This is a genomic window from Rheinheimera sp. A13L (assembly GCF_000217935.1).
GTDB lineage: Bacteria > Pseudomonadota > Gammaproteobacteria > Enterobacterales > Alteromonadaceae > Pararheinheimera.
Map to the genome: position 1 here is coordinate 57,672 of NZ_AFHI01000012.1, position 115,343 is coordinate 173,014.

Below are 115,343 nucleotides of genomic sequence, written 5' to 3' on the forward strand. Positions count from 1 at the left end.
TGGTCATCAACTGCCCTATGGTCTTGCCAACGGCCATCACATACTGCAGATCAGCAGAGCCGTCTTCGTCTGGTGGTGTTCCTACAGCAATAAAAATAACTTCTGCGTGCTGCACCGCTTCTTCAGCGCTGGTGGTAAATCTTAAATTGCCTTGTGTGACATTCGTTTTTACGACGTTTTCCAGGCCTGGCTCATAAATAGGAATGCCACCCTGTTTCAGGCTGTCAATTTTGCTCTGATTGATGTCGACACAAATCACATCGTGACCCACGTCAGCCAGGCAAGCGCCCGTCACTAACCCTACATAACCTGTACCAAAAATACTTAACTTCATTTGTGGATCCTTTGACTTTGACGTAATGCAAAAAGCTGGTCGTTAAACACAATGAAGCACAGTGTCCGCCCCACTACATGACAGACAACACAGCCTTTTCAGGCAATCAGACTTAATTTATTTGTGCTTAATAATCGTTGCAGGTAGGCACCAAAGTCTGCTCCTAAAGCAGGATCTTTCAGTGCGTAAGTGATGATGGCTTCCAGATAACCCAATTTGCTGCCGCAGTCATGACTGCGGCCAACAATACGATAAGCTTCCATGCTTTGATCTTTCAGCAACAAAGCCAGAGCATCCGTCAGCTGAATTTCACCACCAGCGCCTGGCTGGGTAAACCTCAGAATATCCATAACCGCAGGAGACAACACATAACGTCCGGTGATCGCCATAGTAGATGGCGCTTCATCTACAGCCGGCTTTTCTACCATGGCGTGCAGCCGCACAGACTGCCCTGCCGCTATAGGTTCACCATTTAAGTCAACCACTCCGTAGGAGCTGACCGCTAAGGCCGGAACTTCTTCGACCATCACCTGGCTGGTGCCGGTCAGCTGATAACGGTCAAGCATGGTTTTGAGATTTTCTTGTTTTAAATTACTTTCATACTTGCTGATCAGCACATCAGGCAGCAATACCGCAAAAGGTTCGTTTCCAATCACAGGGGCAGCACACAAAATGGCATGGCCAAGACCCAAAGCCATAGGCTGACGCACGGAAATCACTGTGACATGTTTGGGATTAATAGAACGCACTTCGTCCAGCAAGGAGCGTTTTACTCTTTTCTCTAACTGGGTTTCTAATTCAAAGCTGGTATCAAAATGGTTTTCGATCGAGTTCTTACTGCTATGAGTCACCAGTATTATTTCAGTAATACCTGCAGCAGCAGCTTCTTCAATCACATGCTGGATCAGTGGCTTATCAACAACGGGCAGCATTTCTTTCGGAATGGCTTTGGTGGCTGGCAACATACGGGTGCCTAAGCCTGCAACAGGGATCACAGCTCTGGTTACTTTACGAAATTCAGGTGATTGCATAACAAGTTCCCTCTCTGGTGTGCTGATTAATGTTGGAATAAAAGGCCTGGCGTTCGCTCAACCGATCAGCAGAGACACAAGCTGTTCTGAATAAACAACAGCACGCAGCGGCTTATACTCCCTGTTCGATCAGAGAAAATAAGACACCCCATAAGCTTTATTTGATAAAAATGATAAAAAACTTTGGCTTGCCTTTAGCTTAACTCAGATCAACCAGCTCCTTTGGTGCGGTAGCGCTCTAAACTATTGCAACAGATCCTGTACCTTACCCATCATCAGTCAGCCCCCGGCTTATCCGCGCAGAAGAGGAGCTTTATGCTACTGAAGTATGTTGTGGTAGCACTGCTGTCTTTTTCCGTCTCTTTATCCGGCCAAACCAGTTATGCGCTGCAGCTGTTTGAGCCACAGATACTGGACACTATTCGCAGCACCTATGGTGAGGCGGCGCTGGCCAGAGTAGAAAGATGGCGTGATTTGCTTGAGAAGGGTCAGTCAGAATCTGACCTGGTCCGGCTTAATAAGGTCAACAGCTTTTTTAATAACCAGATCCGTTTTAAATCCGATCCGGAGCATTGGGGTCAGGCCGATTATTGGGCAACACCACTGGAAACTTTGGCTACTGCAGCCGGAGATTGTGAAGATTTTGCCATAGCTAAATATGTATCCCTGCGGGCCATGGGCGTACCTGATGCAAAACTGCGGATCATGTATGTCAGGGCTTTGTCAGTGAATGAGCCTCATATGGTGCTGATTTACATGGAGACTGACCAGTCCGTGCCACTGGTTCTGGACAATATTGTGAAAAAAGTCCTGCCGGCCACCCGAAGACCCGATCTCAAACCTGTTTACGGTTTTAACGCCGAAGGCTTATGGCTGGCAAAAGCGCATGGATTGGGGCGTAAGATTGAAGGCAAAACAGGTGGCTCAAACTGGCAGGAATTGCTGAACCGGATAGAAAAGGGAATGTAACTGTAATGGCTCATAAGTTGAGGGGGAAGCTCCCCGGTATCTCGCTAAAAGCGCAACTGCACTTGTTGATTGTGTTGGTGGCGGTATTTACCTTTTTAGTCAGTTTATATATTTCGGTACAAAGTACTCAACAGTACCTGAATACCCAGATGAAATCTCATGCCCAGGATGCGGCGACCAGTCTGGGTTTGTCGATGTCGGCTTATATGGACGACCCGGATTTAGTGATAGCCCAAACCATGGTGAATGCTATTTTTGATTCAGGTTATTATGCAGATATCGAGTTTAGAACCAGCCAGAACCAGGTCAAAATTAAACGACAGACTGCCATTGAGTATGACGAAGTCCCTCAATGGTTTGTTGCGTTATTTCCACTGAAGCCACCACTGCAAAGCTCTGAAGTGAATAATGGCTGGCTGCCCGCTGGCGTCTTGTCGATACAATCCAACCCTGGTATTGCCTACAAAACCTTGTGGCATCAAGCCAGGCAAAGTTTTTACAGTATCGCCCTGATTGCTTTTTTCAGTGTGCTGGTGATCCAGTGGATCGTTTTTCTGGTGCTCGCCCCTTTACGGCTCATAGAACGCCAGGCTCGCGAAGTCAGTAAAAAGAACTTTTTACAACAGGATAAGCTGCCTTTTACCACTGATCTGCGCTCTGTGGTTTTGGCCATGAACGCCATGGTGGCTAATATTCAGCGGGTTTTTCTGTCTCTTAGCCAGCAGGCAGACGATCTGAAAGTAAAAGTATTTACCGATCTGCTGACAGGCCTTGGCAACAGAAGACTGCTGGAGCAACGTTTTGCAGCAGAGCAAAACGAGCAAAAAACCCATGATCTGCATCTGCATATGGCCATGATGAGCCTGCATTCGCTAACAGAGGTGCATCAGAGTCAGGGTTTTCAAGCTGCAGATCAGTATATTTTATTGGCCGTCAAAGAGTTAAAACAAGCACTGGAGCATTCGGCCAACAGCCAATTGTTCCGGCTGGGGGGCAGTGATTTTATTCTGTTAAGTCAAAGCAGCGCTGGTTCTCTGGAAATACAACTGCAGCAGCTCAGTTCTAAACTCAAATCTATGGATAGCCTATTTTTTCCACAAGGCTTTGCCTCAGTCGCTCTGATGACAGTTGAACCAGAAAATACACTGCATCATTGCCTGTCGACGCTGGACAGCGCCATTATTCAACGTATTCAACAACCCGATCTGCCTTTATGGGTGACAGACCACAAGATGCAACTGAAACCTGAAGGCCGAATGGCCTGGCATTCAGTAATCACCGCTCTGATCCAAAACCAGAATTTTGAGTTATGGGCACAACCTGTGGTGAAGGCCGATCAATCGGTTGAATATATTGAAACCTTTGTCCGGTTTTATTTTCAGCATTCGCAGCTGTCGACCACAGAAACCTACGCCATGGCTGAACAACAGGGATTGTCAGTACAACTGGATCAGCAGGTGATCAGCTATATCCTGAACCAAATACAGGACAAACCCGGCAGAACCTATGCCATCAACCTGTCACAGGGTGCCGTAGCCTCAGCATTATTTTCACTCTGGCTGGAAAAACAGCTGAAACAACTCAATGGAAAAGTCAGCCTGGTATTCGAAGTATCTGAGTACTCGGTTTTAAAAGCACCTGACGAAACTAAAGCCTTGATGAACATCATTAAAAGTAACCAGTGCAAAGTGTGTATAGAAGGTTTTGGCGCCTGCATGACCAGCTTCAAATACCTGCAGGGCCTGGATCTGGACTATGTAAAGATTGACGCAGCGTATGCCAGCGCACTGAACGATCCGGAAAATAAGTTCTTTATACAGACCTTGTGCCAGATCTGTCACGGCATAGGCATTCAGGTGCTGGCTCCGCATATTGAATCTGAGCAAATGATGGATAGTTGTTTTACTTCGGGAGTCAACGCGGTTCAGGGCAGTTGGGTGCTTGCACCACAGAAGGTCAACATACAGCTGGAAAAATCCGGACTGGCAACAGAACTCATTAACCTGAGTTCGCTGCGCTTGTCTGAATAGCCATTAACAAGGATACAAAAAATGAAAAAAGTCATAACTTTCGCTGCAATTTGGTTTGCAGCCGCAGTGTTTAGTTCAGTTCCGGCCATGGCACAGGATGCTGCCGCTGTTGAAGCCCTTGTTACTCTGAATCAGGCAAAGATTGCTCAGTATCAAAGCCAAAATATGACCTCTGTGCAAGCAGAAAGCCGTACTTTAGCTGATATCAAAGCTGAAACTCAGGCCTTGATTGAAGCTGCTCCGGATCAGGCAAGTAAAGAAGCTATTTTGCAAACAGCGCTGGAAGCAGCGGCAATATTGTGTGTGGTGCGGCCTGGCGATCCGGATCTGAATCTAAGCCTGAGTTTGTGTAACGACGCAGTCAGTGCTGTGCTGGCTGCAGCAACGGCCGCTGGTATGTCTGCTGATAGCATCACCGCAGTTGCGGCAGCATCAGCAGGTGTGGATCAGAGTCTGATAGCGCAAGCTACAGCTTCGGGTGGCGGCACTGGCACTGTTGCAGGTCCGGGAGCACCAGCACCTGGTGGCACTGGCTTTGGTGGTGGTTCCGGCGGTGGTGGAGGTACTGTGTCCATAAACTGATCTGAGCTTCTGAACTCACCCGCTCTGTTGATAAGGGCCTTTGGGCCCTTTGTATTTTTGGCGTTGCGTCAGGCTATTTCGGATCCTTCCGGGCAGGCAAGGCCACTTTGCAAAGGGAAAACGATCTCTGATGACGACCACTGTATTACATGAAACTACAGCTTTGCTCACTGAGCGTTATTTACAGAGAGCGCATCAACCCACTCACTCCAGACTAACACCAGAGCGAGTGGCCACTAGCATCCGCTTATTGTGTTGCTTTACCTTAGTCTGGTCGCCTATCCCCTTAGCCAGCAACAGGCCATGGGCCTGGACACTGCTTGAACTTTTAATCGCACTGATTTTCAGCCTGCACCTGGTTTCAGTCTGCACAGGCCGCAGCCCCTGGTTTACCGGGCGCTGGCAACAGCTGAGCCTGCTGCCTTTTGTGCTTGTATTAGGGGTCTTAACGGCACAACTTTGGTCTCCATCTGCATGGCTAACTACTGTGGATCCCAATCAAACTGAAATACTCTGGTTTAAAACCTTGTTTTATGGGCTCTTTGCCTGGCTTATCACCAGTTATTTTCGTAGCGACAGCGCACTCAAACTGCTGTGTTATACCGTCATTGCCAGCGGTGTATTTCAGGCCTCTTATGGTGCCATGCTGAATTTACAGGGGGTTGAACTCTCGCCCATTTTTGCAGTGGCAGAGGGCAACAGAGCCAGAGGCTCTTTTGTGTACCAGAATCATTTTGCTAACTATATGGCCATGACACTGGCATTGGGTGTTGGGTTGCTGATGGCCGAGTTATCCAGTCGAGCTATGAAGTGGAACTGGCGAAAAGTAAGCCGTACTGTGCTGGGGTCTTTACTCAGCAGCAAAATTTTACTGCGTCTGGCACTGATCATTATGATGATTGGGCTGGTGCTAAGCCGCTCCCGTATGGGAAATGCGGCTTTTTTCACCGCATTAGTGCTGGTCTCTTTTTACGCCATTTGGTTTTACAAACATAAACCTGTACTGCTCAAGCCACTGCTGATCAGTCTTTTTGTAGTTGACTTGATTGCCATAGGTTCTTTATTTGGCCTTGAGAAGCTGCAGCAGCGTTACGAAGAAACCTCCTTTGCTTCAGAAACCCGTGATGACGTGGTGAAGGATAGTCTGCCTATCATTGCAGACGCGCCCTGGTTTGGGCATGGCGGCGGCAGCTTTTACACTGTATTTCCGGCTTATCAGCCGAACCACTACCATTGGTTTTATGACCATGCTCATAATGAATACCTGCAGTTTGCCATTGAATTAGGTGTGCCTGTCACCCTGTTACTTGGGGTATGGCTGTTTTGGCTGCTCTGGCTGAACCTTCAAACCATGAGAATCAAACACAACAAACTCAGCAGAGGCATAGCCTTCGGTTGTGCTGTTGCCATCCTTCATATGCTGATCCATAACCTGGTGGATTTTAATTTACAGGCCCCAGCCAATGCCCTGCTCTTTATCACCCTATTGTGTTTAAGTGGCATCGTATTTAGCAGGCAGGATAAGCAAGTGATACGGTCTGAATCAGCTGAGGTTTGAGGGACAGCGAGGCCTGTTGTTTGGCTGGTTTTGATTAGCCACTCAGTTGTAAAAATGCAAAACCTTGTGGAGAACTAACCCGGATTGATCTTCAGAAGATAACCAAGTCAGCTTATTGCAATAGTTGTAACTTGTGTGGGTGAATATCAATACCCTTCAGAGTATGCTTCTCTTTTTCTTTGGCTTTACAGCAACTTGAGATTTAGCCTAAACCCGAAAATAGAACTCCGAATAATCACTATTTTTCCCGCGCACGTTAATGACTATTAACGTGCATCATTGTATTTGGCCTTAACAAGATAAGAGACGGCATTTCAAAATCCGCTCCTACGCAAATACTTTAAGAAGTACAGCACATACCTTCGAGTCTATGCACCCACGGCCATATTTTTTGTCCCGTTCCAAGGTAGTATGTTATCCACTTTTTGGCAACGCTGAGATGAGGATTTGAGGGGGAAAATATGAAATCGATTGGCTTCGGAAAGTATCCTTGAGGAGACAAACCAAGATCAGTTAGCGTGCATCAATAAATTCACTAAGAGGGAATATAATAAATTAAAACATATTATCCGAAATAAAACTTAGTCTAAAAATAATCCTTCTTACCAAGAGATTTTTTTGAATATTATTTTTCAGCCCAAAAAATATATGATATGCTCTTTTGAGCAACACTGAAACACAAGTCAGAATTAATATAAAATTGGTCATAATCATTGTGAGTTTCGCAAAAAAACACGTACACTCAACCCATTATACTACAAACAATAAAAGTAACTTCTTCAACACTTAATAACCAAGCTATGTTAATTACTGTAACAACCTTGCAAAGCATCATAAAAAAACATATCACTTTCTTCCTCTACCTGATCACTATTTAATAAAAAATAATACACTAATCGATAATGAAAGGAACCATAACTATGATCAGTATGGCTCTGTAAAGAATAATCGCTTTTTCCGCTTTTAGAAAATCTATTCTCAGCGTCAACTGCCAAATCCCAGTAATGCTGGTTTGGATTAAAATTAAACAAATTTTCTAAATACAAAGAAACGTCAACTACTCTTCTTCCGCATATAGTAAAATCATCCCTTGCTAACAAGCTGATTATATAGTTATAGAATTCACTCTTCGAGCCATCAAAATTAATTAGCTCTCTTATCATATCAATTGCTGAAGAGTACTCATTTTCTTTAATTGCCATGTAAATATTATAGTGCATTAATTCAGGAGATTTGATTTCATGATCATCGCCAGCAGACAACATATCTAAAGCCCTATGATGAGCCTTGTCATCCATGAAAGAGCTATGACTCTTACGTCCAAGCAGAAAAAAAAGCATAAACTCCCTATACTTGTCATTCTTTAATGAGTGCTTAAAAAACTTTTTGCCATCTAAATAAAAAATAGAGTTATTTAAATAATCTATATCATCCCCGATTATGATATTTTTCATGCTGAAAGTTTCTATAAGTAATTTTTCAAGATCATCTGGAACGGCCCCCTCAATTATAGACTTCAAAAGCTGCGGATCTTCAATTAAACTAATCACCTCCGAATCTGAATAGCTATCGATCAAAGACGCTTTTGATTCAAAAATAGAACGACCAAATGTTAAATCATCTAAAAACCGCTTAATGCCAAATCTTATCAAATTAATATCTGAATAGTCAGCTGACGAGATAGCTAACATTGAATTATAATAATTATTTTTAGGCAAATATCCAACAGAAAGATAATTGGACATTATTATAGCATCGACGAATGAACGCATATTTTTAATTTTACCTTTACTCGACGCGTATTCAATAATAAATTTATATTTCGCACTCAGATCAGACTGAATTTCATTCCCAGTCAAAAATCTATAAAAATTTATCGAGTCAATATCACAACCAGTAGATTTAGAAACAATCGCCCTTACATCACGGGCTAAATCATCTTTAATATCAGAATTCCCCTTCAATTTTTTTAAATTTGGATTTAAAAGCACGCTTAGCAAAAGAGTATCGTCACATTTGCCTTTCAGATTAAAATATCTATTGAGAGAACCCATAACAAATGAAACGCTTTCAATAGTTTCGCGATAAAACGCCTCTTCTAGATTAAAATAATTTTCCGTACGATTTGCATCATTCAGCATATGCTCTAGATGAATATTAAAATCAAAAGTGGAATCATCAACAAGATCATTATAATAACTTTTAAAAAACACGCTCTCCTTATCATTTAACCCCAAAGTATCGTGCAAACTTATAACACATTTTAACTTTTTAATTGAGAAGATAGAAATTGACTCACATACATTGAGATTTTTATAGTAATCATCAAATTTACTAGCTCTGTCTTTTTCCAATTTGAAGTGTTTCGAATTTACTCCTTTTACTGCTATCAAGTAAGGCAGAATCGAACTATCAAACACGTCATCACTAACCTGGATTGAATCTATTTTTTCTTGTAAGCGTGAAGAAATCTTAGGATAACATGAATAAACATTGAAAAACTTATCGACAGTACGATAAGAAATTATATCGTGAGCCGAATATTTATCCTCAAAGGCATCTAATGAATCACATAATGAGTATTCCCCCCCTGTCATTTCCGAATATCTACTCAGTAAACTATATATGGAAACATCGATTGATTGATTTACTAAACTTTTATCATATGGAATCTCTTTAGAGATCACTTCTTCTTGTCTCAACCGGCTAGTTTTCGACGCGCTTCCAAAATTAAATTGCGATACAACACCAAAAGAATGTGGAATTCTTACATAATTCATTTCGAGCGAAACACTGGCTTTGTCATTTTCGTAAACCCTTCTGAAAGAGTCCGGTCCTATTTCGGTAGAAAAAAAATCACCTACTCCAGCCGATTTAGATTTTAAATTAATGGTACTTTTAATTGCGTTCGATTCTTTATTAACCTCTACATATCCTATAATGTTACTTTTGCTCTTCAACACATCAAAAACTAATGTATTACTAAATTCCCCAGCGTAATCAGAATATATAACCACCAAATCGACTAGCACATCACCATAGTAAATATTTGCATCTAAGCTCAAAGCGAGACCATTCAATTGAGGTAATTTATTTAACCCAAAAGAATCCCTAGGAAGGACAATTACAACTTTTGGATCTCCATCATTCATCACATGAATATGAAACACTTCTGAAGCATAACTAACAGACAAATACAAAAACCATAAGCTAATAATTGAGAGAAAAATAGAAATAAAACCACGAAATTTAACTAGAAAAAATATAGAAGAAACTGAAAATAATAGCACCATGAATACGATGGAAAAAAAAACCCATGATAAAAACTCTAAATATGCTTCTTCCGTAAAGATTTTATACGCACCTACAAAAAAACCAGTAACCAATACAGAAACAAAAGTCCAAATTAAATTTTTGCTAACTTTTCCAATCAATTTCTAGCACCTCACAACTGATAGAGCCACAAAAGGTAAAAGCATGATAATCGAAATCAGGTCCTATGCTGATACGTTCAGTTCTTCGGCACATATTCTAAGTTCTCAGCACCTGACAAGCTTTTTTGTTCCTGTTCCAAGTTAGTACTTTGTTTTGATTTTGGCAATGCCTCTGATTAGATTTAACACAGCAGGCCGAAAAATTTATGTACCGCCGCTGGGGGCTTCTTATTTAGTGTTATATGGAAGTTAACTAACAGTTCTGCGGGTGTTTGGCGATAAAGATGATAATCAAAGAGTTGATCATGGAAGGCATAGTAATTTTTCTGCTGGAAAACCAGAGGGCAGAGTCAATACTCTGCCCTCTGGTCAGTTATTCAATCAATATTGGGTATTTCAGGTAGTTTTGATCGTAGTATGGCATGCGCTGATACAGCCATTGCAGCTTGGCTTTGGAGTCTGCGGCCAGCTTTTTATCTTGCTTTAGCGCCTCTTCAAATTCAGCTTTAAGCTTTTTATCCTGCTTCAATGCAGTTTCAATCAAGGGCACTATAGCGTAGGTTTCAAAGTACTCTGTCCGCTCAAACATGCCAGGCATATAACCCCAGCTGAATAACGAATCCGGTGCTGTGGGCTCCAGTAATGCCACAGCCAAAGCACCTAAAGGCTGGTCTGTGCTGACACGGACTGAACCTGCAGGTAAACGGATTTTTTGCCAGTTACGGCTAAATTCAGCGGTAACGCCAAAACGACCCTCAAAAGGTTTATCGGCAAATTGATGCGAAACAGCGGTTAACTGCTGCAACTGCACCGTTTTTGGCGATTTTAAGCTGGTAAACTGCACGCCATGCAAGGCCAGTTTGGCGATCACTTCTTGCTGCTCTGGTGGGATCCAGTAGGCTTTGGGTACATCAATTTCTGCCGCAACTTCTTTTTCCCAGTACACAGGCAACTGGTCAAACAGCACTGGCTTGCCCGTCCAGGTTTGATAAGTCACACCTGTAACAGCATCTTTTTTCTGCACAGCTTCCACACCCTTGAAACTGATAAAGTCTGGTGTTTCACTGGCTTTCCACGCCAATACCTGGCGCTGAGGCCGGGCATTTTCATCGGCTTTTTTCGCCAGTTTCAGCACAGCTCCTTGTTGCTGCAGCAGTTTCAAACTCTGTTCCAGCAGCACATAAGTGCCTAACACCCGTTGTTTATAAGGTTTTAAGCTGTGGTTCTCCACCAGTACTGTCGGAATATGCCGCACATCCCCATAACCATTAGAAAAACGTGGGCTGGAGGTTGCGCCAGTTATACCTTTGCTGAAGTCTGTACTGTCGTAGGCAAACACCAGAGGGCCGGGAATATGACCGGCTTCGCTCAAAGCCTGATCCATAGCAGGACGGAAACTGCTGGCAAGCCAGCTGGCTGCATTAGGGCTGGTGGCCGCAAAAGGTTCGTTAAAACCATAAGTGATATCGTACTGGTAGTCTTCACCGTCTGTAACATGCAAGTCCAGATATAAATCCGGCTGATAACGATTCAGTAACTTCAGCAGCGCCTGCATCTCAGGGGCTTCAGCTTTCGTATAATCACGGTTTAAATTTAAGTTTTGGGCTGTGGTCCGCCAGCCTTGGGTTTCTGGCCCACGTTGATTCATGCGGTTGTATTTACCGCTACGCTCATGACCATCCACAGAAAAAATCGGGATAAACAGCAGGTTTACTTCTTTTAATAAATCGGCTTTGTCGCCATGCACTATGTCACGCAGCAACATTAAACCTGCGTCTTTGCCGTCAATTTCTCCGCTGTGAATACCAGATTGCGCCAATAACAGCGGTTTATCGTCCCGGCCTATCATATCCGGATCTGTGCCTGCTTTAACCAGATAAATAGCCCGGCCCTGTGGGCTTTGGCCTATCACTTCCAGCTTTACTAATGAGGTGCTTGCTGCCAGACGTTCCAGATATTTGATGGTAGTTTCGTAGTCGGGTGTTTCGGACAGATCAGAAACTTCAGCCGGAGTCACCCAGGGATGCTGGCTGGGTTTAATCAAACTTAAACTGGCACCTTGCCAGTCAGGCAAAGGCGGTAAATGGTCGGCAGCAGTAACAGAGAAGACAAAGCTGCACGCCAGACTAAGGGCGAGTTTTTTCATAAGCAGGAGATCCATATAGCGGCTTTCAATTATATGGACCCAGTTTTTACCATTAACCGCCAACACATGCCAGACCTGCGCCCAGATAAAGTGGCCTGGGCGATAAAATCAGGCTCAACTGGCATTGTTCAGTATAAACAATGCCAGCTGTTCTGAGGTTCAGGGCTGGATTTTTGATGGGATCCGATAAATAGAACAATACATCAAAGGTAAAAACAATAAGGTCAGGATAGTGCCAAAACCTAAGCCAAACATAACAACCACGGCCATACTGGCGAAGAAGTCATCCGTGACCAGAGGTACCATGCCCAGAATGGTGGTAATAGCGCCCATAGACACAGGACGAACCCGACTGACAGCACTGTCGTAGACGGCCTGATAAGGTGCCACCCCCTGGCTGAGTTCCAGCTTGATTTGATCCACCAGCACTATGCCGTTTTTCACCAGCATGCCAGACAAACTTAAAAACCCCAGCAAGGCTAAAAAGCCAAAAGGTACATTCACCACCAGCAAGCCCAGTGTGACGCCAATCAGTGCCATAGGCACGCAAGCCCAAATCACCAGCGAATCCCGCATAGAGCCAAACAGCAAGACGGTGATCACAAACATCACCAGATAGCCCAATGGCAAAGAGCTGAACAGGGCCTTTTGCGCCTTGGTTTGGGCTTCCAGCTCACCGCCCCACTCCAGACTGTAACCAGGTGGCAACACAATAGCTTCGATTTCTGGTCGCACTCTGTTGAGCAAAGCAGCAGCTGTGTCGTCACTGAGAATATTATGATCGGCCATCACAGTCAGGGTCCGTTTACGGTCACGGCGTTTAATTTGTGGATCTTCCCATTCCAGATCAAAGCTGCTGACCACCTGGCTGATCGGGATATAGCGGTTCAGTTTAGGGCTATACACCTGCAAGTCAGCCAGCGCATCGACACTTTGTCGCTCTGAGTCCGGCGCTCTGGTGATAATAGGTAACAAATGAGTACCATCCCGGTAAATGCCCACAGTGCGGCCATTGACATGAGTCAGCAGCACATCGTCAATATCCTGCTTGCTGATACCCACTCTACGCGCTACAGCTTCGTTAAACTGTGGCCGGATCACTTTCACTCTGTTGCTCCAGTCATCCCGTAAATTACGGGTGCCCGCATCTGCTGCCAGAATGGCTTTGGCTTGCTCCGCCAATTGCCGCAAGACATCAGGATCAGCGCCACTAAAACGGGCTTCCAGCTTAGCTGGTGTTGCAGGCCCCACATCCAGCCGTTTTAGTTTGAATTGCAAACCCGGATGCTGTTCTGTGATAAAACCTTCGACATCCTTCATCCGCTCAACAAAAAACGCTTTGTCTTCAACCCGCACTATCAGTTGGCTGTACGCTGCATAAAAACGTTCAGGCTGATAGGTCAGCATAAAACGATCTGCACCACGACCTGCTGTGGAAGTAACAGCTTCCACCCCTTCCAGAGTTTTCAGATACTTTGCTATATCTAAAGCTTCGGCATCGGATTGTCGTACATCAGTACCTGCAGGCTGCCATAAATCTACCAAAAAAATAGGCGTGTTAGATGCAGGGAAAAACACTTGTTTCACTTGGCTAAAACCAAGCACAGACAAAATTAACAGCAGAATCATCAGGGCAGAACTTAACAGTCTGTACTTCAGCACTGCAGTTAAAACTGCTCTGTAGCCGTCAAAAATAACACCACGGTAAAGTTCAGTTTCGCCCTGCTGCTCATTTACATCAGCTTTTAATTCTTCTTTAAAAAACAGGCTGGCAAAAAAGGGCGTCAGCGTAATAGCGGTCAGCCAACTTAACAACAAACTCACCAGCAAGACCCAAAATAAACTGCCGGCAAACTCCCCCGTCGCATCACTGGATAAACCAATAGGGGCAAAAGCGGTAATGGCAATGATGGTGGCGCCTAATAAAGGCCATTTGGTTTGTTTTACAATAGCCGAAGCCGACTGGCTGATGCTTAAGCGCCGTTGCATCCCTATTAAAATACCTTCGGTAATGACAATGGCGTTGTCCACCAGCATGCCCAAAGCAATAATTAAGGCGCCAAGCGATACCCGCTGCAGCTCAATTTGCATCTGCTGCATAAAAATAAAGGTGCCAAGTACGGTCAGCAGCAAAATAAGCCCGATCAGCAAACCACTGCGCAGCCCCATAAATATCAGCAGCACGACAATCACAATCACCACTGCTTCCAGCAGGTTTAACACAAAACCACCAACAGAGGCTTCTACTTCAGCAGGTTGGTTGTAAATGCTGTTGATTTCCATGCCAACAGGACGCGCATAGTCCAGTTCAGTCAGACGCTGAGTGACTAAAGCGCCTATATCAACCACGTTCACGCCTTTGCTGAAAGAAACCCCCAGCGTCAGGGTATTTTTACCATCAAACTTGATAATCTGGCTCGGCACTTCCTGCACATCTTTGTACACTTTGGCCACATCACCTAAGTAAATCAGTTCTTTAGCGGCTGGGTTGCTGATGATCAGCTGTTCCAGCTCCTGCACCGACTGAAACTCACCCGTTGGATGAATGCGGATCCGATCAGGCCCCACCCGCAAAGCACCGGCATTGGACACCACGTTTTGAGTTTGCAATAAACTGGCAATTTGTGTTGGCGGAATACCTAAAGCCGTTAAACGTGAACGGGAGATCTCCACCACCACCTGCTCTTGCTGACGACCACTGACGGAGACTTTGCCAACGCCCTCCACCAGCACCAGCTCACGACGCAAAAAATCGACATAGTCGCGAATTTCCTCGTCTGAATAACCATCTCCTGTAATGGCATACAACATGCCGTATACATCACCAAAGTCGTCATTGACCACAGGGCTTTGCACTCCAGGAGGCAACTGGGGCCTTAAATCATTCACCTTACGGCGCAATTCATCCCAGATTTGTTTGAGCTCAGTGGCCCGATAAATGCCTTTCATCTCCACCATAATTTGCGATGTGCCATTGGTAGAAATAGAGGTGACATGGTCCACATAAGGCAGCTGCTGAATGGCATTTTCAATCGGATAACTGACTTCTTCTTCTACCTGCAAAGGTGAAGCGCCAGGGTAAGAGGTAATGATCAGTGCCTGTTTCAGCGTAAACTGCGGGTCTTCCAACCGGCCCAGGCCGAAATAGGCCATAATGCCGCCTATCAGTAAAATGGCGGTTACCAACCAGGACGAGGTTTTGTTTTTAATAAAATACTGAGCAACATCCATGATTTACAGCCCCCGCTCACGTTGCCATGGACGGACCTGCTGGTTTTCAGTCAGTTGCTGTACACCAGCTGTCACCACCTGATCCCCTGCGGCTAAACCTGATAAGACTTCAATGCCCTGCTCTGTTAAACGCCCTACTGTCACAGCACGACGATTCACTTTGCCTTCACTGAACACCCAGACAAAACGCTCTGCAGCGTCCACAGGCTGATCATTGGCGGCAAACACTGCAGTGGCAGGCACCATAACTACAGAGGCCTGAGCGCGCATTAACTTGCTCATATCTGCCAATACATTTGCTGTCATGCCAGAGAGCACATTAAATTCTTTTGGTGCAGCCATACTGAACACCACTTTAAAGCTGTTGGTCGCGCTGTCAGCTCTGGTATCCCACTCTTTAATTTCAGCTTGATAACTTAAACTTGGGTAGGAATCAAAAACCACCTGCGGTTGATAACTGACATCTTTTCTCACCAGCGCTATCACATCCTCTGGCACCTGGATCACCACATCCACCATACCTGTAAGCTGCAATTCCAGAATAGCTTGCTGAGCGGCAACGTTTTCATGATTCTCAACTAAAGAACGCGACACTGTGCCGCTAAAAGGCGCCACTAATTCGGTGTAACTTAAATTGGCCTGGGCTGTTTTTAAATCGGCGTCAGCCACCTGCAATTGAGCTTTGGTTTCATCGTACATGGCCTGCGACACCAGATTCTGCCCAATCAGGCTGGCGGCTCTGTCGAACTGAGCTTTGGATAATTGGTATTTTGCCTGGGCCTGTTCCACCCTGAGCTTAAAATCAGTTGGATCTAAACGCGCCAGTACGTCGCCTTTCTGAACTTCCTGACCTGGGCGAATAGAAAATTGAGTCAGTTTACCGCTGACACGAAAGGTTAAGCGGGCGTTTTCAGTAGGTTCAACTATAGCCGGAAACTGCCGGATCAATTTTTGCTGGCCATCCTGCACCAAATGCAACTTTACAGGCCTGCTCAGGCTTTGTTCTGTGGTTACCACAGGCTCGGAACAGCCCGCAAGCCACATCATAGTTAAGACTGCATAGATCATATTTTGTCTGGACACTTGAACCTCTCCCTTTTTTGTTCTGGCTACAGCACTTAATTTGCGCTGGCACTATACAAAAGCCACGATAAGATTAAAATTTATATTTATTTCAGTTCTATATAAGAAAAATTGATGAACTTAACTCAGCTGTATATTCTTGATGCTGTGGCAGGCAGTGAAAGTCTGCTACAAGCCGCGATTAAATTGCATAAAACTCAACCTGCTTTGAGTATGGCGCTGAAAAAACTCGAACAGGAATGCGGTTTTACTATAGTGGACCGCAGTCAATATCGCCTGCAATTTACCGAAGCTGGCCGACGTTTTTATCAACAAGCTCAACAACTTCTGCATCAAAGTGCCCAACTTAAATCTTTAGCACAGCATTTAAGCCGTGGTGCAGAGGCCAGTTTAGCTTTGGCTTTTGACGAAGCTGTGGATCTGGCACCTTTTTTACCAGCCATTCGTCAGGCTCAACACCAGTTTCCACATACCGAATTATTATTAAGCTGCGACTATCGGCTACAAGCGCTGGAAAAGTTAAAAAATCAGCAGGTTGATTTAGCCATAAGCCCCTGGTATCCGGTGTTTATCAGTCTCGGCGATTTTGAATCAGTGGCTATTGGTCATTTTGATATTTTATGTGTCGCCAGTCCCGAATTTCTGCAGCAACTAGCTGAACCTTTAACTCATCAGGCTCAGTTGGCCGAACTGCCTCAATTGATGGCGAATTCAGAAGCGCTGAACTTTGACAGCGGAAAATTACTCCCCCTGCAGTCGGCACGCCGCGTAAAAGTGAACAACAGTTTATGTATGAAACAAGCTCTGTTAGCCCATTTGGGCTGGGGCATGGTGGCACGGCATCAGATCATAGACGAACTTGCATGTGGTGCTTTAGTGCAACTCACCCCCAAAGAGTTTCCAAAGTTTATTCAGGGCGAAGTGCATTTAGTGCGGCATAAAGATCAGTTACTAGGCCCGGTGGCAAAAGCCATCTGGCAGCAGTTGACTGAGAGTTAATACCGCAGAAAAGAGAAAGGAGCCTTGAGGCTCCTTTCTTACATAATCACTTCAATTACAACTGACATTGCCCTAAGTAGTTGGTGTTGCAGCCAGGCGACGAGCGCGGCCAACAACGCTGCGGCGCCAAATACGACGGGCAATAGATTAGAAGCGGTAGCTTGCGCCCAACTGATACAGATCATCACCCGTTTCCAGCGCATCAAAAGCTACGCCTGCTGATAATGAGAGGTTCGGCAAGGCAAACCATTTCGCACGCAGGCTCAGGCTGTCATCGCTTTCGCTCAGGAAACCGTCAGATAACCACTGGTAACCTACGCCTGCAGAGAAATTTTTACCGAAGTAATAATCTGCAGCTACGCCATAACGGGTGGTTGAAGCCTGGCGGTAATCCAGAATTTCTGCTTCCAGATTGATCATGTCGCCCGTGCCTAAATCCCATAACTTTTTGGTCATCACACCATAGTTAGTGCGGCTGCCGCCCTGATCTGGTCTGTCGTGCTCAAAAATTGCACCTACTAACCAGTCATTGCTGATGAAGTAACCTACAGTACCATCGACATCTTGTTGATCCGTGCCACTGAAGTGTGTCCATTCCAATTTACCGTAGAAGTTATGGCTTTGATCCATATACTCACCACCAACAGACCAAGCGTTACCGTTTAGATTTCTAATTGGATTATGCGAAAGTGTGCCAAACACGCTGGCATTTTTATTGATAAATGCAGCTTCAGCCAAAGGTGTTTTGCCTGAGGTATCTACGGCATTAAAAAAATACTGGTGCTTCAGTGTCCATGAATCAATATCTGAGGTGCCTAAATCACCATTGATATAATCCACTGAAGATTCATTTTGATAGCTGTTCGCTGCTGCACCAGTTGAGACTACAGCGATAAGTAAAGCGAGCATGGAACGTTTCATAATTACTACCTTTTGGTTGAGAAAACGCAGGCAGTGTAAAGCTCTGAAAGTTAATGCTCTCTGAATGGCTTTGTAAATAAGTGTATTAATATCAAACAGATAATTAAATATAATGGGAAAATCTGATTGAATGCATGAAATGTGGGTCAGAGTAAAATTAAAGCCGCGGTTTAATTTTACTCTGACCCCCGTTACTTAAATCTCCAGCAAAGCTTCACGTAGATGATGAATTTGATCCCGCATTTGCGCTGCCAGCTCAAACTCCAGATCTTTGGCATGTTGCAGCATTTTTTGCTCCAGTTGCTTAATTTCAGCCTGCAGTTGATAAGGCGTTTTGCCTTTGACCAGTTTGATTTTTTCCGCCACTTTAGGCAGATCCGCATCCTGTCCCAAGTCCATCACATCCGACACCTTCTTCTTAATAGCAGTTGGTGTGATGCCATGCAGCTCATTGTAAGCAATCTGTTTATTACGGCGGCGTTCGGTTTCATTAATAGCGCGCTGCATAGAACCGGTTATGCGGTCGGCATAGAGCACAGCTTTCCCATACAAATTACGGGCGGCACGGCCCATGGTTTGAATAAGCGAACGCTCTGAACGTAAAAAGCCTTCTTTATCCGCATCCAGAATAGCCACTAAGGACACTTCCGGAATATCCAGACCTTCCCGCAGCAGGTTAATGCCCACCAGCACATCAAAGACACCTAAACGTAAATCGCGGATAATTTCCATCCGCTCCACTGTATCGATGTCGGAGTGTAAATAACGCACTTTGACGCCATGGCCTGCTAAATAATCGGTTAAATCCTCTGCCATTTTTTTTGTCAGTACTGTCACCAGTACCCGCTCACCAATTTTGGCGCAGCGGAAAGCTTCCGACATTAAATCGTCCACTTGTGTGGCTACAGGGCGAATTTCGATGACAGGGTCTAATAAACCTGTTGGCCGCACCACCTGCTCTATCACTTCGCCAGCCGATTGTTTCAGCTCGTAATCTGCTGGTGTGGCCGACACATAAATGCGTTGTGGCGCTATAGATTCAAATTCATCAAACTTCAGTGGCCTGTTATCCAAAGCCGAAGGCAGGCGAAAGCCATAGTTCACCAGATTTTCTTTACGCGAACGGTCGCCTTTATACATAGCGCCAATTTGCGAAATGGTGACATGAGATTCATCAATAAACATCAAGCCATCAGCCGGGAAATAATCCAGCAAGGTTGGAGGTGGCTCGCCTTCTGCCCGGCCTGATAAATAGCGCGAGTAGTTTTCGATACCGGAGCAATAGCCAAGCTCCACCATCATTTCTAAATCAAATAAAGTGCGCTGACCAATACGCTGCTCTTCTATCAGACGGTTTTCTGAAAGCAATTGAGCGCGGCGCTCTTTCAGCTCCACTTTAATACGTTCAGTGGCCGCAAGAATTTTTTCCCGAGGCGTAACGTAGTGAGTTTTTGGATAAATAGTGTAACGGCTAACTACTTTTTCCACTGAACCTGTCAGAGGATCAAATAAACTGATGCGCTCAATTTCTTCATCAAATAGCTCGATCCGAACTGCAATTTCATCAGATTCGGCCGGAAACACATCGATCACATCACCACGTACACGGTAAGTCGCACGTTCAAAAGCTGTATCATTGCGGCTGTATTGCAGCTCGGCCAGACGACGCAAAATAAAACGCTGATCGACTATATCGCCCACTTTGAGATGCAACAGCATCTTCATATAAGATTCCGGATCGCCCAAACCATAGATGGCCGACACAGAGGCGATAATCACCACGTCCCGTCTTTCCATCAATGCTTTGGTGGCCGACAAACGCATTTGCTCTATATGTTCATTAATAGAGGCGTCTTTTTCGATAAAAGTATCGCTGGAGGGCACATAAGCTTCAGGTTGGTAGTAGTCGTAATAAGACACAAAGTATTCCACCGAGTTATTCGGGAAAAACTCTTTCATCTCTCCATACAGCTGTGCCGCCAAGGTTTTGTTATGCGCCATAATAAGCGTAGGCCGGTTCACTTGCGCTATCACATTGGCCATAGTGAAGGTTTTACCAGAGCCTGTGACCCCCAATAAAGTTTGATGGGCCAAGCCTGCTTCTAAGCCTTCGACCAGCTTGGCGATGGCTGTAGGTTGATCGCCTGCGGGCTGATAATGGGAGACGAGTTCAAAATCACGACTCATAAAGGCTCTCCAGTTGAAGCGACTGCAAGCTTTGAGCGACATGCCTGTTCAACACAATGATCCATCAGGACTCTCCACTTAATCTCAGAGCCATCAGCTTACGCTTAAACCAGCTGTAAGCCAGACCTGAAGTAAATACATTCGCAATCAACCCGCCAACAAAGACTCCCATCACTCCCCCCAACAAACCACCCAGGTAAGCAAAAGGTACATAAAATACAAATAAGCGGATCACACTGAGTTGCAGCGCACTCATCGGCAAATGCAAGGCGTTAAACGAGGAATTGGTCAGGATAATAATGCCCTGCAAGCCGTAACCTAAAGGCAAAATCCAGATAAAGTAGCGAATATACTGTGCCACTAACGGATCTTCAGTAAACAGATCGGCCACCACCCAGGCTCCGGCAGCTAACACTATATAAACAACTAACTGCCAGCCCAGAATAAATTTAATGCAACTGCGATACGCATCATCAATACGTTGGTAGGTACTGGCGCCATAATTCTGACTGACAAAAGGCGGTAAGGTCATCGAAAGCGCCAATACAACTAAGGAAGCAAGACTTTCGATGCGGGCACCAACACCAAAAGCAGCCACAGCTTCTGCACCATAACTTGCCATCAGGGCTGTTAAAATGGCCATAGCCAAAGGGGTCAGCATATTGGCACCAGCAGCGGGTAAGCCAATATGTAAAATTTTACGGCTGATTTTGATGAATTCTTTCAAAGGCTGATGCCCTACATCCACCAGTTTACGACGCACCATCAGCAAATACAGGATCAGCCCAAAACCTAATAACCAGGAGATCAGACTGGCTAAAGAGGCTCCGGCTACGCCCATAGCAGGCACTGGTCCCCAGCCAAAAATAAAAATCGGATCCAGCACGGCATTTAATAAACCAGCACAGGCCATCAGAATACTGGGGGTTTTGGTATCTCCGGCAGCGCGCAGCACCGCGTTGCCAATCATTGGGGTAATTAAAAATACAGCACCAAAAAACCAGATTTCCATATAGTCATGAATAAAAGGCAAAGTATCGTCTTTGGCGCCTAATATTCGAAATAAAGGGTCAATCGTCAGATAGCCCACCACAGACAACGCAATAACCAGATAAGCAGACAACCATAAAGCCGCTAAACCATCACTGCGGGCACTTTGTTCATCACCACCGCCCAAAGCGCGGGCTATCACAGCTGATGTACCAATGCTTAAGCCTATGGCTAAGCTAATAACGGTAAAAGTCACAGGAAAAGTAAAACTGACAGCAGCCAGTTCAGCCGTGCCCAACATACTGATAAAGAAGGTATCCACCAGGTTAAATGACATTAAGGTGATCATGCCAAAAAGCACTGGCACCGTCATTTGTTTCATAGTGGCCTGAATATCACCTTTGAGCAGATCAGGACGTTTCGAAGTAGATTGAGTCATAACAGTCAGCTTAAGCGCAAGTGGCCGCTATTGTAGAGAAAAGTCAGACTTCGCACTACCCGCGATGCGACAAATATAAAGCCAATTTGGTGCAAAGTTGCACAGGAATAATAAAAAATGTTCACAATCTGCTTCTGCATAGAAATTTTGTTTGTTTAGTACTGTCATGCATAAAGTTTCAGTTCTTTCAAATTTGTAAGCCATTGTTTTATATGGGATAAAAAATTAGTCTCAAACCTATTGATCTGGCGCTAAGCCTTATCTGTTAAGGCTTGGCCTACCCTTCAGGCCAACAATTCACAGACTTATCCACAGATTCTGTGGGTAACTTACGCCAGCCCTTTAGTGGCCTGACTTTGACAAAACTCGTTGATGCAACTAGAGCACGAATAGCTTTTGCATAGGGATAATGTGTGATTGCACAGCTTTTCTACTGGCTTTGGCTAAACAAACAGCAAGTGAACTTCTTTTATGAAAAAGCACCAGTCTAAGTGTTGACAGTGTTTAAGACGGGCATTAGTATTGCGCCCCGTTGCAGAACACAGTTCCTCAGTAGCTCAGCTGGTTAGAGCGGCGGACTGTTAATCCGTAGGTCGTTGGTTCGAGCCCAACCTGGGGAGCCACTGTAGTCTCAACATATTATTTCAGTTCCTCAGTAGCTCAGCTGGTTAGAGCGGCGGACTGTTAATCCGTAGGTCGTTGGTTCGAGCCCAACCTGGGGAGCCAACTGAAATAATGACAATTTGATAACCGTATACAATTCCTCAGTAGCTCAGCCGGTTAGAGCGGCGGACTGTTAATCCGTAGGTCGTTGGTTCGAGTCCAACCTGGGGAGCCACCTAAAATACTTCTTTTACTCCTACTTAATTCTTTCTTTTTCTTAGTGTTTTTCTCTGAAATACCTTAAGCTTATTTTCTGATGTTCAAGCTCGGACAAAAATTCAGTATGGGTTGCCTGCTATGAAGTCTCCATCCTTTATTGCGTTAAGTCATTGGACTGCCGCTTTTGCATCGGCTTTGCTGGCGCTTTGGCTGTTCTGGTTTGCTGCTGCTCAACAAATTCAAAGCTTGTACCAGCTGCATTACAGCGCTATTCAACAAATGTTAGCCAGTGATTTAACCGGCGATACAAAAATTCTGACCCGCCAGCTGAGCAGCAGTTTCGATTTACCTTATTTAAAAGTCAGTCAACTGGATGGCGTGGTACTGCATGAACAAAGCAATACTATGCCTGCTCATACTCTCGCGTCCTGGCTGCTGACTCAGTTTGATCGCCCTATTACTGCGGCTTCGATCAAAGATCAGCCGCATAATTTACAGGTCGAGTTTTTACCGGCTTTATCTGAACAATTAAGCACGCTGGAACTTTTTAGTGTGTTTTTGTTTTTTGGCATACTGCTGCTGGGTGTATTGCCTTATTACCTGCAGCCAGGGCGCCCGAAAAAACTCAAAGCTTTGCCGCCTCATCCTATAGAAGCAGCTGTGCAGCAAGCCCCCGCCGTAGTGCAACAATTTCAGCCTCAGGCAAATAATTCAGGCACCGACTACTTATTAGAACTGGCGCTTTATGATCAGCTCACGTCTTTACCTAACCGTCAGCAATTTGTGCGTTATTACGAACAGCAACTCAAAGCCGCCAATGCGGTGTATCAGTCGGTGTTTTTACTGGTACGTTGTCACAGTCTGGCTCAGATCAACCACAAACAGGGTTATCTGGCTGGCGATTTGTATATTAAAGAAATGGCAGACTTGTTAAAGCAACTGCCTCAACTGTCAGATGAAAGCCCGTTATTCCGCTTAAACAACACTGATTTTTGTGTATTGTTCCCACAGATGAGCACAGAGCAAACCGAAGAGCTGGTTATACTGTTGCAGCAAAACTTCGACGCTTACCAGCAGCAAAAACAACTGGATTCGGTGGCATTAACAGGCTTAGTGCAGGTGGCTCAGGGTAAACCTTTGGGTGAATTGCTGGCGATGGCGGATACAGCCTTAGGTCTGGCAAAAAACAAACAAAGTAAAGTCACTAAACAAAGTAACTTATGGTACTTGTTTACCGATACTCAGGATCAAACGGCAGATTCGTCCTTCAGCACCAAAAACTGGCGCACCCTGATTGACGATGTATTACAAGGTCAGCGTTTAACCTTGTTGGCACAACCTATCCAGGGACTGAATAAAACCAGCAAAACCTATTCCGAATTATTAGTGCGTTTTCGCAGTAGTGAAGATCAGTTATTGCCTACTGCATTATTTTTAGACATGGCTCAAAAACTCGACAAGCTGATCGAGATTGAACAGATGATCGTAGAACAGGCACTCAATCTGGTGGCTAACCATCCGGGCCAGAGTTTTGGTTTGAATCTGTCGGCCCATGCGGTGCAGGACGAAGGCTTTATCAGTTATCTGGAACGGCGTTTGTTAAAAGAAACCGAACTGACTCCACGATTGGTCTTTGAAATCAGTGAATGGGGTTTGCAGCAAAACCTGAAGTTAAGCAAAAGGTTGATTGATATGCTGCATCAGTGCGGCTCAAGAGTCACAGTGGAAAAATTTGGTGCAGGTATTACTTCCTTTAAATTTTTCCGCGACTTAAAACCTGATTTTGTCAAAATGGATGGCAGCTACACCAGACAAATTGAAGAAGACAAAAATAACCAGTATTTCGTCCGGCTGATGGTGGATTTAGCGCACCGCATTGGTGTGGTTGTATTCGCCGAAAATGTAGAAACTGCAGCAGAAAAACAAATGCTGGAGTCTCTATTGATTGACGGTATTCAAGGTTATTTCTTAGGTAAACCGGCGCCGCTTGAATAAAACGGGCGGGTACAAGACCCGCCCCTACAATTGATTGATTTTAATTAGAATTATTGTAGGGGCGACCTTTATGGTCGCCCGCAGTTTTTAATCCGTCTTATTGCCCGTTGTGGTATTTGGCGGCATGTCCCGGCCCTGCCATTGGCACCGTTGTGACCTTTAGACGGGCGGGTACAAGACCCGCCCCAACGTTTTTTGTTTTATCAAACATAGGTTTGTAATTCAGAATCGTTCTGTGTTGTTGTTTCGATTGTTACAAAGCCGCATAATAGCGCGACTTTTTTCTGGGGTTCTTTTATGTCGGAATTTTTGCTGTTGCTGGTCAGCACAGTGCTGGTGAATAACTTCGTTCTGGTGAAGTTTCTCGGCTTATGCCCTGTGATGGGCGTATCAAAAAAACTCGAAACCGCCATTGGCATGTCGATGGCGACTACTTTTGTTCTGACCTTAGCCTCGCTTTGCAGTTATCTGGTCGATTTTTATTTATTACAGCCGCTGGATTTAATGTATCTGCGTACCTTAAGTTTTATTCTGGTGATCGCTGTGGTGGTGCAATTTACTGAAATGGTGGTGCATAAAACCAGCCCTACTTTGTATCGTTTATTAGGTATCTTTTTACCTTTAATCACCACCAACTGCGCTGTATTGGGCGTGGCTATTCTGAACGTCAATGCCCGTCATGATTTTTTCTCCTCTGTGGTCTATGGCTTTGGTGCTGCTGCCGGTTTTTCTTTGGTACTGATTTTGTTTGCCGCTATGCGCGAGCGTCTGGCTGCCGCCGATGTACCAGTGTCTTTTAAAGGTGCAGCTATAGGTATGATTACCGCGGGTTTAATGTCTTTAGCCTTTATGGGCTTTACTGGTTTGGTGAAAGCGTAAATGTCTATTATCACAGCCCTTTGGGCTTTGGGTATTCTGGCGCTGGTCTTTGGTGCCGCTCTGGGATACGCCGCCATACGTTTTAAAGTGGATGCCGATCCACTGGTTGAACAAATTGACGAAATTTTACCGCAAACTCAATGTGGTCAATGTGGCTATCCGGGTTGCAGGCCTTATGCCGAAGCCATAGCCAATGGCGATGACATCAATAAATGCCCGCCCGGTGGCGACACCACCATCAAAAAACTGGCCGACTTAATGGGTGTCGAAGCCAAACCTTTGGATGCAGCCCAAACTCCGGCGATAAAACGTGTAGCCTATATCCGTGAAGATGAATGCATTGGTTGTACTAAATGTATTCAGGCCTGCCCTGTGGATGCCATAGTCGGCGCTTCTAAGCAGATGCATACCGTCATTATCGACGAATGCACAGGTTGTGATTTATGTGTTGAACCTTGTCCTGTGGATTGCATTGATATGGTGCCATTGGCCAGCAGTATTGAACGCTGGAAATGGGACTTAAATGCCATTCCGGTAAAAGTGCTGGAGTCCTAACTTGCCTACTTTATTTCAACAAATTCAGGCAGGAAAAGTCTGGGACTTTCACGGTGGTATTCACCCGCCAAGCCGTAAAGAGCGCACCAATCAAAAACCTGTGGCGCTTTTGGATATTCCTGACCGTTTATATATACCACTGCGCCAGCATATAGGTGTGGCAGGCAAAGTGCTGGTCAAAGTGGGCGATCGGGTACTCAAAGGCCAGGCTTTAACTCAGGCCGATAATGCGATGGCTGTGCCTGTGCATGCGCCAACCTCAGGCATGGTGCTTGCGATTGAACTACATACCAGCACTCACCCATCGAGCTTAGCTGAACCTACTTTAGTGCTGGCTCCGGATGGCATGGACGAATGGCGGCCACGTAAGCCATTGGATCCAGAACAAGTGGATATCTATACCTTACTGGAACGCATTCAGGAATCCGGTATTTCAGGTATGGGCGGTGCAGGCTTCCCAACTCATATTAAAGTGAATGTTAAACAGCCGGTGGATTATCTGATCATCAATGCTGTGGAGTGTGAACCCTACATCACTGCAGATGACATGCTGATGCAGGAACGCGCCAGCGATATTATTGCCGGTATCGAAATACTGGTGAAACTGCTCAGTCCAAAAGCGGTATTGATAGGTATTGAAGATGATAAACCTATAGCAGCAGCCTCATTAAAAGCAGCTATAGGCCAGAGAGACAACTACTTTGTGCGGGAAGTGCCCACCAAGTACCCGTCCGGTGGCGAAAAACAATTAATCCAACTGCTGACCAATAAAGAAGTTCCTGCGGGTCGAAGACCTTTAGATATTGGCATTGTGATGCAAAACGTCGGCACTGCTTTTGCGATAGCTCAGGCGGTGCTGGATGATATTCCGCTGATCCATCGTGTAGTGACAGTGGCAGGTGAAACTTTAGCCCAGCAGCAAAACGTACTGGCTCTGATCGGTACTCCTATTTCTGATTTATTAAACGCCTGTGGTTTTCAGGCTGAACCACAGCAGCGCATTATTGTTGGTGGCCCTATGATGGGCTTTGCCATAGCCGACTGGTCTGTGCCTGTAGTCAAAACCACCAACTGCGTGTTAGCCCCGACTGAAAACGAGCTGGGTGCTGCCAGCGAGGAAATGGATTGTATCCGTTGTGGTGCTTGTGCCGACGCCTGCCCTGCCAGCTTATTGCCGCAGCAGCTGTTGTGGTACAGCAAAGCTCATGATCAGGACAAACTGGCCGAATACAATTTATCCGACTGCATTGAATGTGGCGCCTGCGCTTATGTCTGCCCAAGCGAAATTCCTCTGGTGCATTATTACCGGGTAGCCAAAGCTGAAATTCGTGAAACTCAGCGTGAAGCCTTAAAAGCCGAACAAGCCAAAGCCCGTTTTGATGCCCGCACCGAACGTTTAGAGCGGGAAAAACAAGAGCGTCTGGAACGCAACCAGCAACTGGCGGCTCAGCGGGTAGCACAGCAACAAGCCAGCGGTCAGGCAAGCCAAAGCGCGGCAGCAGTGCAACAAGCATTGGCGCGCACTCAGCAGCAAAGCGACCAGCCACTGGATAAAGCACAAATTATTGCAGAGCGTGAACGTAAAAAAGCCGAAGCCTTGGCTTATCAACAGCAAAAACAACAGGCTCAAACTGCAACGCCGGCAGAAAACACAGCGCCAGGTACTGCCGAAGATCCACGCAAAGCGGCTATAGCTGCAGCTTTGGCCCGTGCCAAAGCGAAAAAACAAGCAGAAGCACAGCCTGAAGCCATTGAACAACCAGCACCAGCTGAAACTGCGGCTTCTGATACTCCTGATATGGATGCAAAAAAAGCTGCAGTAGCCGCCGCTATAGCCCGTGCTAAAGCAAAAAAACAAGCTGAAGCACAACCAGAAGCTATTGAGCAACCAGCACCAGCTGAAACTGCTGCTTCTGATATTCCTGATGTGAATGCTAAAAAAGCTGCAGTAGCTGCCGCTATAGCCCGAGCCAAAGCAAAAAAACAAGCAGAAGCACAACCTGAAGCTGTTGAACAACCAGCACCAGCTGAAACTGCGTCTTCTGATACTGCTGATATGGATGCAAAAAAAGCCGCAGTGGCCGCCGCTATAGCCCGTGCCAAGGCGAAAAAGTTAGCGGAACAGGCTGAAGCCCAACAGCAAACAGAAGTGAAGGCTACAACACAACAGGCTCCTTCAGCAGAACCTCAAGAGCCTGTAGCACCACCAGAACAAGATGCCAAAAAAGCCGCCATAGCAGCTGCTATAGCCCGGGCCAAAGCTAAAAAACAACAAAACAGCGAGCCGTTATGAGTTTTAAGATCGCCAGCTCTCCGCACCAGCACATCCAAAAAACGACTGCCCAGTTGATGAAACTGGTGGCTGTGGCCGCCGTGCCTGGTATTGCAGTGCAGGCTTACTTTTTTGGTTACGGAGTACTGATCCAACTGCTGCTGGCCATCATCACGGCTTTGCTTTGTGAAGCTGCAGTACTGGCGCTTCGTGGGAAAAAAGTCAAAGTGAAATTGCTGGACCACAGCGCTTTAGTCACAGCCTTGTTGCTTGCTGTTGCTATCCCCTCTTATGCCCCATGGTGGCTGGTAGTGATAGGCACAGCTTTTGCCATTATTGTGGTGAAACAACTGTACGGCGGCTTAGGGAACAACTTATTTAACCCGGCCATGGCGGCTTATGTATTGCTGTTGGTGTCATTTCCGCTGCCTATGACCAGTTGGTTACCTGCGGCACCTTTGCAGCAGCAAAGCCTGGGTCCTGCCGATGCAGTCTGCACTATTTTTACCAACTTTAGCTGCAGTGGCTATAGTATCAGCCAGCTGCGCCAGGATGCAGATGGCATCAGTATGGCCACGCCGCTGGATACGTTAAAAACCGATCTGTCTCAAGGCTACACCACAGAAGAAAGTATGAAAAAACCTGTGTTTGGCTGGTTATCCGGTGAAGGCTGGTTTTGGGTCAATTTAGCTTATTTGGCAGGTGGTTTGTTTTTACTGCAGCAAAAAGTGATTCAGTGGCGTATTCCTGTGGCTGTATTAGGTTCCTTGTTTGGTTTTAGTTTCATCGCCTGGCTGATATCACCGGACACCAATGCCAGCCCACTATTCCAACTATTTTCCGGCGCTACCATGCTGGCTGCTTTTTTTATTGCGACCGATCCGGTGTCAGCGTCAACCACAGAAAAAGGCCGGCTGGTTTTTGGTGCTTTAATAGGTGGATTGGCCTTTGTGATCCGTAGTTACGGTGGTTATCCGGACGCTTTTGCTTTTGCCGTGATGCTGGCCAATATGACGGTGCCGTTGATTGACTACTACACCCAGCCCCGAACTTATGGCCATAAAAGCAAAGGAGCGCGCTGATGCTAAGTTCTGTAGGTAAAAATGCGCTGTTGCTTGGTACTGCCGCCGTACTTTGTGTCTTTGCTGTGGCTGCTGTCAATGAAATTACAAAAAGCGAAATCGCTCAGCAGCAGCTTGACGGCAAACTTCGCACCTTAGTGGAAGTGATGCCAGAACTGGCGGGTAACACCACTGTTTTGAACGACTGTGTAGCCGCGCTGGATACAGAGTTATTAGGCAAAGAAGCCAAACAGAATATCTACCGCTATAGGGTGGAAGGCGCAGTCAAAGCCTATTTAGTCGAAACCACAGCACCAGATGGCTACAGCGGCGCCATTGAAGTGCTGGCAGCCATCAGCCCGGACAGCGGGATTATTGGTGTAAGGGTGCTGAGCCATAAAGAAACTCCGGGCCTGGGCGATAAAATCGAACTGAGAAAAAGCCCATGGGTGCTGAGCTTTAATGGCCAGACTCTGGGTTCAAAAGATGATCGTAGTTTTGCCGTAAAAAAAGACGGTGGTCAGTTTGACCAGTTTGCCGGTGCTACTATTACGCCTCGTGCGGTAGTGAAAGCAGTGAAAAACGCAGCTATTTATATTCAGCAACATCCGGAACTGGCCAGTCTGCCCTCTGATTGTGCAGTCTGAATGGTATGGAATCTTCTCCGATGGAAAGCAAAATGAATCAATATCAGGAGTTAGTCCGACAGGGCTTGTGGAAAAACAACCCAGGCCTGGTGCAGTTATTAGGTCTTTGTCCTTTACTTGCCGTCACCAACAGCCTGGCCAGCGCTTTGGGTTTAGGTTTGGCCACTATGCTGGTGTTATTAAGCACCAACACTGTAGTGTCGCTCATCCGCAATTATGTGCCTAATGAAATCCGTATTCCGGTTTTTGTGATGGTGATTGCTTCTGTGGTGACTGTGATCGAGCTGTTGATGCATGCTTTTATGTATAACCTATATCAGGCTTTGGGCATTTTTATTCCACTGATAGTCACCAACTGCATAGTGATTGGCCGGGCTGAAGCTTTTGCCTCGAAAAATGCCGTTCTACCAGCAGCTTTTGATGGGTTGATGATGGGCACTGGTTTTGCGTTGGTGCTTTGTACTTTAGGTGCGGTACGTGAAGTCATAGGTTCTGGTACTTTGTTTGCCGGAGCGGATTTACTGCTGGGTGATTGGGCCAAAGTGCTGACCATTCATTTGTATCAGGCCGATAACCAGTTTTTATTGGCCATATTGCCACCAGGCGCTTTTTTAGTGATGGGCTTTCTGATCGCAGCTAAAAACGCTGTGGATGCCCGAATTGCGGCCAAAGCTAAACCTGTCGAACAAAAAATCAGCCGGGCACGTGTCACTCACGTGTCTACCTAGCAGCAAGGGATTTGAATAAAGTCGAATGAACAAAGAAAAACGTATTCAGATATTACAGCGTCTGCGGGAAAACAACCCTAACCCCACCACTGAACTGGAATTTAATTCGCCTTTTGAATTGCTGGTGGCTGTGTTGTTATCAGCTCAGGCCACTGACGTCAGCGTCAATAAAGCCACCCGTCTGCTCTACCCTGTTGCGAATACGCCACAGGCTATTTTTGACTTGGGTGTCGACGGTGTAAAGCACTACATCAAGACGATTGGGCTTTTTAACTCAAAAGCCGAGAACCTGATTAAAACCTGCCGTATTCTGATCGATCAGCACAACAGCATAGTGCCGGAAAACCGTGAAGCTTTAGAAGCTTTGCCAGGTGTAGGCCGTAAAACAGCCAATGTGGTGCTGAACACAGCTTTTGGCTGGCTAAAAGATAACGAAGGTAAATACTTTATCGCCGTCGATACCCATATCCAACGCGTCGCAAACCGTACAGGCTACGCCAAGGGCAAAACGGTTGAAGAAACCGAACAAAGCATCATTAAAAACACCCCGAATAAATCTGAGTTTATGTATGACCTGCATCACTGGCTGATCCTGCATGGCCGCTATACCTGCGTGGCACGTAAACCTAAATGTGGATCGTGCATCATTGAGGATCTGTGTGAGTTTAAAGAAAAAACTGAATAGCCACATGACTGGTTAGAGTGAATAGCGGTTATCCAGGCATAAGTTCCAGCTGAATGACAGATGCACCTGATGAATAAGAGCCTATAGGAAACAGTGTTTGGTTTTACCCACGCTGGCCCATAAGTGGCGTCCCATCCAGGAGACGCCAACTTTTATTTATGATTTAGACCCCGACACTACAGCTTTCCATTTTTCAGCGTTGTTATGGCGTGTTGGTGTTCGGCAAATGCTTCAGCAGTAGGCTCTGGCTCTGTTGCCCAGTTCACTTTATTTTCCTTAGATTTATCCCAGCGAAACAACCAATGAATACCGAATTTAAATGCTTGAGTTGGCTCAGAATATACCGCGTGCTCTAAAGTATTCTCTAAGCTTTGAAACTGATAACCACGTGATTGCAAGGACATCAGAATGCTGTCTAAACTATCGGCGTTTAATTGATTAACGTGCAGCATTAAGATGTGCGGCACTGGCTGGTCAAACATTTTTGCGCTGGCACTTTCGTAAAAATCTAATCTACGCTCTGTAAACGCAAGGTACTGCTGTTTATAAGTATTTGCCTCTGAGAGCTGTTTATTGTGCAGCTTGACTGTATAAGGCGCATCAAACACGTAATCTGTATTTTCCATCGTCACCGGAACTAATCTGAGACCTAACTTTTCCAGGCCCTTATCGAGCATCTGTTGCGCGTTATGGGTGTCGCCTGCATGCAAATAAGGCGGGCGAAAGAACTTTTGCTTTTGTTTGCCTAGCACCCTTTGCGTTGTTATCGCGCCCTTTTGAATGTCCGCCAGATAAGTGTTTAATTCAGTCTTATGGTAGGAAATATGTGAAAATGTATGGTTGCCAAGATGGTGCCCCTGCTTGTGCCAATCGGATAACAGAGACTGCAATAATTGGGGGTCGTTTTTAAGGTGGCCTTCATTCACAAATCCAGTTGCTTTTATATTGTACTTCTTCAGGGTATCAAGTAGTTGTTGGTTGATGTCTTTGAGTGATTCCGCCGGTAGAGTAAATTCACCGTGGATGGGGACATCATCAAAGGTGATTGAGATGTTCTTAGGATGCTGCTCCTTTGCGTCCACACAAAGACTGGCAACACACGCATAAGCGACGATTGACACATAAATCAACTTCATAATAAACATGATTATTTTCCACTTCCCTTTGGTTTTTTAAATATAGTCTTTGGGTTCATCTGGCATGAAACCAAAGTGTAATTGGTCTTCTACTTTTGATTCAATTCGAATAATGTTTTCCAACTGTTTATAACGCCTTAAGCGCGCCCTGCTGGTTTAATTTGTTAAATAGGTTACTGCGCACCAGCCTGGCTACAGGTTTTTCAAAGGATCTGTATGACAGATAAGCGGCCAATACACTTAAAATGAAAGACAGCAATAACTTTAGTTCGACGGATACATCAAACTGATTGACTTGCACAATAATGGGCAGATGCAGCAAATAGAAGGAGTAGGAAATTTTTCCGATAAAGTCACCAAGCTTGTTAGCCAGCAAAACATTGTTATCTGGAACCAGGAACACCAAACAAAAGAAAACCGAGCTCATCACCAGCAGTACTTCGTAGCTTAACCACATTTTCATCTTTGCATCAGAACTCACAGGCGAAAACTCAGGGTACATCAGTGGGATTAAGCAAAGAACTACTATAAACCTGTTTTTCCTCAGATACTCTGGAACTTTTAGCTGTTTATAGTGCATGCCAAAAATGACACCGATAAAAAAGTAAGGCAAAGTTCTGAGCACACTAAACAGGTTGTATGGAACGCCGTTGATATCACCATGTATTTTGGGGAAGTTCGAAAAAAACAGCAAAATCATCACGGCCAGGATGAGCAGATAAATATAGCCAGCTCTGTTTTTTGAGAATGCCCAAAAAATAATAAAAATAAAGTAGAAGTGAATTTCTGCCGGAATAGACCAGAGTACGCTTTCACCATAGAGAAATAATAAGTGCCCTACTAACGATTTGAAATCTGGTATGTGATAGAGAAAATCTTTATCGGCCAGCGACAACAGATAAGAACAGAGCACAATCAGCAGGTACAGCGGCAGCACCCTGCCCGCCCGGGCTAAAAAATAACTTTTGATATTCACCGGATTAAAGGCTTTATCTATATAGAGATAAGACATCAAAAATCCGCTCAGCATAAAAAACAGCATCACACCATAAGCGCCAGAGCCGCCGCCTAAAGAGCCGTCAAGCCAATGAGTTATATCACTAAAGTGGGTGACAAAAACGATAAGCGCAGCCAGGCCCCGCAACGTATTGAGTTTTCTAATTTCCAAACATGACTCCTTTGTCGGGTTTTAGCGGGATCTAAAATCTTTCTCAGCCGTGCAGGGGAGCTTTAGGCCACGAATAACACAGCTAGTGAAACATCATTGCCGTTTTATGCCATACACCCAGTCTAAACCCTGAATGGCAGTAGTGGGGAATGCGGTGACATGACTCGCGCCTGAAATAGTTGAAAATTTCAGTTCGATATCAGCACTACCGAGGCCCGCAATTTTTTCCTTCAGCTGAATTGCTCCCTTGACCATATCTTGCCCTTCGCCATAAGCAGGCGTTTCATATTCACCAACGGATAAGTACACTTTTGTTTGTAGCTTTGGTTTAACGGCTTGCAACGCCAGAATCACGTGATGATCAAACCAGACGGACGGGCTACCCAGTATGTAGTTTGAAAACAGATCTGGCTCGCTAAACAAAATATAAGCGCCAAACAAAGCGCCGAGCGAATTGCCAACAAAAGTTCTATCTTTTTTGCTTGCCCGATAATGATGTTCAATAAACGGAATAACTGTGTCACGAAGAAACAGCTTATGCCCTATCGCGTTGCCGGTCTGTTGCTTCCAAGCTTTCGTGACTGTGGGCGTGTAGTCTCTGGTTCTGCTGTTGGTGCCCACTGAACCTTTTTCATAAGACACAGCCACAATAATGGCATGCTGCATAACACCAGTGTTCATCGGAAAACGCGTCGCACCTGCGACTACAGGAAAAGTGTAATGGGCATCGGTCAGGTAAATCACTGGATAAAGGTTGTCCGTTTGACTGGTGTAGGATACAGGCAATTGAATAAACAACGGATAAACACGACCAGTGGATTTTTCCTCGAGTTCAATCACTGAACTCCGTGGCAATTCATAGGGGGTTTCAGCACTTAACTTAAAACAGATCAGCAGTAATGCCGATAGCAGATACAACTTCATTTGATTCACCATGCTGTGTACCACTCAAATTGAGAGTGACCTCGTACCTCTTTAGTCTGCCAGCCAGCACTATTTGCTGACGCACAAATGTATGGGTGAAACGCCAGCTCTGCTGGCCGCTATTGTTTTTCTTAAAATTATTTCGACATTACCAACTCAGGCGTGTTGGGTTGTTGCATCCTGGAGGCTGGTCAATGATTCAGAATACCAAGAGTGCGACACATGTCGCCACCCGTCAAGAAAAATCTGCGACAACTGTCGCGACACTCATTCAAGCATGACAACTAGGGCGTGTTGACGTTTCGAGATTAAATTTTGTTCGTTCTGGCGCCGCTTTGAGCGCGAAAGGAGGAGCGAAGTTTAGTTATTCTAAATGAGCGACGAGTGACAAAGCTCAGGGCGCCGCCAGACGAACCCGAAGGGCAGCGCCTGGCCGGCCTTTCTGCTGCGTTAGCACTCGTTTGTGTAGAATAACTACACCGCACTCGCGCTGCCTTGCATAAAAACCGGCCAGACTGCTGCAAAAATAACCCTGAAACGTCAACACGCCCTAGTCTCTTAGGGCTATGAATTCTGAACCTTTAATTGTGTCGTTCTGGCGCTGAGCCGCCCTGTCAGGGCAGCAGAATATGTTACCATCCACTGCCGCACTGCGAATTTAGGCTGCCCTACTATTGCGGTCGTCCCATATCTTCCGTGTTAGCAGCAGAACCACTGAAGATCTGTGCAAGTTTGCTAAAAAAATAGATGAAGGAATTTTTATGCGTATTTTACATACCATGCTTCGAGTTACTAACTTAGAACGCTCTTTAGCTTTTTACACTGAAGTATTGGGCATGAAACTGTTACGTACCTCAGAAAACGCTGAATACAAATACACCCTGGCTTTTGTGGGTTTCAGCGATGAAAGCGAAGGTGCCGTATTAGAACTCACTTACAACTGGGGCGTTGACAGCTACGAGCCGGGCACAGCTTATGGTCATATCGCCTTAGAAGTAGAAGATATTTACGCTGCTTGTGAGTTGATCCGCACTAAAGGTGGTGTGATTAGCCGCGAACCTGGCCCGGTGAAAGGCGGCAGCACAGAAATTGCATTTGTCCGTGACCCGGACAACTACGCTATTGAGCTTATCCAGAAAAAAGCCAGCTACGTTCAGCTGTAATCCAGTGATAGCAAAAAGGAGCCGATTGGCTCCTTTTTCAATTCCACAACGATTTCAATCTGGTTATTCGAGTTCAATCCAGATTTTGTCATTCAGCGACATCGCCAGATTGTTGTCGTAATAAGCCGCTTCATTGATAAAGGTTGGATACACTACGGTATCGCCGTCGTAGGGTACTTCAGTGCCATCAAATAAGGTAAAGATCGGATCGCCCGGGTGAATAGGCTGATAGTCTTTGTCCTGCACATTTTTGTGCACCATACCCAAACGTTCACCTTTTTCGTTCATCGGTAATTTAATACTGTGCAAATACAGATAGGCTTCAGTGCGTTTTGGCAGCTTTGGCAGGCTCTGGGTGTTGTATAGCTCTACAAAGTCCAGAATATGTGCCGTCATCTCGTGCATTTGCTCAAGCACGTCCTGACGCAGCACAGACTGAGATTGCGGCCCTACTTCCACTATTACCCCATAACGGCCCAGCGTACACATCAGCGCGTGATCGGAGGCCTCTAAATGGTCTTCATCGCGGGAGATAATAGCTTCTGGCATTTTCATCTTCACATAAGCAGCCATCTGATTATAAAAAGCACCAGCCTGCGTCATGATCAAGCAAGCGCCCATATTGCTGGTGGTGTTGTGTAAATCAATCACCAGATCTGTTTTGGCATGGCCTTTTGGCCCCAAAATTTCATTGATCACTTTGGCGCGGCTTTGTTCGTAATTGGTGAGCTCTGGATTGGCCAAATCAACAGTTTTAAACTGACGGTTTAAATCGCTGTGGATGTAACGCTTATTGGCTTTGTGCGCCTCAGGATTGGCAAACAAGGTGCTGGTTTCAAAGCTTGCACGTTGAATCAAAGCCGGGTTGGCCTGGTACTGGCGAATAGCATAAATACCGGAGAATTCGTTGCCGTGGGTGCCACCCACTATCGCAACCTTAGCAATTTTAGTCATAAGGCTCACCTCAGAAAAAGATGCCAACATTATGCCTAGCCAAAGCAATAAATGCAGCCCATTTAACTTTAAATGCTGATTTTATGAATAAAAATGAAAAATAGTGCTTAGGCTACATTGGAATTCAAGAATGAATTAAGCGGCCGGACGAGAGTTATTGACCATCAACACCGGAATACGTTGTTGTGAGGAGTGTTTCGATAATGCAGAGTCAAGAATATCGCTGGCCTGACAAACACATTTGCCACATTGAGTACCTACACCCAAATTTTGCTTCAGCTCGCGCATAGAACAAGCACCTGCTTCGACCTGTTGGCGAATGGCTTTATCTGTAACTGCTTTACAAAGACAAACGTACATAAATGCACCTGCGTAATGAACTGCAGGCATAGTAATCTAATCAAGAATGGTTATCAATAGCTTCGGCAAGAAAAATAGGGGCCAGAATTTCTGACCCTTATCGGTTTTTAAAACTGTTATTCGTTGTCTTGTGTCGCTTCAATCAGAGTTTCAGAGAACTCTTCAGGGCCAATCACCACACCAGGTTCAGCAGCGTGTGGGAATACAGCTATAGCTAATTCGTCACCGTCTAAACCAGCAGTCCACTTGTCTAACCAGGTGGCGATATCTACAGCCTGAGCCTGACATTCAGCCCAGTCACCATTGATCCACAATTGTGCTAATTCAGCATGTGGCCATACCGGGATGCAACGCTCTTCATCGGCATCAACCAATACAAAACCTTCCTCATCCACCAGGATCCAGATCTTTTCCAGATCGGCCACGGCCTGAATGAAGTAGTCGTAACGCTGTTCAGCGTCCAATAAACTGAGTTTGTTTAAATCGTCAGCCGTTAATTCGTAGTTCATTGCTATCCCCTCGGAGCGCCACAGAAAAGGCGCACATAATGACTGAAAATGCAGTCATCGACCAGTAAATTTTGTCTTTTACAGGCTTTATACAGCTTTTATCAAACGCACCGACACCTGCGGATAACAAACATCCATATTGCCGTTGCCTTTGTGCTGATAAAACACATGAGTACGGGAACGGTGTTCAGCCAGAGACTGCGAAAACTCAGAACTGTTGGTACTGAGCATCTCCAGTGGCAACTGTCTGTCTGCCGCCAGCTCCGAACCTAAACGCGCTTGTTTAATTACAGTACGCGCTGCAGCCGAGCCTATTACGCCACCTTCCGTGGCTTCACCACGACGCACACGATTCACCGCATAATGGCCCCAGATCACTTTGCCAAAAGCCGACATATTTTTATCCAGATGGCGCGGAGCTTGCCCCATCATAATAGCAATGTCTGCCACAGCAGTATCGGGTTCATTGGCACGCGCCATATTCACCACACCGGGGCAATGCACCAGCCACTCCTGATTTTGTTCACGAGCTACGGCAAACCCCTGATTAAAACCAGTTTCTTCAGCTAACAAATCTGGGCGTTGCACCAAGAGATAGGGATCAGCACCGCGCACCGGCCAACTGAATTCAGCTTTCATCGGTGTTAATTTCGCTCTGTTGCCCCATTCATGCTCAGGCACACCAAACTGAGCGACAAAGCCTTCAATCACACGATAAAAAGTGACACCATCATAAAAGCGGTTTTTCACTAATTCTTTGACTCGTTTAACATGTTCAGGCGCAAACTGAGGCGCTAATAAAATAACAATACGGCCCTGATCTGTGTCCAGATAGAGCAAATTATCCTGTGGTAAAGCTTGCCATCCGATTTTAGTTTCAGATGCAGTTGCGGTTTTTTGTTGTGCCTCAGCACTGGCAAAACTTAAGGCCAGAGCCAAAGCCAGACCAGAGATCAATAACGCTTTCATTCACTCTCCTCTCTTTCGGTTTATACCCCAGGCATCAGGCCTATCAGCACACCATAACGCAAACCTTTGCCTAAGCCCACCAGCAGCACAAACCAAAACAAAGGAACTTTCAACACGCCTGCCACTAAGGTCAGCGGATCACCAATAACAGGCAGCCAGGCTAACAATAATGAAGGTAAACCCCAGCGCTGAAATCTGTTGCTGGCTTGCTCTATTTGGGCTGGCTTAAACATAAACCAGCTTTTATGCTGAAAGTTCAGTAGTTGCTTGCCCAGATACCAGTTCAGCACAGAGCCCAGCGTATTAAATACAGTAGCCACCAGCCAGAGCAGTAGCAACGAATGGCCTTGATGCACCAACCCCATTAACACCAACTCTGAACCAAAAGGTAACAAAGTGGCAGACACAAAAGCGCTGAGCGCCAGACTCAGGTAAGGCCAAAACAAATCCATCGTTAAGAAAACAGAGTTAAGCAAGCAAATAGGCAAAACTTAACTTCAGCCAGAACAGCAGCAACATCAAGGCACCAAAAACATAAACCGCAAAACGCAGACGTACATGGTTAGCGCCCACATGCACATAAGCATGCACCAAACGGCTGATGGCAAACAACCAACCCAACACAACCAGACTAATATCAGCGGCACCAAACTGCAGCGCAAAAACGACAGCAAACAGATACAACACCGGAAGCTGGAACTGATTGTCAAAGTTACGGCTGGCCGTAATCACTTTTTCATTAGCACCGGTTAAATCCATCACCCTGAATGCTTTGTAAGGCAGTTCCCGGTTTTTCGCCGCTTTAAAACGACGTTTGCCCATCAAAACCATCATGAGCAGTGTTAACACCACCTGCACCAGCACGGAGCCAAATAACCACTTGTCCATTGTTTCCCCTAAAGTTTTAGCACCATATTGGCCCAATTTGCGTGAAGTGGCAGTGTACGTCAATTGTCTTCTTACTGTCATCTTCCGACGTTAGGCTACGACAGAGTAAGGCTTTTGGTTATACTGCGACGGACTTTTAAAAAACCGAGACCACGCAGATGGCGCAATTGTATTTTTATTATTCGGCGATGAACGCAGGCAAATCAACCTCTTTACTGCAAAGTGCTTATAACTATCAGGAAAGAGGCATGACAGTGGCGTTGTTTACCGCCGCTATAGATGACAGATTTGGCATAGGCAAAATCAGCTCACGTATTGGCTTGTCGATGGACGCGCAGATTTTTGATGCAGATTTTGATTTTGTTGCCGCCTGCCAGGCACTGAAACAACAAGGCGCTTTGGACTGTGTGCTGATTGATGAAGCGCAGTTTTTATCCAAAGCTCAGGTGAAGCAACTGACTTATGTGGTTGATGATCTGAATGTGCCAGTGCTGGCTTTTGGTCTTAGAACCGACTTTTTAGGCGAAACCTTTGCCGGCAGCCAGGCCTTGTTGGCTTGGGCAGATAAACTAGTGGAATTAAAAACTGTGTGTCACTGTGGCCGAAAAGCCAACTTTGTGGTGCGACTGGACGAGCATGGTCACGCCGCTACCACAGGCAGTCAGGTGCAGATAGGCGGAAATAACCAATACATCTCTATGTGCCGCGTCCACTTTAAAGCGCTGGTCTGGAGGGACTGACAGGAGTAAAACTATGCGGGTTTTGTATGGTGTGCAGGCAACAGGCAATGGACATATCAGCAGAGCCCGCGCTATGGGCAAGTACCTCAAAGCAGAAGGCATAACAGTCGACTTTCTGTTTTCAGGCCGCCCTGCTGACCAGTTTTTTGATATGCAGCAGTTTGGTGACTTTCAGGTCAAAACAGGTTTGACCTTCGTGACAGAACAAGGCCATATCAACTATCTGAAAACGGCAATTGAAGCTAAACCTCTTGAGCTGTGGCGTGATATCCGCGAACTCGACTGTTCAGCTTATGATTTAGTACTGACCGACTTTGAACCCATCACAGCCTGGGCGGCACGACGACAAAAAAAGCGCTCTGTCGCCTTTGGTCACCAATATGCGTTCTTACACCAGATCCCACAAATTCATGACAACCCGCTAAGCCGCAGTATTTTTAAGTTTTTTGCGCCAGCTCAGCAACAAATAGGCCTGCACTGGCATCATTTTAATCAGCCCATATTGCCTCCTATTGTCGATTTAGAGCCTACGCTAAACACAGCCGATCCTCATAAAGTACTGGTTTATCTGCCTTTTGAAGATCAGCAACAAGTGATCCAGTGGTTACAACCTCTAAGCCAGTATCAGTTTTATCTGTACGGCCCTGGCCTGAGTAAAAACCAGCTTGGGCACATTCAATGTTCGGGCCCTTGTGTTGATGATTTTAAACGCGATTTGCATCAATCCAGTGCAGTGCTCAGTAACTCAGGGTTTGAACTGGTCAGCGAAGCGCTGCAACTGCAAAAACGTATTCTGGTGAAAGCCCTGCAAGGCCAGATGGAACAGGAGTCAAATGCGTTGGCGCTGACTCAGTTGCAACTGGGGCAAAGCACCAGCACACTCAATACAGCTGTGATTGCTGACTGGCTGACCTCCCCCATACAAGGCAACACAGTGCAGTACACCAATGTGGCTCAGGCTTTGGCCAAATGGATCCGCGCAGGCGCCTGCCCTACCGAATTGCAGCAGCTTAATTTATGGCAAAACCACAAGGCTTGAGCCGCTGACCAGCAAGCCTGATAAAAAATCACTTCTACCCAAAGCAGGTTTATGTTGTGGTAGGCTAGCGGCTGTTGGCGAAAGAGTTGAGTTAAGTGGTTTCCAGGCAAGCATTTTACCGGTCTAAAAAAGTACTGGTCATTGAAGATTACGAACAAGTTATAGCGTACATGAAAAGCATGTTGGCGCTGATTGGTTTCGACCAGGTCGTGGTCGCCCGTAATGCAGAAAGCGCCATGTCAGCCTGCCGCAAAACTGATTTTGATTTTATCTTATGCGACTACAACTTAGGTGTGGGCCGCGACGGTTATCAGTTATTTGAAGCCTTAAAAGCCGAACACAGCCTCAAACACAGTTGCTGCTTTATCGTGGTCAGTGGTGAACGTCATCGCCAGGCCGTGTATGGCATGATCGAGTTCCTGCCTGATGACTATCTGTTAAAACCTTTCAGCTATGCCGAACTTGAACGCCGCATTGGCCGCGCTTTTCAGGTAAAACGGGCGCTGAAGTATGCCTATCAGATGATCGCTGAAGAAAACTACCCTGATGCAATTCAGGCCTGTGACGTATCCCTCGAACAATACCCCGTGCACCATGCCTACATTCAGCGATTAAAAGGTGAACTCTTAGTGAAAGTTGGCCGCTATAAAGAAGCTGAAACTTTATATAGCGAGGTATTGGCCTTTCGTGATTTACCCTGGGCCAAACTTGGGATCGCTGTGGCTAAAGGCTATCAGGAGCAGGACAGCGAAGCAGAAAACATGCTGATAGAACTTACGGAGCAGCCTGAAACCAAAATTGAAGCGCTGGACTGGCTTACCCGTTTGTATTTAAGCCAAAACAAAACCGAAGAAGCCTTTAATACAGTGCGTGTTGTGGCCGACGCCTCCCCCAAAAACTATTTGCGCCAGCATGTATTGGCCAATTTAGCTGTGATCAACAATCAGCCGGATTTAGCAGTACGGGTGCACTCTAAACTACTGGAAGCCGCTAAATATTCAATCTACGACACTGCAGATAATATGCTGAACTACGCCCGGGCTATGATCCAAAATGCTCAGCTTTTATCTGTGCGTGACAAGCGCGCCATTTTAGGCAAAGTGGATTATTTTCTGAAAGATGTAAAAAAGCGTTTTAACCCTACGACTTACGAGCATGACAAGCTGGTGATAGAAGCAAGGGTTGCTGTGCTTGAAGGCAAAACCGACAAAGCCAAAAACTTACTGCAGCAAAGTGAAGAGCAAAGCTTAGGCCGCACTTTGTCGCCCTCTGCGTTACTGGACAGAGCCAGAGCTTATTTTGAAACCGGTAATCTGGCGATGAGTGACCATTATATGGGCTCACTCAACACCTTATCGCAAAGTGCAGATCTGTATAACAAAGCGCTGAATATGATGTTTTTATCCGAACAGGATAAGTACAGCCACAAAAGAGCCACCATGATGGCCAGCCACAACGCCGGAATGGAAGCTTACAGCTTGGGCCAGTACTCAGAGGCCATCACCTACTTTATCGAAGCACAAAAAACCATGCCAGCCAACGCCAGCATAGCGCTGAATTTGCTGCAGGCCATCAGCCAGCGTGGTCGCTTAAACGAAGATTTAATCTATCTGGCCCACAAATGCATGAACGTGATAGACGACACTGACTTACCCAAAGATCAACGCAAAAGATACCATTTCATCAAAGATCAAATTCAGCAGATGTTGTAAAAGTGGGATCACATTTTCAGTTGTAGCCGTTTGGGTTGTTTTTTTGCCAGTTCCAGCTGTCACGCACTATATCGTCTAGTGTCTTTTCGGTTTGCCAGTTCAACACTGCTTTGGCTTTAGATGGGTCGGCAAAATAACGAGCCACGTCGCCTGGTCGCCTTGCTGCGAACTTATACGGCACTTCTATTTGATTCACTGCGGCAAAACGAGTCACTATATCCAGTACAGATAAACCTTCACCACTACCTAAATTAAAGGTATCAAAACCCTGGCCTTTAAACAGATGTTGTAAGGCCGCCACATGGCCCAAAGCTAAGTCTGTCACATGGATATAATCCCGCACACCTGTACCATCTACAGTAGGATAGTCGTTACCAAAAATTTGCAACTCAGCTCTTTTCCCCACAGCAACCTGGGTAATAAAAGGCATCAGGTTATTTGGAATACCATTTGGGTCTTCACCTATACGGCCACTCTCATCTGCACCTACAGGGTTAAAATAACGCAATACGGCGATGTTCCAGCTGTTGTCTGAATGATATAAATCCTGCAGCACCCACTCCGTCATTAGTTTAGACTGGCCATAAGGGTTCATCGCCACTGTGGGTGTAGTTTCAGGTAAGGGGCTGTTTTGTGCATCTCCATAGACTGTAGCGGAAGAACTGAATACCAGATTTTTTACGCCAAACTCTGCCATCACCTGACAAAGTTTTATAGACCCACCCACGTTAGTTTCGTAGTACCACAAAGGTTTTTGGGTAGATTCCCCAACAGCTTTTAAACCAGCAAAATGCACTACAGCTTTGACAGGGTATTGTGCAAATACTGCAGCCAAAGCATCAGCGTCCAGCACATCTCCTTCAATCTGAATGATGGATTTGCCTGTTAATTGCTCTACCCGCTTTAACGATTCAGAGCTGGAGTTGCTGTAGTTATCAAAACTAATCACCTGCTCGCCAGCCCGAAGCAAAGCCAAGGCCGTATGGCTGCCAATATAACCGGCACCACCTGTTAACACTACATAGCTCATTTTCACTCCATTGCCTTAAGACATATTATCTTCAACATTTACTCATTAGCGATAATGGCACTATCACTCACTGACCTTGTGGATTTTGCGATTGATAAGCATATGATTGTATATGTGCTGAATGACCAAGCGAGCCCCTGCGTCTGAAAGATGATCATCATCAATATAAAAAGGTTTCTTCTCATACTGCGCGACACAACGCCCAGCAACATATGTATCACAAAATAAAGATTCTGGCTTTACTGGAATAAATCGTTCATTTGTCTCAAAATCTTCGAAAATTTTATTAATAAATTTGTTCCGTTTTTTAAAATCTTCATATGGTATCGAAATCTCATCCAATACAGTATTATTTTCCGAGTAATACTCCATATTAGTTCGTGCAATATCCCAAGAGATCTCAGGGACGGGATACACAAGATAAACATCTCCCCCGATTGACAGCATATTATTAAGAAAACGTCTAATAGCTTCTTTTTTGTCATCGGCTTCGAATCTAAGCCTGCCGTCTTTAAGAACGGCATATTGCCGGTAAGACGCGTCTTTCTCAAGCCCTCCTTCACTATTTGTCGAAGCCATATGATCAACCTCACCCGCTATTGGGTAAAGTTTAAATGTCCATCGGCTTGATATAACAATATCTGAACTAGATTTGCGCATATAAGCAAGAAGCCTGTCGAAAGCCCCCGTACAATCACGGTTAATATTTTCGAAATCAGTTGTATTGTAGTTATCAGGAATAACTTCGCACCCTTCAAGCGCTATCTTCACGCCTTTAATTTTTGATGATAAAAGGATGGAATTTAGCTCTCCACTTATAGCCTGAGAATGGGAATCGCCGTAAAGAAAAACTGATTTAGAAGATGTAACATCACCAAACTCACATGAAAGCGCACCCTCAACTTCTTTAACAGGTTGCAAGGCACAGACATCTCCAGTGGCAAGTAATTTTGCACCAAGACTCTGCCAGGTAATATTAGGTGGCAGACGTGATTTAAACCCGTCCGATTTATAACCAATAAATCCTAAGACCATGAAAAACATACTGCCAGTGACGGAAAAAATTAATACCTGTCTCCGATTAATCATAGTTCTGTTACGGAACGGCTGTTCCACATAACGCCAGCTAAAATAAGCTAAAAACAACGTCAGTGCAGTAAGGACAACAAATACCTCAGCGCCGGACTTACCCGGGCTTTGAATACGTGCAAAAGCAAATAGTGGTTGATGCCACAAATAAGCGCTGTAACTAACCAGCCCAACCCCCACAAACACTTTGTGGCCTAATAACTTTCCTATCAAGTTTTTCTCTGTCGCGAACAAAATGACAAGAACTGAACCAACAACAGGGATCAATGTATAGAAACCAGGAAAGGGAGTTTGTTTGTCAAAAAATAAGACTGCATATGCAATAAGGAGAATACCTAATGAGCTGGCGAGCGAGTTAAAGTAGTGTCCTCCGACCCAAGGAGCGTGAAGTGATCTTCTGGACATATAAAAAGCAGATAAGGAGCCGGCTAACAGCTCCCAGCCTCTTGTAGGTAATAAATAGAATGCAGCAACAGGCATGGCTGTTGAAGCCCAATCAGCAACGAATAGACTAATCAGCAACAAAATGAGTAGCAATACAAAAACCCACCGTTTACCAAACCGCCATGTCGCCATAAGAAACAAAGGAAACAGAACATAATATTGTTCTTCTACTGCCAAACTCCAGGTGTGTAATAAGACATTAAGTTCTGAGGTGACTTCAAAATACCCACTTGTCTGCCAAAAAAAGATATTTGAAGCAAACAAGACCACTGCTATCAGCGACTGAGAGAAGCCTCGCATTTCCTGTGGCAATAAATAAAACCAGGCAAAAGGCAGACATGCAAAAATGACAAAGAATAAAGCAGGAAGAAGCCTTCTTGCTCGTCGTTCATAAAAGTTTATTAATGAAAAATTTCCCCGGTCTAACTCGGCGATAATGATTGTTGTAATTAGATAACCACTAATTACAAAAAAAACATCAACACCGACGAAACCACCGCTGAAAATATTAAATCCCGCATGAAACAATATGACAGGTAATACAGCAACAGCTCTTAACCCGTCTATCTCTCGTCTATATTCCATCGCCAGAAAACTGCCTGATTAATTAAAGCTTCATTCTACCATTTGTTTGACCCCAGGCAATCGACAAACCTGTTAGATCCTGGCAGTCAGTGTGCAACTAAAAATCGATTAGCGTAATCGCTCTTTGATCTCTGAAAACTGGCTGGATTTCAAAAATGTTTCTGCAGCTTGCTTGGAACCATAGATGCTAATGTGAGCACCATCCAGACTAAATGGAATATTCTCTGCTGTTACATCTGAGAGCCTGCCATCGACAACAAACATCGAATATCTATCAACGAACAACACGTTACTATATTTATCTGATGCTTCCTTCAAAAGTTTATGAGCATTCAATGTCAGGTAGTCCTTGACATGAGGCGCACGTGAAACGTCAAAATTTGTATCCAGAAAAATACTCTTCTTAAAACTCGCCATAATATCGAAGTCGAATTGTTTCGGACTAGCCATTAAAACAATCAATTTTAATGTGGGAGCGAGACTTTGAATTAACCTCAGAGTTCCTTCCAGCTTCCCCTGTTTTAAAACATCTCCCCAATCACCACTTAATATCGCGAAATCATAGGAGGATGCATTTTCAGCCAGATACGTCCGATTGTACAGACATTGGCTGAAAGCCCGACTAGCCAGTGGACCTGTATACTCATCATTTACACTGGGATAACACCAGTTAGTTGTTATTGAATTAACCGAAACTTTCGCATCAACGGCTGCTAAATGCCATAAAGGTTCATACTGAGCGGCAAAAGAGTCACCGAACAATACACCTCGAATGTCTGATGACTTGTCCCCAATCCAACAAGCGGTTCCTTCATCCCCGGTATTCAGGTAACTAATGGTGTCGATACTGTAAAAACACCAGCCATTGTTAATTTTTGGTAGTTCTATACCCGTTAAATTGTCTTTTTCTTTCATTCTGTCCGGCAGGCCACCGCTATAATTTCCTATCAGGCCTGTAACTACAAAGAAAAGACTAAAAACAGAAGAAAAAACAATTATTTTTTTCTGACTGATAAGATTCTTATCTCTAAAAGGGGTTTCTACATATTTCCAACTAAAATAAGCCAATACAAGTGATAAGACAATAAGAGCATTCAATACATAAATATCTGGACCATTGACAATACGCTGCTTCGCAAAAGCAAAGACTGGTTGGTGCCAAAGGTATGCACTGTAGCTTATCAATCCAATTTTCACTAGAGATCTATGTCCCAAAAGCTTACCTACTACAGTGGCGGGCTCAGCAAAAAGTATAACCAGCACAGTGCCGACAACTGGGACTAAAGTATATAAACCAGGAAAGGGAGTTTCATTGTCAAATATAATGATAGAAAAAATAATAAGTGACAGGCCTACAAATGCTCCAATTTCACTTATACATAACCTGACATCTCGACGTAAAGAACTTGTAGAGTAAAAAGCTATAAAAGACCCTGCAAGCAATTCCCAACATCGTGCTGGAAGCAGATAAAATGCAGAAGTTGGGTTGTTTGTTGACCAGAAATCAGCTAAGAGCAAGCTAAAAAGAAATATGCCACTAAGCAATCCAACAACCCAGCGTTTTCCTAAGCACCATGTGAACATCATTAATATAGGAAAGGCGAAATAAAATTGCTCCTCAACAGCCAGGCTCCATGTATGTAAAAGAGGTTTTAGTTCTGCAGCCGTATCAAAGTAGTCACTTGAGATCCAGAAGAAAATATTGGAGGAGAATGTTGACACTGCAACTAAACTTTGAGAAAAAGGCTTAAGATCTTGCGGTATCAACCAAAGCCATGCGAAAGGAAGAGAGATAAATAAAACAAGAAAAAGGGCAGGCAAAATTCTGCGGGCTCTACGTTCATAAAATTGAATGAGAGAGAAATTGCCTGCTTCCATTTCTTTCAAAATGATTGTCGTAATCAAATAGCCGCTGATAACAAAAAAAATATCAACCCCAATAAATCCACCACTGAAAAAACTAAACCCAGTATGGAAAAACATAACAGATAATACTGCTACAGCCCTCAACCCATCAATTTCTTTTCTATAATCCATAAACCTTATTTGTCCGAAATAAACTACAGCAATATCAGCTATTTTTAGATTTAGCTTAATGTCAAAAGTGTTCTAAATAGTATGAATGTGATTGCCTTGCTATAGTTCAATTATTAGGCAAATATACGTTTCATATTTAGTGCCACCAAGTAATACTTCCACTGCAAACTCTATAAGCAGTGCACATGTTAAATATGCAGGGAACGAAAACTATTAAAAAGGCAGTTACATAAATACTAGCCTAATATGCACATAATATGGCTAGTACTAAATAATGATTAAGCTTGTGCGTTTAGACAAAGACGCACAAGCTTAATCTCAGCCGCAAACCTAACGAACAAATGGGTTACGGGACTCTGTTAAAGCATTCAAGCTAACTGGTTTATTTAACATCTGTCCGCCATCTCTGGAGATAGGGATCCATGGAATACGACCACGGCCAGTCGCTGATTTAAGCGAGAATAAATCAAAGGGAATAGACACATAAAAGCCTTTGGTAAAACTACCTTCGCCATATTCTTCAGACGACATGTCAGTAATAGCCGCATAAGCACCTGCTACTATGCCGCTATCAAAACGTTTGGCAAAATCTACAGTCACACCTTTATCTTTTGCCAGATACTGACCAAAACTGGCAGTGATCATAGTGTCCTCTAACCACTCCGGAGTCCAATAAAAGCTTAAATGGCCCGTCAGGGTTTTGTAGTCAAAAAACGCCACGTCACTGTCATAGTCCCTTTGCTGCACATAATTCATATCAAAACCAATGGCTAAAGATGAATCAATGGGTTTATACAACAGCTCACCACCTACTCCGCCATACATAGTTTCCAAATAACCAGCATAAGCCTGTCCATACCAGTTATCGGCAATTTCATCTTTCCACAGGCCATATAAATTCTCCATGGTTACATCACTACGGCTGACATACTCACGTACATAAGTACGTACACGAGGTACTCCGGTATTTTGGCCATCTACTTTGAAGTTAAAATCATCAAAGTTGGTCAGTAAGTTGACTTTCACTGTCGTTTGCAAGCTAAAGTTCGTATTAAACTGATAACCACCGCCCAATAACAAGCCGCCCTGGTACATATAAAACTTTTCCGGATTACCAAAGGTTTGGATCCAAAATATATCTGCACTATAACCGAAACCACTTTCATTACGTTCTACTGCCCATTGCTCATCACCTAATACAGGTTCGGTTCTGTGGTAAGTTGTTTTCACATCGGCTTCTGGTGACTCATAACGGGCTGCTTTTACAAACTCTTCTGCATTTATTACGGTTTCGACCATGGGTAAATCCATAGCCTGAATCACTACCCTGTAGGTTTTAATAGTTTCAGGCAAATGTGTGGCAAGAACCCTGCCAATGCGGTTCATTGCAACATCTTCATCACGATAAGCAATTTGTGAACCTTTTAAAATAATCTCACTGTCTTTTATTACATAATTGTTTACAACAAAACCAGCATTTAAGTACAAATCCTGTCGCAGTTGCGCTTTATCTAATACTTCTATCGAAGCCACACGTGTATCAGGAATATCTTTTGCTGGTGGATCTAGTTTGACCTGTTTCAGGTTATTAAAATCAACCTTGTAATTCACACCAAAACCAAAGGTATTACCACGTTGGTAGTTTAAGTTCAGATCAAATGAGTCGTTCAGAGCATAAACAGCTCCTATATTAAAATCTGAATCCTGAACCAAAACCCCAGCTTTATCTTGCAGATAATTATTACCATCGTATTCCAGTTTCAGCCGCAGAGGCTGCCATGGAGTCTGGTATTCAATACCGCCATATAATGCCGCAGGGCCTTTAAAAAACCGTTGATAATCTATTTTTCCGCCAGAACCGCTAAAACCACCAGGTCTTTCACAAAAGCTATCTTTGAACTCACAAAATGGATTGGTAATATTTCCTTTACGACCCAGATATCCCCAACCTATGCCTAAATGAAAATCAAAAGGACCGATTCTTTTACTGACTGCAATAAATTCACTTTCAAATAAACCTGTGCCGCCAAAATCACGAAAACCTAAAGATAAATCTGGTAAAAATTCGCTTTCGCGCCATAACTTAAATTTGACGTCTATGCCCTTATCTTTAAGCGTTTGATCTCCACTAAATCCAGGGTCATCGCTATAAAGTTGGGTCCGGACATCAGAATAACGAACTGTAGTTTCCATCCAGGGGAATAACATCAGGGATGCAGACCAAAACCTGTACTCCTCACTATCCTGGTAATTCAGGCTAAAAGCTCCGGCATCGTTCATACGAGCTGTAGGCATCTGAATTAAACCAATACCACCATGATTACTTTGCGAATAATTATTTTGTACGGGAGAAAAACGCTCGTCAGCAAAAACTTCGGAGCATAGCAGCATAGAAAGTAAAGCAGCTAAACAGGACTTCTTCATTGGGCAACAACCTTGTGTAACAAGAGTTCTACAATTTGTTCGTTGATATGACTAAATACATCCGGCAAGTGGCGTTGTTCAAAAGGAATAAATAACACTGTACCCGGCAATACTTCCTGATGATGTTTATTCCATAAACCTGTTTTGGCGATAGAAATCTTGCCAGAAGCAGGAATAATATAAACAAAAGAGCTGCTGCCACCATCCAGTATAGAAATGGTATCGAGATAGCTATCGACAGACACAGCATTGCGTAATGGCGTCATTTGTTCATCAACTAAGCCTTCGATTTGTAGCTCTGTTGGTCTTGCCCCCACCACCAGTTTGTATTGCCCGGCTGACAGCAGAGGATTAAGTGATTTTTTTGCCCTTACGCGGTCAGGATCCAAAGCCAAATTCATATTTCCTGCCAACTCCCAGCTGGAAATATCTTTTTCTAACTTTTCAACACTTGCTGCCATGCCTGAATCTGAATCTTGCTGAAACTCATGTTTAAGCAGAGCCAATTGGTTCAACAGCTCTTTACGCTGTTGCTCAAGCTTTAATTTGGTTTCTACATCCACTTTAAAAAGCTTTGCTGCAGGCCAGTATAAGGATGGCGAGGTGTTTAATTGACTCACAACAAGCCCTAATCTGGGCCGGTCAAAAAAACCCTGATAGTTGCCCTGATGTTCCACCAAAACAACTGGAGTTGCAGAGCTTACAGTATTAGCAAACACAATAGCTAAGGCGAAAAGAAAACAGCTTAAGCGATTCATCTTAAACTCCCTTTTTTAATTACACCCAACAAACGACCAGCAGTACTGATATGAACCAATTCCATTTCAGGCCAAAAAGGTGCTATGGTTTGTTGGCTTTTTAATAACCAGCCACTATTTAAATCAAACCAAAACTGATTAATTGCAGTATCGCCATTGGCAAAAGTAACCTGCTCTGTGACTAATTTGGTTTGAAAGCGGTATTCGAGTAAATCAAGGGAAGTCACTTCGGTATAAAGAATTTTATAACTCACCAAATGACCAGATTCAGTATTTCCTGACCAATCTGTACTAGTTTGCCAGGCTTGGCCCTCTTGTATTTTTGCCATTTTTTGTTTTAGCGGATCAAGCGCAGTATCAGACAGATACAGCAGGTCATTTTCAAATCCGGTCGTCTTTATGACACGGCCTTTTTCCAGCACTAACATGGCGTCATCTGCAGATACCCATTTATATTGACCATGTTCCAGATAAGCTAAAACAAGAACAGCATTAGGTAAGGTGCCTACTTTGGCGTATAAAACATCGCTTTCTCTGGCTGCTAGTTCAGCTTTAGTTAAACTTGCCCCATCGCCTTGATTAAAAGCCAATTCCAGCGTTTGGGTGTAGGTGCGAAAAGTACTGGAACAGCCCACAAGGCTTACCAAAGCAAAAAATACAAAAAGCCGTATTAATTTGTGCATAAGATCCGTTTCAAGCAAAAGTTATAGATAACAAAAAGCCGCCAGATGGCGGCTTTTAAAAAGTTTTACATTCTTAGCGAGTAGGAGCGTAAGTGAAAGTTACAGGTACCGTGATAGTAGCTGTGCCCGTACCCGTTACGGTAACTGTAGAAGTAGTACCAGTACAAACACCACCCACTAATGGGTCATTGCCTTCACAACGTGGGTTATTAGTACAAACACCATTCACTAAAGTTTGGCCTGTAGGGCAGTTTACCGGAGACTCGCTACGGTTGTTAGAAACAACAGCAGCTAACACACCAGCAGCGATGGCACCAGCAACGATAGTACCAGTGGCGATACCACCGATAGCACCTAAGCCTGCACCAGCAGCAGAAGCACCTGAACCTGCACCAGCAGCACCAGTTTCTTCACCCTGAGCCATTGCTGCGCCAGAAACCACTAACATAGCGGCCATTAATACACTTAATTTTTTCATCACATCATCCCTTTAAAAAAAGTACCGATAGAATAGAGGTTTTTCGAGCAACCGACAAGCACTTTTTTGCCTCTGTTTTACAAATTTCCAACTTTGGATAAAGCAGGAAAACCTTGTTATCAGTGGTATTTTTTAATGAACCAGTTCTTTTTTAACTGCTTCACTTACACTGCCACTGACAAATAATAAATCACAAATCTCACTACTGGGTGCAAAGCCAGTAGGTGCATCCAATAAAATCTGTCTGAGCAACTGCTGATCAAAAGACTGACAAGCAACGTCCAAACTGTTTAGTAACAGCATAGTGGCGGACCATGACAGAAATTGTTCTTTTGCCGCTCTTATTCTGGCATGCTCTGTTTTAGTTTCATTGTTGCCTATCAATAACTCTTCATAGAGTTTCTCACCAGGCCTTAGCCCTGTGATCTGAATTTCAATATCGCCATTGGGGTTAGTTTTGTCTTTTAACTTTAGGCCAGCCAAATGGATCATACGTTTCGCCAGGTCGTAAATGCGCACAGGCTCACCCATGTCCAATACAAAAACTTCTCCACCTTTGGCCATAGCTCCAGCCTGAATAACCAGTTGTGAAGCTTCAGGAATAGTCATAAAGAACCGGGTAATTTCTTTATGAGTTAAAGTTACAGGGCCGCCTGCTTTAATTTGTTGTGCAAATAAAGGTACTACAGAGCCTGACGACCCTAATACGTTACCAAAACGTACCATACACATACGGGTGCTCGTCTGCCTGCTGGCTAATCCTTGTAAAACAAGTTCAGCCATTCTTTTACTTGCCCCCATCACATTAGTTGGGCGAACAGCTTTGTCGGTAGAAATTAATACAAAGTTTTCAACTTTTGCTGTGATGGCAGCTTCAGCACAAGCCCAGGTACCAAATACGTTATTACGCACCCCTTCCACCATATTGTACTCAACTAAAGGTACATGCTTGTAAGCCGCAGCATGGTAAACAGTGTGCACCTGAAAGTTAGTCATCACTTGCTCAAGCAGCTTCTGCTGCTGCACTGAACCTAAAACAGGCTTAATAGCACAGTGATAGCCAAAACGTCTTTTTACAGCATTTAACTCTCGCTCAATCGAATACAAAGCAAACTCCGATACGTCAAATAACACCAACATATCGGGCTTGCAACGAATAATCTGACGGCATAACTCGGAACCTATAGAGCCCCCAGCTCCTGTTACCATCACTACTTTGTTTTTTATATTTGCTTGTAGCAATTGCTGATCAGGTTCAATCACTTCACGACCTAACAAATCTTCAATACGAATATCCTGCAAATCATCAATTTTCATATGACCGGCTACTAAATCGGCCATACCAGGAATACTTTGTATTGGCACTGGCAATTTTGATAACAATTCCAGCAATTCTCGTTTACGGCCACGCCCAGCCGATGGCATGGCTAAAAGCACCCGGTCGATACGGTAACGCTGAATCGCTTTTTCCAGTAATTCCGAAGGTAAAACTGTTAAGCCACACACCGTTGTTTTTTGTAGCTCGGTATTATCATCAACAAAAACGACAGGCTTGTATTCATCACCACTTTGTAATGCGTATAACAATTGACGGCCAGAACAACCTGCACCATAAATCAAAACCCTGCTTTTTGTTTTATGGCCTTGCATTTGTATGGCACTGCGAAAGCCCCAACGACTCCCACCGATCAGCAATACAGCTATGACAGCGAAGCACAGCACTAATCGAGTAATGTCGGTCAGGGGCAAAAACCAACAGAAAACCACAAGACCAATACTGCTTGCAAAAACGCCATTGATCACTGTAGCCACGGCTTGAGGCGCCATATAACGCAAAATTGCCCGGTATAAGCCAAGAGAGTAAAAAACAGTAATACTAAAGACAAGCCAGGTCGACAGGCCTATGCTGTGTGATAGTAAAAATGCAGCAGGTTGCAAAATACCGCTTAGCCAACTAGCTAAAAATAAGGCAGTTAGCAAAAACGCAGTATCTGATAAAACAGAAATCCCCCGTTTTACTGAACGGGGCAGCGACATCATCCAAGTCACGTTTTCACTCCCTCTTCATTCATAAAATTCTCTATTTTGTCAGCAGTATGACTAATTTTTAGACCATCAGCTTAGATCAGCCTCTGACTATCTACCAGTTTTACGCTGTTAAAAATGAACTTTCTATGAATAAAAATGTCCTTTGAGTTCCATATTTACAGCAAGATTACATATTTCTCTAAATTGGCACAACCACAAATTAGTAACTAAGCGTTACTCATGCGGAGGCTGCTTGCCTGCACTTCACTCACTACATACTTTTATTCGCTTGCCACCATAAATCACAAATACCGTCAGTTGGATTAAAACCTGTTGGTGCACTTAACATCAAAGCTCTGATCCTCTCCAAATCATAATTAATTGAAGCGTCGCTCAGCTCACTTAACAGGGCCTGCATCTCATTCCAGCTTAAACAGACTTCATTAGCAGCTTTTATGCGTGGGTGACGGGTTGGCTTTTCATCGTCCCCTATCAGCAACTCTTCATATAACTTTTCACCTGGTCGTAACCCCGTAATTTTGATTTCAATATCACCATGCGGATTCTGTTTATTTTTAATTTCCAACCCGGTTAAATGCACCATCTTTTTTGCCAGATCATAAATTTTTACCGGGGCTCCCATATCCAGCACAAAAACATCCCCGCCCTCCCCCATAGCTCCGGCCTGAATTACCAGCTGCGCCGCTTCTGGAATGGTCATAAAATACCGGGTAATATCTTCGTGGGTCAGGGTAATAGGCCCGCCCTTTTTAATTTGTTTACGAAATAAAGGCACAACAGAGCCCGACGATCCCAAAACGTTACCAAAACGTACCATACAAAATCTGGTGCTCTGTTGCCTTGTCGCCAGAGCCTGTAATGCCAGTTCGGCTAACCTTTTGGTTGTGCCCATCACATTGGTTGGTCGTACAGCTTTATCGGTAGAAATCAAAACAAAGGTTTCAACATTTGAGGCAATAGCTGCTTCAGCAGTGTGCCAGGTGCCAAACAGGTTGTTTCGTAGTCCTTCAATCACATTAAACTCGACCAAAGGCACATGTTTGTAAGCCGCTGCGTGGTAGACGGTTTGCACATGATAACTTTGCATAATTTGCTGCAGGCGCTGCTGATCCAATACAGTGCCTAAAACAGGCAGCAATTGCACATCCAACTGCTGATTCGCTAAGGTGGTGGTTAATTCTTTATCAATTTCGTACAAAGCAAATTCTGATGACTCAAACAACACCAGCTTTTGTGGCGACTGCAAAATAATTTGCCGGCATAGCTCAGAACCTATAGAACCACCGGCACCAGTCACCATTACCACTTTGCCAGTTATATTAGCTGTTAATAACGACGGCACTGGAGCAACAGGGTCTCGGCCCAATAAGTCTTCAATTTTGACATCCTGCAGCTCATCAATTTTCATTTTGCCGTCAACTAAATCCGTCATGCCCGGAATAGTCAGCACGGGCAAACCCAAAGGTTCTAAGCGTTCAATCAGCTTGGCTCTGGTACCACGGCTGGCAGAAGGCACAGCAAGTAAAATACGGCTTATACCGTATTTTTTTATCACAGCTTCAATGCTGTCAGGTGCATGAACTTTTACATCACGTATCATTACACCGTGAAATGATGGATCGTCATCGACAAAAGCAACAGCGCGAAATTCAACACTGCTGGCAAGCGCAAGTAATAACTGCCGCCCACTGGCACCAGCTCCGTAAATCAGCACTTTATGATGAGCGTTGCGACCACTGACAGTGACAAGCTCCCGAAGTAATATTCGTGAGCCCGCAATTCCTGCAAAGGCAAAAAATACATAATTTAAGTTGCCCGACAAACTATATAAAAAGGCGTTGGCATCAATTGCGAAATGAAGCAGAACACCGGAAACCATAGTCCCTGCGGCTATTGCCACCATAGATCTTAGGCCAATAAATCGAACTACAGCTCTGTATAGACCTAACAGGCTAAACACAACAATAGTAGCCAACATCACAGCCATAAAACTTAAAACAAAAGACTCGTCTTTTATTAGTTCAAGACTGTCGTAACGCAAATAATAGGCCAGCACCCAGGATGCAAATAATATAAAACTATCGATACTAATAGACACTGTGCGTTTGAAAAAACGAGACCAGTCCATCATAGGCTGTAAACACTGCTGTAAAACCATAGAAGTAAAATTGCGCAAAACACACTCCAAATAAACAAACCATTTTTTATATAACCTAAATGCCCTATGCCTTATGAAAAACATCGCACCTGGTTAATAACCGCAATCCTCTGCAGTTTTGTGTCACCAAAAAAACCAAACTTAAATTATTACTTTCTTATAAAACATCATAGGACTGCACGCTTTTTGCCCGGCCTATCGCATAATAACTAAAGCCTTTTTGTTTCAACCGCTCAGGATCAAACAAATTGCGCCCGTCAAAAATCACAGGAGTCACCAATTGCTGTTTCAGGAAGTCAAAATCCGGTGCCTTAAATTGTTGCCACTCAGTACAGATAATAAGAGCGTCAGCACCCTGTAATGCAGCTTCTTTTGTGCCACAGAGCACAAAATCAGGACGTATACCATAAATACGCTGGGTTTCTTCCATCGCCTGAGGGTCAAAGGCATGTACTGTAGCGCCAGCTGCCCATAACTCTTCTATCAAGACCCGGCTGGACGCTTCACGCATATCGTCTGTATTGGGCTTAAAGCTCAAACCCCATATAGCAAAGGTCTTACCTGTTAAATTGTCACCGAAATGTTTTTTTACCAGTACAGGCAATTTGTATTTTTGCTTATTATTAACAGCCTCAACAGCTTGCAGGATCTTTGGCGTATAACCATTTTGCTCAGAAGTGCGGATAAGTGCCTGCACATCTTTGGGGAAACAAGAGCCGCCATAACCACAACCTGGGTATATAAAGTGGTAGCCGATACGTGGATCAGAACCTATGCCTTTACGCACAGCTTCAATATCTGCACCTAACAGCTCAGCAAGATTCGCCATTTCGTTCATAAAGGAAATTTTAGTAGCCAGCATACAATTCGCGGCATACTTGGTCAGCTCGGCACTGCGCACATCCATAAAAATCATTTTATCGTGGTTGCGGTTAAATGGCTCATACAACTCACGTACAACATCTACTGGTTGATTATTGTAAGTTCCGATAATAATGCGATCTGGCCTCATGCAATCGGCAACTGCCGCGCCTTCTTTTAAAAACTCAGGGTTCGACACCACATCAAACTGAATATCCACAGCTCGTTCAGCTAATACCGCCGAAATTTGCTGTTTTACTTTGTCTGCAGTTCCTACTGGCACTGTAGACTTATCAATCACTACTTTTGGCGAGTTCATATAAGTCGCAATAGTTTTAGCAACTGCCAATACGTACTGCAAATCAGCGGAGCCGTCTTCGTCAGGCGGTGTGCCCACAGCAATAAACTGAATTAAACCATGTTCTACGCCAAAAGGGGCATCTGTGGTAAAACGCAGCCGCCCCGCCTGAAAGTTATTTGTGACCAGCGGTGTTAAACCAGGTTCATAAATTGGGATAATGCCCTGATTCAACTTTTCAACGCGTTCAGCATTCACATCTACGCACACTACATCATGGCCAACTTCAGCTAAAACCGCGGCTTGAACCAAACCAACATAACCAATACCAAAGACGGTAACTTTCATAGATCCTGCTTAATCCTTTAGTGAGCATGGCATGAGCTTAATCATCAGAGTATTAACCTTGAGTAAACTCAAGGGCTTAGCTCAACTTTTTACTCTATCCCCAGAGCCTTTACCAGCCACAGTCATAAAGATATATTTGAAATAATCTTTTAAAGAAAGCTTAGATAACATTTTTTGGTCGGTTTCTGCCAACAAGACAGGAGTAGACATATCGATTTCATTGACCTGAGCTAAACCGGTAATACCAGGTCGGAAATTAAACACCCCATGTCGCTCCCGCTCGGCAATTAATTCTTCCTGATTAAATAAACAAGGCCGGGGCCCGACCAAGCTCATTTCCCCCTTTAACACATTCCATAACTGTGGCAACTCATCCAGCTTGGTTTTACGCAGAAAGCCACCAAAAGGAGTTATTGCTGCAGCGCTAGCTAAATGGCTGGCTACAGACTCAGTGTCAGGCTTCATGGTCCGAAACTTAATCAAAGTGAAAGGCTTTTTATTACGTCCAACTCGAGTTTGACGAAAGATCGGAGAACCAGTATCGAACATACCAATAATTGTCAGAATAACTAATACTGGAAAACCAAGTATCAAACCACAAAAAGAAAAAATAATATCTAATAACCGAATCAACATAAATCCACCTTTATAAAACAGCGCCGAATCCCTTCTTTAACAGAAATTGGCGGCATCCAACCCAATGTTTCTTTGGTATGACTGATATCTACCTGCAGATTGCCACATAAACGGTCAATCACAGCCTGCTTACCAATGAGTTTGCCTGTAAATTTAAGCCAACTAACAGGTATAGAAAGGAGACGCGATCTTCTACCGGCGGCATCAGCCATCATGTTCAATAATTCAGTAGTAGATAAATCATCATCATCACTGACTAAAAACGTCTGGTTTGCCGCTTTGGGATGACTAATGCAGGTGACAATTAAATCGATAAGATTATCTAACCCAACCAGACTACGCTTATTAAAAACAGCCCCTAACGGTAATGGTAAATTTTTACTCGAAAGTTTTAGTAACTTACCAAAATTGCCAGGGGCATTTGGACCATATACCAACGTAGAGCGAATTATAACAACTTCCATTCCAGTTTCTTGCGCGATCAACTTTAAGCCTACCTCTGCTTCAAGTTTTGACAAAGCTGCCATCTCGATAGGCTTCGGATGGTCCGTTATATTGAATGGCTTAACGCTGGCTTGGCCATGCACGCTAACAGAGCTTAAAAAAATAAAACGTTTTACGCCAGCCTCATGAGCCAAACGCGCAAAATTCAATGTAGCGTCTCTGTTAACTCTCGAGCATTCAACGGCAGCCTCAACAGCCAAGTGGGCTTTTCCTGCTAAGTGTATAACCACATCACAATCAGAAAAGCTATTGCTGATGCTAGAAATCGTACCTATATCATCTAATAAAGGCATAGTTACGTTTTCTAACGATGAAACCAATGGAGCCCTTGCAGGGGCAACAACCTGATAACCTTGAGAGGCCAGCATCTTTAACAAGGCTTTACCTATAAATCCAGTCGCCCCGGTCAGAAGGACTTTATCTGGCTTTGCAGTATTTCTAAATTTCATATTGAACGGTCTATTTGCACAAAAATTTTTTCCAACCAAACTTTAAGTGAATAACTTAGTACTACAGAGTTCATTGGAGTCTTATACACCGATTGAATATAGGCATCGGTTAAGACCGGAGCGTTACGATCAACAACAGCGATATTGTTGGGGTCGTAAAAATCATAATTAACTATGTCCGCATTTGTTGTTATCAACTTTTTTCCATAACCAAGCATCTCAATAGTTCGCATCGTTAGCCCTGTCTGGCTAGGATGCTCTATATCAATAACGATATCAGAAGAATCTAAAACATCTTGAATTTCTTTCTTTGATAACGACGTAAAGGAAAATTCTTTAACAGACATTCCAGCGTATTCATTAGTAAATAGCTTTCGCAACCAAAAAAACAACTTTCCCGGACAAAACAAAAATACAAATGTCTTCATGCCACGCCGATCAAACTCTTTAACAATTTTTTTAACAACTTTGGCCCTATCACTGTGAGCGGAGCCGATAAAACAAGCTGCGTACTTGATATCGCTGTTAATTGATACCACTCCAGAACTCCGACTAAAAACCTTGGAGTAAAAAAGAGGTAAAAACTCGACGTTGGGAAACAAATCCCTATCGTCCCTATCAAATGTAAAAACTTTATTAAAAAGATGCAGCACACTCTCGGCATCTTTATTTGCAATAGAATCCCACATATAAAGCAACGTCTTGATATTAGGGTTAATTACTTTTAAGCGCTCAACAAAGTTGGCAGTCATTGTTTCCGGTGAAATAACAAAAAAGTAATCAAAAGCGTTATCTGCCGCAGCCTTTAGCATTTTTTCATAATGCTGACGAATAGTTTTTTTGATAAAGAATTTCAAATTCACTCTATTACAAATCTTCGCAATAGAAGATGAAAAGGGTCTTTCATCGAAATACTGCACAACAGCTCCCATATTTTCTAGCTGCGATATAATTTCATATTCGTAGCCGAAAAAAGAAGGAGAGATGAAAAGCACACGCTTACCAACTAAGTGTTCCATAGATAACCACGTCAAAGTAATAGTTTACAAACTATTTATAAAGGCCTTTAACCTTCATTTCTGCTATCGATTTATCGTAAAGATCAGCTTGAATACTCTGCTCGTTAACCCAAGAGGTAAACCGAACAAGTCCTTCAGCAAAACTAACTTTTGGCTCAAAACCAATTTCTGATTTTATATAAGTTAAGTCGGCATAGTTATGCCTAATGTCACCGATGCGGTAGTTACCGCTTATTGTTATCAATGACTCAGATTTATAAAAAGACTTTAAAGAGTGCGCTACAGTCATCACATCAGTGCAATAACCGGACCCGACATTAAAGACCTTATAGTCGGCATTTTCGTTGAAAATTGCCAAGACGATAGAGTCTACAACATCATCGATATAGACAAAATCGCGGCTTTCTAAACCGTCTTCAAAAATATTTATATCATTACCATTTTTAATTCTAGTAGAGAATATGGAGAGAATACCGGTGTATGGATTAGACAACGACTGGCCAGCTCCATAAACATTCTGAAACCTAAGAGCAACTGTTGGAATAGACAAACTTTTGCCTGTAATCATAAACATCTGTTCTTGTACTTGTTTAGTTACACCGTAGATGGACGACGGATGGATCTTACTGTCCTCATCAGTTGGCATTAACTCAGTATCATTCGAACAATGTGGACATTTAACGTTGAAATCACCCGATGCCATATCCTTGCCACTTCTGGCTAATGGATAAACAATGCCGTGAGATGTACACTTATACTTACCTTCACCGTATATAGACCGTGAAGACGCGATGATCATCTTCTTCACACCGTGTTTTTCGTTTGCTAAATGATCTAAAAAAATAGCTGAGCCACCAACATTAACATCTGAGTACTTTTTTATTTGATACATTGACTGGCCAGTACCAGTTTCTGCAGCCAAATGCACAACGACTTCATTTCCTTTCAGAGCTTCAACCCAATCCTGCTGGTTTTCAACAGAGCCATGAATGAACTTAACCTTATCCTTAATTGATAAAAAAAGTGGCGACTGTTCAGGTTCTTCTCCATGAATTTGCGGAGATAAATTATCAAGAACAGTAACCTCACAACCAAGTTCTATTAATTTTAATGCCAAATTGCTTCCAATGAAGCCTGCACCACCAGTGATAAGAATTTTTTTTGTAGTAACCATATAAATTAACCTTTGAATCTATCCCAAGTATTAGTAACCGCGTTATATTGCTTGATTATTTTTGCTGGATTACCTGCGATAACACAATAATCAGGGAACACACCTTTCACAACAGAATTAGCACCAACAATGCAATGCCGTCCTAAAACGGTACCCGCCCGTATAACGCACCCATAACCTAAAAACGAATTTTCACCAACAACCACTTCAGCTTTTGTCAGTGGCTGTTCCATAATATGAACGCCTATACCTTCATATTGATGCTCAACATCAGAAATAAATACATTGGCAGAAACTGTAACATCATCCCCTACATTAATACCTACACCGGAAATGATGTGAAGACATTGACCAACAGAAACATTATTTCCAATATGAATAGTGCCCGAGTCAAATGTTTCGATTCTAGCCCCTGGATAGAGCCTCACCCTACTACCTATAAAAACGTTTTTTACATTGAGCAAATATAGAGGCTTACCTATATATGACAACATTCCAAATCGACCAAAAAACGATTTATACAATAGTGCTCTGAACATCCACAATACTTTTTTATTCAGCATTTCGACCAACCTATTTCAACAAGCGCCAGATGCTCACCGTGCTACACCGTAATTTCCACTTCAACACGCTTGACAAATAAAAATTAAGCGATGTATCACATGTCACTTTAAAAGATCTTTTTGGTGTCTTATTGAGCTAATGTGTGCTAAATATCTCATTAAATTGAAATAATTCAAAGGACCAAGAATCCGAAGTGTCACTTTCAAGAAAAAATTAATGACTTTGACAGCTTTTGAAGCATCGTTCAGATTCTTAAAATTCAATCGCTGTCCAGGTTTATAATCTTTTATCACCAATCTGTGCTTTTCTGCAAACCGTCTCACGTTTCCACTCATAGCAAACGGAGAACCGTCGTTAAATGTATCGCAGTGTCGCCTGTTTGAATAGAAGCGTCTAAGAGCGGGAGTGATATAGGCACCATCTTCAAAATAATCAAATGAATAGAAGTCTTGGAATGAATAGCTTTCAGACTTGCTCTTCAATTTCGCTGCATAGTCTTTTGCCAATACAACAAAATCAGGTCTGCTATCCATAGCAAATCTATCCTGTTTCTTTGCAATATTCCCAGGATTCTTTTCATCAAATGAACTGAAATGTATAAACTTCAGATCAACGTCGTTATTAACCACCAGTTTGTCATTGACCGTTGAAATAGAACGCTCATGAAGATTCCAGAACGCCAGATTCAAACCTGCATCAAATGAAACTTTCATACTTTTGAAAAAAGAAGGCGCTATGGTAACCCACTTTTGGTCTACTCCTAAACCTGACTGAGGTTCATAATAGCCAAACTCCAGACAACGATCAGACCACCAATGAAGGAAAGCAACAGCATCAGGTTTGTTCGAGACAGCTACAAAACCCAGATTAAAGGTTCCAAATTTCAAAAGTTCAAGATCGTCAGGTTTGTGTCCGTCAAGAATAGGCTCGAAATAATGTGGAGTAACCAGAATTGCTTGTTCCGTTAATTCTTCCCAAACAGAGTTCAAGCTTGAGAATACTTGAATATCAGGATCCAGATACATCACATTTTCGTATTTTTCCAACAACTTAAGTAAAGTATAAGGTTTTACATTTGTGTTGAATTCTATTACATCATATGAAAATGCATATCGCTCCCAATTTTTAATGCCTAAATCTTCAACCCACAGAAGATTCACGTTTTCAGGCACAGAAATGCTATTGATCTTCCTGTCTGTCAATAAAAGATAAAAATCGTCTGCAGGGTTATTAACGATGTAACTATCAGCCAAAACCAGTGCCTTAGGCAGGTAATTTATTGAACAAATTGTTAAACATGCATTTGTCATTTAAAATCCTTAAATGTTAAAGCTGAAAATTTAGCATAAATTAGAAATATAAATACCGGTATAAGGGTAGTAATCCAAAAGCCGGGGGATGAGAAATAGGCGTCTTCAAATACCATCATGAATAAAGGATAAATGGAAATGGAAAACAAATATAGAACAATAGGCGATGAATCATTTTTATATACTTTGTATAGATACATGTGAAAAATACTTAAGAAGAACATCGCCAAAAATATAGCCAAAAAATCACCATCATGATAAAGAGGGAAAAGTATTGTATATGTGTTGCAAGCAAGGGGCACCATAGCAAATGGATTTAGATCGGGTTTCTGTGAAAGTTCATAACCTGTGAATAATGTAAACACAGACCGAAAGGCGTTAGGTATGAGCAAACCACCATCCACTTGCTGATTACCGTAAGTCGTAAAGTCGTTGAAACAGGCTAAACTGCTCATTGTATAAACCTGAAGGTTCCACACTACAGTTTCTGCCATACTCCTATTTTCAGCTCCTTTTCCTAAAGCAAGAGCAAGAATGATAAATAGAAGTACAAACAAGAGCCCAAATAAAACAACGTGTTTAACTCTTATGACCTTATTCCGGTATAAAACTATAGTTGTTCCTATAATAAACAGAAGAAGAGACAACCGTCCTGTGGTTAGAATCGCAGACATTATTCCAACAAAATAAACAAACGAAACGCTTCTCTTAGAAAGCTTGTCTGAAAAAGATAAGATAAATATACTAACCATTACACCGATAAAGAAATAGCGCACCAAGTTAAATAAAACTCGATCACCTATAAAATCTGTAATCAATACCTGCCTAATAGTTATCGGGTTTATTTGTCCACCGGTTAAATTCAGCAAAACATAGTATATATTTACACATACCAAAGCCCCACCGATTAAATATAGCGTAATTGTAATTTTATAAAAACTGATGAAAAAATCATCTTTCAAATAATCATAAGACATCATTTTAAGAGCTGGTAGTTTTACTTTTGATGTCAGCAAAGACCCAAGTGTGAATGCCAATACAGCCACAGCCAAAGACATCCAAGTTGAAATATTAAACGGATAAAAAGTATCACTAAAGAGAGAATGAAGGATGATCTGCGACATCCACAAAATGGTAAATATGAATAAAGGATTAAACATGAGCTAATTTTCTTCTGAAAAGAATATACATGCACAATGTATCAACTAATGTCCTAACACACCAACTCATCGCCGCGCCTACAACGCCATAAGAATCGATCATAACATAGACGAGTGGAATATATAAAACGAATTCGCACAAATGCAGCTTTGCTGTAACCTTAACGACGGCAAGAGAATGAAGAGCAGTATAATAAATGTATCCGACTCCATTCATTAACACACCTAAAGAAATTAAAACTGCAACATAATAAGAGTCATCACCAAACTCAGCTCCAGCGAACAAAACCAAAAGTGGTTTAGCTACCAGCGCAGTAAATACAACACAAACAGATAAAATAGCGGCAACAAACAGAGCTGATTTATTTACTGTTTTCACGGCTGAATCTCTATCCATAGTAAAGTCTTTAGCGACTTTAGGTAACAACGTTGTTCCAATAGAACCTGGGACTATAAGTAACCTGACGATGAACTCAAAAGGAAGCGTGTAGAAAGCAACAGAAGAAGCACCTAAAATATTAGAAATGAAAAATCGATCTATATTAACCAGTAAAGGACTTAATAAGTTAGTTATAGACATCCACCCACCGAATATAAATAACTTCTTATACTTATCTGTTCCTACCTTATTAAGAATAAATTCTTTTACGTCGACGACTTGAATGAAATAATGAGAAAATAAAAGAAAGCCTATCACCCTTGCAACGATGAGTGATGAAGCGACAACTACCATTGAATTATCAAAAAGATAAACACCAATGACGGGAGCGAGAAAGAGCAGAGCTCCCATGATTATTTTTGCGATATTACATTCGAAGAATTTTTCATATCCTTCCAGCACACCTCTTAGACCTGCGCTTAAGGTTGTAATAGGAATGCCAAGTGATGCTATCAATAAACTATAATAAACATCTTGTTCATATTGAGGAGATAAATTCAGAAGAGTATAGGATACATAGTCCGAAGACAAAACAACGATTAATCCACCGACAAGTCCGGTAAATATAGTTAATATTAATCCCGCTTTTATAATAGATTGGACCGAATATTTATCAGTCTCGCTGGATATTTGCTGCGTGAGGGCACGGCCCACTCCGAAATCAAAAAGACTAAAATAGCCGACAATAACCCAAAGGATTGTTAAGACACCAAACAGTTCGATCCCAAGTTGCTTTATCAGAATAGGTATAGATATGACACCAACCAGAAGTGGTGCCAGCGATCCTGCGACATTCCAGAGTGTATTTTTTTTAAAAGACATAAAACTCACTATTTTGCATTAAAGCGTCTTTGCTTAACAAGAAATGCAAATCAAGCTATCAGCGAACGCCTTAACTCTTACTACATCACTGAAAAGAGAAGTTACTGGAGCGTCGCTCAGAATCAACATCTCAGAAGCAGATTTCAGAACGAACATCGGACTTCTGCCCGCTAAGACTTTAACCGAAAACAAAAACTGCCATTGTCAGTACAATGGCAGGGTATAAATTATTACTTAAATAAATCAGCATCTTTCAAACGTTTTGCTTTATCGTCTTTCTCAGAGAGAAGCGGTGAAACGGTTAAAGGCCATTCAATACCAATGTCACTATCGTTCCAAAGGATCCCACGGTCACTATCAGGTGAATAATAGTTTGTTGTCTTATACAAAAACTCAGCTGAGTCACTGAGAGTTAAAAATCCGTGAGCGAATCCTTCTGGTATCCATAACTGCTTTTTATTTTCAGCAGACAGATGTACACCGACCCACCGCCCAAATGTCGCAGATGATTTACGTATATCCACTGCAACATCAAAAACTTCGCCTTGAACACAACGAACCAATTTACCTTGTGCACAGGGGTCAAGTTGGTAATGAAGTCCTCTCAATACATTCTTAGAAGATTTAGAGTGATTGTCTTGTACAAAATTTACCTTACGACCAATTGCGTCTTCAAATTTTAACAAGTTAAAACTTTCAAAGAAAAATCCACGCTCATCACCAAATACTTTTGGTTCAATTATTTTCACATCAGGTATAGAGGTATCAATAATATTCATTTGAATCACTTATATTTGTCGACGTTAGTAAGAGCAGTTTGCCAATCCGAAGGTTTGATACCGAAGGCTTTTTCAAGCTTCGAGCAATCTAAGCGAGAATTCGCTGGCCGTTTGGCAGGCGTTGGATAATCTTCCGTATTTATGGCTTTCAGCAAAGGAATATTCGTCAGGACGTTGCTACCTTCAGCTGCCTGGAAAATTGCTCTGGCGAATTCAAACCAACTCACATAAGGCATACCACTATAATGATAGGTCCCCCACAGTGCTGTCGATGGTGTTGACGTTATTTGCTGACAAATCGATATCAGCGCATCAGCAATATCACCGGCATAAGTTGGCCCACCGAACTGGTCGGCTACAATACCAAGCTCAGGTCTGGTTTGTCCCAAACGGAGCATAGTCTTAACAAAGTTATTACCGTGCTCACCGAATACCCAAGCTGTTCTCATTATAATATGGTGAGGACAATGTTCCGCAACTGCAGCTTCACCGTCCAACTTTGTTTTCCCATAGACGCCGTTGGGACCAGTTGGGTCTTTCTCGTTATATATAGAATTTTCGTGTCCGGAAAATACGTAATCTGTCGAGATATGTAACAATGCTGCATTTACTTTATTGGCTGCGATAGCCAGATACTTACTACCTAAATGGTTAATTGCATTTGCAGCTTCTGTTTCGATTTCTGCTTTATCCACCGCAGTATAAGCAGCAGCGTTGATAATGACATCAGGCTGAAATTTCATAACGAAATCTTCAACTTGCTGTTGATTGCTGATATCAAGCACACTTCGGTCTGTAGCTAGTAGCTCGACTTTACCAGTAAGACGTTGAACCAACTGATGCCCTACTTGCCCGTTTGAGCCTGTAACTAATACTTTTAAATGGTTCATTTTGTTGCTACCAAGCGCATTAAGTACTGGCCATATTCGTTTTTCAGCATTGGTTTAGCTATTTGAACAAGTTGTTCGTCACTCAACCAACCATTACGCCACGCAATTTCTTCAAGACACGACACTTTAAGTCCTTGCACATGTTCTATGGTCTGAACAAAAGATGATGCCTCATGCAAACTTTCGTGAGTACCTGTATCAAGCCATGCAAAACCACGGCCTAATACTTCTACACTCAATTTACCCGCCTCGAGATACATCTGATTAAGAGTAGTAATTTCCAACTCGCCACGACTTGAGGGTTTCACAAGCTTTGCCATTTCAACAACATTATTGTCATAGAAATAAAGCCCAGTAACAGCATAATTTGACTTAGGTGCCGCTGGCTTTTCTTCTATTGACACAGCTTTCATCTCAGAATCAAACTCAACAACTCCGAAACGTTCCGGATCTTTAACTTTGTAACCAAAAACAGTAGCCCCACTTTCACGTGATGCGGCATTTTTAAGTGTTTTGGAGAAGTTATGACCGTAGTAAATATTATCGCCTAAGACGAGACAAACATTATCTTTTCCAATAAAGTTCTCACCAATAATAAATGCTTGCGCTAAACCGTCAGGAGTTGGCTGTATCTCATAGCTGATGTTGATCCCAAAGTCCTTGCCATCTCCCAAGAGACGGCTGAAGCTATCACTATCTTCTGGTGTGGTAATGATCAAAATATCGCGAATGCCAGCGAGCATCAAGGTCGATATAGGGTAATAGACCATCGGTTTATCATACACAGGAAGTAGCTGCTTGGACACTCCACGAGTGATCGGATAAAGACGTGTACCAGAGCCACCTGCTAAAACAATTCCTTTATAATTGGCCATACATTAAGACTCCTTTCCTAAACGTTCTAATTTGTAACTTCCATCAAGCACAGCTTGCCACCAGTTTTTATTATCCAGGTACCAAAGTACTGTCTTCCGTAAACCAGTTTCAAAACTTTCAGCGGGTGTCCAGCCTAACTCGCGCTCGATCTTACTAGCATCAATAGCATAACGCAGGTCATGGCCAGGTCGGTCTGTCACATAAGTAATAAGGTCTTCATATTTGGCTACATGTGCTGGCTTGTTAGGAGCCAGCTCTTCCAACAGCTGACAAATAGTCTTGACGACTTCAATGTTTTGCTTCTCATTGTGCCCACCGATATTATACGTCTCGCCTACAGCACCTTTTGTTACTACTTGATGAAGTGCTCGGGCGTGGTCTTCCACGAATAACCAATCACGGATTTGATTTCCTTTTCCATACACAGGTAGTGGCTTTCCAGCCAAAGCGTTTAATATGATTAACGGAATCAGCTTCTCTGGAAAATGATATGGACCATAGTTATTTGAACAGTTTGTAACAACTACAGGCAAGGCGAAGGTGCGATGCCAAGCACGAACTAAATGATCTGAACTTGCTTTACTAGCAGAATATGGACTACTTGGTGCATAAGGAGTCGTCTCAGTAAATAAATCGTCTGTACCATGTAAATCGCCATACACCTCATCTGTGGATATGTGATGAAAGCGGAATGCAGCTTTGCGTTCCTCAGGAAGTTGACGCCAATAGTTCCTGGACGCTTCAAGTAGAGTATAAGTACCTATGATATTTGTTTCTATAAATTCCGCAGGACCATCGATAGAACGATCAACATGACTCTCTGCGGCAAGATGCATCACCAGGTCTGGCTGATGTTCAATAAAAACTCTGTCCAGCTCAGAACGATCGCAAATATCAACGTGCTCAAAAATGTATCGCGGACTATCGGAAATTTCGGCAACAGAATTTAAATTACCTGCATAAGTTAATTTATCTACATTGATGACACAATCTTGTGTGTCCTTCACAATATGCCTCACAACTGCAGAACCGATAAAACCAGCACCACCTGTCACTAAAATTTTCATTACTTAATATCCTCTAGATCTATTACAACATATGTCTGCTATTGTTAATAGGATCAAACATTTACAACTAAGACACATTTAAAATAAACACTGTAGCAACAAAGAATTATCGAATACGTTCAGATTAACTACCCATGAAACTGTGTTTAATATAATTAATTCTTTTATTTCTATACGAATGCAACAACTCAGTAGAATACATATAATATCTAATGTCTGTCTCTTCTATATATGTGACTAATTATAAAGAAAATCGAACTAAAGCATCCACCTAACAAAGCAGCAAAAATCACTATCAAAGCTCTTCTTGGTTTTGCTTTCTTCTCTGGAGCTATTGCAGGATCTATCACTTTAAAGACATATTCATCTCTCACATTAGCTAGCATAAGTGTCTTAATCTGATCTTCAATTAATGAATAGAGAGTTGTTCTGACATCTGCGATGTTAGTTTGATCTATTTGTTTGTTTAAATAGGCAATAGAATTTTCTGCTTCAGTTATGTCACGCTGTTTCAACTCCTGATTAATATCATTTGTTAAAAGGATCAACCACTCTTTAGCAATATAGGGGGATACATGCATCAAAGACATCTTAACCATGCCGGTTAACTTATCTTGATTAACACTGAATATCTTCAAAAAAGCTTCATGCGCTTCTAACATTGAAGGCTTAGGTTTATATGGTTCTTTCACTACCCGAACCCATTCATTTGTACTTGTATCATAGATCCCATCATCGTAGTTCAATGTGTTATCTTGTCGATTCCAACTGTCCGCAGCCATCAAAGGGAGCAATAAGTTGTGTCTCTCAATGAACTTCGCAATGAAATCTCTGGATTTCAATATTTCAATAGCAAGAGCGGTCCGATCTCCATCACCAAGGCTTCCCAAGTTGACGCCAGCCAATGCAGCAAGACCGCCTAATTGTCCTGGTATTTTCATACCGCCATTATCAGATACAGGAGCTACCAAAACTTCACTTTTATAAACATTGGGCAAACTTAAAGCGAAAAAAACTGCAGCCAAAGCAAAAATGAAGGTAACAAGTGAAATAATCAACTTGCGCCTCCAAATCACTGAAACAAGATCTTTTATATCTATTTCATTCCCCACATGCATGGAGTTATCTACGGCTACTTCCGAGTAATCTTTTATATTCATAATGTTCAGATACGCTAATAACGTCCTTAATATGCAACCATCTTAAAGTTGCGGTCATCTATTCAACTGTAAAAGCACAGTATTCCATTACGGCAAAAAAATACGCCTATTTAATCTTCTTAAAACCAAACATAGATTATATATGTTTGGTTTTAAACATCTCATGTTTTCTCTTTCACAACATCATAGTGACTTGTGATTTTTACGAAGATTAAACTTCATCAAATCTCAATATCAGAACGAATTCAAAGCAGCTAATGCCACAGCTGACTGGTAGAATATTTGCGTAACAGTAGCCCACAATCCTAAGCTGTCTTTATATTCCGTATCAACAGGAACAATAATGGCATCACCCGGTTCAAGCTGAGAAGTTTTTACAGCAAACCAGCCTTTTGCAGAGGGTATGACTACTGAACCATTGGCTTTTATTACATAGATTCGGTCTTCATCGGCTCTTTTACGTAACCCACCAGCAAGATTCAGATAATCTTCGACTGTCATATTGTCTTTAAATCTGTGGCTACTGGCATGCTGAACTTCGCCAACAACTGAAACCGTATAGTCGGTACGGGGAATATAAAATAAGTCACCGTCTTCAACAGGAATATCTGCCGAAATATCGCCAGCTAAAATAGCAGGAACATCAAGAACAAGTCGACCTATAGGAGGTTGACTTTCTAACTGATTAATCATCAACATTGCATCTTGTGGTGATGTTTTGATGCCGTCCTCAGATAAACTTTTTGTAGCAATGTCTGCTCGTAGTTGTTCGGTCAGCTTTTTAAGTTGTAAACGCTCACGTTCTTTTACACTTTCACGGGTATAGACTACACCTTGCATAAAAGCACTGCGGCTTAAACCACCAGCACGTTCAATCACATCCGACAACATTTCGCCACGCTGAATCGTATAACGGCCTGGGAATTTTACTTCGCCACGAATTTCAATAGCTCGCTCAATATTCCAATCCGGAATAGGGAATATATTCAATCTGTCTCGGCTTTGTAGTGAAAAAACCTCGCTGCCACTGAAGGCTGTCTCAAGATTGACAGCTATATTTCTTACTTCTATCGAATTGCTGTTGCTGTTAATACCCTCAGCACGGGTTAGCTCAGCACGGCCTAAATAGGCTGATTCAGTCAAACCACTGGCAGCCGTTATTAAGTGTTTTAAGTTAGCACCTTCAACCAGCGGATACTCACCAGGAACTTTAACCTCTCCGCTCACCCGAACCAATAAAGGTGAAGCTCCGTTACGGGCCTGCATTTTTAGCTTTTCGATAAGCGGGAACATTAGTTCAGTACGGTTAAAACTAGCGGACAAATTCAGCAACTCTTTATCATAATAAAGCTTTAACATAACTTGCTGCATAATATCAGGCAAAGCACTTTCGCCTACACTTACACCTACCACTGTCTGGTCGAACATTGCGCGTTTAGGTTGGCTATCGTACAACTGAGCATCAACGATTTTTTGGCCAGCTATAACATCGGTAGCACCCAATGAAGCTCGACGGGCCATACGATTTTCGTTATCTTGTACTAAATTGTTAAAACCAACGCTGGATAAGTCTTCGCTGGCTGCCCAACGCATTTCATCGCTGGTGTTATAGCGTTTTTGTACTTCCTTACGCAGGTAATCATTTAAAGCAGTTCTGTTGACTGCTTGTTCTGCATAGTTAAAAACCAACACTAAATCACGTGGCTTTAGTTCTATATTATCAGTGCTTTGTGGCTGATTCACAGCATTAGCTAGGGCAAACTGCAATACTTTTACGTCACCGGCATCATTAGTTTCACGTACTATCAGCGCATAGTCTAAATCTGCTGTCATATGCAGATCAGCCCAGAAGGACTTAATCAGGTCGTTTATTCTTAGTCCTTGCTGCCATGAATACTGGCCAGGACGCACTACAGCGCCAACTAAAGTAACCTGATGTTCGATACGAGGCGAGGTAGCCGATACTGTCAAGACATCACCATCACGCAAAGACATTTGCTTATTTACAGCATTGGTTAGATCGAGATTTAACAAGTTTCTTAAGTTATTACTATCAAAACGTTCTAATACTACAGATTGCGGGTAAGCACCTGCTTTAGTGCCACCAACCATAGATAATAAATTGTCTATGGTTTCGCCAGATTTGATTTCATAAATAGCAGGGCGTTTTACTTCACCAGTTGCTTGAACAGTGGCTTTTAGCGGCGCAACAAAAACTACATCACCATGCTTGAGCTGTATATCACCGCTATTATCACCGCGTAGCAATAGGTTGTATAAATCAAAATGAGCGACGGTTTCGCCGTTACGTTTGACTTGAATATCCCTCAGACTGCCGATTTCAGAAACTCCACCAGCGACATACAAAGCCTGAGTAACGTTAGTTAAAGCTGAGACGGCGAACATACCAGGTGTTCTAGCTTCACCCGCAACAAAAATATTGATGGTGCGTAACTTGCCCATAGTGACAACGGCGTCAACACCTATCATGGCTTCGCGCACTTTATTGACAATGAGATCGGAAGCCTGAACAACTGTTAAACCGTTAACATTAACCGGGCCTATTTCCGGCAAACTTACAGTACCATTACGGCTTACTTTTAATTCTTCACTGCTGTTTTGTTTGCCAAACAATTGCAGTAAAACAATATCATCAGGGCCTAAACGGTAGTTTTCAGCAACTGGGGCATTATCTATAGGAGCAAAAGTGCTGACATCAGCATTAAACATTGACATGCCAAAACGTCCTGATGTGGCAGCAGGTGCGACAGGTAGTGCGGTTCTGACCCGTTCTTTAGTTGCTGATACCTGTTGTGGTGCCAAGACTTCGGGTTGAGCCTGCTGAGATGTTGAAGAACCAGATGAACCGGCTGGTAATTCAATGCCATATTGTTTGGCAAGACGTTGCTGCTCTGCCGGAGACAAGTTTTGGAACTGCGCTATCATTGCCGGTGAAGGCGTCACAGCAGCTACAGGTAATGCCGCAAACAATGCAGCAATCACGGCGATTTTTACAAATTTCAGCACCCTACAACTCCAGATTTTATAGTGGTTAGATACAGCCAAAAAAACTTCACCTAGTTTACCTGCTTTGGTTGTATTTCCAAGCGATAAATTGGTCTTAACATAGTGCGACGTTGTGAGTATTCAGCGTTAAATTACAAATAACCAATTTATTTATCACAATTAGCAACACGCGACTTCTGATGCAATCTTTAAAGTACATTGATTAATACAAACGGTGTAAAGCAGAGTTAAAGCAGAAAGACTTTCTGCACATCCTGATGCTACCTGTCCTTTATGGCTTTCTCAAAAAACCGGGCGCGACTTTAGCGAATTCCGTTGTTTTTGTCTATCGAAAAAAGTAGCAGTAAACGCCTTTAGGCTCTCTACCGCTACTTATTTTACAGTGCTGCTAATTAAAAGCTGGCTTTGATTGTCTCAATAATACGCGCACAAGCTTTGCCGTCACCATAAGGATTATGGGCAAAACTCATTTGCTCATAATAGGCTTTGTCTGTAAGTAAACGACTGACTTCACGCACTATCACATCCGCATCTGTTCCCACCAGTTTGACAGTACCAGCAGCTACAGCTTCAGGACGTTCTGTGGTATCACGCATCACTAACACAGGTTTACCTAAAGAAGGCGCTTCTTCCTGAATGCCACCAGAGTCGGTAAGTACCAGAGTACTGCGGCTCATCAGGTAAACAAAAGGCAGATAATCCTGAGGTTCTATTAAGTGTACGTTGGAGGTGTCGCTTAACAAACGAAAAACAGGTTCACGCACATTAGGATTTAAGTGCACAGGGTAAACGACGTCTGTATCAGGGAATTGCTGCGCAATTTGTTTTAAGCCAGCACAAATTTGCTCAAAACCATCACCAAAGCTTTCACGTCTGTGACCAGTGACTAACACTAAACGACGACCGTTTAAGCCATAAGGGAATTGTTGTTCGAAGTTTTTTGTTAAACCAGCATCGCCATCAATTTTTGCGACCACCTGATGCAAAGCGTCAATCACTGTATTGCCTGTGACCACTATGCCTGCTGGATCGATATTTTCATTCAACAGGTTTTGTTTTGAGGTATCAGTGGGCGCAAAATGCAGCTTAGTTAAAGCACCTGTTAATTTTCGGTTCGCTTCTTCAGGCCATGGGCTGTAGATATTGCCGGTACGAAGCCCAGCTTCAACATGCCCCACCGCAGTTTTTTCATAATAACAAGCCAAAGCTGCAGCAAAAGTGGTGCTGGTATCACCGTGCACCAGGACTATATCGGGTTTGAAGTCACGTAATACAGGTTTGATATTCAAAAGAATACTGGTGGTGACATCATATAAGTCCTGACCGGCTTTCATAATGGCAAGATCATAGTCTGGAACTATGTTAAACAGCTTCAATACCTGATCCAGCATTTCTCTGTGTTGGCCTGTGACACAAACTTTGCTCTCAATACCTGGGGTTTCTTTTAACAGATTCACTAAAGGAGCCATTTTGATGGCTTCGGGTCTGGTACCAAACACGCTCAATACTTTGATCATAGGAACTTCCATTAAACTGAGACTGTTGAAATGGTATCAGAATTTATGTTGTGGCGGCAGAGTAAAGCAGGCCGGCTGAACACTAACTTAAGTAATTCGGCTTAGAGTAAAATTAGCTACTTTCACAGAGCTAACCAATAACCACACTCTGCCCTCTGGCTTCCAGTTGCTTTTTCAGCTCAAGTTTTGCTTCTGTATCACCATGTACCAAACGAATTTGTTCAGGGGCTTGGTGCATACCACTGACAAAATGCAATAGATCCTGTTGGTCGGCGTGAGCTGAGTAACCACCAAGTTGGATTACTTCAGCATGTATAGGGTAGTCCTCGCCATCAAGCTGAAGATAGCCCCCTGCTTTTGCATACTTGAGTAATGCTGCGCCCGGAGTACCGCGGGCCTGGTAACCAATAAACAAAATTTGATGGCGGGCAGAAGCTAATAAAGCTTTCAGATAATTCACTACTCTTCCGCCAGCACACATGCCGCTGGCTGCTATCACTACAGCAGGTCGGCCTGTTTCAGCCAGATGCCTGACAATTTTTTGATGATCATCATGAGTGTTGACGGTCAACAACTGCTCAAACTGCAATGGATGCCGGCCCAGTTGCAGCCTCTGTTTTGCTTCGTCATCCCAGAACTGTTTTAATTCTTTGTATACAGCAGTAAAGTCAGCGGCTAAGGGCGAGTCGACAATAATATCCAGTTGCTCCCAGTTCAGCTCTTGATGAATAGCCTGGCCTTGCATACGATGAATAATATCTTCAAGCTCGTACAACAATTCCTGAGTACGGCCTATGCTGAACGCAGGAATAAGCACAGTGCCATTATCACTCAGTGCTTTTTCCAATACCTGTTGTAAGCGTTGTTGGCGGTTTTTCCGGTCTTCGTGATTTTTATCACCATAGGTGCTTTCAAGTACCAGTAAGTTGGCACTCTCAAGAGGGGTAGGATCAGGTAACAAAGGGGTATCACGGGCGCCTAAATCCCCTGAAAACACTGCTTTATACCAGCCTTGTTCTGTACTTGGTTTGTTCGACGGAATCTGATGCAGAATTTCAATATAGGCAGAGCCCAGAATATGACCTGCGTTTTGAAAACGCAGTTGAACAGCTTCTGCGCTGCCTTCCAGTTCATACCAAGAGTTGTAGTCACAAGGCCGCAGCTGGCGTGATACTGCTTTGATAAAACCACTGATCAGCTTTTCATCTCTGGTGATGCCCATTTTTAATGCATCCTCTAACACCAGCGGCAGCAATAAAGCCGATGCTTTGCTGCAATAGATGGGCCCTTTAAAACCTGCTGCTATTAAATAAGGAATACGACCAGCATGATCAATATGCACATGAGTCAGCAAAAGCGCCTGAATACCTTCAAGCGGAAAATCGATCTGCGCTGAATCTGCACCTGCTTTGCCCCTGCCCTGCTCTACGCCTTGAAACAAGCCGCAATCGATCAGAACGCTTTGTTGTTCGTTGAAAAAATACTGATGGCAGGAGCCTGTTACGCCATCGACAGCGCCATGATGGATAAGAGTTGGATTGTGCATAGCAGTGCCCTGTGAGCTTCATCCTTGTACAGAAAACTATAGCCATTTAATAAAAAAAAGACCAAGCCCGTATATACCCAGGTAACTTCAAGATGCAGAATTCAGCCAGAGAAAAGGAGTGGTTATTTAGTTTGCTTATGCAGGTTAAACAGCAGTTCAGCTTCCGCCTGAGGCAGTTCACATTCAAGCATGATTTCATCCAGGCTGGCACCCAAATGGACCATTTTCATCGCTCTGCTGTAAATTTTTGATTCCGGATCAAATAAATGCAGTGATTTTTGTTGTTCGGCCAATTCAGCAACCTGTTGCATGCCCTGGCCTAAGTGACTTTCCAAAGTGAGCACACGTTGCCCTACCCCAATCACGGTAGAACGCAACTCTTCTACGTCCTGATGGGCACGTTTAAGCTGTTGTGCCTGATGTTCCAGTTGCTGACTTAATTGCTCAATGTGTTGTTGCTGCTGCCAACTGGCTGCTGCGTTTTCATTAATGATATCCAGCAGCTTTTTACTTTGACGTGAAGCGAGCGCTGCCATACCTGCAGACAACAACAAAATGGCCACTATTCCCAGTAGCCATATCCATGAAAATTCAGTCAGAAAATTAGCCATTAAATGCTACGGATCTCTTCCCATTCATCATCAGACAGCAGTTTATTCAGATCGACCAGGATCAGTAGTTCACCTTCGCGGTTAGAAACGCCCTGGATAAACTTGGCACTTTCGTCTGTGCCTACATTGGGTGCCGTGTCAATTTCAGACTGTTTCAGGTAAACAACTTCAGCTACGCTGTCGACCATAATGCCAATCACCTGACGCTCTGATTCGATGATCACAATGCGGCTGTTGTCAGTCACTTCTGAAGGCGGCAAACCAAAACGCGCACGGGTATCAATCACTGTGACTACGTTGCCACGTAAATTGATAATACCCATGACATAATCAGGCGCACCAGGCACCGGGGCTATGTCTGTATATCGCAAAACTTCCTGCACCTGCATGACATTAATACCGTAGGTTTCTTCCTGCAGTTTAAAAGTCACCCATTGCAGCACTAAGTCTGTGACTTCTTTAGTTTTGCCAGATTGTGCTGTTAAATTACTCATGCATAGCTCCTACCCAGAAGTTAAATTCTTTTACACTCAATCAGTGCTGACTATTCATACCCTTTGCCAATAAAGCAATCAGAGCGTCTACGTCCAGCAAAGCACACATATGTTGTTTTATTAAACCAGCGAGCCAAGGCCTTTTGCCTTCGGATTCCCGCCACTTTACTTCGTCTTGCTCTAAGGCAATGGTGTTGACCAAAGTATCACAAGCAAGGCCCCAATGGCTATTGCCAAGCATAATAACATATTGATAGTTTAGCTTTTCTGCCAGCCCTTGGTCATATTTTTCTGGCATGACCCAAAGCGCAGTATCGACCACATTAATTTTTTGCTCACGGTACAACATCACACCTTTGAGCCATTCGGGCTGACCTGGTAATGAGCTGATAGGCATTATCTTATGAATACCACCCAGCGCTTTCAAAGGTAATGCTACTTTTAAACCCGCCACCGTAAAAAACAACGCCTGAAAACGGCCTTTTCGGTAGTCTTTTACCACAGGTGCCGCAGCTTTTACTGCAGGAACAGCAGGCGCCACCTTCACTTGTTCAACCACAGGGGCAACCGGAGCTACAACAGCGGGTTTTGCGATCACCGGAGCTTTAACAGGTGCAACAACAGGGGCCGATACCGGAGCCAGCAGTTCATTCAGTTGTTGCTTTTTCGCTTGCTGAATAGGCGTTTCGACCACGTCATCGGTCAACAAAGCATTCAAATAATGCTTCATGACTTTTTGGCTGGCTTGTAAATCGCTCATCTTAGTTCTCCGGCGCTAACTGCAATAAATAGGTTAGCAACGTATTGTAAGCAAAGACACCACGGGATTTTGGCGCGAATACAGGGGGTGGAGTCTGAGCCAGGCTGGCATCACGGAACTTAGTGTCAATAGGAATGACGGCAGACCACACCCTTTCCTGATACTGAGCTTTTAACGCTTTGTAAGCATCTAAGGAGGCTTTGGTTCTTTTATCGTACATAGTGGGCACTATGGTAAAAGCGTAATCCTGTGGCGCTGAACTGTGCATCAGTTGCATAGTGGCAATCATCCGGTCCAGACCTTTTAATGCCAGAAACTCTGTCTGCACCGGTATTAAAATACGGTCACAGGCAGCCATGGCATTCACCATCAGCACACCAATAACAGGAGGGCAATCAATCAGCACATAGTCATAGTCGTTTTCAATTTTTTGCAGAGCTTTTTTCAGAATAAGCCCCATACCACCTTGTTGACCATGAGAACGATCAAGAGTGGCCAGCGCCATAGAAGTAGGCAATATATCCAGATTGGGCATACCGCTTGGGCAAAGTGACTGCAAAATTTCTTCGCCGGTAATGTCTTTACCACGCAGAAAAATATCGTAGACGCTGACTTCCAGCTCTTCAGCATCAATGCCGAAATAGTAGGTAAGCGAGCCATGAGGGTCAGTATCGATCAGTAAAACACGATGGCCACGCTGTGCAAGCAAAGCGCCTAAGGTTACTGTAGTGGTAGTTTTTCCAACCCCACCCTTTTGATTTGCGATAGTCCAAACAACCAATTTACTGTTCCTGCTCAATAGGTGGCTCTTCTTCGCCTGGTTCAGGCGGTCTGGTTGTGATCCGTATGCCACCATGAGGTAAGCGGATCACCCGTATTTGTTGCTGTTCTTGCGCGGCAGCCGCTTCAGCTGCCTGTTCTGCTGCAGTTTCCGGTTCGGCTGCCTCTGGTGTTTCAACCACAACAGCTTCGTATGCATACTTAGACAAAGCTATCACCACCTTGCGGTTTTGACTGCGTCCTTGTGCCGTAGCGTTATCTGCAAAAGGGGAATATTGCCCATAGCCTTCAATCGCCATACGTTCAGGTTCTATACCTAACTCTTCCAATAAACGGACTATAGAAGCAGCCCGCGCTACGGACAATTCCCAGTTCGATGGAAACTGCTCGGTGCGGATAGGTACCGAATCAGTATAACCCCGTACTCTTAAAAAATTATTCGTCTGCTTTAAAATAGCAGTTAATTCAGTGATGACCGCAGAAGCTGAACTGTTTGAACGGGCACTGCCACTGCCAAACAATAGGCCACTATTGAGTTCAACCGTTAACCAGTCTTCGTCTAATGTAACTTTGGCTAACCCCGACTCGATCAAAGTGCGCAAAGCACGATTGATGTCTTTTTGCATCCCCACTAAAGGGCTGCCAAGTTTAGTACTGTCTATCTGTTCTAACTTCGAATTATCCGCCAGTAAAGTGGGGCCTGTAGCGTCTTCCAACCCTGAACCATACAATTCAAAATCACTTTGCGGGTGAATATCAGGTTGTACAGATTGCCCCTGGATACCTGTACCTGTTTTTTCTGTCGCTACAAACACTTTCGAAATAGTGTCCTGTAAGGCTTTAAACTGCTCACGCTCCATATTGGCCATTGAATACAGCACGACAAAAAGTGCAAACAACAAGGTCATATAATCGGCATAAGACACCAGCCAACGTTCTGAATCTGACTTTTCCGCTTCACTGGCGGCAGAACGGCGAGGCCTGTACATTTAAGTGGCTCTGTATGCCATCAGTTTGGATTCCACACTGCGTGGGTTTTCCCCCAGCGCTATAGAACACAAACCTTCGATCACCATGGAATGAAACAAAGCCCGCTCTTCAACTAACACTTTGATTTTATTAAATATAGGTATAAAGACAAAGTTAGCTAAGCCCACGCCATAAATAGTAGCGACAAAAGCGGTAGCAATGCCCTGCCCTAATTCATCCGGGTTGGAAATATTAGACAAGGCCAGAATAAGCCCAAGCACGGCGCCAACTATACCTATAGTCGGACTATAGCCACCCATAGCTTCAAATACCTTTGCTGCTCTTAATAAACGTTCTTTTTCCAGATGCAGTTCTGTATCGAGGATATCCTGCAATATTTTGGCTTCAGTGCCATCCACCAGTAAGTTCAAACCACGCTTTAACAAGGGTTGCTCTTCGTTCAGCGCATCCTGTTCTAAGGATAAAAAACCTTGCAGGCGAGCCGAATGCCCCCATTGGGTAATACGTTCTATGGTCGAATCGAAGTCCAGTTTAGGCGGCGTAATGACCCAGGGCAGCAAGCTCATGCTCAAACGAAACTGTGAAGCCGGACTTTGGATCAGCACAGCACCCAAAGTACCACCAAACACAATTAAAAAAGCAGGCCCATGCAACAAGGTTAGAACATCTCCACCTTCCTGACTAAAACCGCCCACTATAGCCACTAACGCAATAATAATACCGGCAAGAGTAAGCTTATCCATTGCCTACTTCTGCAATAAGACGGTTTGCCACATCAGATAACGCCACTTCAAGATGAGTCAAGCCTGCAGCAGTCACAGCCTGCGGCATGCCATAAACCACACAACTGGCCTCATCCTGCGCCCAGATCCGGGAACCGGATTGCTTCAGTAAACGAGCGCCTTCACGGCCATCCGATCCCATACCTGTCAGCACTATCGCCAGTACCTTGTCGTTAAAGACTTTAGCAGCAGTACCAAAAGTAATATCAACGCTGGGTTTAAAGGTAATACGAGGTGAATCGTCTTCGCGCACCCTGAGCCTGGCCTGGTTTTCATTGCCATCAACCAGCATTTGTTTACCACCTGGCGCCAGATAAGCCACACCAGGTCGCAGAATATCGTTGTCTGCGGCTTCTTTGACTTCAATTTTCGCCAGACCATTTAAACGGGCAGCAAAAGCGCCGGTAAAAGCAGCCGGCATATGCTGAATAAGCACAATGGGCAAAGGGAAATTAGCAGGCAAAGCGGTAATGATTTGTTGCAGAGCTACAGGTCCGCCTGTTGACGTACCAATAGCGACCAGTTTGTAGTTTTTGCCGCTGGATTCAAAATTAGCAGTACGTTGTGATTCAGCGCGTTCTGCTGCTCTGTTTTGTAACTCTGCCCGCTCAGCCAATGCTCTGGCCGCCAGACTTTGAGCCAAAGGTGCTCTTGCTGTTGTAGCAGAAGCACTGGCCGCAGGAGCTGGTGCAGTGCGGGATGACAAAGTAGAGCCTGTGTTTCCCGTTAAACTGGATGGTCTGCTGATCACCCGACGACGCGCCACTGTTTTCACCCGCTGACGTAATACATCAGCGGCTTCAGCTTTATCACGGGCTATGTCTTCGAATTTTTTCGGCAGGAAATCTATAGCGCCAGCTTCCAGTGCATCTAACGTGGCTTTTGCACCTTCGTGAGTTAAAGATGAAAACATCAGAATAGGTGTGCGCTGTACCTTTAAGATTTCGCGAACAGCCTGAATGCCATCCATCACTGGCATTTCTATGTCCATCGTTATCACGTCAGGCCTTAAGGCCAACGCTTTTTCCACCGCCTCTTTACCATTATTGGCGGTGGCAATGACCTCTAACTCGGCATCCTGACTCAGTATTTCCGTCAGACGGCGACGGAAAAAACTTGAATCATCAACAACTAATACCCTGATGGTCATACTTCACTCTCTTAGGCTGAGAATTTATCAAAGCGATCAAATTTTATTTTGGAACGTTTGGCATAATGCTTCAGCAAGTTAGGCACATCCAGAATAAGCGCTATACCGCCGTCTGATGTGATAGTAGCGCCAGCCATGCCCGGAGTACCTTGCAATAAGGCATCCAGAGGTTTGATCACTACTTCTTCCTGACCAATCAGAGAATCCACTACAAAACCAATTTGTTGGGTACCAATTTGCACTATCACCACATGACCCTGCTCGCGACGGATCTTTTTGGTCGAACCTTTCACCAGCCAGTGCTCGAGATAAAACAACGGAATGGCTTTATTCCGAACCACTATGGTCAACTGGCCATCCACATTGTTGGTTTTTGCCAGGTCCAGATGGAAAATTTCGTTGACTGTCGCCAATGGCAAGGCAAAAGTTTGTTCGCCTACTATCACCATCAAGGTTGGCAATATTGCCAAAGTCAGCGGCACTTTAATTTCTAAGATAGTGCCCTGACCTAACTTGGAGTTGATATGCACTGTGCCGTTAAGTTGGGTAATTTTGGTTTTCACCACATCCATACCCACACCACGACCAGAAATATCAGAAATTTGCTCTTTGGTTGAAAAGCCTGGCGCAAAAATCAGATTAAAGGCTTCAGTGTCTGACATACGGGCTGCCGCATCAGGTTCAAGTACACCACGTTTAATGGCTATGCCTTTAAGTTTTTCCGGATCCATACCTGCACCATCATCAGTGATGGTTAACAGAATATGATCACCAGCCTGAGACGCCGCTAATCTGACTAAACCTGTGCGTGGCTTACCGGCTTTCACACGAACGTCCGGCATTTCAATACCATGGTCAACCGAGTTACGCACTAAGTGGACCAATGGATCGGCCAAAGCTTCAACCAGGTTTTTATCTAAATCTGTTTCTTCCCCTTCCAGCACAAGGTTAATGTCCTTTTGCAGAGAACGGGCTAAGTCGCGTACAACCCTTGGGAAACGGCCAAATACTTTTTTGATCGGCTGCATCCGGGTTTTCATCACAGCACCTTGTAAATCGGCTGTGACTACGTCGAGGTTCGCTATGGCTTTGCTCATTTCTTCATTCTGAGCAGTGCCGGATAAACTCACTAAACGGTTACGCACTAAAACTAATTCACCAACCATGTTCATGATTTGATCCAAACGTTTGGTATCAACACGAACTGTAGTTTCTGGCTGGTTGGCGGCTGCTTTTGGATCGGCATCCGGATCTTTTGGCGCTGCAGCTACAGGAGCTGGTTTTGGTGCTGCAGCAGGTGCAGGAGTTGGGGCTGGCGCTTTGGCAGGCTCTGCAGCTTTGGCTACAGGTGCTGCTTTTGCAGTTTCAGCCGGGCCAACAGGCGCTTTGCCTTTACCATGCAAATCGTCCAGTAAAGATTCAAATTCGTCGTCAGAGATGTCATCCGCTGATGCAGCTTTGGCTTTTTCTGGCGCTTTAGCCGGTGCTTTTTCTGCAGGCTTAGCAGCAACAGGTGTAGCTGCTTCACCAGGGATAAAGGAACCCTGGCCATGTAGCTGATCTAAAATAGCTTCAAATTCATCGTCTGTGATGTCTTCACTGGCTGTTTCTTTCACCGCAGGTGGAGGTAAGTTGGCAGACGTATCACGGCCCGGAGCTCCGGCACCATGCAATTCATCCAGCAGAGATTCAAATTCGTCGTCGCTGATTTCATCAATGGAAGATGAAGTTTCAACAGCCGGAACTGTAGCAAACTCAACTACAGCATCAAACTCTTCCATGCTGATTTCAGCTTCTGGTTCAGGTTCAGCTGCAACAGCATGATGGGCATGCTCGTCTTCCGACTCAGGCATGCTCAGGCGATGCAAAGCTTCAATAATAGCAGGATCAGCCGGAGTCAGAGGTTCGCGGTTTTGCACATCGGCAAACATAGCGTTGACCGCATCCAGAGCTTGTAAAATAACATCCATCAATTCTGCAGTGACACGACGTTTACCGGTCCGCAAAATATCAAACACGTTTTCGGCGCCATGGCAGGCGTCAACTAATTCAGTCAGCGATAAAAATCCAGCGCCACCTTTAACGGTGTGGAAACCACGGAAAATGGCATTTAATAAATTTGCGTCATCCGGATTATTTTCCAGCTCAACCAACTGCTCTTGCAGTAGTTCAAGGATCTCGCCGGCTTCGACTAGGAAATCCTGTAAAATATCCTCATCTAAATCAAAGCCCATGCTACAGCTCCCCTTTTAGAAACCTAAACTTGATAATAAATCGTCCACATCATCCTGACCGGACACCACGTCATCACGCTCTGCTGCGTCAATAATAGGGCCTTCAGCTTCGTGACCTGCTTTTGGTTTTTTCACTACGGCTGGTCGTTCTTCCATACTTAAGTTGGTTTGACCAAAGGCCGTTAATAAACCAATTAAGCTGTCTTCCACTTCCCGGACCAATTCAATGACCCGCCGTAAAATCTGACCTGTTAAATCCTGATAATCCTGTGCCATCAATACTTCGGTCAGCCGTGCATGTAAGGTAGCAGAGTTTCCGGTGGCCTGATGCAAAAAGCCATCAAGATTATGACATAAGGCTTTGAACTCCCCGACTTTTAAGTCACGACTCATCAGTTTCTGCCAGTCTGGCAAAATTGATTGTAGATGGGAGTTCAGCTCATCGGCGATAGGAAGACAGTTTTCGACCGCATCCATCGTTTTATTCGCTGCTTGTTCTGTCATATCAATAACATGATTCAAGCGTTTTTTGGCGTCTGGAATATCATCGGCCAGTAACGAACTTAAAGATGGATCGATTTGGAAACTTTTTAGCGAGTCATGCAATTGCCGGGTTAGTTTTCCAACCTCGGCAAATAACTCTGAAGAACCCGGGACAGCCAGCTGTTGCACCAGTTCGTTCGCAGCGTCGGTTTCACCAAACTCAAGCAATTGAACCAGTTCACGGGCCTGTTCTAAAGAAATCAAGGGTGCCGTAGCTACAGACATGGTGTACTCCTTTGTCAGTTACGGTTTAACCCAGGCGTTCGAATACTTTAGCCAGTTTTTCCTGTAAGGTTGCAGCAGTAAAAGGTTTAACGATGTAACCGTTCACTCCAGCTTGTGCCGCTGCAATGATCTGTTCCTTTTTCGCTTCAGCAGTCACCATCAACACAGGAATATGTTTCAGCTTTGCATCGGCACGAATTGCACGTAACAAATCGATACCCTGCATACCTGGCATATTCCAGTCTGTGACTACAAAATCAAAATCACCATTTTGCAACATAGGCAAAGCAGTACTGCCGTCATCAGCTTCTGACACGTTGGTGAAGCCAAGATCTCTTAGCAGGTTTTTAATTATGCGTCTCATGGTTGAGAAATCATCAACCACAAGAATTTTCATATTCTTATCCAAAATCCCCTCCGGTGAGAGCCCAAGCTGGACTAACTCAAACTATTACAACCAATCCTGCATTCTGGAGCGTAAGCGCACCAGCGCCTGACTATGAATTTGACTGACCCTGGACTCACTGACATCCAGCACAGCACCAATCTCTTTCAAATTTAGTTCGTCATTATAATACAGCGACAACACTATAGCTTCTCGCTCCGGTAAGCTACTGATATTTTTTATCAACGCTTGTTGAAATGCATCAGTTGCCTGTTGTTCGAACAAATGATCTTCATCTTTATCATTTGCCGTCACCAACACATCATCCGAGATGCCCAGATCTTCAATGCCAATAATGCGGCCACTGCTGGCGTCACTCAGCATATGATGATACTCATCTAAAGATATATCAAGTTTTTCAGCAACTTCACTATCTTTTACATCACGACCCAGTTCAGATTCAAGCTCAGAAATGGCTTCAGCTATCATGCGGGAATTGCGGTGGACAGAGCGTGGAGTCCAGTCGCCACGGCGAATCTCATCCAGCATAGAGCCACGGATACGAATTCCAGCAAAGGTTTCAAAGCTTGCACCTTTGCTGCCATCAAAATTCTTTGCAGCTTCAATCAGGCCTATCATACCGGATTGAATTAAATCATCGACTAACACACTGGCGGGTAAACGGGCTAACAAGTGGTAGGCAATACGTTTTACCAGAGGCGCATGCCGCTCAATCATTTGAGTCAGTTGATCCGCGGCACCGTAGGCCGCAAGTTTGCTATTCAAACCAGACCTCTCGCTTCAGGTTGTTGTACCAATTGTTCCAAAAAGAATTCCAGATGCCCGGAAGCAACAGGTGGTACAGGCCATTGTACAGCGCGGGTGGCTAAGGTGCGGATAGCCAAAGACGCCGGAGTTTTTGGAAAAGCATCGACAAAAGCTTTTTGCTTACGCGCTGCTTTTCTGACATTTTCATCAAAAGGTATAGTAGCTACTAATTCGAGGCTGACATCTAAAAAACGATCGGTCACCCGGCTTAGTTTAGCAAACAATTCCTGACCTTCTTTTAAACTGCGCACCATATTGGCGACAATTTTAAAACGTTGCACACCATGTTCCCGGCTTAAGATTTTCATCAGGGCATAAGCGTCAGTGATGGAAGAGGGTTCATCACAGACCACCACCAATACATCCTGAGAGGCACGGGAGAAACTTAACACCATATCGGAAATGCCTGCTGCAGTATCGACCAGCAACACATCAAAACGGGTGCGCATTTCACTAAAAGCACGAATAAGACCTGCGTGTTCTACTGGCTTTAATTCGGTCATGGACTGAGTACCTGAAGTCGCTGGTACAATTTTAATACCAAAAGGACCTTCAATCAGAATGTCATCCAGCTCAGCTTCACCGGATAACACATGAAATAAATTTTGCTGAACCCTAAGTCCAAGCATCACGTCACAGTTCGCCAACCCAAGGTCGGCGTCCAGTACTAATACTTTTTTGCCCAGCTGTGCCATAGCCATGGCGAGGTTCAAGGTGACGTTGGTTTTACCGACGCCGCCTTTACCACCTGTCACTGCTATCACTTTTACCATCTGTTGCTGTTGGTTCATTCTTCTCAGGCCACTGGCTTGATCATCATTCATCGGAAGATTATGCATAGGTTCCTTCCACCCGGGTCACTGAATCTGAATACCACTGATAACCCGTACTACTGTTAGAGGTCCGTAACTGCTCTGCCTTGGCAACCATTGTTTTTGCGTCTGCCATTTCGATGTCTTCAGGGACTCGTTGACCATGGGTCAAATAACTGACCGGTAACGCATTTTGTATTGCCACGTTAATGATTTCTCCCAAACTTAAGCATTCATCAAGTTTGGTGAAAATACAACCCGCTAATGGAATACGTTTGAAATGTTCAACGGTTTCCTGCATGACGCGAGCTTGAGATGTTGCAGACAATACCAGATAACTTTTTATTTTGACACGCGAATTATGCACTAAGGACGCAAGTTTTTCTGCAAGACGAACGTCACGTTGGCTCATACCTGCAGTATCAATCAGTATTAATTTACGTGTTTGTAACTGATTTAACAGCATGGCCAACTCTTCACTGTCTTTCACCTGTTTGACCGGACAGCCGATAATGCGGCCAAAAGTAGCGAGCTGCTCATAAGCACCGATACGAAATGAATCAGTGGTGATTAAAGCGACCTGGTCGGCACCATGACGCTTGGCAAACTGAGCCGCCAGCTTTGCCACAGTAGTGGTTTTGCCTACGCCTGTAGGGCCAACCAGAGCGACTACGCCGCCACGACGCATAATATCGTCATTGGTGGTGATCAACTGACCGGTCAAGAGTTCCAATGCACTGTCCCAGGCTTCTGCATCGCTGATATCTTCAGGCATAAAACAAGCGATTTGATCAGCCACAGGTTCAGACAACCCCAAAGCCAGCAGCTTTTCAATCACCATGGCACGCACAGGTTCACGACGCGCCAGATCCTGCCACATCAAACCAGAGACCTGGTGTTGCAGCAATTGTTTCATGGACGACATTTCGTTTCGCATGGCGTCAAACTGTTTTTGCATCAGTTTGGCTTGTTGCTCCTGATAACGGGTTAATTCGTTCAGATTTACAGCAGCTGCGCCGGAAGATTGACGTTCAACATCAGAGGGTGCTGAATTTGCAACCGAAAACAATGCATTGGTCGCTGCAGCCGTTTTTGCAGCCGCCATTTTATTGGCAGAGATAGCCTGAGCAGCTGCAGGTTGTTTGCTGATTTGACGGGCGAGCAAAGCTTGCAGAGAATCAGCTGGCACTTGCTCTGGCTCATCATCTACTTTGATATTCAAACGCGCGCCTACTGCAGGCTGAGCTACAGTTTTAGGTTCAGGCACAGCCTTTGCTGGCGCGGCTTCCGGGTCAATTGCCGCCACAATTTCAACACCACCTGCGACCTTTTTATTCGACAGAATAATGGCATCAGGGCCTAAAAACTCTTTGACTTCCGTCAGAGCGGTGCGCATATCTTTGGCAACAAAGCGTTTGATTTTCATAGCTTAACTCCTAATTCGACTGGCCTACCACACTGACAATACGGATTTGTTTGTTGTCAGGGATCTCTTGGTAGGACAAAACCCGTAATCCTGGAATACTGTATTTCACGAATCGTGCCATAACTGATCGCAGAATACCGGAAGTCAATAAAACTGCAGGTTCACCAGCTAATTCCTGATTCTGACAGGCAGTGGCCAAAGATTGCTGTATACGTTCTGCCAGGCCTGGTTCTATGCCTGCACCGTCATTTCCGGCCGATTGCATCGACTGATGTAGCATCTGCTCCAAATCAGGCGCAAAGGTGATCACAGGCACTTCAGGCGCACTGCCAACCACTTCCTGAACAATCAATCGTTTAAGCGCTACACGGCAAGACGCGGTTAAGACGTCAACATCCTGACTCTTCGATCCATAGTCCACCAAAGTTTGTACTATGGTACGCATATCCCGGATAGGCACACCTTCGTGCAGCAGGTTCTGCAGCACTTTGACCACCACAGTCAGCGGTAATGTATCAGGTACTAAAGCATCCACCAGTTTAGGCGAGGATTTCGCCAGCATATCCAGCAGATTCTGCACCTCTTCATGACCCAGCAACTGCGCCGCATTATTGGTTAAAATCTGGCTTAAATGGGTGGCAACTACTGTTGCAGCATCCACTACTGTGTAGCCCAAGGTCTGTGCATGTTCACGCTGATTTTTGGCTATCCAGACCGCTTCTAAACCAAACGCAGGATCTTTGGTGGCTATGCCTTTGACAGTACCAAACACCTGACCCGGATTAATGGCCAGTTCGTTGTCATGCCGAAGCTCTGACTCCCCTGTAGTGACACCCATCATGGTGACACGGTAAGTGTTAGGTTCTAGATCCAGATTGTCACGGATATGCACAGCAGGAATAAGGAATCCCAGCTCCTGAGATAATTTTTTGCGCACGCCTTTGATACGCGTCAGGAGTTCGCCGCCCTGGGCTTTATCGACCAGCGGAATTAAGCGGTAGCCGACTTCAAGGCCTATAGTGTCAACAGGTTGCACATCGTCCCAGCCGATTTCTTTGACAGGAGCCACTTCCACAGGAGTGGTCATTTCCGCCTTTTTAATAGCTGCAGCTTTTTCCGCTGTTGGGTTTTCCACTCTGTACAGGTAATACGCAGCGCCGCCAACAATAGCAGCCAGAGTTAAAAAAGCGACATGAGGCATACCAGGCACTATGCCCATAATAACCAGGATTGCTGTGGCAAGAACCAGAACTTTAAAGTTACTGAACTGGCCAGCCATTTGGGTACCAAAATCACCATCTTTGTTTTGACGGGTGACGATAATAGCTGTGCCAACCGACAATAACAGGCCTGGTATTTGTGCAACCAGACCATCGCCTATGGTCAGCAGCGTATAAATTTCAACGGCTTCCATAAAAGGTAAATCGTGCTGCACTACGCCAATCACCAGGCCACCAATAATATTGATCACCATAATCACTATGCCTGCCATCGCATCGCCTTTGACGAACTTATTCGCACCGTCCATTGAGCCGTAAAAATCAGCCTCCTCGCCTATTTCTTCCCGGCGTTTACGTGCCTGGTCTGCATCGATAAAACCAGCGTTTAAGTCAGCGTCTATCGCCATTTGTTTGCCAGGCATAGCGTCTAAGGTAAAACGGGCCGTTACTTCAGAAATACGGGCAGCACCAGAAGTTACAACCATCATATTGATAATGACGAGGATGATAAAAACAACAAGACCCACAGCATAGTTACCACCAATGACCACTTCACCAAAAGCCTCAACCACTTTACCTGCCGCATCAGGACCATTATGACCTTCCAGCAAAATCACCCTGGTACTGGCAATATTCAGAGTTAAACGCATAATAGTGGCCACCAGAATAACGCTGGGGAAAATGGCAAAATCTAATGGTTTTCTGGTGTAAATAGTGATTAAAAGTACCACTAAGCCAAGGGTAATATTAAAAGTAAATAAGATATCCAGCATCAAAGGTGGCAGAGGCAGCACGACCATAGCCAAAGCGGCCAGGATCATTAAAGGAGTGCCTATTCCTTTGATATAAGACAAAACTTCGGGGTTAACTCGGGATAATACTTGGGTCATCGACATAAAAAGCCTGACAAATTACTGACGCTACAGGCTGTTATACAAAAACCGTTCCACAATTTTAGTGACGGAACCCCTCAGGAATAGGCAACTCTTTTTCCAGTGTTTTAGGTCGTTTTCCTTTGCCTTTTTTATACATATTTAATTGATAAACATAAGCAAGAACCTGAGCCACTGCCGCAAATAACTGTTCCGGGATAGGATGATCCAGCTCTGTGGTATAAAAAATTGAACGGGCTAAAGCAGGTGATTCGAGCACAGGCACTTTGTTTTCTTCGGCTAAACGCCGGATATAAAGTGCAATTTCATCAGCACCTTTGGCGACAACAACAGGAGCTCTGAATTTTGCCTGATCGTATTTAAGCGCTACCGCAAAGTGAGTCGGGTTCGTCACCACTACGTCTGCTGTAGGCACTGCAGCTATCATTCGACGCCGCGCAGCCTGGTACTGTAAGCTACGAATACGGCCTTTCACCCTTGGGTCACCCTCAGAGTTTTTATATTCGTCTTTGACTTCCTGCAGCGTCATTTTCAGTTCTTTATGATGCTTCCAGAGCTGATAAGGCGTATCTATAGCCGCAACCACAATCACGCTAAAGCAAATACCAAAAAACACCCAGGCCAGAATTTCTGCCGATGCAAAAATATCTTCAGGGCTGGTCATCAGCGATAAAGCCATAATATCGTCGAAAAACGTAGACAAGAGAGCAAAAGTTAACCCCCCTATCACCAGCACCTTGGCAATACTTTTAAGCAGCTCTACCATGGCCTGTAAACCAAACATTCGCTTAAAACCCGCAGCCGGATTCAGTTTACTCCATTTAAAACCAACAGCCTGCCAGGTGAAGTTGTAGCCGCCCACAAGCACACTGCCCACATAAGCAGCCAGCATAATCAGCAGGAAAAACTTCAGTAAACCGGGAAATAATTCAATTAAGGCATCTCCCCAGACCGAAAACATCGAATAGGGATTAAAAATGTCTTTTTCATCCAGTGACAATAAACGACGACAAACCTCAAGTACTGAAGCGGCAATCTCTTTACCGAAAATTAACAGACCTGCCGCACTTCCCACCAGCACAGTAAAGGTGGCCAGATCTTTAGAACGAGCAACCTGACCTTTCTTTCGGGTGTCGTCCAGTTTTTTACTGGTGGGTTCTTCGGTTTTTTCCTGACCAGAGGTTGCCATGCAGCTCTCCTAGCAACCAATTAACTTGCAGGTGTATTCAATACCATGCTGCCAGTTCAGGTTAAAATGAAACAAAAAGGTATCCATGGTCATCCACATGATTAATAAACCAGCCAACATGCTGATAGGCATACCAATAGAGAAAATATTCAACTGAGGTGCAGTACGGGTTAGTACACCAAAAGCAATGTTGACCACCAGCATAGCGGTGACAGGAGCCAAGGTAATGGCAAGGGCGGTGACAATAATCCAGCTGCCGAATTCAGCCACTTGCCAGTATTTATTGACATCAAGCCACTCGCCATTAATAGGCAAAGTTTCAAAACTGAACACCACCATTTGAAACATAATCAGATGGCCGTCGTACACCAGAAACAATAAGGTCGCTAAAATCAGATAAAACTGGCCTATAGCCGGCACTGAAATACCGTTGGCCGGATCAGCCATGGCAGCAAAACCTAAACCTGTTTGAGTGGCCAGAATTTGGCCAGCCGTGACAAAAGCCTGCACAAAAATTTGTGAAATAAAGCCTATGGCCAAACCTATCAGAATTTGCTGGATCATTTGCACCACCAGATTCAGCGACATCAGATTCACGTCTTTGACCGGTGGTACCACAGGCATAATCATCACAATAAAGGCTGCACAAAATGCAGCTTTGACGCGGGTAGGAATATTTTTTGCACCAAAGGCCACCATAATAAACATCATGGCTGAAACTCTGGCAAAAGGCAGCATAAAGTCAGCAATAACCTGCAGTAACTGCTGTAATGGGTATTCCATCAGCTAATAACCGAAGGAATGCTCATGTAGAGCCTCTCGGTGTAATCCATAATGGTTTGGGTTAACCAATGGCCACCAAACATCAGCGCCAGCAAAGTGACAATTAAACGCGGTAAAAAGCTTAAGGTTTGTTCGTTGATGGACGTGGCAGCCTGAAAGATAGATACAATTAAGCCGACGATCAGAGACGGAACTATGGCCATGGAGACTATTAAAATCACCAGCCAAAGCGCGTCGCTTAAAATATCAACAAAAACCTCTGGACTCATGTACCCACTCCGTAGCTGGTGGCTAAAGTCCCCATCACCAGTAACCAGCCATCCACTAACACAAACATCATCAGCTTAAAGGGCAAGGCAATAATCATGGGTGATAACATCATCATACCCATGGCCATCAGAATACTGGCAACCACTAAGTCGATGATCAAAAAAGGAATAAAGATCATAAAACCAATCTGGAAAGCTGTTTTTAACTCACTGGTAACAAAAGCAGGGATCACCACTGTGATAGGTAAATCTGCCACATTGTCGACTCTGGGTGTGCCAGCTATTTCAGCAAAAGTTTCTAAGTCTTTCATCCGGGTCTGATGCAGCATAAAAGCTTTCATCGGCTTTATGGCTTCATCAAAGGCCTGAATAGAAGTCATTTCTTCAGCCAGATAAGGTTGCAGGGCTTTTTGATTCACCTCATCAAAGACTGGCGCCATAATAAAAAAGGTCATAAAAAGCGTGATGCCAATCAAGACCTGGTTGGATGGCGAGGATTGCAAACCTATGGCCTGACGCAAAATAGCCAGCACCACGATAATACGGGTAAAGCTGGTCATCATGATCACCATGGCAGGCAGGAAACTCAGGGCTGTCATGACAGCCAGAACCTGCAGCGTTACGCTGTAGTCCTGTGAACCATCCGGATTGGTGGTGACTGATAAAGCGGACAAAGAGCCGCCTTGCTGTGCCAGCAAATCAGGGGATAAAAGTAAAAGTACTATCGCAAGTAATGGCCACATTTAAGAGTTCGACTTCTGTTTTTGTAGTAATGCCTGAAATTGAGTGCGCCAGTCTGGCGCGGCCGCATCATCAACCAGTGGCTGTTCTAACTCAAACAGCATATTGATCTGGTTCGCTGTTACACCTAATACCCTTTGTTTGCCCTGCACTTCAATCACAAGCAAACGTTCACGCGGACCCAGCATCACCGAACTAATAATTTTTACATGGCTGGAGCCTGGTAACTTTATAGCCAGCTTTTTATACAACCAGGCCAAACCAAACAACAACCCCAGCACAATAATTAAAGAGCCAAACACATTCATAATGGTCATGGCATTCATGCCGTTGCCCTGGGCTGAAGGTGCTGCAGTGGCCGTAACTTCAGCGACAGTTTCAGCAGCAAGTACCAGAAAAGGGCTGAAAGTGCTCAGACTGAATGCCAGAAGGCGAAAACCTGACCGCATTAGCGTAACTTCTTAATACGTTCAATCTGACTGATCACGTCGGTCAGACGAATACCAAATTTGTCGTTCACCACAACCACTTCGCCGTGAGCAATCAAAGTACCGTTTACCAATACGTCCAGCGGTTCACCAGCCAGACGTTCCAGCTCCACCACTGAGCCCTGGTTCAGTTGCAGTAAGTTACGAATACTGATTTTGGCGCGACCTACTTCCATTGAAATGGTGACTGGTATATCTAAAATAGTATCGAGTTTACGTTTTTCATCTACAGTAAGTTGTGCAGGTTCTTCTTTGAGTTCATCCAGCTCTACTGCCGATACTCCGGTATCCACTTCAGCTTCAGCTAAAGCTGCCGCCCATTCGTCCATGGTATCTTGTTCATTCGCCATGATTATCTCTCCCCACGTTCAGATAAGTTTAAGTCCGCTTCCAGTTCAGTGATATCCGCATCGCTGTCCAGACGGCGACCGCCTTTAGTGAACACATGCATTTCTGATTTCACGGACTCAGGTCGTTTAATTTTCTCAATAATTTTTAATGCAATATTGTCGCGGGAACGTCCCATTTTTGCTCTGTAAGTCGGTAAATCTTCAATCAGCACAGTAATATGATCAGGCATTTCTACTGGAATAATATCGCCGGCCTGCAGATTCATCAGTTGTTCCAGTGTCACTTCCACATCCAGCATTTTGGTGGTCAGATCCACTTTCACATCCATAATTTCGTCACGCAGCGCCTTACTCCAGCGTAAGTCGGTATCTTCTTTATCACTTTGTACACCGGCATCCAGTAATTCGCGGATGGGTTCCAGCATTGAATAAGGAAGAGCCACGTGGAAATCACCACCACCACCATCCAGTTCAATATGGAAAGAGCTGATGACCACCACTTCGGTTGGGCTGACGATGTTAGCCATGGCAGGGTTGACTTCAGAATCCAGATATTCAAAGGACACGTCCATCACTGGCGCCCAGGCTTCTTTATAATCTTCGAAGATAAGTTTCAGCAACATCTGGATAATACGGCGTTCTGTCGGCGTAAATTCACGACCTTCTATTTTGGCATGATAACGACCATCGCCACCAAAGAAGTTATCCACCAGAATAAAAACCAGACGCGCTTCCATCGTAATAAGGCCAGTCCCTTTTAACGGACGGAACCGCACCATGTTTAAGCTGGTCGGAACAAAGAGGGTGTGTACGTACTCACCAAATTTAATCATCTGCACGCCGTTAATGGAAACCTCGGCGGTGCGGCGCATCATATTAAATAAGCTGATACGCATATGACGGGCAAAACGTTCGTTGACCATTTCGAGCGTGGGCATACGACCACGCACGATACGATCCTGTGAGGAAAAGTCATATTCAGTCGCAGAGCGCCCGCGACCGTCGCCACTTTCCTCGACCTCTTCTTCTTCAACGTCATCGACACCATGGAGTAGCGCGTCAATTTCGTCCTGGGACAATAAATCAGTCAAGCTATTGCTCTCTTATTGCATCACAAAACCAGTGAAAAGTACTTCTTCCACTACTTCACTGCCAGCCACGCCGGTTAAGGCTTCCTGCACATCTTTTAGTGCCTTTTTCTTTAAATTTTCTTTGCCTGCAACTGTGATCAGCTCTTCGGCATTGCTGGTGCTGAAGTTACGTAACAAGGTACTTTCAATCAAAGGAATATGCACTTTGGCTGTTTCTTCGTTGTTACTGCCACGAACCAGGAGTTGTACTTTAATTTGCACCAGACGATCTTTGGATGCGCCAGGCACATTAAAGATAAAAGGCCTTGGCATACTGACATACAAAGCAGTACCTTTAGCCGCCAATGCATTTGGGTCTGTTGGCACCGCGCTTTCAGCGCCAGCTGCGACCGGAGCAGGTTCAGACGAACCACCTGACATCATCAGTACAGCAACTACAGCTCCAATGGCAAGCACAACAGCTGCAGCTATGATGATAAGCAGCTTTTTCTTTTTCGCTTTACCGTCACCAATCTCTAAGTCTTTACCCGCTGCCATTTTTATTCCTTATCCACTGTGATGAAGCCGTATTATTGACCTCGCCATTCATCAAAGGCAATCTCTAACTGTGCAACTGTTGTTTTTACGCATAATAATCCACCACACGATCCGAATGCCTTGTTGGCACCAGTGCAGGATCAACCAGCTCATCAGTACTGTCCACAGCTGTACCAGTACCTCCGGCAGTGCGACGGCCGCCTTCCTGACCTGAAGAAGATTGGTTTTGCTGCTGTACTGAGCCTTGACTCAATTCAATGCCCTGCTGCTGCAATAATTCTCTGAGTTTTGGCATTTGTTGTTCCATCAACTCTTTGGCATTGCCCTGCTGCACCATAAACTGCACTGACATCTGATCCTGCTGCAGGCTTATTTTGATTTGCATCGAACCTAATTCAGACGGATCCAGACGAATTTCAGCTGTGTGTACTTTGTCTTTGACCATCATCAGCATTTTTTCTTTTAACTGATTCGAGGCTTCAGGTTGGATCAAATTCAGTTTTTGTCCAAGCGGATCGGCTTGCTTTTGGCTTTGCTCAGCAACAGCTTCACGACCCGTCACTGTAATAGCTGCGTTGGTTTTTTCCAGACTGGATTTCAGTTGACTGCTAAATGAGTTGGTTTCTGTCACCAGGGGAGCAGTGACTTTTTGTTGTTCAATCACGCTTAGTAAGGTTTCAGCTTTGTTCTGCTGCTCAGATCCACCGGATGAGGAGGACGCTCCCTGCTCTCCCTGAGCTGAAACAGTTGCAGTCTGAAGTTGCTTTAATGCTTCTTCGGTGGTGACTTTAGCCTCTGCATTCACAGCTTTAGTTTGCTGAGCGACAGGAGCCACTATGGCTGCAGCACTTTGAGCCTGAACTGACATTTTAACATCGGTGGCAGGAGCTGCAGCGAGCAAGCTTTCCGCATCAATCTCCTGCTCTGCAGCAGTTTGGCTGCTGGTCACTGCAACGCCTTTAGGCAAAGTGGGTTGCTCTGTCTGAAGCAATGCTTTATTCACTACAACAGGAGGAGCAGGTTCAGTAACCGGGACCACTGCAGGCTCATGTTCAGCTTTTACAGCTGGCACAGGGCCTTTAATTTGTTTTTCAATATGAGCAAAAATTTTGCTTTGATCAGGACCAGTATCTTTATTGGTTTTTACCAGAGATTTATCTGTAACTTCTGTCGTGGTTTCAGCCAGACTTTCTGACAATACCACAACGGCCTCTTGCTGCGCTTTGGGCGCTGATTTTTCAATATGAGCTATGATTTTGCTCTGATCCGGCCCCGTATCTTTATTGATTGTCGCCAGGGCTTTGTCTGTCACTGCAGTTGCCTGTTTTAAGGCTGTGTCAGCTGGCTTTGTTGTGGTATCAGCAGTGTCATTTTTTGCCGTTGTTTTTTGCTCTGTCTGAGCAACAAGTTTTAACGCTTTTAACTCTTCCACACTCAGGTGCTGCTCAGCAGTTTGTTCTGTGCTTTGTTCTGTGCTTTTTGCAGTGAGCGGCTTTTCACTGAGCACTATAGCGCCATCACTTTGAGCTGCCACTGTTGTTTTTGCTGACGCAGCCGCAGTTGTAGCTAAAACTCTGGCCTCTGTTATGTTCTCAGACGGTCCCTTTACAACGTCTGCCTGAAGCACTGCAGGCTCTTCCGTCATTCCGGGACCAGGTTTATCCACACGTGGTAACGGGGTCAGCTTGGTATCAGCCTCTGCTTTTTCCGCTTTGGTTAAACGCTCATGCAAACTTTTTGCTTTTTCCAGCAAGTTTAACCAATGGGATTGTCCGCCCTCGCCTTTTTCAGCACTCACAGGCTCAGCTTCAGTGTCATCTGCAGTCAGTGTTTTATCATCTTTAGTGTCTGAAGGGTCGTTAGTCACCGCAGATCCGGCGGTCTCACTTTTAGTGTCGGCTGTGCCAGCACTCTGTTTTTCAGCCGATTTGTTCTGTTCCGGCACTTGTGAGGCAGTATTCTGCCGCGTTTTATCAGAAGCTTTTGCTGATTTTTCCGGCGCTTTTCCATTGACTTCTGCAGCCAAAGTAGCGGCAAAACTTTGATCTGGCTCTGCAGAAGCGTCGTTTGACAAAGCAGCTTGTGGCTTTGCAGCTGAGACAGGCTCAGAGCTAAGCAGTGTCATTGATAATAATTCAGCCATCGATCACTCCGGTCCGGGTCCTTGCAGCTCAGAGGCTGCTGTTGTTTGTCTGTGACTGCACATGGCAGGCTACATCATTTTTTTACAAACGAGATAATTGAAAATACATACAAAATACGCGCCAAACTTAACTGACTCTACGGAAAAATTGCTGAGTAACGATTTCGTCCAGCATTTTTTGTTCTTGTTTGTCCGCTTTGCGTTGTACTTCCGCCAAATCCCGTTCAATCAGTATTTCCAGCGCCTTGCGTTTTTTCTGCATCGCCAGCAGCTGCATTAAACGCTGATCAGCATTCGCCTTCGCTTGCTGTACATACTGCTGTTGTGCTGTTAATGCGGCGTCCAGCTTGCCAATAAAGTTTAAGTACTGATTAAAATGGCGGCTGGCCATACCTTCCTGGCCACGACTTTGGGTTTGTTGCACATACTCAATACGGTAATCTGCCAGGCCCTGATACTTTTGCTGCATCGACTGATAATTCTGCAATGCAGCTCTGTACTGCGCCTGTAATTTGTCTTCTTTTTCCTGCTGGACTTTCACCAACAGCTGAAGCTGTGCCAATGCCATAACTTAACGCCCCATAGTGCCTGGTAAGAGTTTATCCAGTTGCGTCAGACTTTCGTCATAAGGCACAACCTCTTTCATTTCCTGCTGTAAAAAACCACGGATTTTTGGCATCAGCTGCACTGCGGCATCCAGCTGTGGATCGGCGCCTTTGACATAAGCACCAATAGAAATTAAGTCTTTGCTTTGCTGGTAAGCTGCATACAACTGTTTCACCGCTCGCGCCAGTTTTTGATGTTCCATACTGGTCACCGCTGGCATAACCCGGCTAATCGACTTTTCGATATCTATGGCCGGAAAATGACCACTGTCGGCCAACTGACGTGACAGAACTATGTGGCCATCTAAAATTGCACGCGACGCATCAGCAATAGGGTCCTGCAGATCATCACCTTCGGACAATACAGTATAAAAGGCTGTAATAGAGCCCTGACCTACGGCCCCATTACCGGCTCGTTCTACAAGAGCTGGTAACTTAGCGAACACTGAAGGAGGATAACCTTTAGTTGCAGGTGGTTCGCCGACCGCCAGAGCTATTTCCCGCTGCGCCTGAGCGTAACGGGTGATGGAATCAAGCAACAGCAGCACATCCAGCCCCTGCTCACGAAAATACTCGGCCACCTGCACTGCAGTTTCACAACCTTTTAAGCGCATTAAAGGCGAGACGTCAGCAGGCGCTGCAACAACCACAGAACGCTTACGGCCTTCTTCACCTAAAATTTCATCAATAAATTCTTTGACCTCACGGCCCCGCTCGCCCACTAAACCTACCACTATCACATCGGCTGCAGTACCCCGGGTCATCATGCCCAAAAGTACTGATTTACCTACACCTGAACCTGCAAACAGCCCCATACGCTGACCTTTGCCTACAGTAATAATACTGTTGATAGCGCGCACACCGACATCCAAAGGGGCATGAATAGGCTGACGTTGTAATGGATTAATAGGAGGTTTTTTCGCACCGCCAAATTCCTGACTTAAAATCGGCCCTTTGCCATCCAATGGTTTGCCTGCACCGTCAATCACCCGTCCGAGCAATGCCATGGTTAAAGGCACCCCTTTGAAGTCATTTAAAGGAGTCACTTTGGCGCCAGGCACTACACCTGACACATCATCTTTGGGCATTAAAAAAATACGATCGTTGGCGAACCCTACCACTTCAGCAAATAACTGGCCTGAGGCGGTTTCCACGTGACAGGTCTGGCCTATAGCCGCGGTGCAGCCTGTAGCTTCCAGAGTCAGCCCCACGACCCGAACCAAACGTCCGGCCAGATTAGGTCTGCTTTTCTGAATATGCTGCAGCTGTTGTTTTAAATTAGCGGCTAACTGTGAAGACGACATAAAGATAAAACTCCGAAAACAAAGCCTGCGACAAAGCAGGACTTATTATTAATCAGGAGAATGCAAGAAATGCTCCAGACTGCTTTGCAATCTGTGTTTAATAGTTCTGTCCATGGAAGATAATGAGGTTTCCAGCAAACAACCACCACGTTCAATGGCAGGGTCTGAGCGCAACTGCCAATGCCGTTCTGCTAATTGTTCACCACTGAAATGTTGTTCTACCAAAGCCAGATCGTCAGGATGAAGTTTGATCAGAATATGTTCGGTTTGCATAGGCAATACAGAGGTCGCATCAGAAAGTGTTTTTAAAATCACTTGTGGATTGGTTTTTACTTCCACCGCTATCACAGCTTCAGCCATCGCCAGACAAAGCTGCACCAGTTGCTGCTCAACCTGTTGATCAATTTGCAATAAAGGGTGCTGCAGCTGATCCAGCAAGGCCGCCAGTTCCTGCTTCTTCTGCTCTATTTCTTCTGAGGCTTGTTCTAAACCAAGTTTTTTCCCTTCAGCCTGGCCCTGAGTCAAACCATCAGCACTGCCCTGTTCGCGGCCTTCTTCATAGCCTTTAGAAAAACCTTCTTCTTTACCCTGAGCAAAACCTTCATCAAAAGCCGCCTGACGTATTTGTTCAATATCGTCAGCCGTCAGAGGTTTGATCTCCAGTTCAGTTTCTTCTTCTAAAGCAATCGATGCCACCTTTTTTGTCGGCAGCGTTTTGTTCAGCGCATTGGTTTTACCTGCTGGCGCTTTTCTATCTGAGCTCAGCTCAGGGCTGGGCCAACGTTTGAGTAACTCAAGTAACTCATCCGTTGGCGCAAAAGGTTGTTTGGTACGAAAAGGATCCATGGTCATACAGCTTTACTCCAGAACCCTGTTACAGGAAGTCTTCACCACCACCACCACCAAGCATAATTTCACCGGCATCCGCCAGACGCCGTGCAACTGACAGTATGTCTTTTTGTGCCGCTTCCACTTCGCTGACACGAACTGGTCCCATGGCTTCCAAATCGTCGTTCAGCAATTCTGCTGCACGTTTGGACATGTTTCTCAGGATTTTCTCTTTTAAGTCAGCATCGGCACCTTTTAGTGCTTTCATCAATGCATCCTGCTGCACTTCACGCAGAATGGTTTGAATGGCCCTGTCGTCAACGTCGATCAGGTTTTCAAATACAAACATCAAATCCTGAATTTGTTGCGCCATTTCTTCATCATGTTCGCGAATGGAGTCCATCAACTGGCCTTCAACATTAGTATCAAGGTAGTTCATGATATCGGCCGCTGCTTTTAAGCCGCCCATTTTCGCGGCCTGAGCACCAGCCTGACCTGCAAACTGTTTCTCCATAATTTCGTTTAATTCCTGCAATGCCGCCGGTTGTACTTCTTCCAGGTTGGCAATACGCATGGTTAAATCCAGGCGCACTTTTTCCGGGAACTGCGATAAAATTTCAGCGGACTGCTCAGGCTCCAGATAAGACAAGACAATAGTCTGGATCTGCGGGTGTTCGTTACGAATGATGTTCGCCACCTGTTTTGAGTCCATCCATTTCAGCGAATCCAGACCTTTGGCACCACCACCCAAAATAATCTGATCAATCAGGTTCGAGGCTTTTTCTTCACCCAAAGCGGCGGTTAAAGCACGGCGGATGAACTCTTCGCTCTGGAAGCCTATAGTACTGAAATTCTGAATTTGTTCGATAAAAAGCCGGTGCACAGCAGAAATTTTAGCCTGATTCAGATCATCGATCTGCGCCATTGCCATACCCACCTTTTGCACTTGTTTTGGCTCAAGGTGTTTTAAAATCTGTGCAGCGTCCTCTTCTGACAAACTCAGCAACAGGATGGCGGCTTTTTCAACGCCATCTAATTTGCCTACGTCAAAGGCTGGCTTGGTGGTTTCAACATTACTCATCTTCGGCTAACCAATTTTTAACGACCAGTGAGGACAATTCAGGTTCGTTCGCCACAAGGGCACGAACCGCTTTTAACAGGTCTTCGTCACCATGCAAGTCTGGCAGCATCAAGGTACCATCGGCTGCAAAACCGACAGATTTTGAATCAAACTCGCGGGTTAACATATCCAGAGTATCATCTCCCAGATCCAGACCACTGCTTAATGAAGATTCATCATAAGTGTCCTGTGTATCTTCAGGGTAAATCAGTTTCTTCAGCATTGGACGAACTACGGCAAGGATCAGCACTATAATGATCAGCGTACCCATCACCAGCTTCAGCATACGGGCAAACCATTCCTGCTCGTAAATAGGTGGTTCCACTGCTTCAGCCATTATGCTGCGCGCAAAAGGCACTGAGACCACTTCTATAGTATCGCCCCGTTGCACATCAAAACCAATGCCACCTTGCAATAAACGGCGGATATTTGCAATTTCGGCCTGTGAACGGATTTGAGGTTCAGTGACAGAGCCATCAGCAGCAGTAGAACCAGGTAAATAATCCACAGCCACAGACACACTGATCCGACGGATCACACCAGACTGCTGAGTCGAATGACTGATGGTGGTATCCAGCTCATAGTTGCGGGTCATCTCTTTGGTATTACGACCCGGCACTACAGCTTTGCCGGCATCAGCTCCAACTGCTTGTTCAGGAATGGCGCTGTTCAGTGGGGGCTGATTGGTTAAAGCGCCAGGAATACCACCTAAACCACCGCCTACGCTGTTTTCTTCAATGCTCATTTCGCTGCGCACCGCAGGTAAATCAGGATTAAAGCGTTTTTGCGTTTGCTCAACAGCAGTAAAATCCATTAATAAATCAACCTGCGCTGTGTAGTTATCTACTCCCAGCACCGGGATTAAAATGGAGTCAATTTTCTGACGATACTCTTCTTCACGGGCGCGTTCCATCTCGTATTCTTTGCGACTGCGGGCAGATGAAGCATCTTGCGAGCCACTGTTGAGCAGACGACCGTTTTGATCCGTTACTGTAACGCGACTGGGTTCAAGACCTTGTACTGCAGAGGCGACTAAATCGACTATGGAATCCACTTCGCCGTCTTTTAAGCTTTTACCGCCCCGGACTGTCACCATCACAGTAGCTGAAGGTTGTTTTTCACGGCGGGCAAAAATATTTTCTTTTGGAATAGCAAGCAGTACACGAGCTGAAGCGATGCTCTGAAATTGTTCTATAGTGCGGGCAAGCTGTTGTTCACGGCTGTGTTTTAAGCGTTCCATCTCTAAACGCTGACTGACGCCAAAACCGCTGTCCTGCATCAGAATTTCATCGCCTGTGCTTTGTTCTTGCTGCAAACCGGCACGGGCCAGTTTAAGTTTGATGTCCTGGTATTCTTTACCAGACACCATCACCACCTGACCTTCCAGCTTGTAATCTACTTTTTGGCTGTCCAGATAATCCAGAGTTTCAATCAGCTCTTTGGTTTCAAAAGTGCCTAAAGGGCGCATATCAGGCTCACGGGCCCATAAAATAATCAGTACAGCTAAGGCGATACAAATCGTTAATGCGACAATCAGACTGATTTGACGCACCATGTCCATGCCACCGCCCATAGAGCCAAGGAAGCCGGATTTTTGTTCTTGTTGCACCGGAGTGCTGCTGCCAAAATCATCTGACGAAATTGCCAGTTCAGTTGAGGTACTTTCTGCCACGTTTTAATCCCCCGCCTTAGACCGGCATCGACATAATTTCTTTGTAGGCTTCAACCAGTTTGGTTCGCACCTGTACTGTGGCTTCAAAAGCTAATGAAGCTTTTTGCCCCGCAATCATGGCCTGAGCCAAAGACACTTTAGGGTCGCCCATTTCAACAGCTGTCGCCAGTTGACGGCTTTCACCTTGTAAGCCATTGACCTTATCCAGCGCACCTTTGAGCATGGCGGAAAAATCGGATTGGCTGTTATTTTGCTCAGGAATAGCCGGGATCGCCATCTCAGAAGACACACTTCGGGCTTGTGAAGCGAGGGATTGAAGTTCCTGATAAAGACTGTGACCTTGACCTTGAATGTTCATCTGCTGGCACCTGTCAAAATATTGCTATTACTACGATTAACAGAGATAAAGCAGGGATCGTGCCAGTATTGAGGGTCAGAGGTTTAGCTCTGATCCTCCGTAGTGAGGCTAGCTGGTCACCAAGTAAAAATATCATTATAAAACAGGAGCTTAAACTAAAGCGCCAGGGGTATGCAGAGTCTAAAACTCTGACATCAAGGGGTGTAAAAAAAGGTCAGAGCCTAAGCTCTGCCCTTGGGATTCAGGCGGGTAACTGTATACCAGACTCACGCATCCGGGCCAGTTTGTATCTTAAAGTACGGGCGCTGATCCCCAGCCGTTCAGCCACTTCTTTGCGGCTGTTGGCGCAGGCACGCATGGTCTCCAGAATAATACGGTGCTCCTGCTCGTAGATCTCAGACTTAAAAACACTGACATCTTGCTCAGCGTTTTGAGCAAAAGCTGCATCAGGCATGCTGTCCATCATAGTGGGTGCTGATTCCAGCAAAATATCAGCAGCATTGATCTGATCGCCATCACAAATAATCAGAGCCCGTTGCACTATGTTGTCCAGCTCACGCACATTACCTGGCCAGTAGTGCTGCATCAGCTTGTGCTGAGCGGCATAACTTAAAGTGGGTTGTGGCATACCTGTGCTGCGACAATGGCGCTCCAGCAAATGCATAGCCAGTGGCACTATATCAGCCGGGCGTTCAGCCAGAGCTGTCCAGGTCAGTGGAAACACATTCAGACGGTAGTATAAATCTTCGCGGAATTTACCTTCAGCCACAGCTTGTTTTAAATCTCTGTTACTGGTGGCAATGACCCGCACATCCAGTTTGATGGTTTTGCGTGCGCCTAAGCGCTCCACTTCACGTTCCTGCAATACCCGCAGTAATTTCGCCTGCAGGTTTAAATCCATTTCACTGATTTCATCCAGTAAAATAGTGCCTTGTTGGGCTTGTTCAAACTTGCCGGGGCAAGCCTGTATAGCGCCGGTAAAGGCGCCTTTTTCATAGCCAAACAAAGTAGCTTCGAGCATATTTTCCGGAATAGCAGCACAGTTAATAGCAACAAAAGGACCATCGGGACGACCGCTTTGCTGATGGATATAACGTGCCAGAACTTCTTTACCTGAACCACTTGGCCCCAGCACCAGCACATTAGCGTCAGAACGGGCAACTTTCGCCGCGAGTTTTACCAATTGTTTGCCCTGCTCTGAATGCACTACAGGTTCAATAGTCGCAACTTCTGCACCCAAAGCATAACGACTGACCATATTGATCAGTACTTCGGGTGAAAATGGTTTCGCCAGATAATCCACAGCACCATGACGAATAGCCACCACTGCATCATTGACGTTGGCGTAGGCCGTCATCATCAGCACAGGCAAAGAGGGATAATTCAGTTTCACGGTTTTGAGTAAATCTAAACCTGACATAGTGCCCATTTGCACGTCACTGATCAGCAAAGAGATTTTATGCTCTTTTAACAGCTGCAAGCCCTGCTCAGCACTTTGGGCTGGCACCACCTGATAATTCGCCAGACTCAGCGTGTCACACAATGCTTCGCGTAAGCCGGCATCATCCTCTACGACCAAAATACTAGTTGTTTGCATAATTTAACTCCTGACCTGCAGTGACAGGCCGATAGACCGGAAACAATAATTCAAAACGGGCACCACCCAATGCAGAAGTGCAATAGCGGATAGAGCCATTGTGGGAATGAGCAACAGCCTGTACCACAGCCAATCCAAGGCCAGTGCCCTGACTACGGGTCGTGAAAAAGGGTTCAAAAATTTGTTGTTGTAAATGTTGTGGTACACCAGGGCCATTGTCTTCAACCGCGATGATCACTTGCTGCGAATTCGACGGATCTAATCTGGCTTCCAATTTTAATACCGCGCCCTGACCTATGATCTGCATACTGTTTTGTATTAAATTCTGAATAGCACCGGCTAAGCTGCGGGGATTCCCAAGAATTTGCACATCGGGTTCAGGTAACTGGACGCTGATTTGACTCTGTTGTTGTTCTACCAAGGCTTCAACGCCAGCAAAAACTTCTGTCAGCAGTTGCTGTAAAGACAAAGCTTCTACTTGTTGCTCGCGTCCTGCGCGCGCAAATAACAACATGTCATTGACCTGTTGTTCTAAATCCACCAGACGGGCCACCAGCTTGTGCTGAAATTGCTCACGCGACTGCGGATTCAGTTTAGGACTGGTTAAATTCTGGGCGTATAACAAAGCTGAAGATAACGGAGTGCGGATTTGATGCGCCAGCGACGCCATCATTTTTCCAAGGGTAGATAAACGTTGCAGATGAGCGAGACGGCTTTGTAGCTGGCGGGTTTCCGTCAGATCAGTTAATACAATCAACTGCCCTGCTTCAGGCTCCAGTGAACTGATCGCCAGCTTGACTCTGCGACCATCCAATAAAGACACTTCCATGCCATCATCACTGCGGGGCCGGAATGAACGCGCTATCACGTCCAGCCAGCGCTGCCCCACTAAAGGTTCGCCCAGAATAGAAATAGCAACAGGATTGGCTTCAGCCACATAACCCCGTTCATCCAGCACTATAACGGCTGTCGGCAGGTTATTGACTAAATGTTGCAGACGACGGGCCTGACGGGCCGTAGAAATGGCGGTTGCTGAGGCTGTCGCTATTTCTGGCTGCGCTTGTGGCTGCATTTCTGCTGCAACATAAGCATAAGCTTTGGCTGTACTCATAACGTCTCTGCAAATGAATTGACACTAGCCATTCAAATGCACAAGACATGCCACAATTAAAATCCGATTTAAGACACGTAAAATCAATAACTTAACAGGCCATTTTTTTGACAGTTCGGTTATCAGGCCTGGCTTTCATCCCGCATCAAATTGTATTTACGCATTTTTTCCACCAGGGTAGTACGGCGCAAACAAAGAATATCCGCCGCTCTTGCAACTACATAGTCGTGCCGCTCTAATGCCTGAGTGATCAAAGAAATTTCCAGTTCAGCCAAAAACTCTTTTAGATCCATGCCCTGCTCTGGCAAAACTTCAATACTCTCTGGTGCAGAAAACAGCGACTCCTCTGTGCTTTCGTCTTCATCGTCACTGCTTTGGAACAATTCATTAATGGCGTCCCGCTCCAACAAGGCATCCGGATAAACAGGCACATAAGTGTCGACTTCCAGATGGCGGTATTTTTGCGGTAACTCAGCCACATCCACCACCTGATTCGGAAACATAATAGCCATACGTTCCACCAGGTTGGCCAGCTCACGCACATTACCAGGCCATGGGTGCAGTTTTAGGCTTTCCAAAGCCCGCTCGGTAAACTTCACTTTGGCATGACCTTGTTGCTCAGTGCGGATAATCAATTCCTGCACCAACAGCGGCAAGTCATCGCTTCTGTCGCGTAATGCCGGGGTTTCAATAGGAAATACGTTCAGGCGATAAAATAAGTCTTCACGAAAGCGCCCTTCTTCAATCATGTTTTCCAGCGCTCTGTGGGTCGCGGCAATAATACGTACATCAGCCCGGATCGGCTGACTACCGCCCACCCGTTCATAGATCCGCTCCTGCAGTACTCTTAACAATTTAACCTGCATAGGCAAAGGCATATCACCAATTTCATCCAGAAACAGAGTGCCGCCCTGTGCCAGTTCAAAACGGCCTTTGCGGGTAGAAATAGCACCGGTAAAAGCTCCTTTTTCATGACCAAACAATTCGCTTTCCAATAGCTCGGCCGGAATAGCACCACAGTTCAGCGGCACAAAAGGCCCCTGACTGCGATTCGACAACACATGGATATTACGGGCTACTACTTCTTTGCCTGTGCCTGAATCCCCAAGAATTAATACATTGGCGTCAGTTTTGGCCACTTGTTGGATCAGGAAACGGACCTGCTGCATGGCCTGAGTTTGTCCAACCATACCAATAAAACGTGATTGCTCACATTGGCCTTTCTGGCCAGGCAATAAACGCTGGTATTCCTGGCAATCCCGCAGTAACTGGGTAAAAGAAGCGTAAGAGAAAGGTTCGGTCAGTAAGCCAACCACATTGGCTAAACCCAGATGGTGCTTCAGAGTCTCGCCCAGCAGCAAAAAAGCACAAGCCGGATAACGACGGATCAGTTGTTCATGATCCTGACTGGATAAAGCCCCTAATAAAATCACAGCCTGCGAGCCCGCATGTAAATGCTGGTCCAGCTCGTGGTAGTTCAGCAACTGATGAGTTTCAGAAATAAAACTCAGCACTGCACCTAAACGAGAGGTTCGTTGTTCCTGCTGATCAAGAATATAGAGCTTGGTGGTCATAAGACTCAGACTTTTATTGCTTTTTAGTCATTCTACAAAGCTTGTCTGAGGTTGCAAGGTAAAACGCTATTTTTTTGACACTGGTGTCAAAAAAATAGCGTTTTAGAGAGGGAAAAAAGAGTAAAAAATTAAGCTAACAGCTTTAAGGCTTGTTGTTCAGAAATACGGCCCTGGCTTATTACAGAAACAGAAGCTTGTTCACGAACACCAGCTGCTACCTGCTCTGTTACCGCTTTGGCATAATCCAGGTCCTGAATACGGCTGATGGCTTCCTGCTCGTTTACATTCTGCGTTTGCAGATTACGGGCCGTAGACTGCAAAGCGTTAATAGTAGCGCCTAAATCAGTTCTGTTGTTGTCCACCAGTTGTGAAGAAGTCTGGATAGACTTCAACGAAGCTTCCGCACTTTCGGCAGAAGACAAATCAATACTGAAAGCACCTGAGTCAGTTAATTTAGTGGATAAATCCTGAGTTTTGATAGCAATGCTGCCATTACCTGTACCGACCGGAATAGAGCCATCCTGATCAAATAATTTGATGCCGGCAAATTCAGTGTTTTTAATTTGATCCTGAATACTGGCAGCGTAGGCGTCAGCTTGTTTTTGTAATGCCTGACGGTCAGAAGCCGACAATATGCCATTACCAGCCTGCACTGCTAAACGACCCATTTCATTCAGGTTGTCTGTCACGCCCTGCAGACCTTGATCGGCCACAGTAGCTAAAGAAATACCATCGTACACATTCTGTGTGCCCTGAGCTGAAGCATTGGCACTTTGAGTTAAGCGGTTGGCAATTTGCAGTCCGGCAGCATCGTCAGCAGCGCTGTTGATACGACGGGCAGTGGCTAATTTTTTCAGCAGATTTTCAGATTCATTCGAATTGAATTTCAACTGATTTTCATTGGCGAAGGAGCTACCGATTTTCATACTACTACCTCAGGCTATTCCAGAATGGACAGGCTATGCTTGGAGTTTACCCCAAAATGATCAGCTTCCCCAAGCTTTAGTCTGTACTTTTTTTATGCAACAGCGTCACTTCAAGCCTGTGCGAAGCTAAGCACCTATTTAAAAAGGATTTTTTAATAGTGGAATAAATTATGCTAAGGTTTGTTACAGTGGGTACAGATCCAATATGACTGTCAGTTTTATGACACATCAGGGGCGCTTATGTTTGACGGCAAAAATATCTTCATTACAGGTGGCACTGGCTCTTTTGGCCATAAATACACCCAAACTCTGCTTGAGCGGTACAAACCCAATAAAATTATCATCTACTCCAGAGATGAATTAAAACAATACGAAATGCAGCAGAAGTTTAATGCGCCCTGCATGCGGTATTTTATTGGTGACGTGCGGGATCAGGAACGTTTGATTCGTGCCATGCGTGGTGTGGATTATGTAATTCATGCCGCAGCGCTGAAGCAGGTCCCAGCTGCCGAATACAACCCTATGGAATGTATCAAAACCAATATCAATGGTGCCGAGCATGTGATTAACGCGGCCATAGAAAATAATGTCCAGAAGGTCATAGCCCTGTCCACCGACAAAGCCGCCAACCCTATTAATTTATACGGGGCCACTAAGCTGGCTTCTGACAAACTTTTTGTCGCCGCCAATAACATCTCAGGGGGTAGCAAACCCCGTTTTTCTGTGGTGCGTTATGGCAATGTTGTGGGTTCACGGGGTTCAGTAGTACCATTTTTTGAGCAACTGAAACAAAAAGGCGCTGACCATATGCCTGTGACTCACCTGGAGATGACCCGCTTTTGGATCAGTCTGCAGCAAGGTGTCGACTTTGTATTAAAGAACTTCGAACGTATGTTGGGCGGTGAAATTTTTGTACCCAAAATCCCTTCAATTCGTATTGTTGATTTAGCCAAATCTATAGCGCCGGATTTGCCTATTAAAGAAGTAGGTATACGTCCTGGTGAAAAATTGCACGAAATGATGTGCCCTGGTGATATGTCCTATAACACCTACGAATACGACGATCACTATGTGATTGCGCCTTCTATCCACTTCTCCAACAGAGGCAATAATTTCACCGTGAATGCCTTAAAAGAAAATGGCAAGTTGGTCGCACCAGGCTTTGAATATGTGTCGGATAAAAACCCGCACTTTTTAACTCTCGAAGAGCTGGAAAGTTTTAACAGAGACGCGATGTTATGATCCCTTATGGCAGACAGTCGATAAGCGAAGAGGATATTCAGGCCGTTGTCGATACGCTCAAATCTGACTTTCTGACTCAGGGCCCGGCTGTGCCAGCTTTTGAGAAGGCCTTAGCAACCTATTGCAATGTGCCTCATGCAGTGGCAACAAATAGCGCAACCTCTGCCTTGCATATCGCTTGTCTGGCATTAGATGTTAAAGCGGGCGACAGAGTCTGGACCAGCTCCATCAGTTTTGTAGCCTCAGGGAACTGTGCTTTGTATTGTGGTGCCACTGTCGATTTTGTCGATGTGGAGCCTGACACAGGCCTGATGTCTGTCAAAGCTTTAGCCGCTAAATTACAACAGGCAGCGGCCAACAACACTTTACCTAAAGTACTTATTCCGGTGCATCTGGCTGGGCACAGCTGCGCTATGCAGCAAATTTCGACCTTATGCCGGCCTTATGGCATACGCATTATAGAAGATGCGTCTCATGCGATTGGTGGCTCTTATTTACAGCATAAAATAGGTAGTTGTCAGTTTAGCGACATCACAGTCTTCAGCTTTCATCCGGTAAAAATTATTACCACAGCTGAAGGGGGTATGGCGCTGACGAAAGATTTAACCCTGGCTGCTCGTATGCAATTGCTACGAAGCCATGGTATTACCCGTAATCCCGAAGACATGACCGAAGTCAGTCATGGCCCCTGGTATTATCAGCAAGTCGAACTGGGCCTGAATTACCGAATGACCGACCTGCAGGCAGCATTGGGTTTAAGTCAGTTGAAAAGGTTGGACACTTTTGTAGCGAAGCGTCTTGCAGCCGTTGCCCGTTACCGTAGCTTGTTGCAAAACTTACCGCTGGATTTACCAGAAGAATGCCCTGCCGGTCAGTCGGCCTGGCATTTATATATTATTAAACTGCATGACGAAAATCGCCGTTTAGCTGTCTTTGAAGCACTACGCAATGCTGGTATTGGTGTCAATGTGCATTACATTCCTATTCATACCCAGCCTTATTATCAACAGCTTGGCTTTCAATGGGGTGATTTGCCACAAGCAGAAGATTTTTACAGCAGGATCATTAGTTTACCTCTGTACGCCGATTTAACAGCAGAGCAGCAGCACCAAGTGGCTTCAGCACTGCAGGACGCCTGCAAGGAGTAACGGATGCGACTGGCCATTATTCCGGCACGCGGTGGCAGTAAACGTATTCCGCGTAAAAATATTAAAGACTTTAATGGTAAGCCGATGATTGGCTGGTCTATTGAAGCCGCATTGTTATCGGCGGCTTTTGATGAAGTCTGGGTATCCACAGATGATGCTGAAATAGCTGTTGTGGCGCAAAAATTTGGCGCCAAAGTGCCTTTTATCCGCCCTGCTGAATTATCAGACGACCACACAGGCACTTCAGCCGTGGTGCGCCACGCGATTAACCGGGCCATACAGCAGCAGTTAGAGCCCACATTAGTTGCCTGCATTTATGCCACTGCCCCTTTGCTTCAACCTGATATGCTGAAAGAAGCCATGCTGCAATTGCAACAGGATCCGGCTTTAGATTATGTATTCTCTGGTTGTCGTTTTAGTTTCCCTATTCAGCGGGCTTTATATCGCTCTGAGTCAGGCAAAGTAAATGCTGTAGACCCAGCCTCTATTCCTAAACGTTCACAGGATTTGCCTGAAACTTATCATGATGCAGGTCAGTTTTATTGTGGCCGCGCTCAAAGCTGGTTGGATGCCAAACCGGTGTTTTCACCAGCTTCTTATTTGTATGAGCTGCCACAGCATCTGGTGCAGGATATAGATACTGAAGAGGATTGGCTGCGGGCAGAGCTGTTACATCAATTGCTGTTAAAACGCCTATGAAAGCGGCAAAAAACGCCTTGTTTCGGGTAGATGCCTCAGCCGTTATAGGGTCAGGCCATCTGATGCGTTGCCTGACCTTAGCCAAAGCATTGCAGCAATCAGGTTGGTTTATAGCTTTTGCTTGCCGCGCCCATCCGGGTAACTTAATTCAGTGGTTGCGTGATCAGAGTTTTGACGTCCTTGAATTAACAGCTCCAACTACAAACACTCAAGCCACAGGTTATGCTGCCTGGCTTGGTGTAACAGAGCAGCAGGATGCAGCGGAGCTTATGCAGCAACTGCAAGCGCCTGTCGATTTATTAGTCATTGATCACTACGGTTTATCCTCAGTGTTCGAACAGGCGATGACAGGCTTTTATCAAAAACTGCTGGTGATTGATGACTTAGCCAACAGGCCTCACCACTGCGATTATTTATTGGATCAAAACCTCTATCCACAGCTGCATAGCCGCTATGAAACACAGGTCAACAAAGATGCTCTGCTGCTGTTAGGCCCTTCTTACGTGCTGCTACGTCCGGAATTTGCAATTTTTCAACGAACGGCAAAAGCCGAACAACTGCGTTTTTTGGTTTTTTACGGCGGTACAGACGAGCTTAATTTAACCCGGCTGAGCATCGAAGCGTTACAACAACTTCAGAAAACCGACTTTCATGCCGATATAGTCATAGGCCTTGCCAATCCACACAAGTTTGAGCTTGAAAAACGTTGTGCTGAAGACCGTCGTTTTACGTTGCATATTAATACGCCACAGATGGCTGAATTGATGAGTCAAGCTACTTTAATGATAGGCGCAGGTGGTTCCACCCATTGGGAGCGCTGCGCTTTGGCATTGCCAGCTTTGGTGGTAACTTTGGCGGAAAACCAGGTCGCCAGCACCTTATCTTTAGCCGATGCCGGCGCTTGTATTTATCTGGGACATGGCCAGGATTTAACAGCACAGCAATTAACACAAGCAGTGCAACAGCTGCTGGGCAATCCAGAGCAGTTGCAGCAGATGTCAAAACAAGCCAAACAACTGGTGCCACAAGGCGGCGGTTGTGCTGCTATTGTAGATTTACTCAACACAGAATTTCAGGGTCGGCATTAAAGGCCAACAGCAGTACAGGAAAATACAGATGAGCAAAGCATTTTTGGATATTCAATTAGGCCAGCATTGGGTTGGACCTTCTCATCCGCCTTTAATTATTGCTGAGTTGTCGGGTAATCACGATCAGTCTTTGGATAAAGCGCTGGCCATGATAGATGCTGCAGCTGCGGCCGGTGCTCAGGCCGTTAAATTACAAACCTACACAGCCGACACCATGACGCTGGATATAGATACAGGCGAGTTTTATATCGAAGATACCAACAGTCTCTGGCATGGCACTACCTTGTACAAGCTGTACCAGATTGCCTATACACCATGGGACTGGCATAAGGCCATTTTTGAGCGGGCCAAAAGCCACGGTATGCTTACATTCAGCACCCCTTTTGATTTAACTGCAGTGGATTTTTTAGAATCTTTGGATGTGCCTTGTTATAAAATTGCTTCCTTTGAAAACATCGACCATCCGCTATTGGCCGCAGTGGCTAAAACCGGTAAACCTGTGATTATGTCTACCGGCATGGCCAGTCAGTCAGAACTGGCTGAATCAGTAGAGGTGTTAAGAGCAAACGGCTGTAAAGAGCTGATTTTATTGAAATGCACCAGCAACTACCCTGCCCGTCCAGTGGATGCCAACTTGTTGACCATTCCCCATTTAGCTCAGCTGTTTCAGTGTCAGGCGGGTTTATCCGATCACACCACTGGCATTGGGGTCTCTGTTGCTGCAGTGGCTTTGGGTGCTACTGTGATTGAAAAACACTTTGTGCTCGACAGAAGCGAAGGTGGCGTGGATGCTGAGTTTTCATTAGAGCCCCACGAGCTGAAGCAATTGGTGGAAGAAACCGCCAGAGCCAAAGTAGCCTTAGGTCAGGTTAATTATGGTTGTACTGAAAAAGAAATCGCCTCACGCAAACACCGCCGCTCTTTGTATATTGCGGTCGATTTAAAAGCAGGTGAGGTGCTTACGACTGAAAACTTACGCGCCATCCGGCCTGGTTTGGGTTTAGCGCCTAAATATTTGTCGATGCT

At 44.6% G+C, this 115,343-nt stretch carries 99 protein-coding genes and 3 tRNA genes (2 of these 102 cut by a window edge); 25 read left to right on the plus strand and 77 right to left on the minus strand.

The window, feature by feature from the left end:
• Together RHEIN_RS07725 and galU are read right to left on the minus strand one after the other, a co-directional pair.
• Positions 1–334: the start of a UDP-glucose dehydrogenase family protein gene (locus tag RHEIN_RS07725; protein ID WP_008898420.1), read on the minus strand. The gene continues 1,025 nt to the left of window position 1, outside the view; 334 of the gene's 1,359 nt are visible here — the first part of the coding sequence; its start codon is at positions 332–334; its stop codon lies off the left edge, out of view.
• A 98-nt stretch (positions 335–432) separates the two neighbouring features.
• Positions 433–1,365, minus strand: a complete 933-nt coding sequence (galU, locus tag RHEIN_RS07730) for a UTP--glucose-1-phosphate uridylyltransferase GalU (protein ID WP_008898421.1) — start codon at positions 1,363–1,365, stop codon at positions 433–435.
• Between the two features lie 315 nt (positions 1,366–1,680).
• Between galU and RHEIN_RS07735 the strand changes: the two genes are divergently transcribed.
• From RHEIN_RS07735 to RHEIN_RS07750, 4 genes are all read left to right on the plus strand, one after another.
• Positions 1,681–2,334: a transglutaminase-like cysteine peptidase gene (locus RHEIN_RS07735; RefSeq protein ID WP_008898422.1), complete on the plus strand. Its 654-nt coding sequence runs from the start codon at positions 1,681–1,683 to the stop codon at positions 2,332–2,334.
• Positions 2,335–2,339: 5 nt separating this feature from the next.
• Complete coding sequence (locus RHEIN_RS07740) at positions 2,340–4,364, plus strand: bifunctional diguanylate cyclase/phosphodiesterase (protein WP_008898423.1); 2,025 nt, start codon at positions 2,340–2,342, stop codon at positions 4,362–4,364.
• 21 nt (positions 4,365–4,385) lie between these two features.
• The gene (locus RHEIN_RS20350; protein ID WP_008898424.1) at positions 4,386–4,946 is read left to right on the plus strand and encodes a hypothetical protein; all 561 of its coding nucleotides are present in this window, start codon (positions 4,386–4,388) and stop codon (positions 4,944–4,946) included.
• A gap of 130 nt (positions 4,947–5,076) precedes the next feature.
• Entirely contained in the window at positions 5,077–6,504 is a 1,428-nt protein-coding gene (locus tag RHEIN_RS07750; RefSeq protein WP_008898425.1) for an O-antigen ligase family protein, read from the plus strand.
• Positions 6,505–7,307: 803 nt separating this feature from the next.
• Here RHEIN_RS07750 and RHEIN_RS07755 read toward each other — a convergent pair.
• The 4 genes from RHEIN_RS07755 to RHEIN_RS07770 form a co-directional block, all read right to left on the minus strand.
• Complete coding sequence (locus tag RHEIN_RS07755; RefSeq protein WP_008898426.1) at positions 7,308–9,938, minus strand: hypothetical protein; 2,631 nt, start codon at positions 9,936–9,938, stop codon at positions 7,308–7,310.
• A 373-nt stretch (positions 9,939–10,311) separates the two neighbouring features.
• A complete protein-coding gene (locus RHEIN_RS07760; protein WP_008898427.1) occupies positions 10,312–12,084 on the minus strand; it encodes a M14 family metallopeptidase in 1,773 nt (590 codons plus the stop codon).
• A gap of 159 nt (positions 12,085–12,243) precedes the next feature.
• Positions 12,244–15,315 (minus strand): efflux RND transporter permease subunit, encoded by a 3,072-nt coding sequence (locus RHEIN_RS07765; protein ID WP_008898428.1) that lies wholly within the window; start codon positions 15,313–15,315, stop codon positions 12,244–12,246.
• Between the two features lie 3 nt (positions 15,316–15,318).
• Complete coding sequence (locus tag RHEIN_RS07770) at positions 15,319–16,398, minus strand: efflux RND transporter periplasmic adaptor subunit (protein ID WP_008898429.1); 1,080 nt, start codon at positions 16,396–16,398, stop codon at positions 15,319–15,321.
• A 114-nt stretch (positions 16,399–16,512) separates the two neighbouring features.
• Between RHEIN_RS07770 and RHEIN_RS07775 the strand changes: the two genes are divergently transcribed.
• Positions 16,513–17,397 (plus strand): LysR family transcriptional regulator, encoded by an 885-nt coding sequence (locus RHEIN_RS07775; protein WP_008898430.1) that lies wholly within the window; start codon positions 16,513–16,515, stop codon positions 17,395–17,397.
• A gap of 147 nt (positions 17,398–17,544) precedes the next feature.
• Here RHEIN_RS07775 and RHEIN_RS07780 read toward each other — a convergent pair whose 3' ends face one another.
• From RHEIN_RS07780 to RHEIN_RS07790, 3 genes are all read right to left on the minus strand, one after another.
• Positions 17,545–18,318: a putative porin gene (locus RHEIN_RS07780; RefSeq protein WP_008898431.1), complete on the minus strand. Its 774-nt coding sequence runs from the start codon at positions 18,316–18,318 to the stop codon at positions 17,545–17,547.
• 195 nt (positions 18,319–18,513) lie between these two features.
• Positions 18,514–20,505, minus strand: a complete 1,992-nt coding sequence (gene uvrB, locus RHEIN_RS07785) for an excinuclease ABC subunit UvrB (RefSeq protein ID WP_008898432.1) — start codon at positions 20,503–20,505, stop codon at positions 18,514–18,516.
• A gap of 64 nt (positions 20,506–20,569) precedes the next feature.
• Complete coding sequence (locus RHEIN_RS07790; protein WP_008898433.1) at positions 20,570–21,934, minus strand: MATE family efflux transporter; 1,365 nt, start codon at positions 21,932–21,934, stop codon at positions 20,570–20,572.
• A gap of 546 nt (positions 21,935–22,480) precedes the next feature.
• Between RHEIN_RS07790 and RHEIN_RS07795 the strand changes: the two genes are divergently transcribed.
• The 11 genes from RHEIN_RS07795 (at position 22,481) to nth (ending at position 31,578) form a co-directional block, all read left to right on the plus strand.
• A tRNA-Asn gene (locus tag RHEIN_RS07795) sits at positions 22,481–22,557 on the plus strand.
• Positions 22,558–22,583: 26 nt separating this feature from the next.
• A tRNA-Asn gene (locus RHEIN_RS07800) sits at positions 22,584–22,660 on the plus strand.
• A gap of 35 nt (positions 22,661–22,695) precedes the next feature.
• A tRNA-Asn gene (locus tag RHEIN_RS07805) sits at positions 22,696–22,772 on the plus strand.
• Positions 22,773–22,894: 122 nt separating this feature from the next.
• The gene (locus RHEIN_RS07810; protein WP_008898434.1) at positions 22,895–24,751 is read left to right on the plus strand and encodes an EAL domain-containing protein; all 1,857 of its coding nucleotides are present in this window, start codon (positions 22,895–22,897) and stop codon (positions 24,749–24,751) included.
• Positions 24,752–25,048: 297 nt separating this feature from the next.
• Complete coding sequence (gene rsxA, locus RHEIN_RS07815; RefSeq protein WP_008898435.1) at positions 25,049–25,630, plus strand: electron transport complex subunit RsxA; 582 nt, start codon at positions 25,049–25,051, stop codon at positions 25,628–25,630.
• Positions 25,631–26,185, plus strand: coding sequence for an electron transport complex subunit RsxB (rsxB, locus tag RHEIN_RS07820; RefSeq protein WP_008898436.1), 555 nt, complete (start codon positions 25,631–25,633; stop codon positions 26,183–26,185).
• A 1-nt stretch (position 26,186) separates the two neighbouring features.
• Entirely contained in the window at positions 26,187–28,478 is a 2,292-nt protein-coding gene (gene rsxC / locus RHEIN_RS07825) for an electron transport complex subunit RsxC (protein WP_008898437.1), read from the plus strand.
• Positions 28,475–29,539, plus strand: coding sequence for an electron transport complex subunit RsxD (gene rsxD / locus RHEIN_RS07830; protein ID WP_008898438.1), 1,065 nt, complete (start codon positions 28,475–28,477; stop codon positions 29,537–29,539). The genes rsxC and rsxD overlap by 4 nt, the downstream gene beginning before the upstream one ends.
• Positions 29,539–30,165, plus strand: coding sequence for an electron transport complex subunit RsxG (gene rsxG / locus RHEIN_RS07835; RefSeq protein WP_008898439.1), 627 nt, complete (start codon positions 29,539–29,541; stop codon positions 30,163–30,165). The genes rsxD and rsxG overlap by 1 nt, the downstream gene beginning before the upstream one ends.
• 32 nt (positions 30,166–30,197) lie before the next feature.
• Positions 30,198–30,893: an electron transport complex subunit E gene (locus tag RHEIN_RS07840; protein ID WP_040554801.1), complete on the plus strand. Its 696-nt coding sequence runs from the start codon at positions 30,198–30,200 to the stop codon at positions 30,891–30,893.
• 25 nt (positions 30,894–30,918) lie between these two features.
• Entirely contained in the window at positions 30,919–31,578 is a 660-nt protein-coding gene (nth, locus tag RHEIN_RS07845; protein ID WP_008898441.1) for an endonuclease III, read from the plus strand.
• A 176-nt stretch (positions 31,579–31,754) separates the two neighbouring features.
• Here nth and RHEIN_RS07850 read toward each other — a convergent pair whose 3' ends face one another.
• The 3 genes from RHEIN_RS07850 to RHEIN_RS07860 form a co-directional block, all read right to left on the minus strand.
• Positions 31,755–32,723, minus strand: a complete 969-nt coding sequence (locus RHEIN_RS07850; RefSeq protein ID WP_008898442.1) for a polysaccharide deacetylase family protein — start codon at positions 32,721–32,723, stop codon at positions 31,755–31,757.
• Positions 32,724–32,841: 118 nt separating this feature from the next.
• Positions 32,842–33,882, minus strand: coding sequence for an acyltransferase family protein (locus RHEIN_RS07855; protein ID WP_008898443.1), 1,041 nt, complete (start codon positions 33,880–33,882; stop codon positions 32,842–32,844).
• 93 nt (positions 33,883–33,975) lie between these two features.
• Positions 33,976–34,806 carry an alpha/beta hydrolase gene (locus tag RHEIN_RS07860; protein WP_192826709.1) on the minus strand — a complete coding sequence of 277 codons (831 nt, stop codon included), beginning with the start codon at positions 34,804–34,806 and terminating at the stop codon, positions 33,976–33,978.
• Between the two features lie 761 nt (positions 34,807–35,567).
• Between RHEIN_RS07860 and gloA the strand changes: the two genes are divergently transcribed.
• Positions 35,568–35,969 (plus strand): lactoylglutathione lyase, encoded by a 402-nt coding sequence (gene gloA, locus RHEIN_RS07865; protein ID WP_008898445.1) that lies wholly within the window; start codon positions 35,568–35,570, stop codon positions 35,967–35,969.
• Between the two features lie 63 nt (positions 35,970–36,032).
• On the opposite strand, the gene RHEIN_RS07870 is transcribed toward gloA, so the two are convergent.
• From RHEIN_RS07870 to RHEIN_RS07895, 6 genes are all read right to left on the minus strand, one after another.
• Complete coding sequence (locus RHEIN_RS07870) at positions 36,033–36,923, minus strand: aspartoacylase (protein ID WP_008898446.1); 891 nt, start codon at positions 36,921–36,923, stop codon at positions 36,033–36,035.
• Between the two features lie 135 nt (positions 36,924–37,058).
• Positions 37,059–37,283: a bacterioferritin-associated ferredoxin gene (locus tag RHEIN_RS07875; protein ID WP_008898447.1), complete on the minus strand. Its 225-nt coding sequence runs from the start codon at positions 37,281–37,283 to the stop codon at positions 37,059–37,061.
• Between the two features lie 116 nt (positions 37,284–37,399).
• The gene (locus RHEIN_RS07880) at positions 37,400–37,792 is read right to left on the minus strand and encodes a DUF2750 domain-containing protein (protein ID WP_008898448.1); all 393 of its coding nucleotides are present in this window, start codon (positions 37,790–37,792) and stop codon (positions 37,400–37,402) included.
• 87 nt (positions 37,793–37,879) lie between these two features.
• A complete protein-coding gene (locus RHEIN_RS07885) occupies positions 37,880–38,761 on the minus strand; it encodes a peptidylprolyl isomerase (RefSeq protein ID WP_008898449.1) in 882 nt (293 codons plus the stop codon).
• Between the two features lie 20 nt (positions 38,762–38,781).
• Complete coding sequence (locus RHEIN_RS07890; RefSeq protein WP_008898450.1) at positions 38,782–39,213, minus strand: YqaA family protein; 432 nt, start codon at positions 39,211–39,213, stop codon at positions 38,782–38,784.
• Between the two features lie 16 nt (positions 39,214–39,229).
• A complete protein-coding gene (locus RHEIN_RS07895; RefSeq protein WP_008898451.1) occupies positions 39,230–39,649 on the minus strand; it encodes an MAPEG family protein in 420 nt (139 codons plus the stop codon).
• A gap of 158 nt (positions 39,650–39,807) precedes the next feature.
• Here RHEIN_RS07895 and RHEIN_RS07900 point away from each other — a divergent pair, with 158 nt between their 5' ends.
• The 3 genes from RHEIN_RS07900 to RHEIN_RS07910 all read left to right on the plus strand — a co-directional run bounded on the left by RHEIN_RS07900 (position 39,808) and on the right by RHEIN_RS07910 (position 43,140).
• Positions 39,808–40,389, plus strand: coding sequence for a thymidine kinase (locus RHEIN_RS07900; RefSeq protein WP_008898452.1), 582 nt, complete (start codon positions 39,808–39,810; stop codon positions 40,387–40,389).
• Between the two features lie 13 nt (positions 40,390–40,402).
• Positions 40,403–41,428 (plus strand): MJ1255/VC2487 family glycosyltransferase, encoded by a 1,026-nt coding sequence (locus RHEIN_RS07905; RefSeq protein ID WP_008898453.1) that lies wholly within the window; start codon positions 40,403–40,405, stop codon positions 41,426–41,428.
• 95 nt (positions 41,429–41,523) lie between these two features.
• Positions 41,524–43,140 carry a response regulator gene (locus RHEIN_RS07910; RefSeq protein ID WP_008898454.1) on the plus strand — a complete coding sequence of 539 codons (1,617 nt, stop codon included), beginning with the start codon at positions 41,524–41,526 and terminating at the stop codon, positions 43,138–43,140.
• Between the two features lie 16 nt (positions 43,141–43,156).
• On the opposite strand, the gene galE is transcribed toward RHEIN_RS07910, so the two are convergent.
• The 59 genes from galE to RHEIN_RS08205 all read right to left on the minus strand — a co-directional run bounded on the left by galE (position 43,157) and on the right by RHEIN_RS08205 (position 110,140).
• Positions 43,157–44,170, minus strand: coding sequence for a UDP-glucose 4-epimerase GalE (galE, locus tag RHEIN_RS07915; protein ID WP_008898455.1), 1,014 nt, complete (start codon positions 44,168–44,170; stop codon positions 43,157–43,159).
• A gap of 63 nt (positions 44,171–44,233) precedes the next feature.
• Entirely contained in the window at positions 44,234–46,288 is a 2,055-nt protein-coding gene (locus RHEIN_RS20670; protein WP_008898456.1) for an acyltransferase family protein, read from the minus strand.
• Positions 46,289–46,396: 108 nt separating this feature from the next.
• Positions 46,397–48,325, minus strand: coding sequence for an acyltransferase family protein (locus tag RHEIN_RS07925; RefSeq protein ID WP_008898457.1), 1,929 nt, complete (start codon positions 48,323–48,325; stop codon positions 46,397–46,399).
• A gap of 330 nt (positions 48,326–48,655) precedes the next feature.
• A complete protein-coding gene (locus tag RHEIN_RS07930; RefSeq protein WP_008898458.1) occupies positions 48,656–50,749 on the minus strand; it encodes a YjbH domain-containing protein in 2,094 nt (697 codons plus the stop codon).
• Entirely contained in the window at positions 50,746–51,507 is a 762-nt protein-coding gene (locus RHEIN_RS07935) for a capsule biosynthesis GfcC D2 domain-containing protein (protein ID WP_008898459.1), read from the minus strand. The genes RHEIN_RS07930 and RHEIN_RS07935 overlap by 4 nt, the downstream gene beginning before the upstream one ends.
• A complete protein-coding gene (locus tag RHEIN_RS07940; protein ID WP_008898460.1) occupies positions 51,504–52,190 on the minus strand; it encodes a YjbF family lipoprotein in 687 nt (228 codons plus the stop codon). The genes RHEIN_RS07935 and RHEIN_RS07940 overlap by 4 nt, the downstream gene beginning before the upstream one ends.
• Before the next feature lie 73 nt (positions 52,191–52,263).
• On the minus strand, positions 52,264–52,668 hold the full coding sequence (locus tag RHEIN_RS07945; RefSeq protein WP_008898461.1) for a hypothetical protein: 405 nt from the start codon (positions 52,666–52,668) through the stop codon (positions 52,264–52,266).
• Between the two features lie 132 nt (positions 52,669–52,800).
• Positions 52,801–54,708, minus strand: coding sequence for a polysaccharide biosynthesis protein (locus RHEIN_RS07950; protein WP_040554765.1), 1,908 nt, complete (start codon positions 54,706–54,708; stop codon positions 52,801–52,803).
• Positions 54,709–54,967: 259 nt separating this feature from the next.
• A complete protein-coding gene (locus RHEIN_RS07955) occupies positions 54,968–56,893 on the minus strand; it encodes a polysaccharide biosynthesis protein (protein WP_008898463.1) in 1,926 nt (641 codons plus the stop codon).
• A gap of 139 nt (positions 56,894–57,032) precedes the next feature.
• Positions 57,033–58,382: a UDP-glucose dehydrogenase family protein gene (locus RHEIN_RS07960; RefSeq protein WP_008898464.1), complete on the minus strand. Its 1,350-nt coding sequence runs from the start codon at positions 58,380–58,382 to the stop codon at positions 57,033–57,035.
• A gap of 81 nt (positions 58,383–58,463) precedes the next feature.
• Positions 58,464–59,018, minus strand: coding sequence for a sugar transferase (locus tag RHEIN_RS07965; protein WP_008898465.1), 555 nt, complete (start codon positions 59,016–59,018; stop codon positions 58,464–58,466).
• Positions 59,012–59,971: an NAD-dependent epimerase/dehydratase family protein gene (locus RHEIN_RS07970; protein WP_008898466.1), complete on the minus strand. Its 960-nt coding sequence runs from the start codon at positions 59,969–59,971 to the stop codon at positions 59,012–59,014. The genes RHEIN_RS07965 and RHEIN_RS07970 overlap by 7 nt, the downstream gene beginning before the upstream one ends.
• Positions 59,968–60,990, minus strand: coding sequence for an LPS biosynthesis protein (locus RHEIN_RS07975; RefSeq protein WP_008898467.1), 1,023 nt, complete (start codon positions 60,988–60,990; stop codon positions 59,968–59,970). Before RHEIN_RS07975 ends, RHEIN_RS07970 begins: the two co-directional genes overlap by 4 nt.
• Before the next feature lie 31 nt (positions 60,991–61,021).
• The gene (locus tag RHEIN_RS07980; RefSeq protein WP_008898468.1) at positions 61,022–62,164 is read right to left on the minus strand and encodes an NAD-dependent epimerase/dehydratase family protein; all 1,143 of its coding nucleotides are present in this window, start codon (positions 62,162–62,164) and stop codon (positions 61,022–61,024) included.
• Positions 62,165–62,169: 5 nt separating this feature from the next.
• Positions 62,170–62,727, minus strand: a complete 558-nt coding sequence (locus tag RHEIN_RS07985; protein WP_008898469.1) for an acyltransferase — start codon at positions 62,725–62,727, stop codon at positions 62,170–62,172.
• Positions 62,728–62,829: 102 nt separating this feature from the next.
• Entirely contained in the window at positions 62,830–64,038 is a 1,209-nt protein-coding gene (locus RHEIN_RS07990) for a glycosyl transferase (RefSeq protein WP_008898470.1), read from the minus strand.
• On the minus strand, positions 64,035–65,198 hold the full coding sequence (locus tag RHEIN_RS07995) for an O-antigen polymerase (RefSeq protein ID WP_008898471.1): 1,164 nt from the start codon (positions 65,196–65,198) through the stop codon (positions 64,035–64,037). The genes RHEIN_RS07990 and RHEIN_RS07995 overlap by 4 nt, the downstream gene beginning before the upstream one ends.
• A complete protein-coding gene (locus RHEIN_RS08000; RefSeq protein ID WP_008898472.1) occupies positions 65,191–66,459 on the minus strand; it encodes a flippase in 1,269 nt (422 codons plus the stop codon). Before RHEIN_RS08000 ends, RHEIN_RS07995 begins: the two co-directional genes overlap by 8 nt.
• A 230-nt stretch (positions 66,460–66,689) precedes the next feature.
• A complete protein-coding gene (gene rfbC / locus RHEIN_RS08005) occupies positions 66,690–67,238 on the minus strand; it encodes a dTDP-4-dehydrorhamnose 3,5-epimerase (RefSeq protein WP_008898473.1) in 549 nt (182 codons plus the stop codon).
• Between the two features lie 5 nt (positions 67,239–67,243).
• Entirely contained in the window at positions 67,244–68,128 is an 885-nt protein-coding gene (gene rfbD / locus RHEIN_RS08010) for a dTDP-4-dehydrorhamnose reductase (RefSeq protein WP_008898474.1), read from the minus strand.
• Entirely contained in the window at positions 68,125–69,003 is an 879-nt protein-coding gene (rfbA, locus tag RHEIN_RS08015) for a glucose-1-phosphate thymidylyltransferase RfbA (RefSeq protein ID WP_008898475.1), read from the minus strand. The genes rfbD and rfbA overlap by 4 nt, the downstream gene beginning before the upstream one ends.
• A gap of 3 nt (positions 69,004–69,006) precedes the next feature.
• Entirely contained in the window at positions 69,007–70,071 is a 1,065-nt protein-coding gene (gene rfbB / locus RHEIN_RS08020; RefSeq protein ID WP_008898476.1) for a dTDP-glucose 4,6-dehydratase, read from the minus strand.
• A gap of 209 nt (positions 70,072–70,280) precedes the next feature.
• On the minus strand, positions 70,281–71,231 hold the full coding sequence (locus tag RHEIN_RS08025; RefSeq protein WP_008898477.1) for a Wzz/FepE/Etk N-terminal domain-containing protein: 951 nt from the start codon (positions 71,229–71,231) through the stop codon (positions 70,281–70,283).
• A 234-nt stretch (positions 71,232–71,465) separates the two neighbouring features.
• On the minus strand, positions 71,466–74,258 hold the full coding sequence (locus RHEIN_RS08030) for an SLBB domain-containing protein (RefSeq protein ID WP_008898478.1): 2,793 nt from the start codon (positions 74,256–74,258) through the stop codon (positions 71,466–71,468).
• 392 nt (positions 74,259–74,650) lie between these two features.
• Positions 74,651–75,775 (minus strand): non-hydrolyzing UDP-N-acetylglucosamine 2-epimerase, encoded by a 1,125-nt coding sequence (gene wecB, locus RHEIN_RS08035; RefSeq protein WP_008898479.1) that lies wholly within the window; start codon positions 75,773–75,775, stop codon positions 74,651–74,653.
• Between the two features lie 130 nt (positions 75,776–75,905).
• Entirely contained in the window at positions 75,906–77,321 is a 1,416-nt protein-coding gene (locus RHEIN_RS08040) for an MBL fold metallo-hydrolase RNA specificity domain-containing protein (RefSeq protein ID WP_008898480.1), read from the minus strand.
• A 122-nt stretch (positions 77,322–77,443) separates the two neighbouring features.
• Complete coding sequence (locus RHEIN_RS08045) at positions 77,444–77,932, minus strand: DUF2802 domain-containing protein (RefSeq protein WP_008898481.1); 489 nt, start codon at positions 77,930–77,932, stop codon at positions 77,444–77,446.
• Positions 77,932–78,426 (minus strand): chemotaxis protein CheW, encoded by a 495-nt coding sequence (locus RHEIN_RS08050; protein WP_008898482.1) that lies wholly within the window; start codon positions 78,424–78,426, stop codon positions 77,932–77,934. The genes RHEIN_RS08045 and RHEIN_RS08050 overlap by 1 nt, the downstream gene beginning before the upstream one ends.
• Positions 78,427–78,466: 40 nt before the next feature.
• Complete coding sequence (locus RHEIN_RS08055) at positions 78,467–79,186, minus strand: chemotaxis protein CheW (protein ID WP_008898483.1); 720 nt, start codon at positions 79,184–79,186, stop codon at positions 78,467–78,469.
• 1 nt (position 79,187) lies between these two features.
• Entirely contained in the window at positions 79,188–79,967 is a 780-nt protein-coding gene (locus tag RHEIN_RS08060; protein WP_008898484.1) for a ParA family protein, read from the minus strand.
• Position 79,968: 1 nt separating this feature from the next.
• A complete protein-coding gene (locus tag RHEIN_RS08065; protein ID WP_008898485.1) occupies positions 79,969–80,955 on the minus strand; it encodes a flagellar motor protein MotB in 987 nt (328 codons plus the stop codon).
• Positions 80,956–81,699, minus strand: coding sequence for a flagellar motor protein (locus RHEIN_RS08070; RefSeq protein ID WP_008898486.1), 744 nt, complete (start codon positions 81,697–81,699; stop codon positions 80,956–80,958). It lies immediately after the preceding gene.
• Entirely contained in the window at positions 81,692–82,888 is a 1,197-nt protein-coding gene (locus tag RHEIN_RS08075) for a protein-glutamate methylesterase/protein-glutamine glutaminase (protein ID WP_008898487.1), read from the minus strand. The genes RHEIN_RS08070 and RHEIN_RS08075 overlap by 8 nt, the downstream gene beginning before the upstream one ends.
• A gap of 11 nt (positions 82,889–82,899) precedes the next feature.
• The gene (locus RHEIN_RS08080; protein WP_008898488.1) at positions 82,900–85,122 is read right to left on the minus strand and encodes a chemotaxis protein CheA; all 2,223 of its coding nucleotides are present in this window, start codon (positions 85,120–85,122) and stop codon (positions 82,900–82,902) included.
• 15 nt (positions 85,123–85,137) lie between these two features.
• Positions 85,138–85,890, minus strand: a complete 753-nt coding sequence (locus RHEIN_RS08085) for a protein phosphatase CheZ (protein ID WP_008898489.1) — start codon at positions 85,888–85,890, stop codon at positions 85,138–85,140.
• A gap of 25 nt (positions 85,891–85,915) precedes the next feature.
• Positions 85,916–86,287 (minus strand): chemotaxis response regulator CheY, encoded by a 372-nt coding sequence (cheY, locus tag RHEIN_RS08090; RefSeq protein WP_008898490.1) that lies wholly within the window; start codon positions 86,285–86,287, stop codon positions 85,916–85,918.
• Between the two features lie 54 nt (positions 86,288–86,341).
• Positions 86,342–87,061, minus strand: coding sequence for an RNA polymerase sigma factor FliA (locus RHEIN_RS08095; protein ID WP_008898491.1), 720 nt, complete (start codon positions 87,059–87,061; stop codon positions 86,342–86,344).
• Positions 87,058–87,942 carry a MinD/ParA family protein gene (locus tag RHEIN_RS08100; protein ID WP_008898492.1) on the minus strand — a complete coding sequence of 295 codons (885 nt, stop codon included), beginning with the start codon at positions 87,940–87,942 and terminating at the stop codon, positions 87,058–87,060. Before RHEIN_RS08100 ends, RHEIN_RS08095 begins: the two co-directional genes overlap by 4 nt.
• On the minus strand, positions 87,935–89,341 hold the full coding sequence (flhF, locus tag RHEIN_RS08105; protein ID WP_008898493.1) for a flagellar biosynthesis protein FlhF: 1,407 nt from the start codon (positions 89,339–89,341) through the stop codon (positions 87,935–87,937). The genes RHEIN_RS08100 and flhF overlap by 8 nt, the downstream gene beginning before the upstream one ends.
• A 10-nt stretch (positions 89,342–89,351) precedes the next feature.
• Positions 89,352–91,457, minus strand: a complete 2,106-nt coding sequence (gene flhA / locus RHEIN_RS08110) for a flagellar biosynthesis protein FlhA (RefSeq protein ID WP_008898494.1) — start codon at positions 91,455–91,457, stop codon at positions 89,352–89,354.
• 58 nt (positions 91,458–91,515) lie between these two features.
• Positions 91,516–92,643 (minus strand): flagellar biosynthesis protein FlhB, encoded by a 1,128-nt coding sequence (gene flhB, locus RHEIN_RS08115; RefSeq protein WP_008898495.1) that lies wholly within the window; start codon positions 92,641–92,643, stop codon positions 91,516–91,518.
• Positions 92,644–92,652: 9 nt separating this feature from the next.
• Positions 92,653–93,426 carry a flagellar biosynthetic protein FliR gene (gene fliR / locus RHEIN_RS08120; RefSeq protein ID WP_008898496.1) on the minus strand — a complete coding sequence of 258 codons (774 nt, stop codon included), beginning with the start codon at positions 93,424–93,426 and terminating at the stop codon, positions 92,653–92,655.
• Complete coding sequence (gene fliQ, locus RHEIN_RS08125; RefSeq protein WP_008898497.1) at positions 93,426–93,695, minus strand: flagellar biosynthesis protein FliQ; 270 nt, start codon at positions 93,693–93,695, stop codon at positions 93,426–93,428. The genes fliR and fliQ overlap by 1 nt, the downstream gene beginning before the upstream one ends.
• Positions 93,692–94,438: a flagellar type III secretion system pore protein FliP gene (fliP, locus tag RHEIN_RS08130; protein ID WP_008898498.1), complete on the minus strand. Its 747-nt coding sequence runs from the start codon at positions 94,436–94,438 to the stop codon at positions 93,692–93,694. Before fliP ends, fliQ begins: the two co-directional genes overlap by 4 nt.
• On the minus strand, positions 94,439–94,885 hold the full coding sequence (gene fliO, locus RHEIN_RS08135; protein WP_008898499.1) for a flagellar biosynthetic protein FliO: 447 nt from the start codon (positions 94,883–94,885) through the stop codon (positions 94,439–94,441). It abuts the gene before it with no gap.
• The gene (gene fliN / locus RHEIN_RS08140; protein WP_008898500.1) at positions 94,885–95,274 is read right to left on the minus strand and encodes a flagellar motor switch protein FliN; all 390 of its coding nucleotides are present in this window, start codon (positions 95,272–95,274) and stop codon (positions 94,885–94,887) included. The genes fliO and fliN overlap by 1 nt, the downstream gene beginning before the upstream one ends.
• 2 nt (positions 95,275–95,276) lie before the next feature.
• Complete coding sequence (gene fliM, locus RHEIN_RS08145) at positions 95,277–96,365, minus strand: flagellar motor switch protein FliM (protein ID WP_008898501.1); 1,089 nt, start codon at positions 96,363–96,365, stop codon at positions 95,277–95,279.
• A gap of 12 nt (positions 96,366–96,377) precedes the next feature.
• Complete coding sequence (gene fliL / locus RHEIN_RS08150; protein ID WP_008898502.1) at positions 96,378–96,902, minus strand: flagellar basal body-associated protein FliL; 525 nt, start codon at positions 96,900–96,902, stop codon at positions 96,378–96,380.
• Positions 96,903–96,987: 85 nt separating this feature from the next.
• Positions 96,988–99,045 carry a flagellar hook-length control protein FliK gene (locus RHEIN_RS08155; RefSeq protein ID WP_008898503.1) on the minus strand — a complete coding sequence of 686 codons (2,058 nt, stop codon included), beginning with the start codon at positions 99,043–99,045 and terminating at the stop codon, positions 96,988–96,990.
• A gap of 127 nt (positions 99,046–99,172) precedes the next feature.
• Entirely contained in the window at positions 99,173–99,613 is a 441-nt protein-coding gene (fliJ, locus tag RHEIN_RS08160; protein WP_008898504.1) for a flagellar export protein FliJ, read from the minus strand.
• Positions 99,614–99,616: 3 nt separating this feature from the next.
• Positions 99,617–100,954, minus strand: a complete 1,338-nt coding sequence (gene fliI / locus RHEIN_RS08165; protein WP_008898505.1) for a flagellar protein export ATPase FliI — start codon at positions 100,952–100,954, stop codon at positions 99,617–99,619.
• Between the two features lie 48 nt (positions 100,955–101,002).
• A complete protein-coding gene (gene fliH / locus RHEIN_RS08170; protein WP_008898506.1) occupies positions 101,003–101,806 on the minus strand; it encodes a flagellar assembly protein FliH in 804 nt (267 codons plus the stop codon).
• Between the two features lie 22 nt (positions 101,807–101,828).
• Entirely contained in the window at positions 101,829–102,863 is a 1,035-nt protein-coding gene (fliG, locus tag RHEIN_RS08175; protein ID WP_008898507.1) for a flagellar motor switch protein FliG, read from the minus strand.
• The gene (gene fliF / locus RHEIN_RS08180) at positions 102,856–104,574 is read right to left on the minus strand and encodes a flagellar basal-body MS-ring/collar protein FliF (RefSeq protein ID WP_008898508.1); all 1,719 of its coding nucleotides are present in this window, start codon (positions 104,572–104,574) and stop codon (positions 102,856–102,858) included. The genes fliG and fliF overlap by 8 nt, the downstream gene beginning before the upstream one ends.
• A gap of 16 nt (positions 104,575–104,590) precedes the next feature.
• Entirely contained in the window at positions 104,591–104,932 is a 342-nt protein-coding gene (fliE, locus tag RHEIN_RS08185; RefSeq protein WP_008898509.1) for a flagellar hook-basal body complex protein FliE, read from the minus strand.
• Between the two features lie 241 nt (positions 104,933–105,173).
• Positions 105,174–106,529: a sigma-54-dependent transcriptional regulator gene (locus RHEIN_RS08190; RefSeq protein ID WP_008898510.1), complete on the minus strand. Its 1,356-nt coding sequence runs from the start codon at positions 106,527–106,529 to the stop codon at positions 105,174–105,176.
• Entirely contained in the window at positions 106,516–107,640 is a 1,125-nt protein-coding gene (locus RHEIN_RS08195; RefSeq protein WP_008898511.1) for a sensor histidine kinase, read from the minus strand. The genes RHEIN_RS08190 and RHEIN_RS08195 overlap by 14 nt, the downstream gene beginning before the upstream one ends.
• 122 nt (positions 107,641–107,762) lie before the next feature.
• Positions 107,763–109,214 carry a sigma-54 dependent transcriptional regulator gene (locus tag RHEIN_RS08200; RefSeq protein WP_008898512.1) on the minus strand — a complete coding sequence of 484 codons (1,452 nt, stop codon included), beginning with the start codon at positions 109,212–109,214 and terminating at the stop codon, positions 107,763–107,765.
• A 128-nt stretch (positions 109,215–109,342) separates the two neighbouring features.
• Positions 109,343–110,140 (minus strand): flagellin, encoded by a 798-nt coding sequence (locus tag RHEIN_RS08205; protein ID WP_008898513.1) that lies wholly within the window; start codon positions 110,138–110,140, stop codon positions 109,343–109,345.
• Between the two features lie 240 nt (positions 110,141–110,380).
• Here RHEIN_RS08205 and pseB point away from each other — a divergent pair, with 240 nt between their 5' ends.
• The 5 genes in view from pseB to pseI are tightly spaced (at most 28 nt apart) and all read left to right on the plus strand, a layout consistent with a single transcriptional unit that may run on beyond the window.
• Positions 110,381–111,382, plus strand: a complete 1,002-nt coding sequence (gene pseB, locus RHEIN_RS08210; RefSeq protein WP_008898514.1) for a UDP-N-acetylglucosamine 4,6-dehydratase (inverting) — start codon at positions 110,381–110,383, stop codon at positions 111,380–111,382.
• Positions 111,379–112,530 carry a UDP-4-amino-4,6-dideoxy-N-acetyl-beta-L-altrosamine transaminase gene (gene pseC / locus RHEIN_RS08215; RefSeq protein ID WP_008898515.1) on the plus strand — a complete coding sequence of 384 codons (1,152 nt, stop codon included), beginning with the start codon at positions 111,379–111,381 and terminating at the stop codon, positions 112,528–112,530. Before pseB ends, pseC begins: the two co-directional genes overlap by 4 nt.
• A gap of 3 nt (positions 112,531–112,533) precedes the next feature.
• A complete protein-coding gene (gene pseF / locus RHEIN_RS08220) occupies positions 112,534–113,229 on the plus strand; it encodes a pseudaminic acid cytidylyltransferase (protein WP_008898516.1) in 696 nt (231 codons plus the stop codon).
• Positions 113,226–114,317, plus strand: coding sequence for a UDP-2,4-diacetamido-2,4,6-trideoxy-beta-L-altropyranose hydrolase (gene pseG / locus RHEIN_RS08225; RefSeq protein ID WP_008898517.1), 1,092 nt, complete (start codon positions 113,226–113,228; stop codon positions 114,315–114,317). The genes pseF and pseG overlap by 4 nt, the downstream gene beginning before the upstream one ends.
• A gap of 28 nt (positions 114,318–114,345) precedes the next feature.
• Positions 114,346–115,343, plus strand: partial view of a pseudaminic acid synthase gene (pseI, locus tag RHEIN_RS08230; protein ID WP_008898518.1) — the 5' portion only. Its footprint extends 64 nt past the window's final position; only the first 998 of its 1,062 coding nucleotides appear in the window; its start codon is at positions 114,346–114,348; its stop codon lies off the right edge, out of view.

Bases quoted from the DNA above. Each gene is read 5' to 3' on its own strand.
- galU (WP_008898421.1), bottom strand. From the start codon at position 1,365: ATGCAATCACCTGAATTTCGTAAAGTAACCAGAGCTGTGATCCCTGTT.
- RHEIN_RS07735 (WP_008898422.1), top strand. From the start codon at position 1,681: ATGCTACTGAAGTATGTTGTGGTAGCACTGCTGTCTTTTTCCGTCTCT.
- RHEIN_RS07740 (WP_008898423.1), top strand. From the start codon at position 2,340: ATGGCTCATAAGTTGAGGGGGAAGCTCCCCGGTATCTCGCTAAAAGCG.
- RHEIN_RS20350 (WP_008898424.1), top strand. From the start codon at position 4,386: ATGAAAAAAGTCATAACTTTCGCTGCAATTTGGTTTGCAGCCGCAGTG.
- RHEIN_RS07750 (WP_008898425.1), top strand. From the start codon at position 5,077: ATGACGACCACTGTATTACATGAAACTACAGCTTTGCTCACTGAGCGT.
- RHEIN_RS07760 (WP_008898427.1), bottom strand. From the start codon at position 12,084: ATGAAAAAACTCGCCCTTAGTCTGGCGTGCAGCTTTGTCTTCTCTGTT.
- RHEIN_RS07765 (WP_008898428.1), bottom strand. From the start codon at position 15,315: ATGGATGTTGCTCAGTATTTTATTAAAAACAAAACCTCGTCCTGGTTG.
- RHEIN_RS07775 (WP_008898430.1), top strand. From the start codon at position 16,513: ATGAACTTAACTCAGCTGTATATTCTTGATGCTGTGGCAGGCAGTGAA.
- RHEIN_RS07780 (WP_008898431.1), bottom strand. From the start codon at position 18,318: ATGAAACGTTCCATGCTCGCTTTACTTATCGCTGTAGTCTCAACTGGT.
- uvrB (WP_008898432.1), bottom strand. From the start codon at position 20,505: ATGAGTCGTGATTTTGAACTCGTCTCCCATTATCAGCCCGCAGGCGAT.
- RHEIN_RS07790 (WP_008898433.1), bottom strand. From the start codon at position 21,934: ATGACTCAATCTACTTCGAAACGTCCTGATCTGCTCAAAGGTGATATT.
- RHEIN_RS07810 (WP_008898434.1), top strand. From the start codon at position 22,895: ATGAAGTCTCCATCCTTTATTGCGTTAAGTCATTGGACTGCCGCTTTT.
- rsxA (WP_008898435.1), top strand. From the start codon at position 25,049: ATGTCGGAATTTTTGCTGTTGCTGGTCAGCACAGTGCTGGTGAATAAC.
- rsxB (WP_008898436.1), top strand. From the start codon at position 25,631: ATGTCTATTATCACAGCCCTTTGGGCTTTGGGTATTCTGGCGCTGGTC.
- rsxD (WP_008898438.1), top strand. From the start codon at position 28,475: ATGAGTTTTAAGATCGCCAGCTCTCCGCACCAGCACATCCAAAAAACG.
- rsxG (WP_008898439.1), top strand. From the start codon at position 29,539: ATGCTAAGTTCTGTAGGTAAAAATGCGCTGTTGCTTGGTACTGCCGCC.
- RHEIN_RS07840 (WP_040554801.1), top strand. From the start codon at position 30,198: ATGAATCAATATCAGGAGTTAGTCCGACAGGGCTTGTGGAAAAACAAC.
- nth (WP_008898441.1), top strand. From the start codon at position 30,919: ATGAACAAAGAAAAACGTATTCAGATATTACAGCGTCTGCGGGAAAAC.
- RHEIN_RS07850 (WP_008898442.1), bottom strand. From the start codon at position 32,723: ATGTTTATTATGAAGTTGATTTATGTGTCAATCGTCGCTTATGCGTGT.
- RHEIN_RS07860 (WP_192826709.1), bottom strand. From the start codon at position 34,806: ATGAAGTTGTATCTGCTATCGGCATTACTGCTGATCTGTTTTAAGTTA.
- gloA (WP_008898445.1), top strand. From the start codon at position 35,568: ATGCGTATTTTACATACCATGCTTCGAGTTACTAACTTAGAACGCTCT.
- RHEIN_RS07870 (WP_008898446.1), bottom strand. From the start codon at position 36,923: ATGACTAAAATTGCTAAGGTTGCGATAGTGGGTGGCACCCACGGCAAC.
- RHEIN_RS07875 (WP_008898447.1), bottom strand. From the start codon at position 37,283: ATGTACGTTTGTCTTTGTAAAGCAGTTACAGATAAAGCCATTCGCCAA.
- RHEIN_RS07880 (WP_008898448.1), bottom strand. From the start codon at position 37,792: ATGAACTACGAATTAACGGCTGACGATTTAAACAAACTCAGTTTATTG.
- RHEIN_RS07885 (WP_008898449.1), bottom strand. From the start codon at position 38,761: ATGAAAGCGTTATTGATCTCTGGTCTGGCTTTGGCTCTGGCCTTAAGT.
- RHEIN_RS07890 (WP_008898450.1), bottom strand. From the start codon at position 39,213: ATGGATTTGTTTTGGCCTTACCTGAGTCTGGCGCTCAGCGCTTTTGTG.
- RHEIN_RS07895 (WP_008898451.1), bottom strand. From the start codon at position 39,649: ATGGACAAGTGGTTATTTGGCTCCGTGCTGGTGCAGGTGGTGTTAACA.
- RHEIN_RS07900 (WP_008898452.1), top strand. From the start codon at position 39,808: ATGGCGCAATTGTATTTTTATTATTCGGCGATGAACGCAGGCAAATCA.
- RHEIN_RS07905 (WP_008898453.1), top strand. From the start codon at position 40,403: ATGCGGGTTTTGTATGGTGTGCAGGCAACAGGCAATGGACATATCAGC.
- galE (WP_008898455.1), bottom strand. From the start codon at position 44,170: ATGAGCTATGTAGTGTTAACAGGTGGTGCCGGTTATATTGGCAGCCAT.
- RHEIN_RS20670 (WP_008898456.1), bottom strand. From the start codon at position 46,288: ATGGAATATAGACGAGAGATAGACGGGTTAAGAGCTGTTGCTGTATTA.
- RHEIN_RS07925 (WP_008898457.1), bottom strand. From the start codon at position 48,325: ATGGATTATAGAAAAGAAATTGATGGGTTGAGGGCTGTAGCAGTATTA.
- RHEIN_RS07930 (WP_008898458.1), bottom strand. From the start codon at position 50,749: ATGAAGAAGTCCTGTTTAGCTGCTTTACTTTCTATGCTGCTATGCTCC.
- RHEIN_RS07935 (WP_008898459.1), bottom strand. From the start codon at position 51,507: ATGAATCGCTTAAGCTGTTTTCTTTTCGCCTTAGCTATTGTGTTTGCT.
- RHEIN_RS07940 (WP_008898460.1), bottom strand. From the start codon at position 52,190: ATGCACAAATTAATACGGCTTTTTGTATTTTTTGCTTTGGTAAGCCTT.
- RHEIN_RS07945 (WP_008898461.1), bottom strand. From the start codon at position 52,668: ATGAAAAAATTAAGTGTATTAATGGCCGCTATGTTAGTGGTTTCTGGC.
- RHEIN_RS07950 (WP_040554765.1), bottom strand. From the start codon at position 54,708: ATGATGTCGCTGCCCCGTTCAGTAAAACGGGGGATTTCTGTTTTATCA.
- RHEIN_RS07960 (WP_008898464.1), bottom strand. From the start codon at position 58,382: ATGAAAGTTACCGTCTTTGGTATTGGTTATGTTGGTTTGGTTCAAGCC.
- RHEIN_RS07965 (WP_008898465.1), bottom strand. From the start codon at position 59,018: ATGTTGATTCGGTTATTAGATATTATTTTTTCTTTTTGTGGTTTGATA.
- RHEIN_RS07970 (WP_008898466.1), bottom strand. From the start codon at position 59,971: ATGAAATTTAGAAATACTGCAAAGCCAGATAAAGTCCTTCTGACCGGG.
- RHEIN_RS07975 (WP_008898467.1), bottom strand. From the start codon at position 60,990: ATGGAACACTTAGTTGGTAAGCGTGTGCTTTTCATCTCTCCTTCTTTT.
- RHEIN_RS07980 (WP_008898468.1), bottom strand. From the start codon at position 62,164: ATGGTTACTACAAAAAAAATTCTTATCACTGGTGGTGCAGGCTTCATT.
- RHEIN_RS07985 (WP_008898469.1), bottom strand. From the start codon at position 62,727: ATGCTGAATAAAAAAGTATTGTGGATGTTCAGAGCACTATTGTATAAA.
- RHEIN_RS07990 (WP_008898470.1), bottom strand. From the start codon at position 64,038: ATGACAAATGCATGTTTAACAATTTGTTCAATAAATTACCTGCCTAAG.
- RHEIN_RS07995 (WP_008898471.1), bottom strand. From the start codon at position 65,198: ATGTTTAATCCTTTATTCATATTTACCATTTTGTGGATGTCGCAGATC.
- RHEIN_RS08000 (WP_008898472.1), bottom strand. From the start codon at position 66,459: ATGTCTTTTAAAAAAAATACACTCTGGAATGTCGCAGGATCGCTGGCA.
- rfbC (WP_008898473.1), bottom strand. From the start codon at position 67,238: ATGAATATTATTGATACCTCTATACCTGATGTGAAAATAATTGAACCA.
- rfbD (WP_008898474.1), bottom strand. From the start codon at position 68,128: ATGAACCATTTAAAAGTATTAGTTACAGGCTCAAACGGGCAAGTAGGG.
- rfbA (WP_008898475.1), bottom strand. From the start codon at position 69,003: ATGGCCAATTATAAAGGAATTGTTTTAGCAGGTGGCTCTGGTACACGT.
- rfbB (WP_008898476.1), bottom strand. From the start codon at position 70,071: ATGAAAATTTTAGTGACAGGTGGTGCTGGTTTTATCGGTTCTGCAGTT.
- RHEIN_RS08025 (WP_008898477.1), bottom strand. From the start codon at position 71,231: ATGAATATAAAAGATTACTCGGAAGTAGCCGTAGATAACTCCATGCAT.
- wecB (WP_008898479.1), bottom strand. From the start codon at position 75,775: ATGATCAAAGTATTGAGCGTGTTTGGTACCAGACCCGAAGCCATCAAA.
- RHEIN_RS08040 (WP_008898480.1), bottom strand. From the start codon at position 77,321: ATGCACAATCCAACTCTTATCCATCATGGCGCTGTCGATGGCGTAACA.
- RHEIN_RS08045 (WP_008898481.1), bottom strand. From the start codon at position 77,932: ATGGCTAATTTTCTGACTGAATTTTCATGGATATGGCTACTGGGAATA.
- RHEIN_RS08050 (WP_008898482.1), bottom strand. From the start codon at position 78,426: ATGAGTAATTTAACAGCACAATCTGGCAAAACTAAAGAAGTCACAGAC.
- RHEIN_RS08055 (WP_008898483.1), bottom strand. From the start codon at position 79,186: ATGAGCGATTTACAAGCCAGCCAAAAAGTCATGAAGCATTATTTGAAT.
- RHEIN_RS08065 (WP_008898485.1), bottom strand. From the start codon at position 80,955: ATGTACAGGCCTCGCCGTTCTGCCGCCAGTGAAGCGGAAAAGTCAGAT.
- RHEIN_RS08070 (WP_008898486.1), bottom strand. From the start codon at position 81,699: ATGGATAAGCTTACTCTTGCCGGTATTATTATTGCGTTAGTGGCTATA.
- RHEIN_RS08075 (WP_008898487.1), bottom strand. From the start codon at position 82,888: ATGACCATCAGGGTATTAGTTGTTGATGATTCAAGTTTTTTCCGTCGC.
- RHEIN_RS08080 (WP_008898488.1), bottom strand. From the start codon at position 85,122: ATGGGCTTTGATTTAGATGAGGATATTTTACAGGATTTCCTAGTCGAA.
- RHEIN_RS08085 (WP_008898489.1), bottom strand. From the start codon at position 85,890: ATGTCTGTAGCTACGGCACCCTTGATTTCTTTAGAACAGGCCCGTGAA.
- cheY (WP_008898490.1), bottom strand. From the start codon at position 86,287: ATGAAAATTCTTGTGGTTGATGATTTCTCAACCATGAGACGCATAATT.
- RHEIN_RS08100 (WP_008898492.1), bottom strand. From the start codon at position 87,942: ATGCATAATCTTCCGATGAATGATGATCAAGCCAGTGGCCTGAGAAGA.
- flhF (WP_008898493.1), bottom strand. From the start codon at position 89,341: ATGAAAATCAAACGCTTTGTTGCCAAAGATATGCGCACCGCTCTGACG.
- flhA (WP_008898494.1), bottom strand. From the start codon at position 91,457: ATGTCGATGACCCAAGTATTATCCCGAGTTAACCCCGAAGTTTTGTCT.
- flhB (WP_008898495.1), bottom strand. From the start codon at position 92,643: ATGGCAACCTCTGGTCAGGAAAAAACCGAAGAACCCACCAGTAAAAAA.
- fliR (WP_008898496.1), bottom strand. From the start codon at position 93,426: ATGGAATACCCATTACAGCAGTTACTGCAGGTTATTGCTGACTTTATG.
- fliQ (WP_008898497.1), bottom strand. From the start codon at position 93,695: ATGAGTCCAGAGGTTTTTGTTGATATTTTAAGCGACGCGCTTTGGCTG.
- fliP (WP_008898498.1), bottom strand. From the start codon at position 94,438: ATGTGGCCATTACTTGCGATAGTACTTTTACTTTTATCCCCTGATTTG.
- fliO (WP_008898499.1), bottom strand. From the start codon at position 94,885: ATGCGGTCAGGTTTTCGCCTTCTGGCATTCAGTCTGAGCACTTTCAGC.
- fliN (WP_008898500.1), bottom strand. From the start codon at position 95,274: ATGGCGAATGAACAAGATACCATGGACGAATGGGCGGCAGCTTTAGCT.
- fliL (WP_008898502.1), bottom strand. From the start codon at position 96,902: ATGGCAGCGGGTAAAGACTTAGAGATTGGTGACGGTAAAGCGAAAAAG.
- RHEIN_RS08155 (WP_008898503.1), bottom strand. From the start codon at position 99,045: ATGGCTGAATTATTATCAATGACACTGCTTAGCTCTGAGCCTGTCTCA.
- fliJ (WP_008898504.1), bottom strand. From the start codon at position 99,613: ATGGCATTGGCACAGCTTCAGCTGTTGGTGAAAGTCCAGCAGGAAAAA.
- fliI (WP_008898505.1), bottom strand. From the start codon at position 100,954: ATGTCGTCTTCACAGTTAGCCGCTAATTTAAAACAACAGCTGCAGCAT.
- fliH (WP_008898506.1), bottom strand. From the start codon at position 101,806: ATGACCATGGATCCTTTTCGTACCAAACAACCTTTTGCGCCAACGGAT.
- fliG (WP_008898507.1), bottom strand. From the start codon at position 102,863: ATGAGTAATGTTGAAACCACCAAGCCAGCCTTTGACGTAGGCAAATTA.
- fliE (WP_008898509.1), bottom strand. From the start codon at position 104,932: ATGAACATTCAAGGTCAAGGTCACAGTCTTTATCAGGAACTTCAATCC.
- RHEIN_RS08190 (WP_008898510.1), bottom strand. From the start codon at position 106,529: ATGCAAACAACTAGTATTTTGGTCGTAGAGGATGATGCCGGCTTACGC.
- RHEIN_RS08195 (WP_008898511.1), bottom strand. From the start codon at position 107,640: ATGAGTACAGCCAAAGCTTATGCTTATGTTGCAGCAGAAATGCAGCCA.
- RHEIN_RS08200 (WP_008898512.1), bottom strand. From the start codon at position 109,214: ATGACCACCAAGCTCTATATTCTTGATCAGCAGGAACAACGAACCTCT.
- RHEIN_RS08205 (WP_008898513.1), bottom strand. From the start codon at position 110,140: ATGAAAATCGGTAGCTCCTTCGCCAATGAAAATCAGTTGAAATTCAAT.
- pseB (WP_008898514.1), top strand. From the start codon at position 110,381: ATGTTTGACGGCAAAAATATCTTCATTACAGGTGGCACTGGCTCTTTT.
- pseC (WP_008898515.1), top strand. From the start codon at position 111,379: ATGATCCCTTATGGCAGACAGTCGATAAGCGAAGAGGATATTCAGGCC.
- pseF (WP_008898516.1), top strand. From the start codon at position 112,534: ATGCGACTGGCCATTATTCCGGCACGCGGTGGCAGTAAACGTATTCCG.
- pseG (WP_008898517.1), top strand. From the start codon at position 113,226: ATGAAAGCGGCAAAAAACGCCTTGTTTCGGGTAGATGCCTCAGCCGTT.